The 101,511-nt window shown below is 63.1% G+C and carries 90 protein-coding genes, 1 tRNA gene and 1 pseudogene (1 of these 92 cut by a window edge); 51 read left to right on the plus strand and 41 right to left on the minus strand.

Going from position 1 to position 101,511, the window contains the following annotated elements; genetic code table 11:
- Positions 1-54: the 3' end of a protein-tyrosine phosphatase family protein gene (locus BJD99_RS12430; RefSeq protein WP_084347158.1), read on the plus strand. 366 nt of this gene lie to the left of the window's left edge; 54 of the gene's 420 nt are visible here — the last part of the coding sequence; its start codon lies off the left edge, out of view; it ends in the stop codon at positions 52-54.
- A gap of 9 nt (positions 55-63) precedes the next feature.
- On the opposite strand, the gene BJD99_RS12435 is transcribed toward BJD99_RS12430, so the two are convergent.
- Positions 64-699, minus strand: coding sequence for a TetR/AcrR family transcriptional regulator (locus BJD99_RS12435; protein ID WP_084347159.1), 636 nt, complete (start codon positions 697-699; stop codon positions 64-66).
- Between the two features lie 112 nt (positions 700-811).
- Here BJD99_RS12435 and BJD99_RS12440 point away from each other — a divergent pair, with 112 nt between their 5' ends.
- The gene (locus BJD99_RS12440; protein WP_084347160.1) at positions 812-2,269 is read left to right on the plus strand and encodes an MDR family MFS transporter; all 1,458 of its coding nucleotides are present in this window, start codon (positions 812-814) and stop codon (positions 2,267-2,269) included.
- 112 nt (positions 2,270-2,381) lie between these two features.
- Here the strand turns inward: BJD99_RS12440 and BJD99_RS12445 are convergent, their stop codons facing one another.
- Complete coding sequence (locus BJD99_RS12445; protein WP_084347161.1) at positions 2,382-2,855, minus strand: hypothetical protein; 474 nt, start codon at positions 2,853-2,855, stop codon at positions 2,382-2,384.
- 145 nt (positions 2,856-3,000) lie between these two features.
- Between BJD99_RS12445 and BJD99_RS12450 the strand changes: the two genes are divergently transcribed.
- From BJD99_RS12450 to BJD99_RS12465, 4 genes are all read left to right on the plus strand, one after another.
- Entirely contained in the window at positions 3,001-3,300 is a 300-nt protein-coding gene (locus tag BJD99_RS12450) for a hypothetical protein (RefSeq protein ID WP_084347162.1), read from the plus strand.
- Positions 3,301-3,374: 74 nt separating this feature from the next.
- The gene (locus BJD99_RS12455; RefSeq protein WP_084347163.1) at positions 3,375-3,890 is read left to right on the plus strand and encodes an META domain-containing protein; all 516 of its coding nucleotides are present in this window, start codon (positions 3,375-3,377) and stop codon (positions 3,888-3,890) included.
- A 104-nt stretch (positions 3,891-3,994) separates the two neighbouring features.
- Positions 3,995-4,195, plus strand: a complete 201-nt coding sequence (locus tag BJD99_RS12460; protein ID WP_084347164.1) for a hypothetical protein — start codon at positions 3,995-3,997, stop codon at positions 4,193-4,195.
- A 397-nt stretch (positions 4,196-4,592) separates the two neighbouring features.
- Positions 4,593-5,123 carry a YdcF family protein gene (locus BJD99_RS12465; RefSeq protein ID WP_179142321.1) on the plus strand — a complete coding sequence of 177 codons (531 nt, stop codon included), beginning with the start codon at positions 4,593-4,595 and terminating at the stop codon, positions 5,121-5,123.
- Positions 5,124-5,128: 5 nt separating this feature from the next.
- Here the strand turns inward: BJD99_RS12465 and BJD99_RS12470 are convergent, their stop codons facing one another.
- On the minus strand, positions 5,129-5,491 hold the full coding sequence (locus BJD99_RS12470; protein WP_084347166.1) for a CrcB family protein: 363 nt from the start codon (positions 5,489-5,491) through the stop codon (positions 5,129-5,131).
- Positions 5,488-5,865 (minus strand): CrcB family protein, encoded by a 378-nt coding sequence (locus BJD99_RS12475; RefSeq protein ID WP_084347167.1) that lies wholly within the window; start codon positions 5,863-5,865, stop codon positions 5,488-5,490. Before BJD99_RS12475 ends, BJD99_RS12470 begins: the two co-directional genes overlap by 4 nt.
- A 151-nt stretch (positions 5,866-6,016) precedes the next feature.
- Between BJD99_RS12475 and BJD99_RS12480 the strand changes: the two genes are divergently transcribed.
- The 3 genes from BJD99_RS12480 (at position 6,017) to BJD99_RS12490 (ending at position 7,909) form a co-directional block, all read left to right on the plus strand.
- A complete protein-coding gene (locus tag BJD99_RS12480) occupies positions 6,017-6,355 on the plus strand; it encodes an STAS domain-containing protein (RefSeq protein WP_256895644.1) in 339 nt (112 codons plus the stop codon).
- A gap of 24 nt (positions 6,356-6,379) precedes the next feature.
- Positions 6,380-6,859, plus strand: coding sequence for an ATP-binding protein (locus BJD99_RS12485; protein WP_256895645.1), 480 nt, complete (start codon positions 6,380-6,382; stop codon positions 6,857-6,859).
- 87 nt (positions 6,860-6,946) lie between these two features.
- The gene (locus tag BJD99_RS12490; protein WP_084347169.1) at positions 6,947-7,909 is read left to right on the plus strand and encodes a hypothetical protein; all 963 of its coding nucleotides are present in this window, start codon (positions 6,947-6,949) and stop codon (positions 7,907-7,909) included.
- Between the two features lie 18 nt (positions 7,910-7,927).
- On the opposite strand, the gene BJD99_RS12495 is transcribed toward BJD99_RS12490, so the two are convergent.
- From BJD99_RS12495 to BJD99_RS12505, 3 genes are all read right to left on the minus strand, one after another.
- The gene (locus BJD99_RS12495) at positions 7,928-8,353 is read right to left on the minus strand and encodes a hypothetical protein (protein WP_256895646.1); all 426 of its coding nucleotides are present in this window, start codon (positions 8,351-8,353) and stop codon (positions 7,928-7,930) included.
- A gap of 86 nt (positions 8,354-8,439) precedes the next feature.
- Positions 8,440-8,661: a hypothetical protein gene (locus tag BJD99_RS12500; protein ID WP_084347170.1), complete on the minus strand. Its 222-nt coding sequence runs from the start codon at positions 8,659-8,661 to the stop codon at positions 8,440-8,442.
- Between the two features lie 125 nt (positions 8,662-8,786).
- On the minus strand, positions 8,787-9,290 hold the full coding sequence (locus BJD99_RS12505) for a low molecular weight phosphatase family protein (protein WP_256895647.1): 504 nt from the start codon (positions 9,288-9,290) through the stop codon (positions 8,787-8,789).
- Positions 9,291-9,438: 148 nt separating this feature from the next.
- On the opposite strand from BJD99_RS12505, the gene BJD99_RS12510 reads away from it, so the two are divergent.
- A complete protein-coding gene (locus BJD99_RS12510; protein WP_256895648.1) occupies positions 9,439-10,773 on the plus strand; it encodes an Hsp70 family protein in 1,335 nt (444 codons plus the stop codon).
- Position 10,774: 1 nt separating this feature from the next.
- Here the strand turns inward: BJD99_RS12510 and BJD99_RS12515 are convergent, their stop codons facing one another.
- The gene (locus tag BJD99_RS12515; protein ID WP_256895649.1) at positions 10,775-11,698 is read right to left on the minus strand and encodes an endonuclease/exonuclease/phosphatase family protein; all 924 of its coding nucleotides are present in this window, start codon (positions 11,696-11,698) and stop codon (positions 10,775-10,777) included.
- A 468-nt stretch (positions 11,699-12,166) separates the two neighbouring features.
- Here BJD99_RS12515 and BJD99_RS12520 point away from each other — a divergent pair, with 468 nt between their 5' ends.
- Together BJD99_RS12520 and BJD99_RS12525 are read left to right on the plus strand one after the other, a co-directional pair.
- Positions 12,167-13,120 carry a DUF1839 family protein gene (locus BJD99_RS12520; protein WP_143542146.1) on the plus strand — a complete coding sequence of 318 codons (954 nt, stop codon included), beginning with the start codon at positions 12,167-12,169 and terminating at the stop codon, positions 13,118-13,120.
- A gap of 16 nt (positions 13,121-13,136) precedes the next feature.
- Positions 13,137-15,551 carry a glycoside hydrolase family 2 protein gene (locus tag BJD99_RS12525; protein WP_179142316.1) on the plus strand — a complete coding sequence of 805 codons (2,415 nt, stop codon included), beginning with the start codon at positions 13,137-13,139 and terminating at the stop codon, positions 15,549-15,551.
- Here BJD99_RS12525 and BJD99_RS12530 read toward each other — a convergent pair.
- From BJD99_RS12530 to BJD99_RS12585, 12 genes are all read right to left on the minus strand, one after another.
- A complete protein-coding gene (locus tag BJD99_RS12530) occupies positions 15,548-16,513 on the minus strand; it encodes a glycosyltransferase family 2 protein (protein WP_084347174.1) in 966 nt (321 codons plus the stop codon). The genes BJD99_RS12525 and BJD99_RS12530 overlap by 4 nt on opposite strands.
- Positions 16,510-17,364, minus strand: coding sequence for a glycosyltransferase family 2 protein (locus BJD99_RS12535; protein WP_143542138.1), 855 nt, complete (start codon positions 17,362-17,364; stop codon positions 16,510-16,512). The genes BJD99_RS12530 and BJD99_RS12535 overlap by 4 nt, the downstream gene beginning before the upstream one ends.
- Before the next feature lie 225 nt (positions 17,365-17,589).
- Entirely contained in the window at positions 17,590-19,764 is a 2,175-nt protein-coding gene (locus BJD99_RS12540; protein ID WP_084347176.1) for a hypothetical protein, read from the minus strand.
- Complete coding sequence (locus tag BJD99_RS12545; protein ID WP_256895650.1) at positions 19,745-21,040, minus strand: glycosyltransferase; 1,296 nt, start codon at positions 21,038-21,040, stop codon at positions 19,745-19,747. The genes BJD99_RS12540 and BJD99_RS12545 overlap by 20 nt, the downstream gene beginning before the upstream one ends.
- A gap of 44 nt (positions 21,041-21,084) precedes the next feature.
- Positions 21,085-22,011 carry a glycoside hydrolase family 16 protein gene (locus tag BJD99_RS12550; RefSeq protein ID WP_084347177.1) on the minus strand — a complete coding sequence of 309 codons (927 nt, stop codon included), beginning with the start codon at positions 22,009-22,011 and terminating at the stop codon, positions 21,085-21,087.
- Positions 22,008-22,724, minus strand: coding sequence for a hypothetical protein (locus BJD99_RS12555; protein WP_143542139.1), 717 nt, complete (start codon positions 22,722-22,724; stop codon positions 22,008-22,010). Before BJD99_RS12555 ends, BJD99_RS12550 begins: the two co-directional genes overlap by 4 nt.
- Positions 22,725-22,729: 5 nt before the next feature.
- Positions 22,730-24,001 carry a hypothetical protein gene (locus BJD99_RS12560; RefSeq protein ID WP_084347179.1) on the minus strand — a complete coding sequence of 424 codons (1,272 nt, stop codon included), beginning with the start codon at positions 23,999-24,001 and terminating at the stop codon, positions 22,730-22,732.
- Complete coding sequence (locus BJD99_RS12565) at positions 23,998-25,656, minus strand: lipopolysaccharide biosynthesis protein (RefSeq protein WP_084347247.1); 1,659 nt, start codon at positions 25,654-25,656, stop codon at positions 23,998-24,000. Before BJD99_RS12565 ends, BJD99_RS12560 begins: the two co-directional genes overlap by 4 nt.
- A complete protein-coding gene (locus BJD99_RS12570) occupies positions 25,653-27,449 on the minus strand; it encodes an alpha/beta fold hydrolase (protein WP_084347180.1) in 1,797 nt (598 codons plus the stop codon). Before BJD99_RS12570 ends, BJD99_RS12565 begins: the two co-directional genes overlap by 4 nt.
- A gap of 33 nt (positions 27,450-27,482) precedes the next feature.
- Entirely contained in the window at positions 27,483-28,424 is a 942-nt protein-coding gene (locus tag BJD99_RS12575) for an amino acid--[acyl-carrier-protein] ligase (RefSeq protein WP_084347181.1), read from the minus strand.
- Positions 28,425-29,582 (minus strand): acyl-CoA dehydrogenase family protein, encoded by a 1,158-nt coding sequence (locus BJD99_RS12580; protein ID WP_084347182.1) that lies wholly within the window; start codon positions 29,580-29,582, stop codon positions 28,425-28,427.
- A gap of 5 nt (positions 29,583-29,587) precedes the next feature.
- Complete coding sequence (locus tag BJD99_RS12585) at positions 29,588-29,845, minus strand: acyl carrier protein (protein ID WP_084347248.1); 258 nt, start codon at positions 29,843-29,845, stop codon at positions 29,588-29,590.
- Between the two features lie 328 nt (positions 29,846-30,173).
- Here BJD99_RS12585 and BJD99_RS12590 point away from each other — a divergent pair, with 328 nt between their 5' ends.
- Both BJD99_RS12590 and BJD99_RS12595 read left to right on the plus strand, forming a co-directional pair.
- Positions 30,174-31,634: a hypothetical protein gene (locus BJD99_RS12590; RefSeq protein WP_143542140.1), complete on the plus strand. Its 1,461-nt coding sequence runs from the start codon at positions 30,174-30,176 to the stop codon at positions 31,632-31,634.
- Between the two features lie 107 nt (positions 31,635-31,741).
- Entirely contained in the window at positions 31,742-33,397 is a 1,656-nt protein-coding gene (locus BJD99_RS12595; RefSeq protein WP_084347184.1) for an Hsp70 family protein, read from the plus strand.
- Between the two features lie 8 nt (positions 33,398-33,405).
- Here BJD99_RS12595 and BJD99_RS12600 read toward each other — a convergent pair whose 3' ends face one another.
- A complete protein-coding gene (locus BJD99_RS12600) occupies positions 33,406-33,942 on the minus strand; it encodes an Lrp/AsnC family transcriptional regulator (protein WP_084347185.1) in 537 nt (178 codons plus the stop codon).
- Between the two features lie 99 nt (positions 33,943-34,041).
- Between BJD99_RS12600 and ald the strand changes: the two genes are divergently transcribed.
- Complete coding sequence (ald, locus tag BJD99_RS12605) at positions 34,042-35,124, plus strand: alanine dehydrogenase (RefSeq protein WP_084347186.1); 1,083 nt, start codon at positions 34,042-34,044, stop codon at positions 35,122-35,124.
- 13 nt (positions 35,125-35,137) lie between these two features.
- Here ald and BJD99_RS12610 read toward each other — a convergent pair whose 3' ends face one another.
- Both BJD99_RS12610 and BJD99_RS12615 read right to left on the minus strand, forming a co-directional pair.
- Positions 35,138-36,421 (minus strand): YibE/F family protein, encoded by a 1,284-nt coding sequence (locus BJD99_RS12610; protein WP_084347187.1) that lies wholly within the window; start codon positions 36,419-36,421, stop codon positions 35,138-35,140.
- 305 nt (positions 36,422-36,726) lie between these two features.
- A complete protein-coding gene (locus BJD99_RS12615) occupies positions 36,727-37,980 on the minus strand; it encodes a pyridoxal phosphate-dependent aminotransferase (protein WP_084347188.1) in 1,254 nt (417 codons plus the stop codon).
- An 88-nt stretch (positions 37,981-38,068) separates the two neighbouring features.
- Here BJD99_RS12615 and BJD99_RS12620 point away from each other — a divergent pair, with 88 nt between their 5' ends.
- On the plus strand, positions 38,069-38,776 hold the full coding sequence (locus tag BJD99_RS12620) for an SOS response-associated peptidase (protein WP_084347189.1): 708 nt from the start codon (positions 38,069-38,071) through the stop codon (positions 38,774-38,776).
- Positions 38,777-38,841: 65 nt separating this feature from the next.
- Complete coding sequence (locus BJD99_RS12625; protein WP_084347190.1) at positions 38,842-40,752, plus strand: prolyl oligopeptidase family serine peptidase; 1,911 nt, start codon at positions 38,842-38,844, stop codon at positions 40,750-40,752.
- A 94-nt stretch (positions 40,753-40,846) separates the two neighbouring features.
- Here the strand turns inward: BJD99_RS12625 and BJD99_RS12630 are convergent, their stop codons facing one another.
- Both BJD99_RS12630 and BJD99_RS12635 read right to left on the minus strand, forming a co-directional pair.
- Positions 40,847-41,785: a hypothetical protein gene (locus BJD99_RS12630; protein WP_084347191.1), complete on the minus strand. Its 939-nt coding sequence runs from the start codon at positions 41,783-41,785 to the stop codon at positions 40,847-40,849.
- 144 nt (positions 41,786-41,929) lie between these two features.
- Positions 41,930-45,322, minus strand: coding sequence for a (Fe-S)-binding protein (locus tag BJD99_RS12635; protein ID WP_084347192.1), 3,393 nt, complete (start codon positions 45,320-45,322; stop codon positions 41,930-41,932).
- A 552-nt stretch (positions 45,323-45,874) separates the two neighbouring features.
- Here BJD99_RS12635 and BJD99_RS12640 point away from each other — a divergent pair.
- Entirely contained in the window at positions 45,875-46,552 is a 678-nt protein-coding gene (locus tag BJD99_RS12640; protein ID WP_084347193.1) for a hypothetical protein, read from the plus strand.
- Positions 46,553-46,938: 386 nt separating this feature from the next.
- Positions 46,939-48,009 (plus strand): GNAT family N-acetyltransferase, encoded by a 1,071-nt coding sequence (locus tag BJD99_RS12645; protein WP_179142317.1) that lies wholly within the window; start codon positions 46,939-46,941, stop codon positions 48,007-48,009.
- A 23-nt stretch (positions 48,010-48,032) separates the two neighbouring features.
- Here BJD99_RS12645 and BJD99_RS12650 read toward each other — a convergent pair whose 3' ends face one another.
- The 5 genes from BJD99_RS12650 to BJD99_RS12670 all read right to left on the minus strand — a co-directional run bounded on the left by BJD99_RS12650 (position 48,033) and on the right by BJD99_RS12670 (position 55,559).
- A complete protein-coding gene (locus BJD99_RS12650; protein WP_179142318.1) occupies positions 48,033-49,349 on the minus strand; it encodes a S1 family peptidase in 1,317 nt (438 codons plus the stop codon).
- Positions 49,350-49,425: 76 nt separating this feature from the next.
- A complete protein-coding gene (locus tag BJD99_RS12655) occupies positions 49,426-50,493 on the minus strand; it encodes a hypothetical protein (protein WP_084347195.1) in 1,068 nt (355 codons plus the stop codon).
- Entirely contained in the window at positions 50,490-51,611 is a 1,122-nt protein-coding gene (locus BJD99_RS12660) for a hypothetical protein (protein ID WP_084347196.1), read from the minus strand. Before BJD99_RS12660 ends, BJD99_RS12655 begins: the two co-directional genes overlap by 4 nt.
- A 97-nt stretch (positions 51,612-51,708) precedes the next feature.
- Positions 51,709-53,784: a helix-turn-helix transcriptional regulator gene (locus tag BJD99_RS12665; protein ID WP_084347197.1), complete on the minus strand. Its 2,076-nt coding sequence runs from the start codon at positions 53,782-53,784 to the stop codon at positions 51,709-51,711.
- 8 nt (positions 53,785-53,792) lie between these two features.
- On the minus strand, positions 53,793-55,559 hold the full coding sequence (locus BJD99_RS12670; RefSeq protein WP_256895652.1) for an Hsp70 family protein: 1,767 nt from the start codon (positions 55,557-55,559) through the stop codon (positions 53,793-53,795).
- Between the two features lie 256 nt (positions 55,560-55,815).
- Here BJD99_RS12670 and BJD99_RS12675 point away from each other — a divergent pair, with 256 nt between their 5' ends.
- The 3 genes from BJD99_RS12675 (at position 55,816) to BJD99_RS12685 (ending at position 61,184) form a co-directional block, all read left to right on the plus strand.
- Complete coding sequence (locus tag BJD99_RS12675; protein WP_084347199.1) at positions 55,816-57,813, plus strand: IniB N-terminal domain-containing protein; 1,998 nt, start codon at positions 55,816-55,818, stop codon at positions 57,811-57,813.
- A gap of 105 nt (positions 57,814-57,918) precedes the next feature.
- Positions 57,919-59,730: a dynamin family protein gene (locus tag BJD99_RS12680; protein ID WP_084347200.1), complete on the plus strand. Its 1,812-nt coding sequence runs from the start codon at positions 57,919-57,921 to the stop codon at positions 59,728-59,730.
- Entirely contained in the window at positions 59,727-61,184 is a 1,458-nt protein-coding gene (locus BJD99_RS12685; protein WP_084347201.1) for a dynamin family protein, read from the plus strand. The genes BJD99_RS12680 and BJD99_RS12685 overlap by 4 nt, the downstream gene beginning before the upstream one ends.
- A gap of 8 nt (positions 61,185-61,192) precedes the next feature.
- On the opposite strand, the gene treS is transcribed toward BJD99_RS12685, so the two are convergent.
- The gene (gene treS / locus BJD99_RS12690) at positions 61,193-63,373 is read right to left on the minus strand and encodes a maltose alpha-D-glucosyltransferase (protein ID WP_084347202.1); all 2,181 of its coding nucleotides are present in this window, start codon (positions 63,371-63,373) and stop codon (positions 61,193-61,195) included.
- Between the two features lie 278 nt (positions 63,374-63,651).
- Here treS and BJD99_RS12695 point away from each other — a divergent pair, with 278 nt between their 5' ends.
- From BJD99_RS12695 to BJD99_RS12720, 6 genes are all read left to right on the plus strand, one after another.
- On the plus strand, positions 63,652-64,149 hold the full coding sequence (locus BJD99_RS12695) for a Pro-kumamolisin, activation domain family protein (RefSeq protein ID WP_084347203.1): 498 nt from the start codon (positions 63,652-63,654) through the stop codon (positions 64,147-64,149).
- Between the two features lie 230 nt (positions 64,150-64,379).
- A complete protein-coding gene (gene dnaK, locus BJD99_RS12700; RefSeq protein WP_084347204.1) occupies positions 64,380-66,221 on the plus strand; it encodes a molecular chaperone DnaK in 1,842 nt (613 codons plus the stop codon).
- Positions 66,218-66,850: a nucleotide exchange factor GrpE gene (gene grpE, locus BJD99_RS12705; protein ID WP_084347205.1), complete on the plus strand. Its 633-nt coding sequence runs from the start codon at positions 66,218-66,220 to the stop codon at positions 66,848-66,850. Before dnaK ends, grpE begins: the two co-directional genes overlap by 4 nt.
- Positions 66,851-66,881: 31 nt before the next feature.
- Positions 66,882-68,072, plus strand: a complete 1,191-nt coding sequence (gene dnaJ / locus BJD99_RS12710) for a molecular chaperone DnaJ (RefSeq protein ID WP_084347206.1) — start codon at positions 66,882-66,884, stop codon at positions 68,070-68,072.
- Complete coding sequence (locus tag BJD99_RS12715; protein WP_179142319.1) at positions 68,072-68,452, plus strand: heat shock protein transcriptional repressor HspR; 381 nt, start codon at positions 68,072-68,074, stop codon at positions 68,450-68,452. Before dnaJ ends, BJD99_RS12715 begins: the two co-directional genes overlap by 1 nt.
- A 71-nt stretch (positions 68,453-68,523) precedes the next feature.
- A complete protein-coding gene (locus BJD99_RS12720) occupies positions 68,524-69,270 on the plus strand; it encodes an FAD-binding oxidoreductase (protein WP_084347208.1) in 747 nt (248 codons plus the stop codon).
- A 4-nt stretch (positions 69,271-69,274) separates the two neighbouring features.
- On the opposite strand, the gene BJD99_RS12725 is transcribed toward BJD99_RS12720, so the two are convergent.
- Positions 69,275-70,009 carry a crotonase/enoyl-CoA hydratase family protein gene (locus BJD99_RS12725; RefSeq protein ID WP_256895657.1) on the minus strand — a complete coding sequence of 245 codons (735 nt, stop codon included), beginning with the start codon at positions 70,007-70,009 and terminating at the stop codon, positions 69,275-69,277.
- Between the two features lie 158 nt (positions 70,010-70,167).
- Here BJD99_RS12725 and BJD99_RS12730 point away from each other — a divergent pair, with 158 nt between their 5' ends.
- From BJD99_RS12730 to BJD99_RS12740, 3 genes are all read left to right on the plus strand, one after another.
- On the plus strand, positions 70,168-71,802 hold the full coding sequence (locus BJD99_RS12730; protein WP_084347210.1) for an acyl-CoA synthetase: 1,635 nt from the start codon (positions 70,168-70,170) through the stop codon (positions 71,800-71,802).
- A 6-nt stretch (positions 71,803-71,808) separates the two neighbouring features.
- A complete protein-coding gene (locus tag BJD99_RS12735; RefSeq protein ID WP_084347211.1) occupies positions 71,809-72,924 on the plus strand; it encodes a nitronate monooxygenase family protein in 1,116 nt (371 codons plus the stop codon).
- A gap of 178 nt (positions 72,925-73,102) precedes the next feature.
- Entirely contained in the window at positions 73,103-73,342 is a 240-nt protein-coding gene (locus BJD99_RS12740) for a hypothetical protein (RefSeq protein WP_084347212.1), read from the plus strand.
- 96 nt (positions 73,343-73,438) lie between these two features.
- On the opposite strand, the gene BJD99_RS12745 is transcribed toward BJD99_RS12740, so the two are convergent.
- Complete coding sequence (locus tag BJD99_RS12745; protein ID WP_084347213.1) at positions 73,439-74,530, minus strand: acyl-CoA dehydrogenase family protein; 1,092 nt, start codon at positions 74,528-74,530, stop codon at positions 73,439-73,441.
- Positions 74,531-74,549: 19 nt separating this feature from the next.
- Positions 74,550-75,728: an acyl-CoA dehydrogenase family protein gene (locus tag BJD99_RS12750; protein ID WP_084347214.1), complete on the minus strand. Its 1,179-nt coding sequence runs from the start codon at positions 75,726-75,728 to the stop codon at positions 74,550-74,552.
- A 227-nt stretch (positions 75,729-75,955) separates the two neighbouring features.
- On the opposite strand from BJD99_RS12750, the gene BJD99_RS12755 reads away from it, so the two are divergent.
- From BJD99_RS12755 to BJD99_RS12800, 10 genes are all read left to right on the plus strand, one after another.
- Positions 75,956-76,144: a ferredoxin gene (locus BJD99_RS12755; RefSeq protein ID WP_084347215.1), complete on the plus strand. Its 189-nt coding sequence runs from the start codon at positions 75,956-75,958 to the stop codon at positions 76,142-76,144.
- Positions 76,145-76,186: 42 nt separating this feature from the next.
- A complete protein-coding gene (locus BJD99_RS12760; RefSeq protein ID WP_084347216.1) occupies positions 76,187-77,116 on the plus strand; it encodes a 3-oxoacyl-ACP reductase in 930 nt (309 codons plus the stop codon).
- Between the two features lie 370 nt (positions 77,117-77,486).
- Positions 77,487-78,251 carry an ABC transporter permease gene (locus BJD99_RS12765; protein WP_084347217.1) on the plus strand — a complete coding sequence of 255 codons (765 nt, stop codon included), beginning with the start codon at positions 77,487-77,489 and terminating at the stop codon, positions 78,249-78,251.
- A 43-nt stretch (positions 78,252-78,294) separates the two neighbouring features.
- Positions 78,295-79,116: an ABC transporter permease gene (locus tag BJD99_RS12770; protein WP_256895658.1), complete on the plus strand. Its 822-nt coding sequence runs from the start codon at positions 78,295-78,297 to the stop codon at positions 79,114-79,116.
- 6 nt (positions 79,117-79,122) lie between these two features.
- A complete protein-coding gene (locus BJD99_RS12775; protein WP_084347219.1) occupies positions 79,123-80,286 on the plus strand; it encodes an MCE family protein in 1,164 nt (387 codons plus the stop codon).
- On the plus strand, positions 80,283-81,314 hold the full coding sequence (locus BJD99_RS12780) for an MCE family protein (protein ID WP_084347250.1): 1,032 nt from the start codon (positions 80,283-80,285) through the stop codon (positions 81,312-81,314). Before BJD99_RS12775 ends, BJD99_RS12780 begins: the two co-directional genes overlap by 4 nt.
- The gene (locus tag BJD99_RS12785; protein WP_373270538.1) at positions 81,301-82,371 is read left to right on the plus strand and encodes an MCE family protein; all 1,071 of its coding nucleotides are present in this window, start codon (positions 81,301-81,303) and stop codon (positions 82,369-82,371) included. The genes BJD99_RS12780 and BJD99_RS12785 overlap by 14 nt, the downstream gene beginning before the upstream one ends.
- Position 82,372: 1 nt before the next feature.
- A complete protein-coding gene (locus tag BJD99_RS12790; protein WP_084347221.1) occupies positions 82,373-83,620 on the plus strand; it encodes an MCE family protein in 1,248 nt (415 codons plus the stop codon).
- The gene (locus BJD99_RS12795; RefSeq protein ID WP_084347222.1) at positions 83,617-84,804 is read left to right on the plus strand and encodes an MCE family protein; all 1,188 of its coding nucleotides are present in this window, start codon (positions 83,617-83,619) and stop codon (positions 84,802-84,804) included. Before BJD99_RS12790 ends, BJD99_RS12795 begins: the two co-directional genes overlap by 4 nt.
- Complete coding sequence (locus tag BJD99_RS12800) at positions 84,801-86,204, plus strand: MCE family protein (protein ID WP_084347223.1); 1,404 nt, start codon at positions 84,801-84,803, stop codon at positions 86,202-86,204. The genes BJD99_RS12795 and BJD99_RS12800 overlap by 4 nt, the downstream gene beginning before the upstream one ends.
- 64 nt (positions 86,205-86,268) lie before the next feature.
- Here BJD99_RS12800 and BJD99_RS12805 read toward each other — a convergent pair whose 3' ends face one another.
- Entirely contained in the window at positions 86,269-87,210 is a 942-nt protein-coding gene (locus tag BJD99_RS12805; protein ID WP_084347224.1) for an alpha/beta hydrolase, read from the minus strand.
- Positions 87,211-87,377: 167 nt separating this feature from the next.
- Here BJD99_RS12805 and BJD99_RS12810 point away from each other — a divergent pair, with 167 nt between their 5' ends.
- Both BJD99_RS12810 and BJD99_RS12815 read left to right on the plus strand, forming a co-directional pair.
- On the plus strand, positions 87,378-88,139 hold the full coding sequence (locus BJD99_RS12810) for a hypothetical protein (RefSeq protein ID WP_143542142.1): 762 nt from the start codon (positions 87,378-87,380) through the stop codon (positions 88,137-88,139).
- A complete protein-coding gene (locus BJD99_RS12815) occupies positions 88,139-88,621 on the plus strand; it encodes a h domain protein (RefSeq protein ID WP_084347225.1) in 483 nt (160 codons plus the stop codon). Before BJD99_RS12810 ends, BJD99_RS12815 begins: the two co-directional genes overlap by 1 nt.
- A gap of 47 nt (positions 88,622-88,668) precedes the next feature.
- Here the strand turns inward: BJD99_RS12815 and BJD99_RS12820 are convergent, their stop codons facing one another.
- Both BJD99_RS12820 and BJD99_RS20975 read right to left on the minus strand, forming a co-directional pair.
- Positions 88,669-90,123: a trehalose-6-phosphate synthase gene (locus tag BJD99_RS12820; RefSeq protein WP_084347226.1), complete on the minus strand. Its 1,455-nt coding sequence runs from the start codon at positions 90,121-90,123 to the stop codon at positions 88,669-88,671.
- Positions 90,124-90,174: 51 nt separating this feature from the next.
- Positions 90,175-90,348, minus strand: coding sequence for a hypothetical protein (locus BJD99_RS20975; protein ID WP_179142320.1), 174 nt, complete (start codon positions 90,346-90,348; stop codon positions 90,175-90,177).
- 280 nt (positions 90,349-90,628) lie between these two features.
- Between BJD99_RS20975 and BJD99_RS12825 the strand changes: the two genes are divergently transcribed.
- Positions 90,629-92,269, plus strand: a complete 1,641-nt coding sequence (locus tag BJD99_RS12825) for an ABC transporter ATP-binding protein (protein WP_084347252.1) — start codon at positions 90,629-90,631, stop codon at positions 92,267-92,269.
- Positions 92,266-94,014 carry an ABC transporter ATP-binding protein gene (locus tag BJD99_RS12830; RefSeq protein ID WP_084347227.1) on the plus strand — a complete coding sequence of 583 codons (1,749 nt, stop codon included), beginning with the start codon at positions 92,266-92,268 and terminating at the stop codon, positions 94,012-94,014. The genes BJD99_RS12825 and BJD99_RS12830 overlap by 4 nt, the downstream gene beginning before the upstream one ends.
- A 62-nt stretch (positions 94,015-94,076) precedes the next feature.
- Here BJD99_RS12830 and BJD99_RS12835 read toward each other — a convergent pair whose 3' ends face one another.
- Complete coding sequence (locus BJD99_RS12835; protein WP_084347253.1) at positions 94,077-94,727, minus strand: hypothetical protein; 651 nt, start codon at positions 94,725-94,727, stop codon at positions 94,077-94,079.
- Between the two features lie 17 nt (positions 94,728-94,744).
- Positions 94,745-95,299: a CsbD family protein gene (locus BJD99_RS12840; protein WP_084347228.1), complete on the minus strand. Its 555-nt coding sequence runs from the start codon at positions 95,297-95,299 to the stop codon at positions 94,745-94,747.
- Between the two features lie 173 nt (positions 95,300-95,472).
- Here BJD99_RS12840 and BJD99_RS12845 point away from each other — a divergent pair, with 173 nt between their 5' ends.
- Both BJD99_RS12845 and BJD99_RS12850 read left to right on the plus strand, forming a co-directional pair.
- Positions 95,473-96,282, plus strand: coding sequence for an alpha/beta fold hydrolase (locus BJD99_RS12845; protein ID WP_084347254.1), 810 nt, complete (start codon positions 95,473-95,475; stop codon positions 96,280-96,282).
- Between the two features lie 104 nt (positions 96,283-96,386).
- Positions 96,387-96,641 (plus strand): MbtH family protein, encoded by a 255-nt coding sequence (locus BJD99_RS12850; RefSeq protein WP_084347229.1) that lies wholly within the window; start codon positions 96,387-96,389, stop codon positions 96,639-96,641.
- Here BJD99_RS12850 and BJD99_RS12855 read toward each other — a convergent pair.
- A complete protein-coding gene (locus tag BJD99_RS12855) occupies positions 96,638-98,119 on the minus strand; it encodes a threonine/serine exporter ThrE family protein (RefSeq protein WP_084347230.1) in 1,482 nt (493 codons plus the stop codon). The two genes, BJD99_RS12850 and BJD99_RS12855, sit on opposite strands and share 4 nt — an antisense overlap.
- A 90-nt stretch (positions 98,120-98,209) precedes the next feature.
- Between BJD99_RS12855 and BJD99_RS12860 the strand changes: the two genes are divergently transcribed.
- The 4 genes and pseudogenes from BJD99_RS12860 to BJD99_RS12875 form a co-directional block, all read left to right on the plus strand.
- Positions 98,210-98,284 (plus strand) — tRNA-Thr (locus BJD99_RS12860).
- Positions 98,285-98,606: 322 nt separating this feature from the next.
- Positions 98,607-99,263 carry a type IV toxin-antitoxin system AbiEi family antitoxin gene (locus BJD99_RS12865; protein ID WP_373270539.1) on the plus strand — a complete coding sequence of 219 codons (657 nt, stop codon included), beginning with the start codon at positions 98,607-98,609 and terminating at the stop codon, positions 99,261-99,263.
- Positions 99,264-99,381: 118 nt separating this feature from the next.
- Positions 99,382-99,732, plus strand: coding sequence for a nucleotidyl transferase AbiEii/AbiGii toxin family protein (locus BJD99_RS12870; protein WP_256895655.1), 351 nt, complete (start codon positions 99,382-99,384; stop codon positions 99,730-99,732).
- A gap of 112 nt (positions 99,733-99,844) precedes the next feature.
- Positions 99,845-100,114: pseudogene (locus tag BJD99_RS12875) on the plus strand (transposase); the annotation flags it as partial.
- Positions 100,115-100,130: 16 nt separating this feature from the next.
- Here BJD99_RS12875 and BJD99_RS12880 read toward each other — a convergent pair.
- Positions 100,131-101,192 carry an IS110 family transposase gene (locus BJD99_RS12880; protein WP_084347231.1) on the minus strand — a complete coding sequence of 354 codons (1,062 nt, stop codon included), beginning with the start codon at positions 101,190-101,192 and terminating at the stop codon, positions 100,131-100,133.
- Positions 101,193-101,511 lie beyond the last annotated feature (319 nt).

Below are 101,511 nucleotides of genomic sequence, written 5' to 3' on the forward strand. Positions count from 1 at the left end.
CACCGGGCCGTCGAAACTCCTTGGCAGCGAAGGTTCGTCGCACGTTGGCGGTGACCCTGGGTTTCAGTCGCGAACCAGGCGCCGAAGATCGGACCGAACTGCCCGGTAAACAGTGACGAGATCGGCGGACCCGTCACCCCCGTCGACCACTTCCGCCCAGCGGTCCACCGCGATACGGAGGGTCAGCGCAGCCGTCTCGATGAGTAGGCGAGCGGTAGAAGTTACGTCCAGCTTTGTCGCCACCCTCTCGGCCAGACAGGCCAGCATCACCGCGTCTGCGGCGTAGGCAGCGGATCGCACCTGAGCGTCCGACAGGACGAGTCGTCGAACCCGCAGCAGTCGTTCAGCGCTGCCGTCGGACGCCGTAGCGAATCGAACTACAGAGCGTTCGTAGATGTTCTCGATCGCGTCGAGTGTGATGCGTTCCGATGCCGAAGACTCGAGCCATTCGGTGAACTCGGCCTCGAACTCGATATCAGCGATCAGTACCGATTCCTCTTTGGTTGCAAAAGACCGGAAGAAGGTACTCGGCGACACTCCGGCTCGACGGGCGATGTCGTCGACTGTCGTGGCGGCAGCTCCCTGAAGTTCGAACAGGTCAAGGGCAGCCTCCGATATCTCACGTCGGGTTTCCCTACGCCGTCGTTCGCGCAGGTCGGGGACTGCGCTGATGGCAGCGTCCGTCTTGTGTGCGCCCACTGGCCACCTCCTGTCGTTCCGGCGTCAACTTACCAGCGAGAATCGAATTGACAGTCACTGTCATGCTGCGTGAAACTATCGCAACTGTCGAGACCAACCGGAGAGTTACTTCATGCAGACACAAGACACCGTCCCCGAGGAAGAGCTGTCCTCGGCGAGCAAGATGTTGATCGCCGTCTTGGTAGTCGCTTCCTTCGTGATGATTCTCAACGAGACGATCATGAGCGTCGCGCTGCCCAGGCTCATGGTCGACCTAGCCATCACTGCCACTACCGCGCAGTGGTTGACCACTGGGTTCATGCTCACCATGGCGGTCGTCATCCCGACGACGGGGTACCTGTTTCAGCGTTTCACCCTGCGGCAGATGTTCATCACTGCGATGACCTTGTTCAGCGCCGGAACGTTGCTGGCAGCCTTAGCACCTGGATTCGAACTCCTGTTGGCGGGCAGAGTGATTCAGGCCGGCGGCACCGCCATCATGCTCCCGTTGCTGATCACCACCGTGCTCGGGCTCGTCCCAGTGCACCAGCGCGGCAAGATGATGGGTGTCATCTCGATCGTCATCGCCGTCGCGCCTGCCGTCGGCCCCACAATCTCCGGCATCGTGCTCGACTCGTTCGCCTGGCGCGCGATGTTCTGGTTGGTGCTGCCGATCGCACTCGTTGCGTTCGGGGTGGGAGCGGCACTGGTGAAGAATGTCGGCGCGACGGGCAAGCCCCCGTTCGATGGCCTATCGGTTGTACTGTCCGCGTTCGCATTCGGTGGAATCGTCTACGGCCTCGCCGGCATCGGCCATTCCTCCGAGGGGTCGCCCGTGCCGGTATGGCTACCACTCGTCATCGGCGCTGTTGCACTGGTTGTCTTCGTGCTCCGACAGATATCGCGACAGAAAGAGGGACGCGCCCTCCTCGATCTACGTCCATTCTCCACGCCCGCGTTCAGTATCGGGCTCGGGCTGCTGGCGGTCAGTCTCATGACCCTGTTCGGGGCACTGATCCTCCTGCCGATCTACTTGCAGAACGTGCGTGGACTCGACACTCTCACAACAGGTCTCATGCTGTTGCCGGGCGGCCTGATGATGGGAATCCTCGCTCCGTTCGTCGGTCGAGCATTCGACCGGATCGGCGCCCGACCACTCGTCGTGCCCGGCACCATCGTCGTCAGCGCTGCGTTGTGGCTCATGACCTCGCTCGACGCGGAGTCCCCGCTTGCGATGGCCATCGGCATCCATGTCCTGTTGTCGATCGGTCTCGCGTTGATCATGACGCCACTGATGACGTCGTCGCTGGGATCGCTGTCCAGGGATCTGTATTCGCACGGCAGCGCGATCCTCAATACCGTCCAGCAACTGGCCGGTGCAGCAGGCACCGCACTTTTCGTGACGGTCATGTCCAATACCGCTGCATCGAAACTTGCCGGCGGTGCAGAAGGAATCAGCGCGAGCGAGTCCGGCGTCCAGGCAGCCTTCGTCTGTGGAGGCGGAATATCGCTCGTCGCGGTTGCAGCGTCCTTCTTCGTCCGGCAGACGGAGCCGGAGCCATCCGAAGCCGAACTGGCCGCCGCCCACTGAAACCCGTTTCGAGCCCACGGTTCGACGGCTTCGGTTCGACGGCTTCGGTTCGACGGCGAGATGTGTACTTTCTCGCCGTCGAGGCGAGTGTCGGCTCGCTACCGATATCGGCCTAAGCAGGTGGCTGACTGAGCGAGAATCCGCACTTCTCGGTCGCGTACTTGTTGACCCGATCGCTGGCCGCCATCGCGTCCTGCGCGGTGTCGGCGTCCATCGATGTCGTCGACTTTTCGGTGAAAGCCTCGTACGTCGGCGCATCGGCAGCAGTGCTCGTGGCGACGACGCTGGCATCCTTGAGCTTGGCGAGATCGGGCGAGACATCGGGATCGTTGGCGTCGATCGCCGGGTCGTAATGCTCGCTCAGGCCGTCCGCGTACGTCTTCAACGATGCCTGCATCGCAGGCCAATCGCTCGGGTCTCCGGCCAGGGTGCTCATCGAGGAAGTTTCGAAGTCCGCAATGTCCTGCAGTTGTGCGCAGATATCTACCTCTGGGGCAGCATCTGCACTGTCGTCCGATCCGCAACCGGCCAGCCCCACGGAGACAGCGGCAGCAATGCACAGGACGGGTAAGGACGAAAGCTTCATGCGGGTATGTCTCCAAACGGATCGGGGCGTAGGTCCGCATAACCGTCACAGGAGAGGGTGCCTCTTGTCGAGTCGGACATCCACTTGTTGGGAAATGTCACCACGCCGGATTGAGTACGAGCCGATTCGAACGTATGGTCGAACAATGGCTGCGCGTAGATCGAGAGGAGGTGCAGATTCGCAACGACCGTTCGAGGTGCTCACCCCGTCGGTCAAGGTGTTGATCGACCTGGCGATCCTCTATCCGCAGCCACCGCACCATCATGGCAACTACACCGCGGAGGGGTTCGACGTCAGAAAAGTGGTGCCCGGCGACTTGACGGAATGGTCGATGACAGTCGACGGCGACTGGATCGGCAGAGTCACCTACGAGCTGATGTCCAAGGATCGTAGTGAGACAGTCACGCACTGGGTGCCGAGTCGGGTACTCAAACCGTTGCACTGAACCGGTCGGATGATCCCAGTACAGTGCTTGCGGGCGCGTACTCGGGCCCGTCGAATCTGCCAGGGAGTGCATCGATGACATTCGTTCGAGTCGGCGTAGTACGTAACAGCGTGACGATCGCGCTCGTCCTCGCCTGTCTATCGGCATGCGGTCAGGGCAGTGACTCGTCGGCGACAGTGTCGGAGAGTGCTTCGGTAAGTGCTTCGGAAAGTGCTGGAGCGCAACCGGATACCGACGCGGAGACATTCGAGCAGTTCGAGGCGGCCGAGGTGAGCGGACATGCGCTCGTGCCAGGCACCTCGATGAAGATCTCGATAGCGACCACCGGCGATTCCGTCGCATTCAACGCTGGATGCAACACATTCTTCGGAGCCCTGAACAACGAGGCCGGGGTCATCGACGGACCCGGATCCGAAGCGTCGAACGGTCCGATGGGATCGACGATGATGGCGTGCGACGATGCGCTGATGGAGCAGGACCGCTGGCTGCAGGAATTCCTCGACTCCACACCCGTATGGACACTCGGTGAAGACACCGTGACGTTGAGTTCGCCGGCCGGATCGATCACTGCCACTCGCGTCGAGGGCTGAGCTGCGGCATTTTTCCCCGGCAGCGCAGAGGGTTTGGGGCCCGATCGTTGGGGTATACGCTCCATTCGCGGTAGCCGAAGGTCGGCTACGGGAGGGGTTACATCATGCGGTTCGTCACTCTGATCGTCCTTATATGGCTCGTGGTCGGAGGTATCGCAGTATTCCAACGCGGATACGTCTCCAGTGCACCCGAGAACTGCGCAGGTGTCGGCACGATCGCTCTCACGGTCGTCGCAGGCCCGCTCAACTACGCAGGCGTCAACCCGAAGGTCACGGACTGCAATCTGCCGCAGCCGAGCCAGTAAGTCATTCGCGCGACCGGCTGCCGTTTCGGTGGCCGGTCGGCGCGTGAATGGTCCATTCATGCGGTCGGTTTGCCGTTTCGGCGGCCAACCCATCGCTTCAATGTGACATTCATACGATCTGATGTCTTCGGTGGTCCATTCAAGCGGGGAGGTCACGCGTTCTTTCGGCGGCCAACCCATCGCTTCAATGTGACATTCATACGATCTGATGTCTTCGGTGGTCCATTCAAGCGGAGCGCGGCCGCCCTACCGCGTGAATGGTCCATTCAAGCGGACGGATGGCCAGTTGACAGCGGCCACCCCGCAGGTGACGTTGGTCGCTGAAAATGCACCGGTCGGCCTCGCTGATTAGGCTCGAGGTGTGATTCGCCGGAGCCCTTTGGTCATTGTTGCCATCATGCTCCCGGTTCTACTTGTCTCGCTGATCGGATTCGGCGGCTACCTGACGTTCACGAGGGCCGCGATCGACCCGGTGACCTCTGCGGACGCGATCATCGTTCTGGGCGGTGAGCACGATGGCCGAGAGGCGTACGGCGTGTCGTTGGCCGAGCAAGGTGTTGCCGACACCGTGGTGCTGTCGGATCCTTACGGTGCCAAGGATCCGGTCATGAAGAAGTACTGCGACAAGAAGACGTCGAAGTACACCGTGCTGTGTGTCGATCCCGTCCCCAGCACGACTCGTGGGGAAGCCATCTTCACCCAGCAGCTTGCGCAGGAACGTGGTTGGAAGCACGTCATCGTCGTGAGCTGGCGTTACCATCTGCCGCGCGCTCGCTTCATTTTCGGTCAATGCTTCGACGGCGAGGTCACCATGCGTCCGGTCCCACGCACCTATGACTTTTCGCTCGTGCAATGGGAATACACCTACCTGTATCAGATTGCGGGCTTCGTCAAAGCCGGCGTGCAGGGTGGACGCGGCAACGTCTGAGTGAGTCAGAGTTTGCTGTAGAGCGTGACACCGGACTTCCACAGTAGGAACCCGAGCATCGCGCAGGCGATCGCACCGACGACATTGGCGGTGAGAAACAGTGCCGCCACTCGAAACCGTCGTCGACGCGCGTACCCGACCGTCAGCAGAGCGACCGAGGACATCGGCGCCAGCGAGGCGAGGAAGCCGAAACCGGCGAGGCCGAGGATCCACTGCGGGGGCGACGCGGCCACGAAGAACCCGAGCACTCCGCAGGAGACCATTGTCAGCAGGAGGACCCGTCGACTGTCGGTGACCGAGCCGGTGATCACGTAATGCGCGAGAGCTCCGCACGCGCCACCGATGGCGACGAGGAGCAGCACGGTCATCCGACGGACTCGTGGGGGCGAGTGATGAGCGCGCCGATGCCGAGCGCTGCGACGGCCACGATGGGTGTCACCACGATGTAGACGACCGAATTCCACGCATTGTCATGCGTGACTCCCTGCAGCGCATAGAAGCTGAACGTGGTGAAACCGCAGGACGTCCCGATGACAAGGGGCCGCAGGATCGGTGCTGCGCGGCCGGACAGATAACCCAACGTGGCGCCGAGTAGTAGGCACCCGACCACGTTGATCGAAAACGTGCTCAGCAGAAGCCATCGTGCGGACTCGCGCCGATCCCAGATTTCGTAGCGGACCATCGCCCCGAGTGCACCGCCGAAGGCGACCGCGGCGGTGGCGGGGAATCTGTCGTAGCTCATCGCATTTCACCCTAGTGTGAATCGGCAGCGACGCCAGGTGAGAGCGCATCCGGCGTCGAGAATCACACCAGATGAAGGGACTTGCGTTCCTCGGGTATGTTTGTCGACTGTGACGCTTGACGAGTCAGGGCTCGGCCCTCAACATTTCGACGTGGCTGTTCAGTGGCGTGGCACTGCGGCCATCGTGACGGTCTCCGGTGAGCTCGATTTGGTGACCGCACCGCAGCTGACGGAATCGGTCGAGTTGGTCTGCGGGAAGCAGCCGACGGCCCTCGTCATCGATCTTTCCAGCGTCGGATTCCTCGCTTCGGCGGGAATGTCGCTGCTGGCCTCCACACATCAGAAACTCGGTGACACGGCAGGGTTTGCCGTGGTCGCGGACGGCCCAGCCACGGGCCGGCCACTGACGCTGGTCGGGCTCGATCAGCTATTCGGAATCTTTGCGACGGTAGAGGAGGCGCTGGATGCGCTTCAGGTGGGTAAATCCTGACGCTTTGGGTATGACGGAGCAATGATGGCAATTGTGTTCGGTGGCAGGAGCGACCCGACGGTCCCTCCTGCCACCGAACCGAACTCCAGCCCGCGACTCGAGGACGTCATGCACCTGGACTTCGACGGGGAAGCGGCCGTGGCAGATCGAGCGTCTGCACTTCGGATCGCGCTGAACCAGTGGCTGACCGGTCTCGACGTGGACCCCAACCGTGTCTACGACGTGGTGTTGGCTACCTATGAGGCGCTGGCCAATTCCGTCGAGCACGCGTACGCCGGAGCATCCGGGCCAGGGACGTTGGATCTGCATGCGCAGTTCGTCCCGGCGACCGGCTCCATCGAAGTGGTCATCTGCGACCACGGTGAGTGGGCTGTCCATGCGCCCGACTCCACCCGTGGACGGGGTGTCCCCCTGATGCATGCGCTCGCCGACACGACAGCCGTGACATCCGATCACGATGGCACAACGGTCCGCCTCATCTGGGACGCACCTGTATCTGTCTGACCGCAGTCGCACCACCCGACTTCGGTCAATGCCATGACATGCACATTGTGAAGTAGCACAATCGCTCCATCGGGACATAGTCCGAGGGTGGAGGCGCAATTGAATGCTTCGCAGGTGCCGGGTGCCGTGGTTGCGGACCGGTATCGATTGCTGCAGCGTCGCCCGTCCATCGGCTGGGGCGCCCGTTGGCGTGCCAAGGACCTGACCTCCGGTCGTGACTTTTCCCTATCGCTGTTCCGCACCACGGTAATCCAGTCCCATGACCCGCGCCCCGACGCGATCAGAAGATTCATCGAGACCGCGCGTGCATACGGTCGAGGAAGACAAGGACAGTTCGACGTCCTGGAGGCGACGCCGTACGTCGCCGTGGTCGAGGAACTCGGGTCTCGCCGTCCCTTCGCTCCACCGATCGAGGCGCCGCCAGACCCCGATGCCGCAGGGCCACGTCGACAGCTGACGTGGGTGCTCGCTGCGGGCGCAGTGATCGGGGCCTTCGGCTTGCTGGGGTGGTTACTGTCCACCACGTTGCTGGCGAACAACCTCGGCGACGTATCCAACGTGGCCGCGGCACCGGAACTGCCGTCGGCGATGCCTACCAAGCCACCGCCGGCACCCGCACCGATTCTGCCGGCCGGCGCCGAGGTGTGGTCCGCGGTACGCAGCCCGGACAACCCAGAAGATGCGAGACTGGCCATCGATGCCAACCCGGCGACCGCATGGTCCACGGACAACTATCGGAGCCCCTTCGGCACGACCAACAATGGAATCGGCCTCCTGGTGAACTTCGCTTATCAGGTGGACTTCGACGAAGTCTGGGTTTCGACCCCGGTGGCCGGGACGACCGTGGAGATCCGGACGCCACCGGAACCGGACGGCACGCTGAGCTCGACGCGTGTCCTCGGGTCCGCTGTCACGGGCCGCGGCGTGACGACCATCCCGACCGAGGTGGTTCCGGGTTCACGTGCGGTGTTGGTGTGGGTGGCCGCGCTTGCTCCCGCCACATCCGGATTCGCGTCCGAGATATCGGAAATCGGATTCACGCCCGCCTGAGGGCGAAGGCAGAACTCCTCAGCGCTTCGGCGTGGTCACTTTCGAGGAGGTTGCGGGTTGCTGTCCGCTGGTGCTGCTGCGAGGTGCCTTCGTCGACGACGATTCGGTAGTACTCGCCCCGGGTGTCGCCTTGGCCGTCGTCGTACCTGAAGGTGTGGTTCCCGGAGGAGTCGTGGTGGGCTGGGGAGTGGTGGTGGGCGGGGTTGTCGTTGTGGGCTTGGGCGTCGTGGGGACCGCCACCTTCCACGTCGGCGACGGCGGGACGAGGATGCCGGTGGAGGGTGCGGCGCGCACAGCGGAGCTCAGGTCCGATCGCAGGGCCGGGGGGTGCACCGTGGTGGTCGTATCGGAGAACGCTCCGCCCAGCGCTCCGATGGTCAGTCCGACGGCTACTGCGACACCTGCGATTGCCACCGCCGATACCGCGATGACTTTGTCGCGCATGTAGATCAACCCTCACTCCGGTTCCCGCCGGCCAAGTTACCGCGGAAATGACCTGCGAACGCTACCGCAGAAAGAGGGAGTGGTGCTCAGCCGGCAGCGGCATCGCCGCGTGCTGCGGTACGGCGGCCTCCACCGAATCGGTGCTCCCATACGCCGCCTACGAGACGGTGACCTTGCCATCGACGCCCGCGGAGGGCCTTACGGTGCACGGTCGTCATGCGGACGGCCCACGTCATCGCTTTGCTGTCGGTCGGAAGCTCGGCTTCGGCGAGTACTTCGTCCTCGGTTCTGACCTGATACATCGGCATGTGTCACATCTTGCATCATGCGACGGCAAATTTCCTATCGGAAAGATACCGGACCGTACGTTTGACCGATACCGCGTATCCGGTGGTCAAGCTAACTGCTCGATGGGATTCAAACGGACCGCGAGTCATATCAACCGAAGTATTTCGGGCAGAGTATCGGCTATTTGCTGTCCGATTTCCTCGTACATCTCGTGCGCCCGCTTGTACGGATCCTCGATGTCCAAGGTCGATACCGAGTGTTTCGCACGGGCGTCGGCGATCTGGTCGAGCGAGGTGGCTTCGGAAGACCGCACCAGCTCTGCAGCCTCGAGCAACGTGAACGTCCGACGCAACCTACGAGGCGCGATGCCCAGCACGGCGTCGCGGTGGCGGCTGGTCATGGTGAGGATCAGGTCCGCTTCCTCCGCCATTCGAGGCGAGATGCGTCGCGCGACGAACCCTTCCTCGTCCCCGCCGAGTTGACGCAGCACGGTGGCCGCGGACTGGTCCATGGGGTGACCGGTCAGCCCATGGGTACCAGCGCTGGAAGCGGTCAACGCCAACCCCCTTTCGGCGGCGTACGCCATGGCCAGACGTTCGGCGGTGGGGGAGCGGCAGATGTTGCCTGTACAAACGAAGAGGATATGCACGGGGTCTACGTTACGGCGATCGCCATCGAGCAACGGCCGCGCTACAGTATTGCCGAGTGGGGGCACCGAGAGTGGATCTTTGTATCTCTTTCTTCGGCGAGTCCCAGTGGCGTGCGCTCGAGACGTGCGCCTCCAAGTGAGGCAGGTCATGACTGAGGTTCTCGGTGTTTCGGTGGGGTCGAGTGCCGTCCGCATGGCTCGTCCCGACTTGCGGATGTACTCGGCAGGCAGGCAGGGTCTCGATTTCTACAGTGACACGGTCGACGCCTACTGGCAGGACTGCGCGGAAGACGTAGCCGCCGAGTCGATCGGTGTGGTCCTCTCCCAGCGCAACGGATGCCCTGAAGTCGAGGCGACCGGCGTCGCCTACCGCGATCAGCAGCAGTTCGGTGAGATTCAGCAGGCGATGGCGAACCAGCGTCTCTACAACTACCGGCTGGTCCCCGAGGCCAGAGCGGCTCTGGCCTACCTGGAAGCGTCAGGCGAGCTGGCCAACTTCGGCACGATCGGGCTGTACGACCTGGGAAGCTCCGGTCTGACCATCAGCGTGATCGATCGCGCGAGCGGTGACGTGTTGCTGGCCGAAAGAACCACCGACATCAGCGGTGACGATTTCGATCGGCTCATCTGCGACAACCAACTCTCCAGGCGCGGGGCCGAGCCACCTCCCGCACTCGGTATCGCAGAGTTCACCAGCCGGTGCCGTATCGCGAAGGAACAACTGTCCGTCAACGGCGCAGTCTGCCTTCCCGGTGACAGCGGCGTCATCCTCATCTCCCGTGAGGCGTTCGAGGCACTCGTCACGGTCCCCATCGAGTATTCGGCACGGTTGCTTCGGGATGTGCTCACTCGATCGCCGCAGTACGTCGATGCCGTGTTCCTGATCGGCGGTGGCGCTCGGATTCCGTTGGTCGAAAACATCATCAGGTCGTGGACCGGACTGCCAGTGGTGACGCCTCGTGATCCCGAGTCCGTCGCAGCCAAGGGTGCAGCCCTGCTCGCGACGCCGGTGGAGAACCTGGCCACCGAGGCCGCATCGTCTTTGGCGCTCACCGGTGCCCCCGAATGGCTGAGCCCGGAGCCCGCCGACAGACCTGTGACGTCCACTCGAAAGGTTCGCGGCGCGGCGCTCGTTGCGGCCGGGCTGGCAGCCATTGCCGCCCTCGGTCTCACCCTCGGGTACGGCAATTCGGACAACTCGACAAGTGCGCCCACAGACAACGTCGAACCTACGACGACCGTGCCGTCGACGACACGTCCCGCGCCGTCCACCACCACGGTGCCCCGGCCGACGCCCCAGCCGGTGGTTCCGGCGCCGGAGCCGGTCGAGACCTACGAGGCACCGCAATACGAGGATCCGACGCCCGCTCCTGCACCACCGCCGGCACCCGAGCCCCCGCCCCTGATACCGGGTCTACCTGGCCTGAAGCTTCCACAGTTCCAGCTACCCCCGCCGCCGGTGTTCGAGCTGCCGAGGTTCTAGTTCACGCGCCCGGCAGCCGAAGTCGGGCGGACACCGCGAGGTGGTCGGAGTCGGGGATCTGGACGGGGTGCACCTCGAGTGCGTCGACCGTATCGCTCGTCACCACGTGGTCGAGCTGCGCCAGCGGACGGTCCGACGGGAAAGTGCGGAACAATCCCGAACCCGCGCGTTCGGCGGCGTCGACGAAGCCCGCGCTCGCCAGATCGCGGAACTGTCGATGGTCGCCCGTGGCGTTGAAGTCCCCGGCCACCAGCACTGTTCCCGGGTAGGACTCCATCGAGGCGCGCATGCGGTCGAGGTCCTTTGCCCACTGCACGGTGTCGCGTGGTGTTGCAGGCGACATGGCATGAAACGCCACCACGGTCACCGCGACGCCGTCGATGACGGTATTCGCCTGAACCGGTACGAAACCGAAGTCGGACAGTCGCGTGCCGTCGGTGAGCGGAGTCCTGCTCCACAAGCCGGTGCCGTCCGAGACGGGCAGCGCGGCGGTGAAGCTGTAGGGCAGCAGATCGTCGATCCCAGCGCGGGTGAGGTCGTCGACCTCGGCGGGGGTGAGTTCTTGTACGGCGAGAAGATCGGCATCGCTCGTACGGATCTCGTCGACGATCGCTGCGGCGTCGGCCTCACCGTGCGCGACGTTGACCGTCAGGACAGTGATGTCCTGCCCGGTGGCGGTCGCGGTGTCCGCGATGAACCGGGGGATCTGGATGCCGACGAGGAGGATCGCGAGCGTTACTGCCGTGACCAGGCCGACGCGCGAGCGTGTCACGGTAAAAAGGATCGCCGCCACGGCGGCGAACACTGCGAAGTAGGGGGCTCCGACGACGAGGGCCACCAGCATGATCTGCGTCACGCCCAGTTGGCGAACGGCCAGCATCGCGATGGTGAAAATCAGGATCGCCCATGCAACTACAAGTGCCATCCCACGTAAGACGCGTCGCACTGTGGCGCCTCCGGTTTTATGAGCCGCACGCGGCAATAGTTGACTGAATCATTGGCTAGACTCACGTTTATGGCCAGCTCAGACGCGGTATGCAAGTGTCGTCATCAGCGGACTGCGCATCAGCATTACCGCAAGGGAAGCGACTGCTCGCTCTGTGATTGCAGCCGTTTCCGACGGCCCGTTGTGTCACGTCTTATCAGTCAGGCCAACCGCCAGCTTCAGCGCCTCAAATAATTGTACAGTCTTCGATTGGACGCTAAACAGACCGATTGTTTAGTATTGAGCCCTCGATCCAGGCAAAATGGGCAATTCGGCTTCGAGCCCTGAGCTTGTCATCCGGCAGGAGGCATAGTGGCGTCAGACAGTTCGGTCATCTCCAGGTATGCCGACGCGGTCGCGTCGGACGGCACTACCGAGGCAGTACGTCGGTCTTCCACCGAACTACGCCTGCTGAGCCTGAACCCCTCGACGTACGAGACTCATTCCATCCACTCCCACGAACGGGTATGGACCGAAACCAACTGCTATGTCGATCTGTGGATCGAACTCCTCCATTCGCTGGGCGCCGACCCGATTCCTGCATTGGCATTCGTGTTGAGCGCCGGTTGCGACGGTCGGCAGTGGGACTTCGTCAAGATGCAGTCCGAGGATCTCCGCGCGCTCTACGGCATCGACGTGCACGAGATGAACGTGTGGCGTCCGATCCTCGACCACATCCGCGAGGGGCTCGAGGACAGTGTGCTCGTCACCGTGGAGGTCGACGGCTTCTGGTTGCCCGACACCTCGGGTACCAGTTACCGCAACAACCACACCAAGACCACCATCGTTCCGAACTCGCTCGACGAGACCGAGAAGGTGCTCGGCTACTTCCACAACCGCGGTTACTTCGAGCTTTCGGGCGCAGATTTCGACGGCGTGTTCAATCTCGCCCCCGCTCCGCATCCCGAGGTCCTGCTTCCGTACGTCGAGCAGATCAGGCTCGGCCGCAACACCATCGCGAGCGGTGCGGGGGACCGCGATCTCGACCTTGCGCGTGCGCACTTCGCGCGGAGGCCGTCGAACAACCCCGTCGACGCGCTTGCTCGACGCGTCATCGCCGATATCCCACTGGTTCAGCGGTCCGGTCCCGACGCATTCCATCTGTGGTCGTTCGGTCTGCTCCGTCAGTGCGGCGCGAGCGCCGAACTCGCCGCCGACCTCTGCGGGTACCTCGAGGCCCGCGGTGTGGCCGGTATCGGCGCGGCCGTGCCTCATTTTCTGCAGGTGGCTCAGGGCGCGAAAGCCGTTCAGTTCCGCATGGCCCGCGCCGCGCGCGGGCGTGCGGTGTCACTCGAAGATCCGCTCGCAGCGATGACCGCGAGCTGGAGTGCAGCGATGGATGTCATCTCGATCGCTCTGTGAGTGCAAGATAACTTAGGTGAGCAGCGATCTCGAGAACTTTCTGGACGGCGCCGAGTGGCAGCTGACTGCAACGGAACCGGGATCGTGTCTGCATCCTGGTGAGCTCGGTGCGGACGCCGAGCGGTGCGTTGCCCTCGTGCCGGGCACCGTCGCCTCGGTGGTGGACCGGCCGGATCTCGACGCGTTCGACTGGTGGTTCACCACCTCGGTGTCCGTGCCCAGCGATATCGCTACGACGCTGACGTTCGAGGGCATCGCAACGAGGGCAACGATCTGGGTCGACGGCGCGGAGGCTGCCCAGGTTCGATCCATGTTCGTACCGACGACCCTCGACATCCCGGCCGGTATCTCCGTCGTCGAGATAGCGGTGCGTGTCGAGTCGATGGACGTCGTCCTCGGCAGTAGAAGACCACGAGGACGCTGGCGATCCTCGCTGGTGGACAAGCAGGGCCTGCGGCACGAACGCACCACCCTGCTCGGCCGCGCCCCCGTGTACGGACCGGTTCCTGCCCCGATCGGCTTGTGGCGTCCGGTGACGCTACGGCCACGATCGCGTGCGCGACACTGTCGGCTCCACACCACGGTCGAGGGGACGGACGGGGTGCTGCGAGTCCGTGCAGATCTCGACGAGACGGTGTCGACTGTCACCGTCGACGTCGGCGATCGGCGGTTCTCCTACGCCGTCGACTCCTCGGATTTCGATGTGTCCGTGACCATCCCGGATGCCCGCCTCTGGTGGCCGCACACGCACGGTGAGCCGGTCCGATATCCCGTGTCCGTCACTCTCGACGAAGATCGTGTGCACAGTGCAATGGTCGGCTTTCGCCGAACCGAGTTGATTCGGCATGGGCGGTCGGTGGACCTGAGCGTCAACGGTGTTCGGGTTTTCGCTCGCGGAGGTTGTTGGACTCCTCTCGATCCGACACGCCTGTGGGTCGAGGAAGAAGTCATGCGCGCGGAACTGCTGCGTATGCGTGACGCGGGACTGAACACGATCCGCATCGTCGGCACGCTGGTGTACGAGCAACGTCAATTCTGGTCCCTCTGCGGCGAATTGGGCATCATGGTATGGCAGGATGTCATGCTCGCCACCACCGATCCGCCGCAGGACCCTGAGTTCGTCGAGGTCCTCGAACGCGAACTCGAAGCACTGTTCGCGAGTATCGGAGGTAACCCGGCGTTGGCCGTCGTCAGTGGTGGCAGTGAGACGCAGCAGCAGCCCACGATGCTGGGAATCACTGCTGCCGATCAACAGATCCCTCTGCTGGACAGTGTGATTCCCGAGATCCTCGAGAACTGTCTCGCCGGCACCGCCTATGTCACTTCCAGTCCGTCGTCGACGTCCGGTGAACTGCACACCCACGTCGGTGACGGGATTGCGCACTACTTCGGTATCGGAGGCTATCTGCGGCCGATCGCCGACGTGCGCACGGCGCGTGTACGTTTCGCTGCCGAATGCCTGGCGTTCTCGATCCCGCCGGAGCGGCGAGCGGTGGATCGAATGTTCGGCTCCGCCAATGTTTCCGGTCATCATCCCGAGTGGAAGTCCGCGGTGCCACGCGACCGCGGATCGTCCTGGGACTTCGAGGATGTCCGAGATCATTACGTTCGAGCCATCTTCGCGGTCGACCCCCACCTCGTCCGTCGAACCGATGCCGAACTCTATCTCGATTACGGCCGCGCCTCCGTGTGTGAAGCCGTTACTGCATCCTATTCGCATTGGCGCAGAACCGAATCCGAGTGCGGCGGCGCATTGGTACTGACTCTTCGCGACCTGGTCCCGGGAGCCGGTTGGGGGCTACGGGACTCCGCAGGAGACCCGAAGGCTCCGTGGTACAGCCTGGCGCGTATCAGCAGCCCGATCGCGGTGTTCCTCGTCGACGACGGTCTCGACGGTCTGAGCATCGAGATGGTCGACGACACACCGGAGCCGCTGCAGGGAATTCTTCGGGTGTCACTGCATGGCGCGACGGGCCGAATCGGCGAGCCCTATGAACAGCCGATCGAACTCGCGGGACACAGTTCGAAGATGCTTGCTCTCGACCGGGTCATCGGAACGTTCGCCGACGTCAACCACGCGTATCGATTCGGGACCCAGACGTACTCTTCGGTGGTGGCGGAGTTGGTCGACCTCGCAGGCGTTCGAGTCGCCGAGGCAACTCATCTCATCGGTGAGACACAAGTTCGACAGAACGATGTGGGTCTGTCCGCGTGCGTCGAACCAGTGGATTCGGGTCGGTGGTCGCTGACCGTGTCGACGAACTCGGCCGCTCAGTACGTATGCATCGACGTCGGCGGATTCGACACCAGTGACTCGTGGTTCCACCTCGCTGCAGGGGCGAGTAGAACGGTGACCCTGACCGGCGGTGGACCGAAACCGGCAGGGCATGTGCGTGCGCTCAATTCGGTGAAGCGAACGCAGATACGCTAACCGGAGGTACGGCTCAATCGTCCACGTGCATAACCGAATCCGGCTGCGCCGAGGCTGGCGACGACAGCGAGCGCGCCCCACAAGCGGGCCGGGTTTCCCTGTGCCGCCGCAGCGGTTTCGCGTCCGACTGCGCGTGGCAGAATTTTGGCCGTGTACGAACGCTCGGAAGACAGGGCGTCCCCTGGGCCGATGAGACGAGCGATGGCAGCTTTGGAGACCCCCTCGGCGTAGCTCCGCGAGAGAAGATACCGGGGCCGCGTCCGGTCGGCGCTGACGTTGTGGTCGACGGCGATCGACGGGTCGAAGAGGATCTGCGCTTCGGGGTGCGTCTGACGGAGCCTGATGCACAGTTCGGTCTCTTCGCAGCCCAGCGGAATACGCCCGATGCGGCCGATGCCGGAGATGAATCCGCCCAGCTCCACGATCGGTGCGCGACGGAAAGACATGTTGGCGCCCATCAAGTTACGAACCGTCGAGGTGGTCGTGGGCTGACCACGGTAGGTACAGCCCACGATCCAATCCAGTTCACCCGGTTCTCCCGCGACCGCGGTCGGTAGGAAAGCGGGACGAGAACTGGGCCAGACCGGGTGCGCGGACCCGCCTACCGCGTAGACGTTGGGGTCCGCGTAATGCGCCGAAATCGATGCAATCCATTCGGTCGAGCGTGGTGCGGCGTCGTCGTCGAGGAACACCACGATGTCACCTGACGCGAGGTCCAACGAGGTGTTGCGGGCCCCGGACAAGCCACGCGGATGCGAGTTCTCGACAACGTTCACGGCCGAACTACGCGGCAGAAACTCTGCCCGTGCACGCTCGAACAACCGCTCGTTGTGGTCGATGACGACCAGTAGTTCCGTCGCAGCCGTGGACTGGCCCAACACGGCATCGACTGCCGCACTGAGGTCGTCCCAGCGATCGAGCGTGTAGGCGCAGACGACGACCGACGAGGTGAGCTTGCTCACGCCGATTTCTTGTGCAGTGGAATCGAATTCAATTCGTCGAAGACCTCGAACGCTTCGAATTCCAGGTCCATGTCGGTACGCGCATCGTTGGTGCTGCGGCCCGGACGTGGGATGGACTCCTTGGCGAGCCGACGTGCACGCAGACGTTCGGTGAACAGCGTGCGGAGTACGCGGAAGCCATCGGAGAACGTGCGGAGGTTGGACTGGCCGTAGATCCGAGCCAGCTCGATGCTCGGCACTTCCTGAATACGAACGTCTGCCTCGGCGAAACGGCAATTGATGATGGTCTCGATCTCGAAGCCATCGCCCCAGAGCATCTCGCCCTCGGCGTGCTCCTGCTCGAGTGCCGGCAGGTCCAGCACCGGCACCAGATCGCGCCAGAATGCGTTGTAGCCGTAGCACAAATCGGAGAACTTGGTCCCGAAGAGCGTGTTCGCAACCAGGTGCAAGCCACCGTTACCGGCGCGACGCAGGGGAGTGATGTCGTGGCTTCCGCCGCCCGGGGTGAAGCGGCTGCCCTTCGCGAAATCGGCACCGGCGAGGAGCGCGTCGACGAATCGTGGGATCTCGTCCGCGTTGGCAGAGCCGTCGGCGTCGAACATCACGATGATGTCGCCGGTTGCGGCTTCGAACCCGCAGGCAAGAGCGTTGCCCTTGCCCTTGCGGGTCTGCTTGATGATGCGGATGTCTCCGCGAATCTCACGAGCGGCATCGATGGTCCCGTCGACGGAACCGCCGTCGACCAACACGAGTTCGTAATCATGCGAAAGCAGCGGCAGAACGTGCCTCAGATTGGCAGCCTCGTTGAGAGTGGGGATGACGATGCTGATGCGCGGGTTCATGGAGTTCATTGCCATTCCAAACAGGTATTAGTGCGGTGACCGACTTAGGCTTGGAACATCTGCGGCGCGACCCCCGGCGGATCCCACAGACTGGACAAGTACGCGTTCGGTTTTTCGAATGCGACATCCTGTTTTCGACCTGCATATACCTTAAAAGATGCTTTGTGATTGTCAAGCTGCGCGTAAACAATCCGTGGTGCTGTTTGTGAGACGTTGCTCATACCAATTGAATGTTTAATCCACTGGTCGCTCGAATACGAGGGTGTCAGCGTCCTGCGACCGTAACGACCAGGCAGGATTCGATCTCAACCAACGCTCGAACGTCTCCGCAGCACCCTCCTGCATGAATCCGTAATACTTCATCGACTCGAGCGACTGACGGGTCAAAATCACGTACGACGGCGTGCCGCGCTGCGACGCATCCCAGTCGAAGGCTTCGAGTTGCTCGGCCGTCGGGAACTCGAGCATGTATTCGGGGCCGTAATAGTTCAGGGGCGCGTCGAACAACTCGTTCGCCTCGGCCTGCGCTACGTACTTTGCCGTCGACCTGATCGGGTAGCCGGCGGGATAGAGCAGGGTGAACGTCGAACCCACGGGCGCTTGCGCGACCAGGTCCCGCGTTTGGTCGACCTGCGCACGATTCTCGATGATCAGCGGCCACAAACCGAAGTAACCCTGCAACCCGAAGGTCGCTGCGCCGACGGTCCCCAGAACTGCAGCTGCCATCGCGGCGCGGGTGCCCACTCTGCCCAGGGTGGAACGGGCGGCCGACGGCTCCATGTCGAGGGCGGCGAGCAGCATCGGGGCGATCAGCAACGCACAGCCGGGAATGGCGTACAGGTACACCCGGAAGATCGCTTCGCCGCCGTAGCTCTGCCCAGCGAGGAGAGCGATCGAGCCGAAGGCCATGACCATCGGCGCCCAGAACGTCTTTTTGGTTCGCCAGGCGTACACGATCGATGCCATCGCCAGCGCAAAGACACCCGCCGACAAGGCCCGACACACCAGGGAAGTCACCTGCTTGCCCAGGATTCCCGGCGCCTGAACGTTGCTCGCGGCGTTCTCCACCGGATCGAAACCGGACAGCAGCCCGTACGGGGCGACGATGGACAACCGGGGATAGAGATAACCCAGAAGAATGATCGCCAGCGGAAACATGAGCCACCACGGCTTGGCTCGCCGAGTGACGAGCAGAACTCCGGTGACTGCGAACAGCCAGTACGGGGTCAGTTGGTGCGTGGGTACCAGCGCCGCGAACGGGATGATGGCCAGGAACCCCGCAACCCGCAGTTGCATCGAAGCGAGCAGTAACACCATGAAACCCACGGCGAGAACGAAACCGAGTGCCTGCGGGGCGTAGTAGTCCTGGCCGACCCAGTTCACCAATTCCGCGATCATCGCCGCGGTGACCGCGACGCGTCGCCGGAGCTTCAGAACCCGGGCGAGCGAATAGACGAACACCGCAGTGAGGACGTGAATCATCGGTGCGAAGACGTGCGCGAGGGAGAGGATTCCGAAGTTGCTGACCTGACCGAACCACGCAGTGACCACGAAAAAACTGGGCCACTGTGAGTAGATGTCGATTCCATTGGGCGGCAACGCCCCGAACGCCAGAATGTATTCGGTGACTGCGACGTGCTTGTACGTCCACTCGTACACCGGCGCATCGGTCACGAGCGTGACCGTCACGCGCTGCACGAGAATGGCTACGCCGATAGCAGCAACAGCGATACGCAACTGATGACGACGAACCGCCGTCAGAAAAGCTACGACCACCAGGGCCATACAGATGACCAGGATGGGACCGGTGCCTGCGGACAGAAGCCCGAACTGTGAATAGCCGGCGCTCTCGAGCCCTGGCAGGGCGGGCAGCCACAGCACGACGGCCAGCGCCAGCAAGAGGCCGGCGACATTGTGACGGAGGAATTCTCGATCCCACACGATCTCGGCGGCACGCTGTACGCGTCCGCGTATCGACTGACGCGAGAAGGCCTGCCGAGCCCACTCTCGCCACCCCTGCACCTCAGGCCATTCACTGTGCCTGCGATACCAGAGTGCCGAGGATCCGAGCTGCGCCAACGCCACGATCGCGGTGATCCAACGCGGTGACCACTGATAACCCCACATGGCTGCCGTCGTGACGAGAACGAAGGACGCGAGACTCAGGATGGGAACGGCGGCAAGTCGAGCCCGCGGTGGAATGTAGATCCAGGTCAGAATCGCCGATCCGGGCCCGGTGAACACGGTCACCGCGAGAAGAGCAGCACGAATCGGGGCGGGCAGCGGTGCCATCGCCACCAACGCCGCGACGGCGGCAAGAACTGCTACGTCGGCGAATCGGATGCCAGGGCGCGGCGACGTCGACGCTCGATGGGCGACGTCGCGGATATCAGTCGAGGACAGGGACACGGCTCACCGCCGACAACGGTGTACGGACGCGGCCCTCACGTCGGCTCCGACGCAATGCACCCGGACCTTTGGCGATGGACAGCAGTTCCATCCGGCCGATTCCGTCCGGCAGATCCGCGGCGAGATCGTCCGGGGGAGAGGCGACTTTGCTCATCTTCACCGACAGCCGGACGGCGCTACCGAGCCTTCGCACCGCGACGCGTGCCGCGAGAGTCGCGGCCCGTCGATCCGTCGCTACCGTCGTCAACCATGCCCCCAGCCCGAGCCCGTACCCGCGAGCCTGGACCGCAAGCGCGTCCGAATCGGCGCGATGACGATGCCACACGATCGACGCAGGCTCGTAGACCAATTGGTCCCCTGCCATGAGCACGCGGAAGAACATGTCGAGGTCCTCACCACCATTGGTCGGGGACCCGACGCCCAACGCTTCGTCGAATCCACCGAGATCGAACATGCGGTCGCGGGAGACGGCGAAATTCGCGCCCGTGCCGTACATACCGACCTGGAACGGGAACAGTGGAACGTCCGCTGGAGGATGGGCGAGGTCGTAGATCCGAGGCGTCACCGAACTGGCCCAGCCGACGCGTCGATCGAAGTAGGCCTGCGCATGAGTTCGGATCTCCCCGCTCGGGACGATCCCCGATACGCACGTCACCCGATCGCCGCGTCGGAATCCGCGGGCAATGCTCCGAAGCCACAACGAGTCGACGGCCACGTCGTCGTCGGTGAACGCCACGATAGGGTGCCGGGCGGCACGCAGACCGGTATTTCGTGCACGGGACAACCCTGCGATGGGCTCGGACACGACACGAACCCGTGGATCTGCCAGCAATCGAACGTAATCGACGGTGGCGTTCGTCGGCGATGCATTGTCGACGACGACGACCTCGAAGTCCGGGTAGTCCACCGCCAGCACCGAGGCCAACGCCCCGCGCAGATGATCGATCCGATCGCGAGTGCAGATCACCACGGAGACAGCAGGCATGAGCGGGTGCGGAGCCGAGACGGCGGCGGGAGATTCCCCGGGATCTACGACGTCGAGTGTGCGCACGCGCTCGATGAGAGTGTCGACCGAGACACAGCCGTCCAGGATCGGAAGTTCGACGAAGCCCATCGGGTCCATGCCGTGCCGAACGAGAAGCCGTGCACGTGAATAGCCCTCCGCGTCCGACAGGGACAGGGACTCGGGCATCTCGTGCTCGATGTCGACGTCGCCGATCCAGAGTGCGCCGTCCCATTCCGGTGACTGCAATCTTTCGAGTGCGGGGTTCAACACGAGGGGAGATCCTTTCGATACGGCCAGGGTGGTGCCGAAGAGCTTCAGTCGGTTCGGTAACGAACCCAGTCGATGGACATCGTGGCCGGGAACTTCGTCTGTGCAGTGGTCGGTCCCGGCCAGTCTCCTGCGACCGCAACGTTGAACAGGAGATAGAACGGCTTGTCGAACACCCAGTATTCGTCACCGCCGGTCAGATCGGCGGGTGTGATCGTGGAGAGAACGGTCTCGTCCATGCCTGTGACGACCTTGTCCGGCGACCGTTCGACCCAGTAGGTGTGAAAGTCCTCGGACAGCGGTTCGATCGGAATTCCCGAGGTGCCCGACTTCTGACTGTTCAGGCTGTCGGCCTCCGGGGCATGGATACCGGAGTGATAGTTGTCGGCGGCATTGAGGGTCTCGATCACGTCGATTTCGCCCGAGATCGGCCACCCGACGGAATCGATGTCGGTGCCCAGAAGCCAGAACGCCGGATGGAGTCCTTGGCCCGCAGGCATTTTTATGCGAGCTTCGACGCGGCCATAGGTGAACTCGAATTTGTCCTTCGTCGTCACCCGCGCCGAGGTGTATCCGCCGGCAGCGTCCAGTGCGGAGATGTCGAGGTTGCCCGATCCGTCCTGAGCCGAGTTGTCCGTCGAGTCGGTGTAGTCCTGCTTCTCGTTGTTTCCCCACCCGGTTCGGCCGGTGTCGTAACTCCATTTGCTCGAGTCGAGAGCGCTACCACGAGCGGCGTCGAACTCGTCGTAGACGGTGAACTCGCTGCCGTTTCCGCTGGCGTCGGATTCTTCCTTGTCCCCGCTCGGTTGCACCCACAACTCTCGATACGCGACCGTGCCCGACACTGCCACCGTCGCCGCAACTACCGCAGCGCTCAGCAGCCGAGGCCAGAGCTTCTTCTTCGGCGGCGGAGTCGAACCCGATGATGGGAGCCGGGAAACCTCGACGGTTTTCGGGTCTACCTGCTGCGTCATCGATTTTCGAGGGGATTCGAGGTGGCAGCGGAGGCCACGATCTTCATGCGCCGAGCCGTCGCGCGATGCGCTACCGCCAATATCACTGTTCCGGCAAGGATGGAATAGACGACGATTCGCTCGACGGCGCCGATCCCTATTCCGACACTGTGACCGCCGATGTACAACAACGTCGCGGTGAGTCCGATCCCGCCGAGAGTCGTCACGATGATGCCGATCGTGCGGCGCAGTGAGCGGTGACCACCGGCGACGATCAGTCCAAGGCTTCCCACGACGAAGAAGACGGTCGCGCCGAACGAGTGCACGCCGTAGTTCAGGCCCTGGTTCACGACCCCGGCAACAATGCCGCCGAACCCGGCCGCGCACAGGAGAATACCGCCGCGAACGTCGACGACACCGATGACCATCCACGCCGTCGCGGCGACGACAAGACAAAGACCGAACAGTGCAATGGACACGTTCATCAATGGGTACAGCGAGCTGCACGGCCAATTGCCGGTCGGCCCGCAGAACGCGACACCGAGCTCACTGACGAAATTGGTGCGGTAGCTGTAGAGCCCGCGCCAGGACGCGGCAACGACGAACTCCACGAGAAGAATCTGCAGCACCGCCATGCCCGCCCAGTAGCCGATCCTGGCCCACAACGATGCGTCGGGGCCCGTCGTCGGCTTGCCCTGCAGCGCTGCGCGGGCTTGTCGAAGCTGAGTACTCATGGTGGTCACTCCTGGCCGCTGAACATAGCGATGGGATCGGACAATGCTACGTCCAAGGCGGACTGGACGGTCTCGACGTCGAAGACATTGCCGTGGAACGACGCCGACACCTGGAAAGTATCGCGGACGTGCATGGACGTGATCACCACCGAGTCGGGCAGCGCAGGTTCACTGAGCGGATAGAACTGGCTGTTCTCAGGATCCGCGGTCCATGCGATACCGTCCAACTGCCGTATCCGCCCGATGTCGGAGAACGTAAGCCGTGCGTCGGCGTTCACCGGCGCGCTGTCGACCGCGGTGGCAGGTAACGCCGCGCCGGTCCGCAGATACGACAGCGCACTCAATGTCCCTGCCGCGAGCGGACGTCCATTCTCGATCGCGTGGGCGACGGCGCCGTGGACCGCACGTGGGGATGCGGGATCGAGCCCGTGAAAGTCGATCCCGACCGCAAAATTCCCCAGCACCAGATCGCTCGTCGGGAGATAGCGTCTGCAATCGAACAGGAAGGTCAGTGACTGTGCGACGGAAATGCCCTGTGCAGCAATTGCATTCGCGACGGCACCGCATAGCATCGACGCCACCGACAGGTCGGGGGCGTTGCGATCACGCCAGCAGCGAAGTGCCGTCGGAGCGCCTGCCCGTGACGTCGCGGTTGCCATCGCGGGTGATCGAGTCCACGGGATGCGTCTCGGCACCGCAGTGTTCTCTGCTGTGGTCGCCGTCGAAGCAGAGCGTGAGGCACGTAGCCGTCCGGACAGAACAGCGCCGACCTTGCGCGGATTACGAACCGCCCAACTGCTGAACGCCCGTGGCAGAGGGCTTTTCACAACGGGTGCCGTCGCCCAGGCAGGGAGAGGGGGATCCTCGGAAGGATCGGCCAGATAGGCGTATAGCTCCACCGGCAACAACGCATCGCTCAATCCATGCGACAGATCCAGAAGGAGGTACTCTCCGGCAAGGCGGCCGCGCAACGGGACTTCCGCCGACGCCGTCGAGGAGAGTTCGACGAGGGCACCGGCGATACCCGCTGCCGTGATCGGCGGCGCGGATTCCACCTCGGCGCAGACTGCGTCGGGTTCGTACGCCCACTGCCGCGTCGACGGCGTGACACGCAGACCCAGTCGAGCGGCAGGGCCCGCCGAGGCCAGTTTGCGAAGGCGCGCTCGGACACGTTCGATGCCACCGAAATCTGCGGGCCCGAGTCCGCCGATGAGCCGAGAATCCGACCGCAACATATCCATTGCAGTTGCCTTGTACGTGATCGCGTTTCGGCTCACGGCGCACCCCTCTCCGGTGCCGGCCGACGGTAGGGGGCGTGGATACGGCCAGGGTCGAAGATACGAGGCCTGGAATCGATGTGGTGCGCACCGCTGGAGCTGTACTCGCGGGCGTAATCACCGTTCGCGAACTGCTGCGGCCGTTCGGCCAGGACTGTCGGGTACGGGCGTGGCCCGGGCGGGGCGGGAGGGAGCGGATCCTCCGGTGGAGGCGGGCCGTCACGATGCGCCAACAGCCTGATCCATCGAATCAGCGGCACGATCAACACGAGTGCGCCGAATCCTTCGGCCGCCAGGTATGCCCAGCCGACAGCGGCGATGCCGAGTGAGGACGACAGGCTCAGCGAACCGATGATGATGATCGACGTCGCGATCACCTGCACCACGACAGCCAGTCGCATTTTTCGTTGGACACGCGCAAGGCCGTCGTAGAGCGATCCCACGACCGAGAGCGGAATGGTGAACGCGGCAAGTTGGACGATGATCGTGCCGTTCTCGCGGTACTCCGCCCCCACGATCCCCAACCCGAACGGTGCAATGAACGCGAGAAAGAACGAACCCCCCAGCGCCACGACGGCGACCATCGTCATGAAACGTTTGGTCAATCGCGAGAACTGATCCGGATGTGCGGCGACCTCCGCGACGAACGGACCCACGAGGACACTGATCAGGATGTACAGGGCACTGACTATCGACCAGGTCAACGAGAAATACGCGTTGCTCTCGGTGCCCAACGTGGCCACTACGATCATCGGGATCAGCAGCGGAGCGAGTGAACCGAGTGCGGTGATGCCGTAGGCGGATCCGAAGTACGACCACAGCTCTCGACGCGGCGGAAGATTGGGCTCCAACTGATATCGCGGCTCGGTTCGCAGCGCCCGCAGGATGTGGCGAAGAACGACCACCGACGCGATGACCGCTGGGATGGCCCACGCCGCGATGATCGACGTGCTCCGGGCCGTCGCGAACAAAGCAAGAAGCAGACCGAATTTCACGACGGCATGAAAGACGTTCTTCGCTGCAGCCCAGCGTGCGACTCCGAGCCCGGACGACGTCTGATCTTGCAGCGCGAAGACCGCGAGTACCGCAACGAACAGTGGGAAAGTGACGATTTCGGCGGTGCTGGTGAACATCTTGTCGACCGGCGCGAAGAGCAGAAACACGCACCCGAGGACGAACGCGAACGCAGTGATCGTCAGGTAACCGCGCACGACGAAAGACCGTGCCAGTCGGCCGGAATCGGGCAGAAACCGCTCGTACATCGACCCGAGGCTCAGGTTGGACAATGTCGAGAGCATGACGGCCGAGGTGATCACCGCGGAGGCGCTGCCGACCTCGGCCACCGGGTACAACCGGCCGGCTGCAGCCCAGAACAGCAACCCGAGGCCGCCGGTGATGACGGTGGACAGCATCAAGGCCAGAGAGTTCAGTGCCAGGTTGCGGTCGGAACTTTTCCCGTCCGCGGCGTCGTCGGGTACCTGCGGGTCGCCTGGTGTCTCGGGTCGATAAGAGATCTGGGCCTGGCTGACCTGCTGAATCGGCATCGTGTGAGACATGAGGCCCATGTCCCAACGAACCGGCTCGAGTGGATACCACTCGAGCCGCTCGAGATTGTGGTGTCGCGGTGGTGCGATCTTCGGGGCGCGGTGTTTCACAGAGGCCGCCACCGCACGGGTACAGGGGGCGCAGGCAAGCCGATCTCCATGTCGAAGGCCTCGTTCACCGCGTCGACGAGCTCTCGGCGAACCGTCTCCCGCAGATCGCGGCTGTACAGCGAGTGATCGCCGACCTCGAAGGACTTGACCGTCGTCGAACCGGATCGGGTGTCGGACTGCTGACGCAGCCGTCGCATTCCCTCCGGGCCGCGGTTGTCCACGAACCATGCAGTGTCCGTCGGAGACAGAAGGACAGTGGTTCGCACGTTCTTCGACTCCAACCTGCGTAGAGAAATCTCCGGAACCTGGATGAGACCGCGTAACCCGAGCCACAACCACATGCGATACGGCATCGAGGGCTGCAGGCTGTTCTTCACGCGGACGCCGACATGGTGCAGGCGATCCAATGCGGACGCGACAAAGCCTTTGTCCTCGTGCACCATCGAGGAACGCTTGACGAACTCGAGCCGTTTGGTCGTCCAGTCGAGGCTGTTCAACAGGACCGCGGAATTCACGCCCAGTTCGGCTGCTGCAAAGCTGGAGTACCAAGAACCCGAGCACATCCCGGACACCACGACGTTGCGCGGTCCGGCTCCTGATTGCTGCACTGCCGTCAGTGCATCCTCGTTGCCTTCTTCGCTGTAGAGCTCGGTGATCTCGTCGTCCGACACCAGCCCGCTTTCGCCGGTGCCGCGGCGATCGAATCGGAGAACCGAAACACCCTGGGCAGCAAGGTAACGGGCCATCTCGACCCACAGACGAACAGGTCCGACTCGGTGTTCGTTCGCGGTCGGGTAGAGAACGAGGGTCGGTCCGCCCGCCGCGCACGACGGGGAGGTGGTCCTGATGGCGAACAGGGCGTTCGGCCCGAGAGATTGCGTCGTCTCGACCACGGTACTTTCGCCGCTACCGAACTCGGCATGATCACGCAGTGTCACCGACACCGGTGCTTCGCTGCCGTCGAAACGATCCGAGAGCCAACGAGCCAGATGGGTGATGTCCGCGGTGGGCAGCACCACCTCGAAATCCGAAGGTTCGAGAAACAGTTCGTGATCGGACAACGTGTGCTCTTCGGCGTTCTGCTTCTCCACCAGGGTCCGAATCGGCTTGGCATCAGCACGTTCCGGGCGGGTGGCGACAAGGACCGGGCACTCGATCGATTCGAGCTTGGAGATATCGAGAGCCGCGAGGTCCGAGGTCACATCCGGGTGCAGCACGGCACCGATCATCGACACCCGAGCATCCTCCTCGGAGTCCTGGGTGACACTGACCGAATACAGGGCACGCTGCTCGCGCAAATAGGACCGACCGCGAACGACCGGGTCCCAGAGGGCAACTGCGGTCAATGGACCGACCTGCGAGAACGCCGCAGCGCTCAGTAACGCACCGGCACGCAACCCGACGAGCGCCACCGCGTCGACCCCGCTCGAGCGCACGAACCCGGCGGCAGTGACGATGCTGCGGGTCCACTTCGCGACGATGTCTGCCGAGTCCTGATCGCCGGCGGAATCTCCGGTGCCGAAGTAGTCGAACCGAAGTACGAGCAGACCCGAATCGCACAGCTTCTGCGCAAGCAGAGTCAAGCCGCGGTAGGAGTCGACCTGCTCCTTGCCCAATGGCGGACACAGGATTACACCGCCCCGTGCGCGCCCGCCCGCGGGTACGTGCACGGTTCCGAACAAGCTTTCCGATTCGGGGCCGAACCACGTCGAGTACTTTCCGCCGGCAGTATGCGGATTCACGTCGACATGAGAGGTGTCCGTGTTCCGCTCTGCCGTACTTCGGGTGCTCACAGGACGATCCCCTCGTTGTTGGTTGTCGTTCGTTCAGCGGGAAATGGAAGCGGGCCACTTTCGACTGTCGAGGCCGTGGGTGCGCAACATCGCCAGTGCGATGCGCTCCATACCGAAGCCGACGCACGCGCTGTGTGCGGGTTCGCCGTCGACCGTGGAAATTCCGAACGTGTGACCGAAATGGTCACGGTGGCAATTGCACGAGACCACCGCGGTGCCGTCGTCGAGATCTCCGTAAAGTTTGACGACCAGTTCGGTCTTGAGGTTCTCGTTGCGCTGGTTCGCGGCCAGCATGCGGCCTGCGCGTCCGAAGAACGGGTCGTTGGCGATGACGGCTTCGGCTTCGAGGCCGAGATCGGCAAGCACCTCCATGCCTCGCACCACCCAGCGTTCGCGGTGTGCGACGGCCTCGTCCGGAGTGCCGACGCGAACGTACTCGTGCATCCGAAATGCTTGCATCCGTGCGGGATCCACCGCCGGCTCGTGCCGGAAGCAGTAGCCGTAGATATCGAGCAACCGGCCGTCTTCCGGAAGTACGCCCGTCATCATCGAGTACGAAGGGTGGCATGCGGCCGAAACGAGCATGGTGCCTGCGGACTCGAGGTGGTGATCCCAGTCCTTGCCTTCGGCGCGGTCCGCGAGCAACGAGGCATGGGCCTTGTTGTCACCGTCGAAGGTGTTGATGGCGCCGGTCAGGTTGGGAAACGAGGCGATGTAATCGGTGCGCTCGAATGCTTCCCGCGGGAAAACCGGCGGGAAGCGGAATCGCGGAGCCGAGAAGCCGTGCTCGGATCGTCCCGCGGCATCGACGACCTCGTCGATTCTGTCGATGATGTCCTCGAATTCACCCGAGCGGCCGTAGAGACCCTCCACCGAGCTGGGTACGAGGAGTTCGGCGGCAACGAGTTCCTCGCGGAATCGTGCTCGCGCAGAATCGAGTTCGGAAATCTCGGTGGGGTTCGCGTGTGCAGTCATTCAGTTACCTTTGTAGACGAGCGCAAGTTGGGAGTTGTGCCCGAGAATGCGCTCGTTGCTGACCATGATGGCGGAGCCGTGCGCGTCCCGCAGGTGACGACCGATGCTCATATCGGAGTCCTGTCGGTAGCCGGAAATGCCGCAGATCTGCAACGCTTTGCCGACGATGTCGATGACGAGTGAGGACGCAGTCACCTTGAGGTTGTTGATTCGCACCGCGAAACCGATAGCACCGAGATCTCCGGGGGAGTCCGCGATGGCCTCGTACTTTGCTGCCGCGCCGAATACCGCGTCGACGAGCTGCTCGTGCACGACATACAGCTCGGCGAGCCGAAGTGCGCTCGGCGGAGTGACTCCCGGCGTGCGACTGGCAGCCTTGCGAACGGACCTGCGCGCCTTGGCGACTGCCGCATCAGCGATGCCAAGCCACGCGGCACTCCAGAGCACATGCGCGGCAGGCAGCATCGTCTGCGCGGAGATATCGCCGTAGCTGTCACCCAGAATGCTCGACGTCGTGGCAGTTGCCTCGAGTTGGAATCCGGGGCTGCACGTTCCACGGAACCCGAGGGTGTCCCAGTCGCCGGTGCGTTCGAGCACGACGTCCGGCTTCTCGCAGACGACCAACACCTGATCGCTCGGGGGACTGTCCACCGAGCGGCGAGCCGTCGCGAGGACGAACTGTGCGTATTCGCCATAAGAGATCACCGGAGCAGTTTTCGACAAGGTGATCCGATCGCCGTCGTATTCGACCGCGCACCCGCTGGTTCGCACGTCGCCACCGATGTTGATTTCAGTGGTCGCCGAGGCCACCAGCGGACGTTCGACAACGAACCGACGCAGCAACGATTCCATGGCGTCGGACTTCCCGTGCCGGACGATGCTCAGTACCTGGGACTGATGCATCACGAAGATCATGGCCGAAGAGGCGCATTCTGCGCCCAGTGACCGTGCGATATGCGCGAGTTGAGTAAGGGAAAGACCGCCGCCACCGAAGTGCACGGGAATGCCTGCCTCGAGGAGACCGGCTTGGCGAATCGCCTCCATGGACTCGGTCGGGAATCGGGCATCGCGATCGACCTCATCGGCGAACGAACGCACTGTGGTCAGTACCTCGGACATGTTCGAGATGTCTAGGGCGTCCCGGTAAGCGGTGGTCATAGCCCTCAGTCCGTGAGCTGTGCGACGGCTGTGGCGATGGACTCGATGCTGGCGAACGTGGCCTTCTGCAGCATGGCATCGGGGAATTCGATATCGAACTCGTCCTCGAGAGCGATCATGACGTTGACGCTGGCATGCGAGGTGAGGCCGCTGTCGTAGAGATCGGCCGAGTCCTCGATGCCCGACGCTGGTAGTGGAAGCTTCCCGAATTTGTCCAGAACTTCACGAATCCTGGTCACATCTGCAGCATCGAGCGTCTCCATACGAACCTCCACTGAATCTCGCAACTTTCCGAGACCGGACGGCCTCGTACTGACTGTGGGTTTGCAACACGTCCATGTTTGCAACCCAGCTGTCTCCCCAGACCTTCCCAAACAATATAGTAGATTGTTTTGAAGCGTCGGCTCGAATTGTTCGGCTGCTCTTGGATTGGTTACCTACCAGCGGGTTTCCCTTGGATTCGGATTTCAATCGAGATGAGCATCACCGCTGTATGGGGACTTGCCCTGCCCGTATGCGCCCGAGGTAGGTGGGGTGAAGAAGTACAGTGAGGGCTTCGTCGGGCCCAATAAATGAAGGAACTCAGTGCCGGTGAGTGGAGTCTGCGGCATAGCCGTGGAGCCGAGTGCCGTCCGGATCTCTTACCTGAGAGACGGGCGCCGCATCGAGGATTCGATAGACGCCGAAGGAGCCCATTGGCTCCTCAACGGCAAGCTTGCCGACTGCGGACCGTTCGACGATGTGGTACTCACCGGACGCGATTCGGACGTAGTGGCCTCGCTCTTGGACTCGCTCGACAGTAGTGAAAACTCCACCATTCGAATGGTCGACGAGGGTTCGGCGGTGCTCGCCTACGCGCGCTCGATCGAGAGGCTCGCGACGGCGCGGGCATTACTGGTGCTCGACCTCGGAACGAACGGTACGACCGCGCTCACGTTGGACGTAGCAGCAGGCGATGTCACCCGAAGTCGACGCACTCCGACTCTGTCGGGTGACGCACTCGACGGGGTAGTCGAGAAGATCGTCATGGCCAAGAATATCCTTCCCCCCGCGGAAGGCGTGGAAGGTGAACGCGAATACCGCGTCTTCTTCCGCGACCTCAAAGAGATGCTCAGCACGGCCGCGGGTGTCCGCGCGCCGAACAACGGGCCGGTGTTGATCACTCGCAACGATTTCGACGACGCCGCAGCCCCGCTGATCCTTCAGGCACTCGCGTGGGCGGTCCCGTCGACTCCGGATGCGGTGTTGCTCATCGGTGGTGGCTCGCACATGCCGATCGTGCGGTCACTCGTCGAACGTAGATGGGTCGTCGACGTCGTAGTTCCGGATTCACCGATGTCGGTCATCGCGGAAGGAGCAGCGCTGGAGGCTGCACCGATCGCTCCCACGATGACTCTCGCGACGCTGCTGGCGGAGCATCACGCGAGCACGCCGCCCGCTGTAGTTCCCGAGCCGGCTGTGGTTTCCGAGGCGGAAGCCGCGACGCAGGAGCTGAGGACGTCGGACGCGGAAACGGCCCAGGCGGCGATGGAGACAGCGCCGATGCAGACGGTCCCGGTGGCGCTCGCCCCGGTACTGCCAGCGCCTGTGGACGCGCCCCCTGAGTGGACGGTCCCTGCGGGGACGGCCCAGAACTGGGCAGCCCCGAACTGGTCGGGGCCGATCGAGACCCCACCGGCATCGGTCCCCGCGTCGCGAAGTCCCCGTCGTATGCAGTGGTCGGTACGAGACGCCGCCTGGTTGGGGGCAGTAGCCACAGTGGTTCTGCTGGTCTGGGCAATCGTCGCGGTACGGGGCAATACCGCCCCGCCGCCCGGGATCGGAATCGATCCCGGCTCGATCCCTGCCGGAAATTCCTCGGTCACCGAGAGTGCGCCTGCGCTGCCGGAGCCGATCCCGATGCCCGAGCCGGAGCCCGTTCCAGAGCCGGTGGACACCTTCGACCCCGTCGAACCAGGCGCCGATCCGGATACCGGCAACGTCGAATACACCGAGGACGGTTTCTACTACGAGGACGGCTCTGTCGTCGAAGACGATTCGGATGTGAACTGACCTCGGAGCTGACGGGGCCGCGCCGCACTTCGGCCACACACCCGGTAGCGTGGCCCCTCGGGCGAGTATCGGAGTCCGACCGTCTACCGCGAAGCGAGGCAAGAGAGATGACTGTGTTGTTGGGGGTGTCCATGGGCGCCCACGCCGTGCGTATGGCTCAGCCACGCAACGGGACGGCCAATGCTCGCGTCTCGTCGACCCGTTTGCTCGAAGCCCCTCAGCAGTTGTTCTTCCACAATCAAGTCATCGACACGGTCGACGATCACGTCGAGTACCTGGCCGCCGAGTCGATCAGCGCGCTGGCCGCCGAGTCCGAGCCATCGATGACCACCGGCGTCGCGTACCGGGACGCACATCAGGCAGACACACTGCACCGCGCTCTGGAGAATCAGCACCTACAGAACTACCGCCTCGTGCCCGAGGTCGAGGCAGTCCTCGAATACCTCGTCGTCAGTGGTGAAGCGGCGGGATTCTCTACCGTCGCATTGTTCGACCTGGGAAGTTCGGGTCTGAACGTCAGCGTCGTGAACCTGGCGGCCCGTCGAGTCGTCGTCACGCAACGCTCCAGTGCGTTCAGCGGAGATCTCATCGACGAATTCCTTCGTGACAATCAGCTCGCACGCCTAGGCAAGCCGAGCGATGCTGCCGACATGGACCTGTTCGAGCGTCGGTGCCGTGTGGCCAAGGAACGGCTGTCGAGCAACGACGCGGTCTGCCTGCCCGACGAAAGCGGCATGATCCTGCTCTCGCGGGACAACTTCGAGGCATTGATCGCCGACCACATCGATCAGGCCATCGAGTTCGCGCGCAGTGTTCTCATCGATGCAAACGTTCCGATCGACGCCGTCGTTCTCATCGGTGGTGGGTCGCGCATCCCGCTCGTTCGTGAACGCGTCGGCCCATCTCTGCATTTGCCGGCGATCACTCCGAACGAGCCGGAAACTGTCTCGGCCCGTGGCGCAGCACTCTCGGCACGGCCGGCGGAGTACCCGCAGAATGTGCCGCCCCGGACGATGCCGGCGCGCCCCACTCCAGCAGCGCCGTTCCGGCCGGAACCTGTACCTGTACCCGCGGCCGGATTCGTTGCGCCTCGTCCTGTCGAAACGATTCCCGGCGCAGCGAACTCGCGGAAAAATTTACCTGCTGCAGACACGGGTGCGCGGCCGTTCTACCCGCCGAAAGCCCCGCCCGTGGCTCCTACCGTGGCCGCACCTGCCGTTGCTCCTGTGCCGGACGCGAGGGAAGTCGAGTCGTCTTCGCCCGCCCCGAAACACTTCGCGCTCGAAAAGGTCTACTGGCTGGACGCGGACTACGAAGAAGACGACGGTGAAGACGAAGACGTGCTCAGAAGGCGTCGAATTCGGGCGTGGTCCGTATTCGGAGTTGCTGCTGCAGCGGTGATCGCAGTATCGGGATTCGTCGTGACGCGTCCGAACACGGCCGCTGTCGTCGAGACCGCGGTGACGCAGCCGCCGGCCACGTCGAGCGTGGCAGGGACGCCTTCCCCTCCGGCAGCACCTCCGGTGATTCCCGCTCCGCCCCCGCCGCCGCCTGTGGGGACCATCCCCGAAGCCCCGGTCGTCGAACCCGAAACCGAGATTGTCGAACCGACGCGCCAGCAAGTGACCGAGGATCGAACGACCGAGCAATCTTCCGAGCCGGAGGTCGCACCGCCGCCGCCTCCTCCTCCACCGCCGCTGATCCCCGGCCTGCCGGACTTCACGCTGCCTACCTTGCCGCCGCTCTTCCCGCCCGCTCCCTGATCCAGGTCTCAGGCGACCGGATTCCGCGAGCGAATGTGCTCGAATATCAGAATCGTCTCGGTAGCGGCGACGGCTGGATGGGCACTGAGGTTGTCCACGACGAAGTTGCGTAGTGCAGCGGTGTCCACCGTAGATATGTGGATCAGAAAGTCGTCCGCGCCCGCGATGAAATAGATGTTCAGCGTTTCCTCGAGCGCCGCGATCTGCTCACCGAATTCGTTGATCCTTCGCCGGGCATCCGCCTGCAGGCGGACCGAGATCATGGCCTGGATGCCCTGCCCGAGGGCTTCGGGATCGATTTCGGCATGGAACCCGCGAATCACTCCGCGCTCGACGAGGGAACGCACCCGTCCCAGCGCGGTCGATGGTGCGATACCCGCTGCCGCAGCAAGTGCATTGTTGGGTGTGCGGGCGTTGTGCCGAAGAACGTCGATGAGGATGTGGTCGATGTCGTCGAGTGGCGTCTTTCGAGCATCTGCCGTGTACCGAACATCGTTCGGCTCACGCCCCACTTGCGCGCCACGAGCTGAATTATCAGATCCCATCTGGCCAATCTACAGAATTATGTTCACATCTGTTGGCCCCCTTTCTCTTTATAATTCACAATTGTGGCAATCCGTCGAATCATTATTCAGGAGGCCGCCATGAAGATCGGAATTCCTCGCGAGATCAAGAACAACGAGTACCGGGTGGCCATCACCCCAGCGGGCGTACACGAATTGGTCTCGCACGGACACGAAGTCATCGTCGAATCCGAAGCAGGCGTCGGTTCGTCGTTCTGCGACACCGACTTCAAAGCGGCAGGCGCGCAAATCTTCGCCGAGGCCGCGAAGGTGTGGGACGCGGCCGACCTATTGCTCAAAGTCAAGGAGCCGATCGCCGAGGAGTACGCACTGCTCCGGCGTGATCAGGTCTTGTTCACCTTTCTGCATTTGGCCGCGTCGAAGCCCTGCACCGACGCCTTGCTCGGATCGGGCACCACCGCAATCGCCTACGAGACCGTCACTGCTCCGAACGGATCACTCCCACTGCTGGCGCCGATGAGTGAGGTTGCCGGCCGGCTGGCACCGCAGGCAGGTGCCTATCATTTGATGGCCAGCGGTGGCGGCCGCGGCGTTCTCATGGGGGGAGTGCCCGGGGTGCGTCCGGCGAACGTCGTCGTCATCGGTGCAGGCGTGTCGGGAAGGAACGCCGTCGCCATCGCCCACGGCATGCACGCCGACGTCACGGTGCTGGACCTCGATGTGAAGGCGCTGCGTGCCATCGACGATCTGTATCACGGCAGCGTCAAGACGGTCGCGTCCAGCGCCTTCGAGCTCGAACAGGCCGTTCTTGCCGCCGACATGGTGATCGGGGCGGTACTGGTACCCGGCGCAAGGGCGCCGATGTTGGTCTCCGACAGTCTCGTTCAGCGTATGAAGCACGGTTCGGTGCTCGTCGACATCGCCATCGACCAGGGTGGCTGCTTCGAGAACTCGGTTCCCACTACGCACGCCGACCCGACGTACCGGGTGCACGAGTCGGTGTTCTACTGCGTCGCGAACATGCCGGGCGCTGTCCCACGGACGTCGACGTACGCGTTGACCAACGCGACACTGCCCTACGTCTGCGCGCTCGCCGACAAAGGTTGGGAAGAGGCATGCGAGGCGGACGCAGGCTTGCGTAACGGGCTCAGCACGCACCACGGTGATCTGTTGTCGGAGAGCGTCGCGGCAGCCTTCGCATGACTCTTCGGCTCTCCTAGCGAGAGTGCCTGCCTGCCTTCTTCACAGGCGTCTCCGAAGGCTCCGGCGGTCCTCCCGGCCGGGCGAGCATAGCCGCGATGGCAGTGGTCAGCGGAACGGACAGCGCCAGCGCGATACCGCCGACCGAAGAGCGGACGATCTCGATGGCCACGGCGTCACCGGTCAGAACATCCTGGATGGAGCGGCCGGTGACGCTGAACAGCAGCAGAAGTGGAAGCGCCCCACCGGCATACGCCAGCACCAGGGTGTAGACGGTGCTGGCGATATGGTCACGCCCCACGCGCATCGCGGAGGAGAAGATCTGCCGTCGCGTCGTCGTTGCGTCCGCCGAGGCGATCTCGAATGCAGTCGACGCCTGGGTGATCGTCACGTCGTTGAGGACGCCGAGCGACCCGATGATGAACCCCGCAAGGAGCAGTCCGGTGATGCTGACTTGTTGGATGTAGGCCTGAACGTCGGTGTTCTGTTCCTCCGACAGCCCCGTCAGATGGGTCATCCGAATCGCAACATAGGACAACACAGCCGCCAACGCCATCGACATGAGAGTTCCGAGGAGGGCAGAACTCGTCCGCAGATTGACGCCGTGCGCAAGGTAGAGAACGCCGTACAGAATGACAGCACCGGAGACCAAGGCGACGGGAATGGCAGGTGCGCCGTCGAGAATTGCAGGAAGCATGAATCCGACGAGCACGCCGAACGCCACGATCAATCCCAGCAGCGCACGAAAGCCACGCCACCTCGCAACGATGCAGATGACGACAGCGAATACACCGACGATGACTGCGAGTGGCAGTCCGCGGGCGTAGTCGTTGAACGAATACTGGGTGGTTCCGGTGGGATCGGTCTGCCGGACCAGCCGAATGCTCTCACCGGTGCGAAGGTCCGGTTGACCGGGGCCCGGTACGACTTCGATCAGGGTCCGCGTGCCTGCATTCGGTCCCGAGTCGATCGTGACGATGCTGCGTTGGCAGTCGTATCCTGCGCTCGCAGGTGGCGTCGGATTACCGGTGAAGACACGTCCGGAAGAGGCGCTGCCGCAGGGCCCGATGTCTTGCGACACAATCGTGCCCGCTTCGCTTTGGACCGCGCGACCGCCGGAGGTATTGAACGGGAGCGGTACGTCGACGTGCTGCTGGCTCGGCCACAGTGCAATTGCACCGCCGATCACACATAGTCCGATCGCGACGAGAAGCCCCACCACTATCCGTGCAGCGACGGGTCCGAGCGGTGCGGGTGTGTTGCTATGTCCGTGCCCATGACCATGACCGTGTGAATCCACGGTGACACAGTATCGGGGAGCGGCGAGCGGTCTGCAGCCTCATCGGATCGGGATGCTGCAATCTGGCTTCCGTTATGGAGCTCGGTGGCGGGGAGCAGGGGGGGCGTCCCCCGCCACCTTCCTGATCGCCCCGGGGGGGTGGGGTACGACCAGTGCTCGGGCACGCGAGGTGCCGTACGCCAATGTACAGATCTATAGCCGACTTGGCAGGAGCATGGAACTGTTTTATATGTCACTTTTCAATTAATTTCCCTACTTTACGGTCAGCTACGGAACTGGAACCCGCAAACCCCGAACCGGTGACCCTATTGCTTGTACGAAGCAAGAAAGTTGCCGAACCGTTCGATCGCCTCCGAAAGATCACGCGCCCACGGAAGCGTGACGATGCGCACATGGTCGTGTCCGGGCCAGTTGAAACCGGTGCCCTGCACCACCAGGATCTTCTCCTGCAACAACAGATCCTGGACAAGCTTCTCGTCGTCGTAAATCTCGTGTACTTCCGGGTCGAGGCGCGGAAATGCGTACAGAGCACCGCGCGGTTTCACACACGAGACGCCGTGGATCTCATTCAACTTCTGCCACGCGACGTCACGCTGCTCGAGCAGTCGGCCGCCGGGAAGAATGAGATCACCGATGCTCTGATGTCCGCCCAGCGCCACCTGAATCGCATGTTGTGCGGGCACATTGGGACACAGTCTGGTCGACGCCAACAGATCGATACCTTCGAGGAATCCGGCCGCATGGGCCTTGGGTCCGGTGATCGCGAGCCACCCTGCCCGGTACCCAGCCACCCGGTACGCCTTGGACAGCCCGTTGTACGTCAAGCACAGCAGATCGGGAGCAAGGCTTGCCAACGACGTGTGTTCGGCGTCGTCGTAGAGGATGCGGTCGTAGATTTCGTCGGCCAACAGTAGGAGCTGATGCTTACGAGCCAGCTCGACGATGCCCCGCAGGATCTCCTTCGAATACACCGCACCGGTCGGGTTGTTCGGGTTGATCACCAACAGCGCCACCGTCTTGGGCGTGATCTTCGATTCGATGTCCGCGAGGTCGGGGTTCCACTCGTTTTCCTCGTCGCAGATGTAGTGCACGGCCTTGCCGCCCGCGAGCGTCGTCATCGCCGTCCACAGTGGGTAATCGGGCGCCGGGATCAGGACCTCGTCACCGTCGTCGAGCAGTGCCTGCATCGTCATCGTGATGAGCTCGGACACGCCGTTACCCAGGTAGATGTCGTCGACGTCGAGTTCGGGGAAGCCAGGTTCGAGCTCGTAGCGCGTGACGATCGCACGCCGGGCGGACAGAATGCCCTTCGACTCCGAGTAGCCCTGCGCATACGGCAACGCGGCGATCATGTCACGGACGATGACATCGGGCGCCTCGAAACCGAACGGCGCAGGGTTGCCGATGTTGAGCTTGAGAATCCGATGGCCTTCGGCTTCCAGTCGCGCCGCGTGGGCGTGTACCGGGCCGCGGATCTCGTACAGCACGTTCTGCAGCTTGGTCGACTGCTGCAACGTGCGATGTTGACGCGTCTGATGGTTCGCCTGCGGTTGGTTCACCCCTCTATCGTGCCAGGTCGGTGCCCAGCACATCCAGGCATAGTGGACCAGGCCTTTCTTGTCGGTGCGGGATGCGACAATTTTCTTTATGTGCGGACGGTATGCCAGTACCCAGAGCGACAATGACCTGCGGGCAGTCTTCGACATTGCCGAGACCATCGGCGAAGAGCTGCCCCCGGCGTACAACGTCGCGCCCACGCAGACAGTGCGGACCATTCTCGAGCGCGCACCCAAAGACGAGCCCGAGGCCGACGCCGTCCGTCAGTTGCGTTCGGTTCGCTGGGGTCTGATCCCGTCGTGGTCCAAGGACATCAAGATCGGTAGCAGGCTCATCAACGCAAGATCCGAGACGATCACCGAGAAACCGGCGTTCAAGAAAGCAGCAGCCCGTAGGCGGTGCATCGTCCCTGCCGATGGCTACTACGAATGGGAGAAGCGCGACGGCAAAAAAGTGCCCTATTTTCTGCACTCCAGCGGGGTTCTGGAGATGGCCGGCTTGTACGAGCTGTGGCGTGACCCGTCGAAGTCCGAGGAGGACCCGGATCGATGGGTCTGGTCGGTCACGGTGTTGACGGCTCCCGCCGCGGACGCACTCGGTCACATTCACGATCGCTCTCCGGTGATCGTGCCGGAGTCCCTTCGGGCCGCTTGGCTGGACCCGGCGATGACCGATCTGGGTTCGGTCCAGGAGATGCTGGCCGCTATCCCCGAACCCAGCTTGGTGCCCTACGAGGTCAGCTCGATGGTCAACAGCGTCAAGAACGACAACCCCGATCTGCTTCAACCGGTCGGCTAGTTCCGTCGTCGCCGACGCGAAGGTGAGCACGGCGACGGGGGAGTGACTCACCTACCCTGGTCGGTGTGACCCCTGCAGCGCTGCCCTTCGGTTCCTGGCCATCCCCGATTTCCGCCGTCGATCTCTCCGCCAGCGGACACCCCGTCGAAGGGGGTCGGTTCGTCGGCGATGAGGTGTGGTGGTCGGAGATGCGGCCGACCGAGGGTGGGCGCACCACCATTTGCCGCATCGAGAACGGTGTCGTCACTTCACTACTGCCCGAGCCTTTCAACGCGCGCACCCGTGTTCACGAATACGGGGGTGGGGCGTGGACCGCGACCGATGACGGTCGGATCGTGTTCTCGGAGTTCTCCGATCAACGCGTCCATATCGGCAAGCCCGGTGAGACGCCGGTGCCGTTGACCCCGGCGCCTGCCGTGGCGGCAGCGGTTCGATACGGCGAACTGTCGATCGTCGGCAACGAAGTGCTGGCGGTTCGCGAAACCCATGACGGGGCGAAGGTTTCCCGCGACATCTGCGCGATCGCACTCGACGGTTCCGGCGTTCGATCGCTGGCCTCGGGATCGGACTTCCTGGCGTACCCGAGGCTCTCGCCGAATGGGAGCACACTGGCGTTCGTCGCCTGGAACCACCCGCAGATGCCCTGGGATGGAACCGAACTCCGAATCGTCGATCTGGCCACCGGAGTGTCTCGAACAATCCTCGGCGGTACCGAGGAATCCGTGCTGCAACCGGAGTGGATCGACGACGAGTCGCTGTACGTCATCAGCGACCGATCCGGATGGTGGAACCTGTACCGGACATCCGTCGACGCAGACGTAGTGGCTTTGCATGCAGCGGATGCGGACTTCGGCGCTCCGCTGTGGCAGCTCGGCGCGCAGTGGTACTCGGTGCTCGACGACGGAAAGCTGTTGACGGTCAGGACCTTCGGCACCGATACACTCGGCATCCTCGATCCGGTCACCGGATCGCTCGACGACATCGACCTCGGCGGGCTCACCTCCATTTCCCTCGGTGGCCGCCGCGGATCGTCCGTGCTGTTGCGCGCGGGCGGTGCACACAGTGCCAGCGGGCTGAGGCTGTTGGATCTCGACACCCGCTCGCTGGTGGAAATCCGCTCGGGACGAGAGACGATTCCCGACGCCGACTACCTCCCGCAGGGCGAGTCGATGACCTTCCAGGGCCCACAGCGCGAGGTCCATGCGATCGCCTATGCGCCGCGCAACCCCGACTACCGCGGGCTCGAAGGAGAACTGCCGCCTTACGTGGCTTTTGTGCACGGAGGTCCGACGGCCCACGTCGCGCCCGCGCTCAACCCGGTGTTCGCGTACTTCACCAGCCGCGGAATCGGAGTGATCGACGTCAACTACGGCGGATCGAGCGGATACGGGCGGGAGTACCGTAACCGTCTTCGCGGGCAGTGGGGAGTCGTCGACGTCGAGGACACGATTGCGGCAGTGCAAGGGCTTGCCGATGCCGGTCTCGCAGATCCAGCCAGGCTCGCGATCGAAGGCGGGTCGGCAGGCGGGTGGACCGTCCTGGCGGCGCTCACATCCTCGGATGTATTCGCCTGCGGTGCTTCGTACTACGGAGTTGCCGAACTGGAAATGTTCGTCGCCGAAACTCATGACTTCGAATCACGGTACATCGACAGCCTGATCGGACCGCTCCCCGACGCGATCGACCTGTACCGCAGCCGCGCACCGATCAACAACGTCGAAGGATTGTCCTGCCCAGTGCTGTTGCTGCAAGGGCTCTCCGACCCGATCGTCCCGCCGTCACAGGCCGAACGATTCCGGGATGCACTCGTACACAAGGGTATTCCGCACGCATACCTGGCGTACGAGGGTGAATCGCACGGCTTCCGCAAACTGGAGACGCAGGTTCACGCGCGAGAATCCGAACTATCCTTCTACGGTCAAGTGCTCGGCTTCACCCCGCCCGGGATCCCTCAGCTCGAATTGTGGAGGCCCTGAGCGTCGTTCGGGTTGAAGTGCGCACCCTTTTGGTAACCGGGACCGGTTGTTCGCGTCCGAGCGTGGGGGTGCGCTTTGGAAAAAGGGTGCGCGCTCAGCGGGCTATCGCGGTCGGCGGTGGCGACTTGGCCGCTCGTAGCGCTGCGGCTTCGATTCGTCGACGAATCTCGACCGGCGCGGACAGGTCCGCCCACGTCAGACGGACTACTTGAATTCCGGCGTCGCGTATCGCGTCCTCTCGAAGCTTTTCGCGCCACACCACCTCGTGTGCGGTCGAACCTTCGGGGACTAGTCGTCCGTATTTGATCTTGCCGTCGAACTCACACGCCGTCGTGATGGCTCGAAGGTAGAAGTCGACGCGTGCGATCGATTTACCCTGCACCACAATCGAAGTCTGCAGCTCGGGAAGGTAGCCGAGTTCGGTCAGCGTCACTCGAGTTCGAGATTCCCCGACGCTTTCCGCGCGACCGTTCATGAAGTTGGCCACCCGTAACCCGGCTGCGTTCCCGGAATGAGTCGGGCGGAGATCCAATGCGTTCACCACCTCGGCCGAGGTCAGATTGTGTAACCGGGCGGCTTCGTCGGCTGCGCACACCGCAGGCTCGAAGTTTTCGGAGCGCGCAATATCGGCGATGGTCCGTTCGAGACTCGTCACTCGAATACCGTCGACATCCACTATCTCGTGCGGGTGGTACGGCGAACAGTGGAGGACGCGAACCGAACTCGTGCGCGCTCCACTTCTTCGATTGCGTGTCACGTGCACTTTCCTCAAAGGAAGACCCCACGCCGACAGGCCATGGACGACGGCCGCCGAGACGTGACTGAGCACGGCGTCGGGGGTGCGAGCCGCGCCCAATACTGCCTCGGCGATCACGCGGTGCTTGTCGACGGCACCGAGCGCGTCGAACTCGTCTCGGCTCACGAACGCTCCTGGGCGCAAACGTTTCCACGACTCGGTTCGGCAATAACGCTGTAGTTCGGAGTCGGTGATTCCGCGGGTGAGGGCGTCCTGCCGGCGAACGATTCGGGTCACGTGCTCATAGTCGTCAGCGATCCAGCTCAGGGCAATAGCCTGTGTATGGACCTGTGGATAACGAGAGCGTGCAACCCTTTTCACAAGTAAACCCCCATTCTCTGAGGCGAGAAAGGGGGTGCACTTGCGAAAAATGGTGTTCGGTTACTTCTTTCGGCCCGGAGCCTTCGCGCCCGCTCGGAATCCGAGACCGCCCGGCTTGGCGGCTGGGGGAGCAGGTGCGTCACCGTTCGACGGCTGGGTACTCTCGTCTGCCGATGCTGTCGGCTCCTTGGCCTCGGCGTCGGTAGCCGCTGCAGGCTCAGCTGCAGTAGTCGACTCGGCGTCGGTAGCCGCTGCAGGCTCAGCTGCAGTAGTCGACTCGGCTTCGCTCGACACTGCGGGCTCGGACTCGTCAGCGGCGGGTGCCTCTGCTGCCGGTGCCTCAGCCTTTACTGCCGGAGCAGCCGGCTTGCCCGGTGCCTTGGCGCCTGGCTTCTTGTAGCCGGACTTGACTGCCAGACCCTTGGCCTTGACGGTCGGCTTCGATTCGACGGCCGCCGAAGCTTCGGTCGCTGCCGGTGCCTCGGCCGCTGGTGCCGAAGCCTCGACCGCCGGTGCCTCAGCCGCTGGTGCCTCAGCCTCTGCCGCCGGTGCCTCGACTGTCGGAGCAGCCTCAGCAGCTGGCTTGCCCGGTGCCTTGGCGCCTGGCTTTTTGTAGCCGGACTTGACTGCGAGACCTTTGGCTTTGACGGTCGGCTTCGATTCAGCAGCTGCCGGTTCCTCAGCCGCAACCTCTGCTGCCGGCGCCTCGGTGGCCTCGGTGGCCTCAGCCGGCTTGCCCGGTGCCTTGGCGCCCGGCTTCTTGAAGCCGGACTTCATGGCAAGACCCTTCGGCTTGACGGTCGGCTTGGTCTCCGTCGCTTCTGCCGAGGATGCTGCTGCCGACTCACTTGCCACCGGTGCTGCAGCTTCCGTTGCCGAAGCTTCGGCAGCCGGCGCAGCAGCCTTGGCGCCGGGCGCCTTGCCCTTCACCTGAAGACCCTTGCTACCTGGTGCTTTCGCGCCACCGGCCATACCGAGGCCCTTGGGCTTGGCTGCTGGCGGCGCGGCTTCTGCCTTGGGCGCGGCAGGTGTCGCTGCAGCTCCCGGTGCCTTCGCTCCCGGTGCTTTCGCGAGGCCCTTCATCTTCAGGCCACCGGCCTTGGGCGCCGGAGCTGCCGGTGCGGATGCCGACTCTGCGGGCTCTTCGACGGGCTGGACGCGCTCGGCTTCTTCGACCTCAGCCGCGTCCTCGGTGACGATGTCCGCCTGTGCAGGCTTCTCCCGTGGAATCACCTTGATGTTTTCGCCCAGAACCGAAGACTCGACGCGGGTGATCGACTCGAGCATCAGCTGCGCGACGTCGACGACCTCGACACCTTCGTGTTCGCCACCCTCTTGGCGTGCGGTGACGCCGTCGGTGAGCATGACGCGGCAGAACGGGCAACCGGTCGCGATCTTCTTCGGGTTCATGCTGAGCGCTTCGTCGACCCGCTCGATGTTGATGCGCTTGCCGATGTTCTCTTCCATCCACATGCGAGCGCCACCGGCACCACAGCACATGGACCGTTCGCCGTGTCGCGGCATTTCCTTCAGGTTGGAGCCCGAGGCTGCCATGAGTTCACGGGGTGCGTCGTACACCTTGTTGTGACGTCCGAGGAAGCACGGGTCGTGGTAGGTGATGTCCTGGCTGACCGATGCCACCGGGATCAGCTTCTTCTGCCGTACCAGACGGTTGAGTAGCTGAGTGTGGTGAACGACCTCGTAGTCGCCACCGACCTGCGGGTACTCGTTGCCGAGCGCGTTGAAGCAGTGCGCACAGGTGACGACGATCTTTCGCTGCTTCTGCTCGACGCCGTCGAACAGGTTGTTCAGCGTCTCGATGTTCTGCATCGCGAGCTGCTGGAACAGGAATTCGTTACCTGCGCGGCGTGCGGAGTCGCCGGTGCAGGTCTCGTCGGCGCCGAGGACCATGAACTTGACTCCCGCAGTGGCGAGAAGCTCTGCGACGGCCTTGGTGGTCTTCTTGGCGCGGTCCTCGTAGGCACCGGCGCAACCGACCCAGAACAGGTACTCGTAGTCCTGGAAGGAATCGGCATCCTGCCCGAAGACGGGGATGTCGAAGTCCATCTCGTTGATCCAGTTGAGGCGGTCCTTGGCGTTCTGGCCCCAGGGGTTGCCCTTGTTCTCCAGGTTCTTGAACAGGCCTGCGAGCTCGGACGGGAACTCCGATTCGATGAGCACCTGGTAGCGACGCATGTCGAGGATGTGGTCGACGTGCTCGATGTCCACGGGGCACTGTTCGACGCACGCGCCGCACTGGGTGCAGCTCCACAGTGTCTCGGGGTCGATGATGCCGCCGTCGATGGCCTCGGCGACGAGCTTACGATCGGCTTCGTCACGGGCTGCCTGCGGAATTGCATCGAGCTTGGCCTGGTCGGGTTTGCCGTCGGCGTCGACGAGTCCGATTTCGTCGCCTGCCATGTCCTTCTTGCCGCCGGCGAGAAGGTATGGGGCTTTCACCTGGCTGTGATCGCGCAGCGACATGATGAGCAGCTTGGGTGAGAGTGGCTTGCCGGTGTTCCAGGCGGGGCACTGCGACTGGCAGCGACCGCACTCGGTGCAGGTGGTGAAGTCGAGCCAGCCCTTCCAGCTGAAGTCCTCGATCTTGCCGGCGCCGAACGCGTCGACGTCGGGATCGGCCTCTTCCATCACGAGGACCTTGCCGCCGGACATCATCGGCTTGGCCGCGCCGAGTGCAGCGGTGCCGTCGTCTTCACGCTTGAAGTAGATGTTGGGGAACGCGGTGAAGCGGTGCCATGCGACGCCCCAGTCGATGTTCTGACCGACGTAGTAGAGCCAGATCATGCCGGACATCAGCTTGATGAAAGCGAAGACCGAGACCATGACGACGCTGGCCGGGAGGATCTTGGCCACGTTCATCGTGAAGAAGTCGGTCCACGGGTTCGCGTGGCCGTAGGTGGCGATCTTACCTGCCTTGACGAAAACCATGCCGAGACCCTCGACCAGAACAACTGCCTCGACGAAGTAGGCAGCGCGGAATCGGGAGCCGGCGAAGCGCGACTGACGCTCGGCCTTGCGGGGGTGATTGAGCTGGCGAATGGTGATGAGCACGAGGATGCCGACGACGGTGCCGATGCCGAGGATCTCGTCCATCAGGTGGTAGATGGCCCAGTTGCCGAAGATGGGCCAGTGGAACTCGGGGTTGAACGTCTGGCCGTATGCCTCGAACCAGAAGATGGCTCCGAGCATGAAACCGACCATGACGAGCCAGTGCGCCCAGCCGACGGTGCGGAACTTGACCATTTTGGTGTGTGCGGCGAACTCGACGATCATCTGCTTGAAGCGAGGGATGATCGGGCGCCAGCGGTCCGGAGCGGGTTGCCCGAGGCGCACGATGTTGAACATCTTCAATCCACCGCGGATGAAGGAGTACCAACACACGAGACTGAGCAGCGCACCGAACGTGCCCAACGAAATCGTCACGGCGTTCATGTAAGCGGCCTTTCGTTATTTAGGCAGCGGGGGAGCTGCCTCGGGTCCAGCCCGACAAGCGTACGACTTTTCAGGTTACTCGCCAGTAACAAGGTCTGTGTACTGACGGGTAACTTGGCAACGCGGAGATCGCTCTGCGCTGGTGGATCGCCGGATCGTTCAACTTTCCGGTGGGCTGGACCGGTCGGTAGCGTCCGTTCTGATGGTCACGTTATGCGTAGGGCGAACGCGGGTGTTCGAGAAGGCAGTCCTAAGTTCGCTCGCAGTGCGCTGACTGGGCGTTCGGATCGACGGTCGCCGACACCCGGTTCTACTCCACATTCGGTACGAAATCGTGTCCTTGACTATGTGTCGGAGGTTCAATTGTGACAATCGAGAACTGTTGCGACTCGAAAAGAACGCGAGACTATAACGATCGGTCGAGTTGTAGGTTATGCTGCTGCCGCACCGACTAACTCGCGGATTCGGTCTTGGGGTGTTTCTGCGTCTGCGGGGCAGCTTTGTTCGACAACAGCCGGGCTCGATTTGCATAGAAACGGAAACAATCTCCAGATGAAACTCAGCAAAATGGTCGTCACATCGGTGTTCGTTGCCGCGGCGATGGGGCTCGCCAGCGGAACAGCCTATGCAGATCCGACTCCGGCGGCGCCCGAGGCGCCCGCACAGGACATCGGCTACGAGTCGAACCTCGAAGATCGCACCATCGTCACCACGATCGATGCGGGTGTCTTCAAGGTCGCCGACGACGGCAAGACCGTCGATGTGCTCGATCAGGCTGAGAACGTCGTCGTCACGCTGCCGCTCAGCTTCAATCTCGGTGGCTTGAGCTTCCCGTACGAGCAGAACGTGGACAACGACGGCAAGACGCTCCGTCTCGTTCCTCAGCTCGATCTGAACAAGGCCTCGGCCAACTCACGCACGCTCGGCGCAACGCAGGTTGCTTCGACCGAGGAAAACCTCGTCGCACAGCAGACCTTCGTGACGCAGCTCGGAATTGCTAGCGCGATCGGTGGATTCACCGGTACGGCAATCGGTGCGATTGCTGGTGCAATCATCGGCGCTCCGACTCTTGCCGGAGTTATTGCAACAATTCCGATCGGTGCAGGCGTCGGTGGAGTTATCGGCACGATCGTTGCCGGTGGACCGACACTCGTCATCGCAGGCATCGACCTGATCAATACTCTGAACGCTGCTCCGGGAACCTCGAAGTACGCAGACAGCGTCAACTGAACACTCTCGACATAACATCAGCCCGCCACCTCCATGGAGGTGGCGGGCTGATGTGCGTTCGAGGTCAGCCGAATCGAATACCGGGGTCCGCCAGTTGGATTCCGTTGATCACGATCGTCACCAGGTAGCCGATAAGGTCGAGTCCGACTCCGATAAGTCCGAGCATGAGTGGATGCCTTCCGTTCGAGTGAAGCGGTACAGGTGTACCTGAAAGTCTCGCTCTGATCATACGATGAATGTTCGTTCAAGCACCACAATGCCGATCGAATTGACCACTGGCAGAGCAGGTGTCGGCCCGCCGTGCGTGTGGACGCCTTCAGTCCAACGTGTCGGTTGTTCGGATGAATGTTTTGGTTTTCTTTGCAAGCTCTTGGTACTTTGCTTTGGTGGATACAGGCGTCACCGCAGTTACGATGCATGTCCACTCCGAGCCCTCGTCCATCGAATCCGAGTGGTCTGCGCTCGCTGACCGTGTCGGGACGGTGTTCTCGTCGCGGCCGAGCTTCGTGGTCAATGTTGCGCGTGCGTTGAAACTCGACTTCGAATTGGTGGCGATTCGTCGAGATGGGCGGTTGGTTGCGTCGGCGGCTTTGTCTCTGGTGCGCCGAGGGCCGTTCACTCTTGCGAAGGTGATCGGCACCGGTTTGGGAGTGCCGATCGAATTTCTCAGCGAGGACCCCGAAGCCTCCGACGCGTTGCTCGACGCCATTGCGTCCCTCGGCTACATGGTGGATGCCGATTCCATGATCACGAACGATCCCACTGTGTGCAGGCTCGCGCAGCACCCGTCGTGGACAGTGGACATGATGGTGCGTGAACGGGTCCCGGTCATCGATCTGGCTGTCGGACAGAGAGCCTCGGATATTCGAAGTGCGAAATCGCTGAAGCGGCTGCGCCAATACCGCAGCGAGGTGCAGCGTCGGTCGTCGTTCCGGGTCGAGGAGATTACCGAGGTCTCACATCTGGACGCTCGGTGGAACGACATCCTGGAGGTAGCGGTCCGCGGGATCGCCGGCACCACGAAGATCAACTATCTGACTGCGCCGCATGGCGACTTCGCTCGTGACTTCCTACGGAGTGAGGCGCGAGCAGGCAGGCTCTGCATTGCGGGTCTGGTGATCGACGGGCAATGGGCTGCCCACGAGATCGGGCTGCGAACGGGCTCACGGATGGAAGGGTGGCTCACGCACTACGACCCGACAGTCGGACGGTGCCAGCCCGGCCATCAATTGATCGAGTGGTTCACCAACAATCACGATGAACTGGGCGTCGACGCACTCGATCAGGGAGTTGGCGTCAACGAGATCAAATCAGCTTGGGCCACATCGGATTACGAGCTCGTTCGAGTGTCGGCGGTACCGACTGCTTGGGTCATGTCCGGGGTGCTGGTCCGACTTCTTCGCCAGCTTCCCCCGGCCCTCTCGCGCATTCGACGATACGTCCAGCGCTTTCCCTGACTCGAGGTCGGAGCCGACTATCTTCAATCGAGCGAGGCGGTCCTGACAGTCGTGCCTGTTTCTGCTGCAACCTGATCGATAGGGATTCCCAAGCTTGCCGTGCCACCGAACTGTGCGAGTGCAAGGTTGGCCTCGGTGCAATCCGGTGCGCCGCCACTGTTGGAGCCGCTGGTGATTCCCAGAGCGAGCGTCCCGGTCACGACGGCGCCACCACTGTCACCCGCGAGAGTGCATGCGGTACTTGCGAAGCCGCGCACGGTCCGGCTGGTGCCGTCTTCCATGAACAGTTGGGTCTCGACGCGGTCTGCGGCAACTACCCCACAGGTGAACGAAGACGACTGACCGGACTTGCAAACGGGAGCTCCGACGACGGGGGAGGCAGTGCCGGTGATGGTCACCGTGCTGCCGTTGGCTCCGCGGACGGTCGGCTTGTCGAGACCGGAGGAGGTGCCGTTGTCGTTCAGCGAGATGACCGACCAGTCCAGTGCGCTGGGGGATCCGAGGCTGGACTCGGCGAAGGTGCCGATCTGGGTGCTCTCGTGCACGTTGGCCGGGTTGGGCAGGTAGACGGGTGCGCCGCCTGCGCCGGTGGCAGCATTCGGATTGCAATGCCCTGCACTGAGATTGACCGACTCGCCGGAGCCCGATGTGGCGTTGAATCCGAAGGAACAGACGCTGATATCGGTGGGCGCGGTGTCCTTGATGGGGCCCGAGGTGGTGACGTAGGTGTCTCCACCCATCGGTGTTGGATCGGTGGGCTTGGGTCCACCCGGCGACAAATTGACCTTCAGGTTCGCCAGCAGTGTCGGAAGGTTGAGCGCGCTGCCGATGGGACTGTTCGCGAGGTCGATGACGATCTGATTGTCCAAAACGTCGATCGAAGTGCCGTTGACCTGACTGGCGACCTCGCGGGGCAAGGTGGAGATCCAGTTGTTCAGGTCCGAGAGGGACCGCTCCAGCCCGTCTGCTGAGACGGGGGCCTGCGCGGAGTCGTAGCCGTCTTGTGCCACGGCATGGGCGGCGTCCTGAGATGTCACTGCGACGACTGCCTTGCCGTCGGGACCTATCCAGGCACCGGCGAAGTCGCCTGGTCGGTTGGCGCGGAAGTCCGTTGCGTAAGTGGACAACTCCTGCGCACGGGCTGCGCGATCGAGGTACTCCTGGGGAGAGATTTTCAGATCGCGTTCTACAGCCTCTGCGAGTTCACGCGGCAACTGATCTGCGGCAGACTGGTCGACTCCGCTGTCGGGCTCGGCCGAGGCCGGTGCAGAGAAGGTACCGAAGAGTAAAAACGCCGTCGAACAAACCACCGCTGCGCGCAGTGCCCCCGTGTTACGCATGAAATCCCTTCATCAGGTGCTGACCGTCAGCGCCCCACCTTAGGCCATAGATCACAGAAAATTATGAACGGTATGGTCAGCGGCCCGGAAGGGAAAGATCGGGAAACGTGAAGTCGGGAAAAGTCAGCCGTGGTGGCAGCGTTTTCGTCGGCGGGAGTGGTAGTGAGGGTTCCACCGGTTCGGGCTCGACGGTCTCCGGAGCGGGCGGGGGGAGCGGCTGCGCCGGAATCGACTCGACGATCGGCGGCGCAGGGTTCGGCGGCGCCGGGGTCGGCACCGATTCAGGGCTCGGCAATTCGCTGGGTGGGGCGCCGAAGGTCGGGATCGGCACAGCAGCGGCGGGGACAGGTGTCGGCGACGGTTCGGTTGTCGGTGTGGAGCCCGCATCGGTGATCGTCGGTGGAACGACGTCGGTTCCGTCGCTGAAGGCGCCCATGGCCGAGGCGATACCGATCGAGACGAGAACGAGCGCGGCGGCGGCCGCTGTCACGATGGCGATGGGGCGCTTGGAGTTCGGTGATTCCGTCGACTGTGGGCTTTCGGGCGACGGCGGAACCTGCACCGGGAGCGCCTCGGAGAATGCCAAGGCGGGCGCGGGAGTGACGACGGGCAGTGCGTCGGTATCGGCCGAATCTGCGGGAACCGGGTACATGGCTTCGACGATTCCCAAAGCGCCGCGGGTGACGGTGACCTGATCGAGGTCACCGGAGCTCGATCGAAAAAATTCCCGTGCAGCGGCCTCGTCCGAGATCAGCGTGACCTGCTCGAGGGCGATGCGGTCGAGGGCGTCCCGCACCGAGTCGATGGCGTGTGAACTCCACGTGTTCGGGTGGGTCAGGACTGCGTGCGGCACGGTGCCATGGTGCTCGGCGGTCACCGTGTTCACGAGGCAGAAGGCGGCGGTCGCGACGAGATCTTCGGCGCGGAACTCTTGACCGCTGTCCTCGGGCTCGTCGACACGGCCGAAGAATCCGACGAGGGGCGTCGAGTCCGCCGACGCATCGGCTCCGAGTCGCGCGGCACCGTCGCCGGAGTAGGTCAGTACGGTGTCGGTGACGAACACCGACGGGTGCTCGCTTCGGTTACGTCGATGGACTGCCACCGACACCCCGTCGGCGATCGTCATCGCCAGGTATCCGGTCATGGTGTCGGCTTCAGCATGGTGTTGTCCTGCTGGCTTTCCGGGGTGGTGCCGCCGGGCTCCGTCGGCTTCTCCTCATCGATCGGATCGGTCGGCTTCTCCGGACTCGGCACGGTCACCTCCGGCTTGTCGACGTCCGGCTCCACGGTCTTCGGTGTGGTCGTTTCCGGCTCGGTTTCGACCGAGGTCTGCGGGGCGGGCTCGGTCGTCGGAGGCGTGATGACGACGTCCGAGGTCCGAGGCGGTTCCGGGGGCGTAGTGGTGGGCGCAGGGGTCGGGGCAACGATCTGTTCGGTCGATGGTTCGAGGAACGGTACGACCGTGGAGAACGGAATCTGCGAACTCGGACGGACGATCGGAACGGTGGCCTCGGCGATCTGCGCGCTGTCGATTTCTGGAATCGACGGCCCGGAAGTGTCCTGAATCAACAGTGCCGTCAGGCCGGCGCCGAGCGTCAGCAGGGCTGCGAACGCGGCCGCCGCAAGGATGGGGGTGCGTGTCCATAGGGGGCGCACCGGTGTTCGCAGCGGTATTTCCTCGGTCACGGCCTCGATCGGGAACTCGGCGGCGAGCACTGCAGCGCCACGTGCGGCTGCGATACCGGAATCCGATCCGGCCCACCTGACGTCGAGTCCGCCCGCCCAGGCGGCGCGCGCCTCGGTCTCGGAGACGAGTGCGACGTGGTCGAGACCGACGCGGCTCATAGCCATCCGCACTGCCGAGACCTGCTCCGCCGTCCACCGAGCTGGGAATGTCGCCGCCGCTGCGAGCGTGTCCACCGGGGTACCGATGGACTGGGCGACGTCGGCGAGAAGGCACCGAAGTGCCATCGCGACGAGATCGCCGGGGGCATGATCGCTCGATGCTTCTTCACCGATCGCGTCGACGAATCCGGTGAACTCGACCGCATCGGGGTCGTCGGTTCGACCGAGCGAGGCCGAACCGTCGGCATGGACGTAGAGAACAGTGTCGTGCAGGGAGGCGACGTGCAGTGAAGGACTCGAACGCGCCGCTCGCGATACCGCTGCGATTGCGCGCTGATCGTCGATGTACATGCCGACGTCGGGTAATGCCTGTGCGGGCGGATGGGCCTGCGCCGGCTCGGCGGACCGATTGATCATCGCTACTGCTACCTCGTCGTCTACATATGCCTTGTGGGCGGAGTACTGAGATAGATGTCGTGTGCAGGACCGCAGAAGTTACACAACCCGCGCACCACTACACAGTAGTTCCGTAACCCATCCCACGCAGCATCGACAGCAGTTCCGAGCGTGAGCCTGCACCGAGGCGCCGCTTGATGCGCGCGACGTGGTGTTCGACGGTCTTGGCAGAGATGTAGAGCCGATTGCCTGCCTCGCGGTAGGTGATGCCGAGGACCAGCATTTCCGCGACGTCTGCCTCGCGTGCGCTGAGCGCACCTTTCGGTTCTGCGGTTTCCGCGGTCGGTGACGCGACGGGCTGGCGAAGTGATCGAGCCACCTGGAGCAATGTGGTCGCGGCTCGGGTGTCGGCGACGCGCAGTGCGGCTTCGCCGGCGAGGCGGGCGCCGTCCCACGGCAATCCGAACTGGGTGAGCGAGTGGGCCGCGGCTTCGGTGTCGGACACGTTCGGATGGCCTTGCAGTACGCCCAACCAGGCGCGACCGGCGGATGCGAGGGCGGCGCTGTACCGGTTCGATTCGGCTGCCGAGGCGAGTGCCCGCGCATGCGGAACCAGTTCGGTGGGGTTCTCGGCAGCGATAGCGGCCTGAACTCCGTACCAATGAAATGCCGACGCCCAGGCGCTCGGCTCCTCCAGCCCTGCGAGTACGGAATCGACCTGCGCAAGCAAATGCGTCATGCGGTCGGGTTGACCCACCCGCACGGACCCGAGCCAGAGTTCGCCGATCGGTAGCAGCGAGAACAAGTCGGCCGAGTATTCGGCGATGACGTCCTGCGCATCCTCCCACGCATTGATCAGTGCCCCTCGGTCCCCGGACCGGCGGGCCAACCCGACTCCGATCGCATGGAAGAAGAGTCGATTTCGACTGTGCGAAGACGGGATTCGCATCGTCTCGATGCGGGCGGCTGCTGCCGCCGTATCACCGGACAACATGCTCGCCCAGGTGTGGAGCAATGCAATTCTGGTGCCGCTCGGATGCTGCATAGGTGCGGTGGACCGCGACACCAGCGATTCGACGCGCGCGAGATCACCACAGTGGAGCGCGAACAGGATGGCGGTTGCCGACGCAGTCTCGGGGGCCGATCGCCTGACGTCGGCGCCGGACAGTGACACCGCGCGCATCAATGTGTTCGTCGCAGCAGTGGTCTCGGCCGTCGACTCCGCAGTGATGGACTGCCGTAGTCCACCGGCCAGCAGGGTCAGCGCAGCAGTCGCCGACGTGGGCGGTGCTGTGGTCGCAGCCGTACCGGTAGGCACGACGCCTGCCACCGAGGCGACGACGGCGGCCAGTGGGGCGTCCGTGCCGGCGCGGTCGGGGCCGAGCCACTCGTAGAGTTGACGTCCACGCTCGGTCATGCCCCGCTCGGCAGCGACGGTCGCCGATGTCCTTATCGCTGTTCGCAATTCGCCCGCAGTCACCGAGTCGCTGTGCTCGAGAATGTGATCACCGAAATGCTCGGCTGCATCGAGATCGCCGAGCACCGCTGCTACATCGGCCCTTCGCGCAGCCAAGGAAAGTGGTTCGGCGCCCGCGTCGACGGCACACGAATACAGCGTCGCTGCCGATTCGGGCTCTGCGCGATCAGCTTCGACGGTGAGGAAGTGCGCCAACTGCGGATGTCGAACTCCTGCACCGGCGATGGACACTGCCATGTCGGTGTCGAGAGTGTCTGTCTTGCAACGATATTCGACCAGTGCGGTAAGTATCTCGGAAAGTCGAGGCGCGCCGAGTGTAGCGAGTAATGCCTCGGTGACACCGGACAGTGAGGGAGGTTCCTGCGCCAATACGCCTGCTGCTACTGCACTCTCGCGCACTGCTGCCGGATCGGCTGCTCCTTCGGTTGGTTCGCTCAGCACCTCGGTGTCGGATTCGGCGCCGAAATGAGCCAGCGCGACCACACTCTGCTCGGCGCGGGTCAACGCAGCGAGGTACGCCACTCGATGAGCATGGACAGCGTCGACGACGACCTTGGTGACCGACATGTCCGCGTCGACGCGTCTGCTGGCCTCCAGTGCGACGTCGACGGCATTCTCACATCCACCGGTGGCGGTCAGGATGGTCCCGGCCAGCGCACGAGAGATCGGTCTCCCAGCATCGGTTGCCCGGGCGGCGATGTCGGACTTGGTCAGCACGAAAGATGCTACTTGTTGCCGAGCAACGGGGGCACGAGTCCGACGATGCCGCCGACGGCATCGCCCGTGCCCTGAACGACACCACCGACGCCCTGACCCACACCTTGAAGCACGTTTCCTGCAGCACCTCCGGCGTCGGACAGTCCTGGACCGGTGTACGTGGGCGGTGTGTAGGCGGGCGGGGTGTATCCCGGGAGCTGCGGATTCGGTGCGGGCACATTCGGCGCAGGCACATTCGGCGCAGGGACGCCCGGTGCTGGGGCAGGGGCGCTGGGTGCGCCGACTTCGGCGGCCGGAACGGCGGATCCAGGAGCGGAGACGATCGAGCCGTCAGCGGCGATAGCCGTTCCCGGCGCCGGGATCAGGGTGCCGTCGACGGCGACGGTCGGAGCAGGTAGACCGTTTGCGGGCGTGCCCATTTCGGCGACAGTGGCGGCCGTTGCCGCCGACGGACTGGCACCTGTGCTGTTCTCCGACACCGAATCGACCGGCGCATCCTTGGTGGTCAATGCAGTTCCTACCGACAATCCGCCACCGGCGATGACCACGAGCGCGGCAACGGAAGCGAAGACGATACCGACCTTCCTGCGGCCGGATGTTCCGGTCGATTCGGTAGCGGACGCGGCGGCGGACGATGCGAACGCCGGGCGCGGCGCGGGCCGGGTGAGCGCGACGGCAGCGGCGACAGGGGCGTCGAGGACGGCCGCGCGGGCAATCTCGTTGGCGAGCAATGCTGCGCCGATGGCGGGGATGCGGTCGGGATGCGGCCCGGTGACCACCGGAACACGCATGTGCGAGGAAACAAGTTCGGCGACAAGGGGAATGCTGGAGCTGCCCCCGATGAGGAGGACCTGAGTCACATCGGAGACATCGAGGCCGGAGGTGTGCAGTACGTCGCGAATCAGCTCGATGGAATCGAGGACCGGGCGGCGGATCAAGTCTTCCAGTTCGCCACGGACGAGACGGGTCTCGGTGTGCACAGAAGGAAGGTCGATGGTCAGCGTCGTCGCCGTCTCGGAAGAGAGTTCTTCCTTCGCCTCACTGCAGCGTGCGCGAAGTTCGACGAGGGCGCCGACAGTATCGGGATCGAACGGGTCGAATTCGAACGAGGCACTACTGGCCGCGGTGTCGAGGACGTGCTCGGTGATCAGGTGATCGAACTGTGCTCCGCCGAAGTCGGTGGAGTTGGCTCCGGCTCCGATGGTTCCGGATTCGGCGCCGGTGCGCATCAGGGTGATATCGAGGGAGGAGGCGCCGAGGTCGTAGATGACGACGAGGCCGTCGCTCGCTGCACCGCGTGAACCCTCGAGCCAGCGCATCGCCGCCGCCGAGTCGGGGACGAGCGTCGCGTCGGGAACGCCTGCACGTTCCAAAGCGCCGCGGAGCACGTCGGTCGTATAGGTCGACCACCGGTCGGGATAGGTGACGACGACGGTGGGATCACAGGCGGCGCCCGCGCACGCTTCGGCAACAAGGGCCCGCGTGGCAGTGGCGAAGAGGTCCTCGGCCTGATGCGATCGTCCGTCCTCGTCGATGACGGGAACGGGGTCTCCGACGCGGTCGGCGAATCCGCTGATCAGATAGCGGTTCTGGCGATCCTGGCGCCCGGCGAGGCTGGGAGCGGCACCGGGGCGAAGGTCCAGAGCGGACCGGCGAGTGACGGTGAGCATTGCCTCATCGGTGGCGAAGTCGCGGGGCGCGTGGGGATCCTCGGAAGTATCGAGGGCAGCCACCGAGGCAGCTGTTCCAATCCGTATGCCGAGCCCTGCGCTCATATTCATCTCCGGCTTCTTGTTCGATCCGCACGTCCTATTCGATCTTGTGTCGGAAGCATCGCAACTTTCGTTACGTCTCACAGCAGGTGAAACGGTTTTGGCGGGGAAATCCCCTAACAGCTCCGAATCCCCTAACGGCTCACCCCTGGGCCTGCTGGTCCGACTAGGGGGATCGGCCCCGTTCTGCCGGGGATCGGCGGCACATAGCTTTGTGATCAACCACGAAAGACCGAGCAAAAGAATGGAGCCACTTCACATGGCCACCAACGCAGTACTCGACTTCATCCTCAGCCTGCTTCGCGACGACAAGGCAGCTGCCGCATACTGCGCCAACCCGGATATCGCGCTGGCCACGGCAGGGTTGGGCGATGTGTGCCACGCCGACATCGTCGCGGTTGCCCCCCTGGTAGCCGAGTCAGGGCTGTTCGCAGGAGCAAGCTCGCAGCTCTCGGCCATCCTCGGTGCGGGCGCATCGGGAGGCATCGAAGGCGGCCTGGCCGGTGGTGGCGCAATCGGCGGCGGTATCGGCGGTGGACTATCGACCGGCCTTGGACTGACAGCCGGTGCCGTCGCAGGCGGAGGGCTTGCAGGTGGCGGACTCATCGGAGGCGACATCGGTGGTGGTGTAGGTGGCAGCGTGGGCGGAGAGGTCGATCTGGCCGGTGACATCGCGGTCCAGATCGGTGCCTCGCTCAGTGCAGCTCTCGCCGCAGGCGGACACATCGGAGCCGACCTCGGCGCAGCATTCGGCGCCGCACTCGAAGTTGCCATCGGCGCAGGTGGATCGATCGACCTCGGTGGCGCGGCAGATATCGGCGGCGCCCTGACCGGACTCATCGGTGGCGGAATCGAGCTCGGCGGCGAGATCACCGGAGCGTTCGACGCAGCGCTCGATGCCGCATTCGGTGCAGTCGGCAGCATCGATCTCGACGTCCTTGCCGGTGTGGACGGTGCCCTGAGCGCTGCACTCGGCACAGTGTTCGGCGTCGGCGGAACCATCGGAGCCGATCTCGGCGCTGCGCTCGGTGACGTCTTCGGCACCGTGATCGGTGAGGCCGCACTCGATCTCACCGGCGATCTCGGTGTGGCATTGAGCGCCGGCCTCGGACTCGGAAGCGACATCGCGGTCGGCCTGGGCTCGGCACTCGACGCGGCGTTCAGTGCAGGCGGGGGAATCGGCGTCGAACTAGGCGGAGCTCTGGAGGGTGTCCTCGCCGTCGACGGTGACCTCGGCGGCACCCTGGGCGCAGCGCTCGGTGCCGTACTGGACGCCGGCGCATTGGCAGACCTCGATCTCACCGCAATCGCGAACGCCGACATCGGTGTCCTCGTCGGCGGCGCCCTCGGTACTGCCCTCGATCTGGACATCAGCGTCGTCGGCAGCCTGACCGCTGCGCTGAACACTGCGATCGACGCTTCGGGCGAGGCAAGTGTTGCGACCACACTCGAAGGTGTTCTCGGCGGTGCATTCAGCGTGGGCGGCGAGGCGGGGGCAGGCCTCGGAGCGGCCTTCGACGCTGTTCTCGACACGAGCGGTGCACTGGATCTGAGCGCAGTCCTCGGTGGCGGTACCGAACTCGAAGCAACCCTCGACGGTGCTCTCGGATCAGCTCTCGGCGCCGCAGGGGGCGTCGCAGGATCCGGCGATCTCGACCTCAGTGGTCTTACCGGTGCAGGCGTCACCGGTGGAATCGACAGCAGCATCGCCGTCGGCGAAGCAGGCGCGGGGGTCTCCGGTGGATTGTCCGGGCTTGCCGGGCTGGGCGGCGGCCTTGCCGGTGGGCTCGGCAGCGCGGGCAGTGAGCTGGGTGGCTCGCTGACCGGTGCGCTCGACGGCGCAGCAGCGGGTGCAGTGGACATCGGCGGCGGCGTAGCCGGAACCATCGACGCCGGCGCATCCGCTGGTGCCGACGCGGCTGTCTCCACGGGCGCAGAGGTAGCAGGCGCACTCGGTGGTGGGCTCGGTTCGGTTGCGGATCTGTCCGCCGATCTATCTGGTGCCGCTGCCGGTGGAAGCGACATGGTCGGTGCAGTCCCCGGCGGCATCACGAGCGGCGCGTCCGGATCGTTCGATTCGACTTCGGCCTTCGATTCGAGCGCCTGGTCCGGTGTGGATTCGAGCATCTTCGGACAAGCACAGTCCGACGCGGGTCTGCACTCGGACGCCGGTCTGCACGGAGACTTCGACAGCTCGGCACAGTCGGTCGCCGACCTGTCGACCGGTGATCACCACACCGATCTGCTCGACCCGTAACCATGCGGTTGTAGGTGGCCCCGGGCGGTTCGGTTCGCCCGGGGCGGCTCTGTCGATAGAGTTCACCCGAACGCTCGAGAAGGAACGTGTATCGGAAAGAAGGCTATGGACGGGCAATCGAAGCAGCTGGCCGATTTGCTCGATCGCACTGCGGAAGTGGCGCAGCGCGTCGGCCGGTCCGATCTCGTGTCGAGGGTGGAACTCGCGAAGGAGCGAGTGCTCGATCCCAGAAGGCGCATCGTCGTCGTCGGGCCTTTGAAACAGGGAAAAAGCCAATTCGTCAACTCGTTGCTCAACCTCGACGTGTGTTCGGTCGGTGACGACGAAACGACCGCCATCCCCACCGTCGTGCAGAACTCCGAACGTCCGTATGCAGAACTGGTGCTTGCCGATCCGGGCAACGAGGCTGTTCGGGTCGAAGTACCGCTCGAAGAACTACAGACCATCACCCCCGCGGATCCTCGAGCGCAATCCCGCGAGGTCCTTCGACTCGAGGTCAACGTACCGAGTCCGCTACTGGCCGACGGGCTCGTGCTCATCGATACTCCCGGCGTGGGTGGCCATGGAAACCCGCATGCGGCAGGCACACTCGGGTTGATACCGTCCGCAGACGCGGTACTGGTCGTCTCCGATGCCAGTCGCGAGCTCACCGAGCCCGAAGTGTCTTTTCTCCGACAGGTTCTCGGCCTCTGCCCTTCGGTGGCCTTGTTGGTCACCAAGACCGATCTCTATCCGCACTGGCGGCAGATCGTCGACGCCAACCTCGCTCACCTGGCGCGTGAAGGCCTCGATGTGCCGATCATCGCACTGTCCTCCTTGCTGCGATCACACGCACTTCGGCTCAGTGACGAAGAGTTGAACAGCGAGTCGGGATTTCCCGAGCTCTACACCTTCCTCCGCGAGAACGTCCTCTCGCGCGCCGATGCGACGACGCGAGCTGCCGTCTCGCTCGACATCAGGTCGGTCACCGAGCATCTCGCGCTGGCAATGGGGAGCGAGCTTGCGGCACTACGTGATCCGCAGCGAGCCGAGGCAGCTGTTGCCGGACTGCAACGGGCGAAAGCGGCGGCCGAGGAGCTGCACAAGAAGACCTCGCAGTGGCAGCACACCCTCTCCGACGGCATCGCCGACCTCGCCGCGGATATCGACCACGACCTGCGTGATCGACTGCGTCGAGTGACACGCGAGGCGGAGGAGACAGTGGACGGCGGGGACCCGAGTTCGGACTGGCTCGAGCTCGGGGACTGGCTCGAAGAGCAGATCGCGGCATCGGTGGGTGACAACTTCGTGTGGGCACACGACCGTGCGCTGTGGTTGTCCGAGCTCGTCGCGGAGCACTTCGCGGCCGCCGGTGCGGTCGCGCTGCCCGATCTCGATCTCGGCGATCTCGACGACATTCTCGAACCCGTTGCCTCGCTTGCCGATCTGGAGACGGGGAAGACCGGGATCACTCAGAAAGTCCTCGTCGGAATGCGTGGATCGTATGGAGGGGTGCTGATGTTCGGGCTCATCACCACCTTCGTCGGGCTCAGTCTCCTCAATCCGATTTCCATCGGTGCCGGCGTGCTGCTGGGCACCAAGGCTTACAAGGAAGACAAAGAAAATCAGGTCCGGGCTCGTCGTTCGGAAGCCAAGATCGCGATTCGCCGCTTCACCGATGACGTCAGCTTTCAGGTCGGTAAGGAATCGAAGGATCGTTTGCGTCTGATTCAGCGGGTGCTACGCGATCACTTCACCTCCATCGCCGAGCAGACGCTGCGATCGCTCAACGATTCGCTGCGCGCAGCGCAGGAAGCAGCAACAGTCGAAACAACCGAAAGATCGACGAGAATAGGGCATTTGGACCGGGAGATGAAGGTCGTCGCGGAGCTCAACGAGCGTGCTTCCGCTCTAGTGCCGAACGGCCGGGCACAGTGACACCGCTCGCCGATGCCCGTGAGCTGATCTCCGCCGCACGCGCTGCCTATTCGATCGACACCTACGCCGCTGCCTCACTGACCCAGGTACTGGATCGGCTGGGTCAGCCGCTGCGCGTCGCGCTCGCCGGGTCGCTCAAGGCCGGTAAGTCGACACTGCTCAATTCTCTTGTCGGGCAGGACATAGCGCCGACCGACGCCACCGAGTGCACCAAGGTCGTCACCTGGTATCGCAACGGGGCCAGTCCGAACGTCACAGCCTGGTACGACGGAGACAAGTCCACACACGTGCCGGTGCAGCGCCCCGACGGACGCTTGGCGTTCGACCTCGGCGACCTGACCGCGTCCGATGTCGATCGTCTCGAAGTCGAGTGGCCTGCGCGCGCCCTGACACACAGCACCATCATCGATACGCCTGGCACCTCCTCTCTCTCCCGAGACGTCTCGGCTCGCACCCTGTCGATGCTGGCGCCGGAGAACTCCTCTTCCGGGGCCGACGCAGTCGTATATCTGATGCGAACACTCAACGCTACCGACGTGAGCTTTCTCAGCCAGATCGGTGCTCATGTCGGCGGTGAGTCGGGACCGCTCGGTGTGATCGGAGTTCTCTCACGTGCGGACGAAGTCGGGGCAGGCCGGATGGACGCGATGATGTCCGCGCACGAGGTCGCGGCCCGGTTCGCTGCGGAGTTGGAATCGACAGGACTGTGCCAGGCCGTCGTACCCGTTGCGGGGTTGCTCGCGCTGGCCGCTGGAACATTGCGGCAATCGGAGTTCGCGGCCTTCGAAACCCTGGCAGGTGTGCCCGACGAAGATCTGACGTTGGCGATGCTGTCGGCCGACAGGTTCTCCCGACCCGGGCTGCTGCCGGTCGATGCGGATCTGCGGGCGTCGATCGTCGATCGCTTCGGCATGTTCGGAATCAGGATGGCGATCACTCTGATCAAACTCGGCGTCCGTGATTCGCCGACATTGGCAGCGGAATTGGTCGAACGTAGCGGGTTGAGCGAACTACGATCGGTGATCGACGTGCAGTTCGGTCAACGCGCGGACCAGCTGAAACTACATTCGGCACTCGTTGCGCTGCAGCGCATTTTAGAATCTCGGCCGATCGCACAGTCCGCAGTCTTTCGAGCCGAAGCGGGCCGGATGCTGGCCGACGTGCATGGCTTTCAAGAACTACGGCTGCTCGGACGGCTACGATCCACCGTCCCGAAACTGCCCGACGGCGATCTCGCGGAACTGCAGCGGATCATCGGCGGATACGGCATCGACACCGCCGTCCGACTTGGCTTGGATCCGGACTCCGGACCGGCCGAGCGCCGCGACAGGGCGCTCGACGCGATCTCGAAGTGGCGCAGACTTTCCGAGCATCCACTGCTCGATCAGTTCACCTCGCGCGCCTGCGCTATTGCGGCGCGCAGCGCGGAAGGTGTTGTCGCCGTGACGCGTTGATCCGTGCTTCAGCGCAGAATGACCGGCACCCCCTGGTATGGGGCGAGGGTCATCGGGAAGCTGTTGAGCTCGTCGACTACGCCGAGTTCCGAGTCCTCGAACATGTCGAAGACGCCCGCGCCGGGAGTCAGGAACTTGGACTGGATGGTGGCCGCTACCTCGTCCGAGGAGAAGTTGATGACCGTTGCCTGAATGGTGCCCTGACCCAGTTCGTGCACCATCACCAACAGGCCCTTGTGCGAGACGGTCGGTACATCGAGTTGCTGCGCGGTGGCGATGCCGAACCTGTTGCGAATCTCGATGATTCGTCCGAGCTGGCTGGCGAACGAGTTCGGATCCTTCAGCTGTGCAGGCAATGCACCATAGAGGCTGCGGCCACGGGGTATGCCCGATTCCGAGCGGACCGCGTCGGGGAAACTGTCCATCAGATCGTGGGCGCCACGGTTGATCCAGCGGGTGTCGCCTTCGCGAATCAACTCGGCTACGTCCTCGGCGTCGATAGGGAGCACACCGAGCAGGTCCCAGCCCGACAACGCGAACACGCCCGGCTGCAGGGCGTTGAACATCGCGAGCATCAGATGAACGGTTCTGACGGTGTCGATATCGGACTCGTCCATCCGATCGAGATCGCGGATACCGAGTGAAGCGGTGATGACACTGGCTGTGGTGCAGGCGATTCCGTTGGTGGTGAAGGTTCGGTTGTACGGTGCCCAACGTCCGGTGAGTCGATCGGTGAGATCGGACCGAATCAGATCGCCGAGATCCGAACCCTTCACGACGTCGCCGCAGTAGTGGAACTCGTCCTCCGCGTGCAGTGTTGCGAAGTGGATGAGCTCGAAGGTCAGCTCATCGTGGTTCTGTAGGGCGTGCACCAGCGAGGCCGGGTCGACGCCGTGGTCACGGCACAGTGTCATGGTGAGCCGGAGGAATTCGGTATTCCCCATGACGAGCGCGTGATGGTAGGCGGGCCGGTTGATGAAGTCGTACGACAGGTCGGCGCCGTTCTCGCTCATGGCCTTGATGTCGTCGATCGTCAGATTCAACTCCTGGAAGGTGAATCCGCCCATCTTGCGCACCACACTGGCGATCAGATGATTCGCAGCCTCCGACAGGGGGTGCCCCTCCGACCAGCCGGGGCCTTCCGCGCGGCGCTCGACACCGAGGAAGCCATTGGCGTCCAAGCGCAGCGCACCGGCGCCGAGGTCGGCAATGGAGTGGCATGCGTCGCCGATCACCAGGCGCATCCCGGCGAACGACGGGTCGAGCCAGTTGATCGACGGCTGCCCGGCCTTGAAGTAGTGCAGGTACACCCAGCGACGCTCGATGCCGTCGATGCCGACGACGGGAGCTGTTGCGCTCCAGTTGGTTTCCTTCACTCCGAGCTCGTAGAAGATGACGCGTTGGAGCTGGCCGATGATGTAGCCGGCGCGCGCGAGATTGGCTTCGGCTTCGGCGTCGATGTTCTGCGAGTCGGCACCGGCACGGACACGCGGTAGTAGATGCCAGTCCTCCGGCTCGATCTCCACCATGTGGTAGATCCCCGGGTAGTCGGCGACCGCCATTTCGGCGAGGCGGAAATCCGCTCCCTTACCGGTGTGCCCCGGGACGATGTCGTCGATGACGATGCCGTCGTATGCGGCGGCGACGACGCACAGGCGACGAAACTCTTCCTCCGAGCCGAACGCGGGATCGATCTGCATCCCGATGCGATCGAAGTGACCGTCTACCGAAGGCGTCGGCTTCCAACCGTGGATACCGCCGGCGACCTTGACCGGTCCGGTGTGGACGGCGGTGATGCCGATATCGGAGAAGGCCTGCCAGAGCTCTTCGCTGCCCAGGGTGTGTAGAAAGCTGGTCTGCGGAGCGTTGATCACCGAGATCGGGTAGGCGGTGAACCAGACGGGCGCGCGCTCGACGGCCCCCCGTGGGTTGGGGTCGGCATAGGGGTTCTGCCACATACTGCCTTTGCCGGAGAGCTGTTCGGCGATGAGTTTGGCGTCCCGCAGCATCGACTGCTCGGTCAGCCATTCGACGTATTCGCCATTGGCGGCGGACGGATCGCTGTCCTGGGAGGAGTTGCCGATCCGGTTGGCCCGACGGACGGAGGGGCGAAGCGGTCGAGGTCTGGCCGGGTAGAACTTCTCGTCGTAGGTGATCTCGCTTGGTTCGTGCTGCACTTCGGGATCCATGTGCCTCCGTAGCCTCGCTTTTCCTCAAACCCTACGTAGGGAACGGAAGGTCCGCAGTCTGGTACATCCCCGGTCGGGGCGCAGGCGAAACCCGGTGCCCAGTGTTCGGCCCGAGAATTACATCGATGTTGTTCCAAGACAACGTGATCGACCGGTAAGCAAAGCGTCACTCAATCGAGACCGCCTGGTATGGAATGTCTGGTTCGCATAGGTAATAGTCAATCTGGCAACAACAACATCAACTGCAACACCAACCTCATCTGTAACAGGAGATCCTCATGCGTCACATCGCCCGCGCCACCGTCCTGGCCTCGACAGCCGCTCTTGCCGCCGCCATGGGTGCGGTCGTCCTGGCGCCCATCGCCTCCGCGGAGCCCGAAGCACCCGCAAGCCCCTTCGGTTCCTCGGTCGCCGAATCACCCGACCTCGTCGTCACGATCGGAACGGCATGCGTGGCGAAAGACGGCAAGAAGCCGGAGGGGGAGAGGGTTGGCGCGCTGGAGATCTCGGTCGAGAACGTCGGCAAGGGTGCCGCATCCGCGGTGTCCGTCAACTATGCGGTGCTGCCCGATGTCAACGGTGCCGCCACCGTCGAGAAGATCGATCCGGGTAAGACGGAAAAGGTGATCGTGCCGAGTGGGGCAACCGAGTGGGTCTCGCGCCCGGGCGGCGTGGCGGTGTTCTCACCGCAGCTCGACGCCAACTACACGAACAACGTCGCTGTCGGCCTGCTCACTGTCGATTGCGCACCGGAGCCCGCCGACACCGAGGAGTAGTAGCGGAAGGTTTCACCTCGATCCTGCGCCGTGACGGCACTGCCGTCACGGCGCATCCGTGTGAGTGGGACTGCCCCGGGAACAAATCCCGTGAATCCTCCGTTAACCCTTTCGACAGCCTTGAGTGGATGAGGCTCAACTCCAGCTTGACGAATCAAAAGATGTCTTGCAGACTTGAGTGCAGTTCACTCAGCTAGGCATTTTCCACAGCAACAACAGGAGGAAACATTATGGCTCGTGCGGTCGGTATCGACCTCGGGACCACCAACTCGGTTGTGTCCGTCCTAGAGGGCGGCGAGCCGGTTGTGGTCGCCAACGCCGAGGGATCACGCACCACACCGTCGGTCGTCGCCTTCGCCAAGAATGGTGAAGTGCTCGTCGGCCAGCCCGCGAAGAACCAGGCGGTCACCAACGTCGACCGCACGATTCGTTCCGTGAAGCGTCACATCGGCACGGACTGGAACGTGGAGATCGACGGTAAGAAGTACACGCCACAGGAGATCAGCGCGCGCACGCTGCAGAAGCTGAAGCGCGACGCCGAGGCCTACCTGGGCGAGGAAATCACCGACGCGGTCATCACCGTGCCCGCTTACTTCGAGGACGCGCAGCGTCAGGCAACCAAGGAAGCCGGCCAGATCGCCGGCCTCAACGTCCTGCGCATCGTCAACGAGCCCACCGCGGCTGCACTCGCATACGGCCTGGACAAGGGCGACAGCGAGCAGACCATTCTGGTGTTCGACCTCGGTGGCGGCACGTTCGACGTCTCCCTGCTCGATATCGGCGACGGTGTCGTCGAGGTCCGTGCAACCTCGGGCGACAACCACCTCGGTGGCGACGACTGGGACGAGCGGATCGTCACCTGGCTCGTCGACAAGTTCAAGGCTCAGAACGGCATCGATCTGACCAAGGACAAGATGGCCCTGCAGCGTCTGCGTGAAGCTGCAGAGAAGGCGAAGATCGAACTGTCCTCCGGGCAGAGCACGTCGATCAACCTTCCGTACATCACGGTCGACGCGGACAAGAACCCGTTGTTCCTCGACGAGCAGCTCAGCCGCTCGGAGTTCCAGAAGATCACCTCCGACCTGCTCGATCGCACTCGTGCGCCGTTCCAGGCAGTGGTCAAGGACTCCGGCATCGCCGTCAAGGACATCGACCACGTCGTACTCGTCGGTGGTTCGACGCGTATGCCTGCGGTCTCCGAGCTGGTCAAGGAACTCTCCGGTGGACGCGAGCCCAACAAGGGCGTCAACCCGGACGAGGTCGTGGCCGTCGGTGCTGCATTGCAGGCGGGCGTGCTCAAGGGTGAGGTCAAGGACGTTCTGCTCCTCGACGTCACACCGCTGTCCCTCGGCATCGAGACCAAGGGTGGCGTGATGACCAAGCTCATCGAGCGCAACACCACCATCCCGACCAAGAGGTCCGAGACCTTCACCACCGCTGACGACAATCAGCCTTCGGTGCAGATCCAGGTCTTCCAGGGTGAGCGCGAGATCGCTTCGCACAACAAGCTCCTCGGCTCCTTCGAGCTGACGGATCTGCCACCTGCTCCTCGCGGAGTGCCCCAGATCGAGGTCACGTTCGACATCGATGCCAACGGCATCGTGCACGTCACGGCCAAGGACAAGGGCACCGGCAAGGAAAATACGATCAAGATCCAGGACGGCTCCGGCTTGTCCAAGGAAGAGATCGACCGCATGGTCGCCGACGCGGAAGCTCACGCAGACGAGGACAAGGCTCGTCGCGAAGAGGCCGAGGTCCGCAACCAGGCCGAGTCCCTCGTCCACCAGACGGAGAAGTTCGTCAAGGACAACGAGGACAAGGTCGACGCCGAGCTCAAGGGCCGTGTCGAGTCGGCAATCGAAGAGGCCAAATCGGCTCTCGCCGGTAGCGACATCTCGGCGGTCAAGTCCGCCGTGGAGAAGCTGTCCACCGAGTCGCAGGCACTCGGCACCGCCATCTACGAGGCTCAGGCCAACGAGCAGGGCAGCGCAGAGGGCGGGGCTCAGGCTGCTGACGACGGTGTCGTCGACGCCGAGGTCGTGGACGAGCCCGTCGACACGGACAAGAAGTGACGTCCGGAAACACCGAGCAGGAACCGGTTACTTTCGTGGACAAGCGAAAGATCGATCCCGAAACCGGTGAAGTTCGGGAAGGTGACGCAGTTCCGGAGCCCCTCGTGGGCACCGGGGCTGCGCCCCAGCCCGACTCGGTGGACGAAGGGGATGTCGAGGCAGAGGTGGTGGAAGATGTGCGCGATACAAAGATCGCGGAACTGACTGCCGATCTGCAGCGGGTGTCGGCAGAGTATGCCAACTACCGTCGTCGGACCGACCGCGAGAAGCAGACGGGAGCGGAGAACGCGAAAGCGTCTGTCGTCTCTCAGCTACTCCCGGTCCTCGACGATCTCGAGCGAGCTCGACAGCACGGAGACCTCGAGACGGGTCCACTGAAGGCGCTCTCGGACAAGCTCGCCAGTGTGTTCGACAACATCGGACTAGCCGCGTTCGGCGCCATCGGTGACACGTTCGATCCGTCGGTTCACGAAGCCGTCTCCCATGAGGGTGACGGTAACGAACCAGTGATCGGAACGCTGATGCGTCCGGGTTACAAGCTCGGAGATCGTGTCCTACGGACTGCGATGGTCGGTGTGGTCGACGATGCATCACAAGATTCGGGAGCCGATGCTCCCGAGGGGCAGTGAACAAAAATAGCGCGAGAGGAGGAAACGCCCGGTGAGCCAGCGGGAGTGGATCGAGAAGGACTTCTACAAGGAACTGGGCGTTTCCTCCAACGCGTCCACAGACGAGATAAACAAGGCGTACCGGAAGCTGGCCAAGGACAACCATCCTGATGCCAATCCCGGAAACGCCGAGGCCGAGCGCCGCTTCAAGGCGGTCAGCGAGGCCAAGTCGGTTCTCATCGATCCGGCGAAACGTAAGGAGTACGACGAGGCACGTCGACTCTTCGCGTCCGGTGGATTCGGTCAGGGCGGAGGCGGCTTCAGCCCCAGTTCGGGCGGATTCGGTGGAGGCGGCGGCGGAGGCCAGACCTTCGACGTCGGCGACATCTTCGGTCAGGCCGGTGGTGGCGGCGACGGCGGAATCGGCGACATCTTCGGTGGACTGTTCAACCGCGGTGGGACGCAGCAGCGCCCCGCGGGCAACCGTCCACGACGGGGCAGCGACGTCGAGACCGAGACCACTCTCGGTTTCCGTGAAGCCACCCAAGGCGTCACCGTTCCGCTGCGACTCACCAGCCCGTCCTCGTGCACCACGTGTCACGGCAGCGGTGCGAAACCAGGAACCAGCCCGCGCGTGTGCCCCAGGTGCAACGGCGCAGGCGTGGTCAACCGCAACCAAGGCGCGTTCGGGTTCAGTGAGCCGTGCGACGACTGCCGCGGAACCGGTTCGATCATCGACGATCCGTGCCAGGACTGCCGCGGTACCGGAGTGCAGAATCGCACGCGCACCATCACCGTGCGTGTCCCGCCCGGAGTGTCCGACGGCCAGAAGATCAGATTGGCAGGCCAGGGTGAGGCCGGACTGCGCGGGGCGCCGTCGGGCGATCTGTACGTCACCGTCCGAGTTCGGCCCGACAAGGTTTTCGGCCGCAACGGCGACGATCTCACCGTGACGGTGCCGGTCAGTTACGGCGAACTGGTCCTCGGAGCCACGTTGTCGATCCCGACCCTCGACGGCCGAGTCGGCGTCAAAGTTCCACCGGGCACCGTCGACGGACGTGTGCTGCGTGTTCGTGGACGAGGAGTTCCCAAGAAGACGGGCACTGCAGGTGACCTGATGGTCACCGTCAAGGTCGCGGTGCCGCAGAAACTCGACGATCCTGCCATCGAGGCACTGCACGCTTATCTGGAAGCCGAGAAGGCCAGCGGATTCGACCCGCGGGCCGGGTGGGCAGGTGCGTAGTGACCGGTCACGCTGACCCCGATGCACAGGTGTTCGTCATCTCGGTCGCAGCCCAACTCGCAGGAATGCACGCGCAAACCCTGCGTACGTACGACCGCTTGGGGTTGGTGACGCCGCACCGCACTACCGGTGGGGGACGGCGTTACTCCCCGCGCGATGTGGCACTGCTGCGCGAAGTGCAGCGGCTCTCGCAGAACGAGGGCGTGAACCTGGCAGGCATCAAGCGGATCATCGAGCTGACCAATCAGGTCGAGGCTTTGCAGGCACGTGTCACCGAACTCGCCCACGAGTTGGCGAACGTGCACGCGAGCTACCGACGCGATCTCGTTCCCGTACAACGCAGTGCATTGGTCGTCTGGAAACCGCGACACCAACGCTGAGCATCCTTGTCGAAGACCGGAAGCCATCGGCTGATCGCGCACAGGCGGTGAGACCGCTTATCCTTGACGCCATGCAGACGTGGAACGCAAAAGTGGTCCAGTACAACCGACTACGCAACGACTTGGCTGTCGTCCGCCTCGTCGGGGACGCCGTTCCATTTCGAGCCGGACAGTCGATCGAGGTCGTGGTGCCGCAGAACGCAACACTGTCTCGACGGTATTCCTCGGCGCTTCCGCCGTCGGCGGACGGCAAACTCGAATTTCATGTTCGAGCAGTCCCGGCGGGCTGGGTCAGCGGGTCGATCGTCAACGAGACCCGCCCGGGTGACGTGTGGCAACTCCGCAATCCGGGCGGCAACTTTCACATCGACAACTCCGGTCGAGATGTCGTCATGATCGCCGGAGGAACCGGGCTGGCGCCGATGCGTTCGCTCATCCTGGACCTGACGCGTCGACCGTCGCCACCGCGAGTGACGTTGTACTTCGGTGGTCGATCGCCCAGCGATCTGTATGCCGCGGATCTGTTGTGGATCCTTGCGTCCGAACTGCCCTGGCTGAAAGTCGTGCCGGTGGTGGATCAATTGGCGGACCCATGGGCGCCGGACAGGTGGCACGAGGCCATCAATGCACACGTCGCGGATCCTGACGCGAAGTTCGGGGCGAAGCACTGCTGGGAAGGCAGTCTCGCCGACGTCATCGCCGTTCAGGAGCCCTTCGACCGTCATCAGGTGCTGGTGTGTGGTTCACCGGGCATGGAAGCTGCGACGCTGTCGGCGCTGGTCGACAATGGCACGCCGATGGAGGCGGTCCAGCGCTGAAGCGCTACCGTCCCTCGAACACCGGGGCCCGCTTCTCGGCGAATGCCCGGGGCCCTTCCTTGGCATCGTGGCTCTTGAATACCGCTACTCCGAGTTCGGCGTCGATCTTGAACGCCTCTTCCTCGTGGAGTCCCTCGGTGTCTCGGATGGTCTTGAGTATCGCCTGCACGGCGAGCGGGCCGTTCGCGGCGATGAGTTCGGCGAGTTCGAGGGCCTTCTCCAGCGCCTGGCCGTCGGGGACCACGTGGCCGATCAGCCCGATCTCCTTGGCTTCGGCAGCGCGAATATGCCTGCCGGTCAACAGAATGTCGGCCGCGATCGTGTACGGGATCTGCCGGACGAGCCGCACTGCGGATCCGCCGAGTGGAAAGAGCCCCCATTTTGCTTCGGAGACACCGAACTTGGCGCTTTCGCCTGCGACGCGAATATCGGTGCCCTGAAGAATCTCGGTACCGCCGGCAATAGCGGGGCCCTCGACCGCTGCGATGAGCGGCTTGGTCAGCCTGCGGCCTTTCAGCAGGGCCTCGATCTTCGACAGGTCCCACCCGCCGCCGCTGAAACTGTCACCTGGGTGAGTGCTGGTCATTGCTTTGAGGTCGGCGCCTGCGCAGAATGCGCCGCCGGCGCCGGTCAGGATGGCGACCCGAATATCGGGGTCGGCATCGACGCGATCCCAGGCGTCGCGCATGATGGCCATCATCTCGCCGCTCAGTGCATTGCGCGCTTCGGGTCGGTTCATCGTCACGATGAGGACTTGGCCGCGCTTCTCCACGAGTGCGTGCGGTGATTCCGTTCCGACTTCCGGCGCGCTCGACGTCACTGTGGCTACCTCGTTCTTGTGATCTCGGTCTCAGATTGGCTATTGCCAGAAACGATAACACGTTCTACTTTTAACGCGTGGCCCTAAATATCGCAGACCTTGTCGAGCATGCAATCGACCTTGTTCCCGACCGAATTGCCCTGGTGTCGGGAGACCGAGAGATCACCTACGCGCAGATGGAAGACAGAACCAACCGGCTAGCGCACTACCTGCAGAAACAAGGCGTCAAGCCGGGCGACAAGGTCGGCGTGTACAGCCGCAATGGCATCGAAGCGATCGAGTCGATGGTCGCTGTCTTCAAGATTCGCGCAGTCGTGGTCAACGTGAACTACCGCTACATCGAGAACGAGTTGCAGTACATCTTCGAGAATTCGGACATGGTCGCACTCGTCCACGAAGCTCGCTACTCCGACAAGGTCGCTGCTGTCCTACCGACGTGTCCCCTGCTGAAGACGATCGTCGTGATCGACGGCGACGAGGGTCAGGTCTCCTACGAAGACGCGTTGGAGAGTTCTTCCCCCGAACGTGACTTCGAGGAACGCACAAAAGACGACATCTACATGCTCTACACCGGTGGGACCACCGGCAGTCCCAAGGGCGTCATGTGGACGCACGAGGATATCTGGCGTGTGCTCGGCGGTGGTATCAACTTCATGACCGGCGAGTACGTCGAAGACGAGTGGGACATGGCCAAATTGGGTGCCGAGAATCCGCCGATGACGAGAATGCCGATTCCACCGATGATCCACGGCGGGGCACAGTGGGCCACGTTCCAGAGCCTCTTCGGTGGTGGAAAGACTGTGCTGCACCCTGATTTCGAGGGCCATGCCATGTGGCAACAGGTCGACAAGTACGGGGTCAACCTCATTTTCATCACCGGCGATGCGATGGCACGACCGATGCTCGACGCGCTCATCGAGGGCGGCCCGGATGGCAAGCCCTACGACTTGTCTTCGCTTTTCCTGATAGCCAGCAGCGCAGCATTGTTCTCACCCAGCATCAAGGAGCAGCTCCTCGAACTACTCCCCAACCGCATGATCACCGACTCGATCGGATCTTCCGAGACCGGCTTCGGCGGACTGTCCGTCGTCGCCAAGGGCGCTGAACACACTGGTGGACCGCGGGTGAAGATCGACGCGTCGACGATCGTGCTCGGTGAAGACGGCCGTCCCGTCGAGGCAGGCTCGGGAGTCAAGGGACTACTGGCGCGGAGCGGGCACATCCCGGTCGGGTACTACAAGGACGAGGTCAAGACGGCCGAGACGTTCAAGGAGATCAACGGCGTCCGCTACTCGATTCCCGGCGACTACGCCAGGGTCGAAGCCGACGGCAGCGTCACGATGCTCGGTCGCGGCTCGGTCTCGATCAATACCGGTGGTGAAAAAGTGTTCCCCGAAGAGGTCGAAGGTGCGCTCAAATCGCACCCCGACGTGTTCGACGCCATCGTCGTCGGCGTACCGGACGAGCGGCTCGGCCACAAGGTTGCTGCCGTCGTACAGGCCCGAGGCACACATCGTCCTACACTCGCAGACCTCGATACCGCAGCACGCAAAGAGATTGCAGGATACAAGATTCCGCGTGCGGTGTGGTTCGTCGACGAGATCAAGCGTTCGCCGGCCGGCAAGCCCGACTACCGGTGGGCAGTGAGTCAGACCGAACAGCGCCCGGCCGACGAGACCTCCGTGTCGCGTCTCGCCAGCGCAGAGAGCTAGGCAATCATGCACACCGATCTGTCGGAGAAGTTCGGAATAGAATTTCCGATCTTCGGCTTCACTCCGTCCGAACATGTCGCTGCGGCGATCAGCCGAGCCGGCGGACTCGGTGTGCTCGGCTGCGTGCGGTTCAACGACGCCGAAGAGCTCGACGCGGTGCTGACCTGGATGGATGAGAACACCGACGGTAAGCCGTACGGTGTCGACATCGTCATGCCGGCGAAGATCCCCACCGAAGGTGCTTCGGTGGACTTGAACGAATTGATTCCGGCCGAGCATCGAGCGTTCATCGATCGGACGCTCGACCAGCTCAGTGTGCCGCCGCTCGACGACGATGCGGCACGTAACGAAGGCGTGCTCGGCTGGCTGCATTCGGTGGCCCGCTCGCACGTCGACGTCGCGCTGAAACACCCGATCAAGTTGATCGCCAATGCGCTGGGCTCGCCGCCGAACGACGTGATCGTGCAGGCACACGAACACGGCGTACCGGTCGCAGCGCTGGCAGGTACGGCGGAACACGCGCGAAGACACATCGAGAACGGTGTCGATATCGTCATCGCTCAGGGGTATGAAGCTGGGGGTCATACCGGTGAGATCGCTTCGATGGTGCTGCTACCCGAGGTCGTCGAGGCGTTGGGCGACTCGGGCGCAGTACTCGCAGCAGGCGGAATCGGCAGTGGACGGCAGGTAGCGGCCGCGTTGGCGCTCGGAGCCCAAGGTGTCTGGATGGGATCGATGTGGCTGACAGCGGCCGAGTACCGCCTCGGTGCACGTGTGGAGGGCAAGCCGTCGGCGATGCAGGAAGCGTTGTTGACGGCGACGTCGAGCGACACGGTTCGAACTCGCATCTACTCGGGTAAACCCGCGCGCTTGCTCAAGACGAAGTGGACCGAGGCGTGGAACAGCGCCGAGGCCCCGGAGCCGCTACCGATGCCGTTGCAGAACATCTTGGTCAGTGAAGCGCACCAACGAATCAACAACGCCGACAACCCCGACGTGGTGGCCATGCCGGTGGGACAGATCGTGGGCAGGATGAACGAGATTCGGGCGGTCGCGGACATCATCGCCGATTTGGTGGGCGGGTTCGAGGAAGCAGTCAGCAGGCTCGACAAGATTCGCTAGATGATTCGGCGGGCTCGCACGATCACGGGCGAGTCCGCCGAGTTATCTTGCGGGGGAGTGTGTGTCGAGGCAGATAAGTACCGTTGCGGCCGGGTGGGGGCGCTCGAGGCAAGCAACAGGTTCCGAGCCCACTAGGGTTGAGTCACACACGAATGAACGAACCGAATGGAGACTCGTAGTGGCTTCCGCGATCGCAGCAGGCGACCTGGTCCAGGCGAACGGGCACGCCGGCCCGTGGAAAGTGCTCGAGATTCGACAGGGTCTCGCACTTTTGGAACATCACGGCGGCCATCGACTCTCGGTGCGAACCACCACACTGTCGGTGGTCCGTAAGGGTTCTCCCGGGGGAGAGTCGCAGCCCGCGGGCTCCACGGCGGCCGTGGTCGACGAGGAGCCGTCACCTACTCTTTTCGACTGACTGATCGTTGGAGAGGCTGCCCGAAAATCACTGCGGGGCAGGCATTCTCGGTGTCGCCCGACCTGGCGATTACCAGGTCGGGCGAATAAGCCCGAATCAGGCAGGCACGTCGGCGAGAGCGGAACCTAGACGTCGTAGCTGAGCGGTGGCATGTCCGTAGGCGAACTCCGCACGCTTGGCGACGAGGAAGTATCGGTGCACCGGGTGATCGCGATCGAGCCCGACTCCACCGTGAATGTGCACCAGCGTATGCGCGACGCGGTGGCCTGCGTCCGCTGCCCAGAACTTCGCGACCGCAACATCTTCGTCACCGTTGTTGCCAGCGGAGAGGCTCCACGCTGCCTTCCAGAGCGTCAACCGGGCACCCTTGACGTCGATGTACCCGTCGGCCAACCGCTGTGCGACGGCCTGGAAGCTGCCGATCGGCTTACCGAACTGAACCCGTTCACGGGCGTACTCGGCGGTGAGCCGAAGCGATTCCTCCAGGACCCCGACCTGGTATGCGCAGGTTCCGAGCGTGACGCGTGCCAGAACCCAGCGCGTGACGTCCGGATCTGCGAGCAACCGTGTCGAGTCGACCTGCACCGAGTTCAATTCGAGAACTCCGATGCTGCGGTTGTCGACGCCCTGCTGGGGTAGGACCGTGACGCCGGCGTCGTCCGCGCGAACGAGGAACGCGCCTGCGGCCGTCGTGACGAGGAAGCCGTCGGCAACGGGTGCACTGTCGACGCCGATCTTGGAGCCGGTCAAAGTCCAGCCGGTGTCGGTGCGGTCTGCTCGGGTCAACGGGTCGAGCGGCTCGCCGTGTTCTTCATCGATTGCCAACGTCAGGATCGAGCTGCCGGCAATGGCTGGGGCTGCCCACTCGGTCCGCTGCTCGTCCGAGCCGAACCGAGCGATCGCCGCGGCGACTGTCGTACTTGCCACGAACGGGACGGCGGCAAGGCCTCTGCCGAGTTCGATGGCGATCGACGAAGCTTCCAGTTCGCCGTAACCGTCGCCGCCGATGGACTCGGGCGCGGTAGCCGACAGAAGTCCGCCGGAGGTCAGCGCGTCCCAGAGGGCGCGGTCGATGGTGTCCGGGTTGGAATCCAGCTGTCGCTGAACGTCGTTCGTGCTGTATTTGGTAACGATGTCATGGGTGAGCCCGGCGAGATCGCGCTGAGCCTCGGTGGTGGTGAAGTCCATTTCATTCTCTCCCGAAAAGTCAGCGTGCAGATGCGGGCAGGCCGAGCGCGGTCATGCCGATGATGTCGCGTTGCACCTCGTTGGTGCCGCCGCCGAAGGTGAGGATCAACGAAGAGCGATGCAGCCGTTCGAGTCGACCCTGTAGTTGGGCGCCAGGCGAGCCGCGCCGGAACGTGGCGGATGGTCCGAGGATTTCCATCATCGTGCGGTATGCCTCGGTTGCCAGTTCGGTGCCGTACACCTTGTTCGCCGACGCGTCGGCCGGGCCGGGGGTGGAGCTCGCGGCGGTGATTTCCCAGTTGAGCAGTTCGAGGTAGGACGCCTTCGCGTGGACCCGAGCGAGTGCAATCTGCACCCATTCCTGATCGATGATCCGAGTGCCGTCCGGCTTCTTGGTGTTCTGCGCCCACGCACGGACCTCACGGAGAGAAGCGACGAGGGGACCGGCGGAGGTGAGAGCGACACGCTCGTGGTTGAGCTGGTTGGTGATCAGCGACCAGCCGCGGTTCTCTTCGCCCACGAGTGCGGTCTTGGGTACTCGCACATCCTGGTAGTAGGTCGCGCTGGTGTCGGGGCCTGCCATCGTGTGCACCGGAGTGGTGGAGAAGCCTTCGGCGTCGGTGGGAACGATCAGCATGCTGATTCCGCGGTGTTTGCGAGCCTCGGGATCGGTACGGCACGCGAGCCACACGTAGTCGGCGTACTTGATGAGCGAGGTCCACATCTTCTGGCCGTTGATGACGTAGTCGTCGCCGTCGTGCACTGCAGTGGTGCGCAGCGCTGCCAGGTCGGTGCCTGCTTCCGGCTCGGAGTAGCCGATCGAGAAGTGCAGATCGCCTGCCGAAATACGCGGAAGGAAGTACGCCTTCTGCTCGGGGGTGCCGAATGCCATGAGGGTCGGCGCGACGCTGTTGATGGTCAGGAACGGAACCGGAGCCCCCGCAGTGGCGGCTTCGTCGGTGAAGATGAGCTGGTCCATGGCCGAACGTGCCTGGCCACCGAACTCGGTAGGCCAGCCGAGCGCGAGCCAACCGTCGGTACCCATCTGCTTGACTACATCGCGATAAACGGTGCCCTCACCGTATTCACCGGACGTCGAGCTCAGTGCCTCGCGGCGCTCGGGAGTGATCAGGGTGGCGAAGTAGGCGCGTAATTCGGCGCGCAACTCGGCCTGTTCCTCCGTGTACATGATCCGCATATCAGTGGTCCTCTCGTGCCCGGAATCTGCAACAAGTTCACGGTGAGTCGACGTCGGAATCCTTCCGCCACCCTCAGATAAGTCGAATCATTGCACACGGGGTGGAACAGGTTCTAGTCTTGAGGGATAAGCGGCCCGTCGGCTGGGTGCGCGGCCCTCAACCGGGGACCGACCGCGATGTACCGGCGCCGACGCGGCTTCATCACTAATGAAGGTGGGTATCGACAGTGCTCGAGGTTGATTTCGATCGGTGTGAAGCGAACGGCGTGTGTGTAGGCGTAGCACCCCAGGTGTTCGACCTTGACGACGACGACCAACTGGTGGTGTCCGATGCCGCAGACCTGCCCGAGAACAAGGCGGACGTGGACGAGGCGATAGCGGGTTGCCCGCGAGCCGCACTGCGGTGGAAGGGATAGCTTGCTTGCCACAAACATAGAACACGTTCTACAGTCCGGAACGTGAACGACGAAGAGGTACGACTCGACGGCAGAGTAGCGCTCGTAACCGGTGCTGCGTCCGGACTCGGCCGCGCGGAGGCCATCGGCCTCGCGCAGGCGGGTGCTGACATAGTGCTCGGCGACATCGCGTCGGGACCCGCCGCGGACGAGACGATCGCGGCGATCGAGGCGACTGGCCGTCGGGTGGTCTTCGTGCCGGGCGACGTCAGTGAACGTTCCACTGCCGACGCCATGTTCGCGGCCGCACAGGACAAGTTCGGCCGCGTCGACATCGTCGTCAACAATGCTGGAATCGTCCGAGACCGCATGCTGTTCAACATGTCCGACGACGACTGGGACGCTGTCGTTCGAGTTCATCTGCGCGGGCACTTTCTGCTCACGCGCAATGCAGGCGCTTACTGGCGAGCCGAATCGAAGAAGTCCGGTGCCCCGGTGTACGGCAGAATCGTCAACACCTCTTCCGAAGCAGGTCTGCTCGGGCCGGAAGGGCAGGCCAACTACGGCGCAGCCAAGGCAGGAATCACTGCGTTGACGCTGTCGGCATCGCGGGCGTTGTCACGGTACGGGGTTCGCGCCAATGCGATCTGCCCACGGGCCCGTACGACGATGACCGAGGCTGTCTTCGGTGACGCCCCCACCGACGGGGTCGATCCGTTGGCGCCGGAGCACGTATCGACGTTGGTGACCTACCTGTCCTCACCCGCCTCGGACGCCGTCAACGGCCAGGTCTTCATCGTCTACGGGCCGATGGTGGCTCTCATGGCTGCCCCCGTCGTCGAGCAGCGGTTCGATGCAACTTCGGGTGCGTGGACGCCGCTGTCTCTCGGGGCCGAGCTGAGTACGTACTTCGACGGACGTGATCCTTCCAAGACCTTCTCCGCCGGCGCGGCTCTCGATCTGGACGCGCCGGAGGTCACGGCCGGTCCGTAGCTTTTCGATTTCGGTCACATAACCGACCATGTCGGGTGAAGATGATGCGGGCACGTAGGTTCCGATGTGGCGGGTGTAAAACTAGAACTTGATCTAGTTTTACACCCGTTTCTACACGGTGAACCCTCCGCTCGCAGTGGCTGAGTGGCCTCCTCGGATGTAGCGACATTCGAGTATGCGAAACCAAAACTCTTTTCCTGCAATGTAAGTGAACAGAAGGGCCGTACGCGATGTGTACGACACTCACGCGTGATTCGAACCGCCCAACATCGAGATCGGTCGATTCTTTGACTACTGAACGTGTTCTAGTTAACATGAACTGGACGGCCATGACCTGGATCACAGTGCCGCATGTATCGAGGGAGGTTTCATGAACGACGTTCTACTCGTGCCCCTTCGTGCAGTAGGCGCCTTCTTCGACATGTCGTGGTACACCTTGCGTTCGGTGTTCCGCCGGCCGTTCCAGCGTCAAGAGTTCATCGACCAGGCGTGGTTCGTCGCCCGTGTGTCGATGGTCCCGACCGTTCTGGTTGCCGTGCCTTTCACCGTGTTGGTCAGCTTCACCATCAACATCCTTCTCCGTGAGATCGGTGCAGCCGACCTCAGTGGGGCGGGCGCTGCCCTGGGCGCTGTCACGCAGGTCGGACCGATCGTCACAGTGCTCATCGTCGCAGGGGCGGGCGCGACGGCCATCTGCGCCGACCTTGCCGCACGCACCATCCGTGAGGAGATCGACGCGATGCGGGTGCTCGGCATCAACCCGATCCACCGTCTCGTCGTCCCACGGGTACTCGCCTCGACGGTCGTTGCGTTACTGCTCAACGGCTTGGTATGCACCATCGGCATTATCGGTGGCTTCGTGTTCTCCGTATTTCTCCAGGGGGTCAACCCGGGATCTTTCGTCAACGGCATCACGCTGTTGACTGGGTTCGGCGAACTCATCACCTCGCAGGTCAAGGCTGGTTTGTTCGGGATGATCGCCGGCCTTGTCGCATGTTTTCTCGGGCTGAATGTACGTGGTGGAGCCAAAAGCGTGGGCGATGCAGTGAATCAGACCGTAGTCTTCGCATTCATGGCATTGTTCGTCGTCAATGTCGTGGTCACCGCCGTCGGTATCAAATTGACAGCCGGATGAGGGGGATCTAGAAATGGCCCTCGCTGCAGCCGGCCGTTTTACGATGGTGCGCAAGCGGATCAGTCGCACTTCAGGGGCGGTGGACCGCCTAGGAGAACAGGCGATCTTTTATCTTCGTGCGCTCGCATCGATTCCGCGCGCCGCGGTCAATTACAAGAAAGAGACCCTGCGACTCGTCGCCGAGATCAGTATGGGATCCGGCGCGCTCGCCGTCATCGGTGGAACGGTGGTCATCGTCGGATTTCTGACGCTGTTCGGCGGTGGGACCGTTGCCTTGCAAGGATTTACCTCACTGGGGAACATCGGTGTAGAAGCTCTCACCGGCTTCTTTGCCGCCTTCATCAACGTGCGGATTATCGCGCCGGTCATCGCGGGCATCGGTCTTGCGGCCACCATCGGAGCAGGTTCTACGGCGCAGCTGGGTGCTATGAGGGTATCCGAAGAGATCGACGCACTGGAGTCGATGGCAATTCCTTCGATCCCATATCTGGTCAGTACGCGAGTGCTCGCCGGCATGGTTGCCATCGTTCCGCTCTACTCGCTGGCGGTCATCGCCTCGTTCATCGCGAGTCGTTTCGCCACGGTGGTGCTCTTCGGGCAGTCCGCAGGCGTCTACGACCACTACTTCGACACATTCTTGATACCGACGGACATTCTGTGGTCCTTCGCCCAGGCCATAATCATGGCGCTCGCGGTAATGCTGATCCACACGTACCACGGCTTCACTGCCAGCGGTGGTCCGGTCGGCGTCGGCGTGGCGGTCGGAAACGCAGTGCGCTCGTCGCTCATAGCGGTGGTCACCGTTACTTTGTTGATCTCGCTGGCCATCTACGGCAGCTCCGGCAACTTCAACCTGTCGGGATAACGGAACATGGACAATTCGATTACCAAGAAACTCGCCGCTGCCGGACTGGTGCTCGGCCTGGTCGCCATCGCCGCGTTCTCACTGATCACGTTCGCTGGTGGATTCACCAGCACAGTTCCGGTCACCGTCACCTCGGCACGCGCCGGACTGGTGTTGGATCCGCAGGCCAAGGTCAAACTACGCGGCGTTCAGGTTGGCCGCGTCGGGTCGATCTCGCAGGAGGACGGCATGGCCAGACTCGATCTGGATCTCGATCCGTCGACGCTCTCGCTGATTCCGTCCAATGTGGCGGTAGAGATCAAGTCCACCACGGTGTTCGGCGCCAAGTACGTCAATTTCGTGGTTCCTCCCGACCCATCGAGCCAGAGCATCGAGGCCGGTGCCGTCATCCCCGCGGACAGTGTCACCGTCGAGTTCAACACTTTGTTCCAGCACCTGTCGGAGGTCCTTCAAAAGCTCGAACCCGAGAAGCTCAACGCCACCCTCGGTGCCGTGTCCTCGGCTCTCCGCGGTCGCGGTGAACAACTCGGGTCCCTGCTCGAGGACACCGACTCCTACCTGAAGACGGTGAATCCGAGTCTTCCAGCGCTGCAACGAGATCTGGCCGCGGCAGCAGTGGTCACCAACGTCTACGCCGACGCGACGCCGGACCTCATGCGGGTACTCGACAACGCGAGCGACACGGGAAAGACCATCGTCGAGGAACAAGCGAACCTCGACCTGCTGCTGATGAACGTGACCGGTCTTGCCGATACGGCAACGCAGGTGCTGACCGAGAACCAGCAGCCACTCGAGACCGCGCTGTCGACGCTGACCGACACCACTACGCTTCTCGACGAATATTCACCCGAGATCACGTGCTTCCTGGTGGGGCTCAACAAGGGGCGGAAAGCATTCGGGCCGATGGCAGGGGCGGGAGACAGCGCATCGATCAAACTCAGTACGAGCTTCGTGTTGGGAGATCCGGCCTACACGGTCGAGAAGGACCTACCCAAGGTTGCGGCCAGTGGTGGTCCCAACTGCTACGGACTTCCCGACTTCGATCCGAAGCAAGCCCATGCGCCGTTCGTTGTCGCGGATACCGCTGACGCGCCGTACGTGCCCGAGACGCAGCCCTCCATCAACGTGCCTACGGTGTTCCAATTTCTGTTTGCGGGGGCGTGGCCATGAGAAGCAATACGATCAAGCTCTCGATTTTCGCGTTGGTGATGGTGCTGATCTTCGGCGCATTGGCATTGGTGTTCAGCCAGTACCGGTTCGGTAGCGCCGACTCCTACCGTGTCGAATTCAGCGATGCGTCAGGTCTCAAATCTGGCGACAAGGTTCGGATCGCGGGGGTTCCTGTCGGAGCAGTGAAGGGTGTGGACGTCGGTGACGAGGACCTCGCGGAGGTCGAGTTCGACGTCGATTCGAAGTATCGACTGCTGACGAGTACGGCAGCGACCGTCCGATACGAGAACCTCGTAGGTGATCGGTACCTCGAGCTACTCGAAGGACCCGGCGGGATCGAGGAACTCGACAGCGGTGGCACGATTCCAGTGAATCAGTCCTCACCCGCGCTCGATCTCGACCTATTGCTCGGTGGGTTCAAGCCACTGCTTCGAGGGTTGGATCCGCAGCAGATCAACGATTTGTCCGCCGCGTTGCTCGGGGTCTTGCAAGGACAGGGCGGAACTCTTGTCTCGCTTCTCGGTAACACGAGCTCGTTCACCAACACTCTCGCTGACCGCGACCAGTTGATCGGCGATGTCATCACCAACCTCAACGCGACTCTCGGCACAATCGATCGACAAGGAACCCAGTTCGAGACCACCATCGACTCCTTGCAGCAACTCGTCAGTGGACTTGCGCAGGATCGAGACCCGATTGGCGACGCTATCCCGCGTATTGCGGGGGCAACAGGAGACCTGGCCGGGCTTCTCGAGGCGACGCGTCCGGATCTGCAGTCGATGATCGCTGCCGCGAACCGGACCGCAACCCAGCTGGACCTCGGAAAAGACAACATCGATCAGGTGCTCACCCGGCTCCCGAGCGACTACAAGAAGCTGATCAGAACCGGATCGTACGGCAGCTTCTTCCAGTTCTACCTCTGCTCCAACACATTCAAGATCTCGGGCCCTGAGGGGTCACCGACACTGCTCGTCCCGACGGCGGTTCAGGATACGGGGAGGTGCGCAAACATCAATGATGTCAACTAAACCGGATAAATCGCCCAACTTCATCCACGTCGGGGTCATCGGTATCGTGTTGGCCGTCTGCATAGTGATTGCGACGCTGCAGTACGACCGCCTGCCGTTCCTGAACGGCGGCATCAACTACTCGGCAAACTTCACCGATGCAGGCGGGTTGATGGTCGGTGACGACGTCACAGTCTCCGGCGTCAACGTCGGCAAGGTCGAGCAAATCGCTCTCGCCGACCAGGAAGTCCGCGTCGAGTTCACGGTGCGCGAAAACATCGAGCTCGGCGAGGCGACTGCCGCGGCGATCAAGACCAACACGATCCTGGGCCGCAAGTCGCTGAAGGTGACACCCGATGGACCCGGTTCCATCGACGTCCACGACACCATTCCGTCCTCTCGCACCAACTCCCCGTATTCGCTGACCGACGCACTGGGTGACCTGAGCACCACCATCTCCGACCTCGACACCCAGCAGTTGGGTGACGCAATGAACGTGGTCTCGGATACGTTGTCCGACACTCCGCCGGAGTTGCGCACCGCCCTCGACGGCATCAGCAGGCTTTCCCAAAGCATCAACTCGCGCGACGAGAGCCTGCAACAGTTGCTCGAACGTGCCGAGAGCGTGACCGGAATCCTCGCCACCCGCAGCGATCAGATCAACCAGTTGATTCTCGACGGCAACGAGCTGTTCGGTGAACTCGATCGCAGGCGCACTGCGATCAGCCAGTTGATCACCAATATTTCCTCGGTGTCTCGCCAACTCACCGGTTTGGTCCAGGAGAATGCGGCGCAGATGGGTCCGACACTGGAGAAGCTCAACTCGGTGGTGGCGGTACTGCAGAAGAACAATGACAACATTGCCGGCGCGCTCGACGGCCTGGGGCCGTACATCAGCGCGCTCGGTGAAGCGGTTGCCAGCGGGCCGTTCTTCAACGCTTATATCCAGAACATCCTCCCGAGCTCGTGGTGGAAGACGATCGTGGACGGCGTCGTGGCTCCGGATCAATTGCCTGGCACTCTGCAGGACCTGATTCCGAAGAATTCGCCACCCATCCTGAAACCCCCGGGGCAATGACATGAAGAAGAAGCTGCTGTATCTCGGTGCCACCGTGCTGGCAATTGTGTTGGTCGTGGTCGGTTACAAGGTCGTCATCGGTCTGACCCAGAAGTCTGTGGTCGCTCAATTCTCCTCTACGACAGGGCTGTACGAAGGCGACGACGTCAGAGTGCTCGGCGTGACCGTGGGTAAGGTGAAGAAGATCGAACCTCAGGGTGACGATGCCCGGGTGAGTATGCAGGTTTCCTCGGACGTCTCGATCCCGGCGGATGCCAAGGCCGTGATCATCGCGCAGAGCCTGGTGTCCGCGCGGTTCGTGCAACTCACTCCGGTGTTCGCCGGCGGACCCGAATTAGCAGACGGGGAAACGATTCCCCTCGAACGCACGGCGGTACCTGTCGAATGGGACCAGATCAAAACCGAATTGACCAAACTATCGACATCGTTGGGACCGGAGGGAGTCGACGATCAAGGCCCAGTGGGTCGGTTGATCGACACCGCTGCCGACAACCTCGACGGAAACGGTGACTCGCTGCGCTCGACACTGCGGGAGCTGTCCGAGACCATGCGAATACTGTCCGACGGCCGAACAGACCTCTTTTCGACCGTCCGCAACCTGCAGGTGTTCGTCGGTGCACTGTCCAACAGCAACGATCAAATCGTGCAGTTCGGCGGCCGACTCGCGTCGGTATCGGAGATGCTTGCCCAAAGCTCCGACGAATTCGGTACTGCCATGACCGATCTCAATGTCGCGCTCGGTGAAGTTCAACGGTTCATCGCCGATAATCAGGCAGGATTGGTCGAGGGAGTCGGCCGATTGGCTGATGCGACTCGCGTCCTGACCGACAAGCGCCCGGAGATCGAGCGCATCCTGCATTCAGGACCGAATGCACTCGCCAACTTCAACAACATCTACCAACCGGCGCAGGGTTCGCTGACCGGTGCCATCTCGCTGAACAACTTCGGCAACCCGATCAACTTCATCTGCGGTGCGGTGGCGGGTGTGGAGAACGCTACGTCTGAGCGAAGCGCCGAACTGTGTAAGCAGTACCTCGGTCCAGTCCTTAGCTCGCTGGTCTTCAATTACCCTGCTTTTCTTGCCAATCCGACAACCGGAGCGGCTGCGAATCCGGATCAGATCGTCTACACCGAGCCTGGTCTCGAACAAGCGCAGACGCCTGCGTCCGCTCCGAAGTCCGAGCCTATGGCCGATATGCCGACCGTCCAGGTGCCAAGCCTCGGCGACCTGCTAGGAGGCGGACGATGAGAACTCGTGCACGCGCCGTTGTGAAGGTGGGCATCCTTGCCTGCGCCATGTCGATCACACTGGCAGGGTGTGAATGGGGTGGCTTGAATTCCCTGCCACTGCCCGGCACCGAAGGTCGGGGTGACGGGGCCTATCAGGTGAAAATCGAAATGCCCAACGTGACCACACTGTCGCAGAACTCACCGGTGACCGTCGACGACGTCACCATCGGAACTGTCGATACAATCACGGTTCAGAACTGGCACGCTCTGGTCACCGTGTCGCTGAACGAGGGCGTCGCGTTGCCCGAGAATGTCACTGCCAAGATCGGTCAGACCTCGCTGCTCGGATCGCAGCACCTCGCGCTGGTGCCGCCGCCCGATCCCGAGGGAAGGTTGCAGAACGGCGACGTGATTCCGCTGGATCGAGCCGGGGCATACCCGACGACCGAGCAGACCTTGTCCTCTCTGTCCGTGGTGCTCAATGGTGGTGGCCTGGCTCAAATTCAGGACATCACCACCGAACTGAACAATGCCATCGGTGGCCGTGAAGACTCGATCCGCGATCTGTTGCCGCGGCTGGACGAATTGGTCGGCAGTCTGGATGATCAGCGTGGTGACATCATTGCCGCACTGGACGGAATCGATCGGCTGGCCGTCAACGTCGAGAATCAGAGCGCCACGCTCACAAAGGCATTGAACGAACTGCCGCCGGCGCTCGACGTTCTGATCAAGCAACGTCCGAACATCACCGGAGCCTTCGTGTCGCTGGGTCAGCTCAGCAATGTCGTGTCGCAATTGGTCGAGACCAGTGGTGCAGATCTGCAGACCAATATCGAAAGCATCACGCCAGTTCTCAACGCGTTGGCCGATTCCGGTAGTGCGCTGACCGAAGTGTTGTCGGTTCTGTTGACCTACCCGTTCCCGCAGGAGGGCATCGACAACGTGATCCGCGGAGACTACGCAAACCTGGGGATGGTCATCGACTTGTCTCTCCCGAGGTTCGACTCCAATTTCCTCACCGGAACACCTCTCGCGGGCCGTATTGCTGGTCTCGAAGGCGCTCTCGGTCAACAGGCCGCGCCCACTGCGGTGACAGCGGGCGACCCACTGCGTGGACCGGTCGGCGCACCGACGCTACAAATCCCAGGACTGCCTGCAATTCCATTGCCCACCATTCCTGGACTCGGGGTGCCCGCACCATGATGCTCACCAAATTCGTCCGCGTTCAGCTGATCATCTTCTCGATCCTCACCGTCATCGGACTCGTGGTGATGGCCACTCAATATGTCGGAGTGCCGGCACTCGTCGGGATCGGTCGCTACGCGGTCACGGTGAAACTGCCGACGACCGGCGGCCTGTACCCCTACGCAAACGTGACGTATCGAGGTACCACTGTCGGTGAGGTGCGCTCTGTCGAGCTCACACCCGACGGCGTTGACGCCAACATGTCGATCGACAGCGACTTCTCGATTCCCGCAGATGTCGACGCACAGGTCAAAAGTGTTTCTGCCATCGGCGAGCAGTATGTCGATCTGATCCCGCGGAGTTCGGACGGACCCGCCCTGTCGAATGGCGATGTCATTCCGGAGGACCGCTCGTCGGTGCCGCAGGACGTCGGGCCGATGCTGGACCAGGCGGACACACTACTGAAAAGTATTTCCGATACTCGGCTGCGGACCGTCGTCGACGAGTCGTTCAAGGCGTTCAACGGGGCTGGACCGGACCTGCAGAAGCTCATCGATTCGACCCGGTTGTTCGTGCAGGAAGCGAATGCCAACTCCGGAGAAACCATCCAATTATTGGATCAGCTCGGCCCGTTGCTGGACGGGCAGGTCGTCAGCAGCGACGCTATTCGTTCCTGGACAAGTAATCTCGCTACCTTCACCGATCAGCTTCGTGCCAGCGATCCAGATCTGCGTGCCATTCTCGAGAAGGGGCCGAACGCGGCAGCGACAGCCAACAAGTTGTTCCAGGATCTACAGCCGACGCTGCCGATTCTGCTCGCCAACCTGGTCAGCATTGGTGAAGTCGGCGTCATCTACAACGCCGGCATCGAGCAGATCCTGGTGTTGTACCCGCCGATCACTGCAGCTTTGATGACCGCCGCGGGCGCCGGGCCCGCTGACGAGGGCGCCCTCGTGAACTTCCAACTCGAAGTCAACGACCCGCCCTCGTGCACAACAGGATTCCTTCCTGCCGATCAGCGACGCGATCCTAATGAAATGTCCGTTCCGGATACACCGGCTGACCTGTTCTGCAAGGTCGATCAGTCCGAGAGCACCGCGGTCCGCGGCTCGAGGAACCTGCCGTGTATGGAGGTGCCCGGTCGACGCGCACCCACGCCGGAAATCTGTCGCAGCGCGGAGGGGTATGTGCCGCTGGGCAACAACCCGCCTTGGGGCCCGGTCGAGCAGGGGGAGCCATCGTACACCGAAATCCCCAGTGGTGAAAGCAGTGTCACTCCGGCAGTGGCAGCACGTCCGTACGATCCGCAGACCGGTATGTATGTCGCACCCGGTGGCGTCGCCTACGCACAACCCGGACTCAATGGCGGCGTCAACGACCTGCAGGGCCTCATGTCGGTCCAGCAGGGCACCGGTTAACAGATTGCCCTTCGAGTCCACTCCACCGCAGATGCGGCGGAGTGGACTCCGTAGGGAATCGGCTTCAGAGGTTGCGGGCAGCGAAGGCCACAGCGAGATCCAGGATCGCCTTGCCTTCCGGCAGTCCACTGGCCATGACGGGGAACGCGTGCACCTGCCCCCTCCACACATGCGTTTCGACGGTTCGGCCGGCGACGCCGAGCTTCCGGGTCATCGATTCGACGTCGGGTCGCATGATTTCGTTCTCCGCCGTCGAGAGGAACACCGGTGGAAAGATCGACGGGTCGGCATCGACGGGCGAAGCAGCGCCGGGGATCGTGTCTGGTCCGGCAAGCCAGCGTTCTTCGAGTGCCAGAACCTGCTTCATCGGAAGGTACGCATCCTTCTTCATGAACTTCCGCGGATGACTCTTCAAATTCAGATTGAGCAAAGGGGAGAACCCCAACACCGCGGCGGGCGGTGTGAGACCTTCCAGTACAGCAAGTTCGGCGACCTTCATCGCGAGATATCCACCGGCAGAATCACCTGCGACGATGATCTTGGACGGATCGGCAACGGTGTCCAACGCAGCGCGGTAGGAGCGCATCGCGTCGGCGATGGACGTACCGATTCCGCCGTCGGGGATCTGTCGGTATTCGACGGAGTACACGGGAACACCTGCGCGAGCGGACATTGTGGCGCATGCGCTCCGGTGGGTGGCCAAACCGCAGAATACGAAACCTCCGCCGTGGAAGTACAGGATGGTTGCATCGGCAAGAGATCCCGTCGCGACCCGCGGATGCGTCGTCTTCTCGCACGGCACCCCGCCGAGGGCAACCTGCTCGATCGTGACGCGCTTGGGCTTGGGGAGTCGGTCGACGGCACGGTCGAGGTGGCCGATCGCTCGGATACCGTTGTCGGTGAGTGGCCAGAGACTGAACGCCGGTTTCAGCGTCATCCGCATGGCATAGGCCAGTACCCGCGCCTGCCGGCTGACGTCGTCGTGCCACGTGAGCGTGTGAGCCATAGGGAGTGGTCCTCTCGCAATCAACAAGACAAGTGAGAGTATCAGCCTGGTGAACCAGTTCTAGTTCTCGACCGTTCTGTTACCCGCAGCGTGCACAATGTGAATGAGATGTAGGTCGATACCCGTTCTAGTCGGCACGACCACTGGACGCAACGAGGAAGGTTTTTATGGCAGACGACGAGGGCACGGCGCCGAGGCGCCCACGCCGTCGGGCAGTACGACCGGCAGGGCCTATCGCGGGCGAGACGACGTCGAAGGACACAGTCGAAGTACCGGCAACCGCACAGGACTCACCCGTCGACACCCCGGACCTGAAGAATGAGGAGCCCATACCCTCCCTCGTCAAGGCTGACGCCGAGCAGAAGCCGACAGAGCCGACGAAAGAAGAGGCTCTGCTGGAGGAAGAAAAGCCCGAGCAGGACGTGGATGTCTCGCATCGGAAAACGAACCGGCTCGACCTAGTGCTGACGTCGTTGTTCGTGGTCGTGGTTCTCGCCCTCCTCGCTGGAGGCGTCTACCTGTTCCTGGCCAATCGAGCGACGAGCGCCGAAGACGCGCAAGCCGAGCGATTCGTACAGACCGCCCGACAGACCGTCTTGAATCTGACGACGATTCATCCCGATTCGGCGCAAGAGGATGTGGACCGGTTGCTGGCCGGTGCCAGTGGAGATTTCAAGGCCGAGTTCGAGGGCCGTGAAGGTCCGTTCGTCGACGTCGTCAAGCAGGCCCGTGTCGATTCGAATGGTGAGATCATCGAAGCTGGAATCGAAAACAGCAGCGACGATACGGCGGATGTCCTCGTGGCTGCACGGGCGATGGTGAAGAACTCCGATGCCGAAGAACCCCAGCCGCGCGACTTCCGGTTGCGCGTAACAGTCGCTGACGACGGTGACGTGATGACCGCGTCGAGAGTGGAGTTCGTGCCGTGATGAAATCTGGAATTCTTTTGCGCAGCTTGGCCGTTGTTATCGTGTTGGCGCTTGCCGCCGGTGTCGGGGTGCTGTTCTATCAGTATCGGCAGAACGAGCAGACCGAGCAGGCGCGTACCGATGCCGTCGCAGCTGCTTCGGCGCAGGCGATCTCGATGCTGGCCTACGACTTCGACAATGTCGATCAGCAATTAGCTTCTGCTGCAGACGGTTTGACCGGGGACTTCAAGGACGACTACACCAAGTTGGTGACCGAAGTGATCGCTCCCAGTGCCAAGGAAAAGTCGCTCACCGTTCAGGTGACCGTGCAGGGCACCGCTGTCGTTTCGGCCGATCCGGACGATGCAACGATACTGTTGTTCCTCAATCAGATCACCACCAGCACCGATGCACCCGACGCTGCCAGCAGCGGAAGTCGGGTTCGGATGACGATGGAAAAAGTCGACGGGCGTTGGCTCGCAAGCGAGTTGGCTCCGATCTGAGCACTGTCCACTGGAGGCTGGGCGCCTCCAGTGGACAATCGGTCGAATCAGCGCTGAGTTGTCGCTTGACCGTCCTGCGGCGGATTCGACAGCGCGTCGAGGAAGGACCTGGCCCATCGGTCGACGTCGTGTGCGAGCACCTGCCTACGCATGGCGCGCATACGTCGCCGGCCGTCCTCGGGCGCCTGCTCGAGCGCATCGATGATGGCGTCCTTGACGCTGTCGAGATCGTGCGGGTTGCACAGGTATGCCTGACGGAGTTCGGCAGCGGCACCGGTGAATTCGCTCAACACGAGCGAACCACCGAGGTCGCTACGGCACGCGACGTACTCCTTCGCGACGAGATTCATCCCGTCGCGTAGGGGAGTGACCAGCATGACGTCTGCTGCGACGAAGTAAGCGATGAGGTCGTCCCGTGGGATCGGTCGATGCAGATAATGCACGACGGGGTGGCCGACCTGGCCGTATTCACCGTTGATGCGGCCGACCTGCTGTTCGATCTCACCGCGCATCGCCTTGTAGCTTTCGACGCGTTCGCGACTCGGTGTGGCGAGCTGGACGATGATGTTCTCGGCCGGATCGACACGGTCCTCTTCGAGAAGCTCACGGAATGCGTTGAGCCGGACGTCGATTCCCTTGGTGTAGTCCAGACGGTCGACCCCGAGCATGATGCGCTTCGGGTTACCCAGATCCTTACGGATCTGCTTGGCACGATCACGGACTGCCTTGCGCCGTGACTTCTCGTCGAGATCCCCCGAATCGATGGAGATCGGGAACGCGCCGACGCGTACCGTCCGGAAGCCGACCTGGACGGATCCGAGCTTGGACCGCACCCCGACGGATCCGCGGGAGGTGACCTGACCGGCGAGTCTGCGGGCGAGGTACAGGAAGTTCTGTGCGCCGCCCGCGAGATGGAATCCGATGAGATCGGCCCCGAGTAGCCCTTCGACGATTTCGGTCCGCCACGGCATCTGCATGAACAACTCGACCGGCGGGAAGGGGATGTGCAGAAAGAACCCGATGGTCAGATCCGGGCGCAGCATCCGCAGCATCTTCGGGACCAGCTGGAGCTGGTAGTCCTGAATCCACACCGTCGCACCCTCGGCTGCCGCAGCAGACGTCGTCTCGGCGAACCGACGGTTGACCTCGACGTAGGCATTCCACCAGGAACGGTCGTAGATCGGTTTGACGATGACGTCGTGATAGAGCGGCCACAGGGTGCCGTTGGAGAAGCCCTCGTAGTAGTCGGCTACTTCTCGCTCGCTCAACGTGACGGGACACAGTTCGAGCTCGTCCTCGATGAACGGTTCGACCTCGACATCAGGGACGCCCGGCCAGCCCACCCAGGCGCCGTTGTTGGCTCGAAGGATCGGTTCGAGTGCCGTGACCAGCCCGCCGGGGCTTCGCTTCCATCGCGTACTTCCATCGGGAAGCGTCTCCAAGTCCACGGGCAACCTGTTGGCCACGACGACGAAATTGGAACCCTGCGAGGCGTCAGCCACTACTGTCCTATCGGTTCATCGTTCAGAAAGTGCGATTGCTGGTGCGTGCGATCACTCGGGTCGTGCCGCCGGTTCGATGCCCAGCATCGCAAACAGCATGCGGCACTCGTCTGCGTCGAGCGCGTAGGCAGCGACGACGCGCTGCGCCTGGCTGGCAGTCTCATCGGCCAATGGGACGATCTCGTCGTCGGCGATGTCTTTGTCCGTGGTCGTATTGGCGGCCATGATCGTCTCCGTAGTGGTTGCTGGCGTACTCGACAGGTGGTGCTCACGAAAGTTTCTTTCGCGTCGCCGCCAACTCTATGAGAACTGGTCGCCCTCTCGCCACTTCCTCTGAACGAGCGCAGTGCTCGTCGAAGTGACCTGGGCCCCATCGGGGCATGGATTAGGGTCGATCAATGCACTTTTCTTCCTCGGCGACGTGATGGGTGTGTCGACGACCACGAACCCCCCTTCGACCGGTACAGCGATTCTTCGCCGGAGTGTGCGACGTCAGCGCACCCGGATGATCATCTCCACCGTGTTCCTCTGCTTGCATCAATTCTGCGAAACGATGGTTCCGGTCGCGATCGGTCTGATCGTCGGCCGCGCCATCGCCACCGGTGACGGCACCGCGATGATCATCTCGCTGCTGGCGCTGGCTGGACTGTTCGTGGTTCTGTCGTATGCGTTTCGTTTCGGAGCCCGCATCATCGTGGTCGCGATCGAACGTGAGGCGCACATGATGCGTGTCGAGGTCGCAGGCCGGGTGCTCCATCCCCGAGGCGTGCGCACCGACCTCGTGTCCGGTGAACTGCTGTCCGTTTCCACCTCCGACGCCGAGAAGACCTCATGGATTCTCGATGTCATCGCGCGCACTGCCGGCGCGATCACTGCCACCCTCGTCAGCGCAATCGCGTTGCTGATCATCGACATTCCGTTGGGGTTGGCGGTCGTCATCGCCACCCCACTGATCATGTTCGGACTGCAGCGTGCCGCTCCACTTCTGACCAAGGCCGCGACGGCGCAACAAGCAGAGGTCGCGCGTGTGTCCGGCATGGCGACAGACCTGGTCGGCGGGGTGCGTCCACTACGCGGTATCGGTGCGGAGGAAGCAGCGTCGGCTCGATTCTTCGCCTCGAGCCGCACCGCATTGAGCGCGACGATGAAGATGGCCAAAGCCAACAGTATCTACCTCGGATTCTCGACGACGGTCAGTGCGCTGCTGGCTGTCGGAATTGCCGGTGCAGCAGGACTGTTCGCGCTACAGGGGCGGATCTCGGTAGGTGAGCTCATCACGGTGATCGGACTCTCGCAGTTCATCATCGAACCGCTGACCACGATGTCGCGTCTGCCGGGTGTCGCTGCAGTCGTGCGAGGTTCCGCCGATCGGCTGGCCTTGGTGCTCGGCGCGGATCACGTTCTGGCAGAGGGTGGTTCCGTTGCACCGCCGGCCACCGATATCGCGGCCGCGGGCATCGCATACCGGTCTCTCGACGGCTTCGATCTTTCGGCCGCCCCCGGGGAACTCGTAGGTGTGGTGGCACTGCGGCCCCAGGACGGCGAGGCATTGGCCGCGGTGCTGTCCGGACAGATCTGCGAGGACGACTACCTCGGCACAGTGACCATCGGTGGTCTCGGATTCGGTGAACTCGGACTGGCCGACGCTCGTCGAACAGTGCTGGTGGAACCGCACAACACCGATCTGTTCGCGGGCACCGTGCGAACGAACGTCTCCGCCGGGCGAGCCCGCGAGGACCACGAGCTCGACCGAATACTCGCCGCGTCCGCCGCTACCGACGTCGTCGCCATGCACGAGCGTGGCCTCGACCACACAGTCACCGATCGCGGGGCCAGCTTGTCGGGCGGTCAGCGTCAACGTGTCGCATTGGCCCGGGCATTGTCGGTCTCGGCCCCGGTGCTCGTCCTGCACGACCCGACAACCGCGGTGGACGCCGTCACCGAACACTCCATTGCCGCCGGGATCAAGGAACTGCGTCATAGCGGTGATCGTGCCCAGACCACCATCCTGATCACGACCAGTCCCGCCCTTCTCGCAGTGACGGATCGAGTCGTACTCGTCGACGACGGACGCGTCGTCGCCGAGGGAACGCATCACCACCTCGCAACCGCCGACGAACGCTACAAGGGGGCGGTCCTGCGATGACCACACCGGAACTTCTCCCTATCGCGACGGGTAAGCGGTCCTGGGCTTACTTGTCGGGCGAGATACGCGCCCAACGGGGACTCGCCCTCCTCACCCTCGCGATCAGTGCCGTCTCGGCGGCCATGTCGCTCATCCCCGTCTACGTCTTCGGCGTACTCGTCGACCGCGTCACCGAAGGTGCCCCGACGTCGACGATCGTGAGCGTGGTGGTCGTCATCACCACGGCCGCCGTCATCGGAGGCATCTTCACAGCACTGAGCACCTACATGATCAGCAAGCTGGGCGAGCGGACTCTCGCCTCGCTGCGCGAACGGGTACTCCGACGCGCACTGCATCTCCCGATCGGCACACTCGAACGAGTCGGCAAGGGAGACTTGCTTTCCCGTGTCGGCGACGATGTCGCAGTCATGGCGAAGTCCATCGGCGAGGTCATCCCCAACATCGTCTCCGCGATTCTCCTCGTATCACTGAGCGTGGTCACGATGCTGAGCCTGGACTGGCGTCTCGGACTCGCAGGCATGGTCGCCATCCCGATGTACGTCATGGCCCTGCGCTGGTACCTACCGAAATCGGCACCCCTCTACGCCGCCGAGCGCGTCGCCATGGGCGAGCGGTCCCAGGCACTCATCAGCAGCATGCAGGGCGCACGCACCGTTCGCGCCTACGGACTCGAAGACACACACCTGGCCGAAATCGACAAAGCGTCGGGCAAGGCTCGAGACATCGGCATCGACGTGTTCCGACTCTTCACACGCTTCGGTTCGCGCAGTAACCGCGCCGAATGCGTCGGACTGTCGGTGATTCTGGCCGCTGGATTCCTGCTGGTCCAGGACGAGTACGTGACCGTCGGCCAGGTGACCGCTGCTGCGCTGCTGTTTCACCGGCTGTTCAACCCGATCGGCATGCTCATGTTCTCCTTCGACGACGTGCAATCGGCGGGCGCCAGCCTCGCGCGCCTGGTCGGCGTCATCGACATACCCGACGAGCGGTCGCCTGGGACAGGTGCCGTCCCGGTCGACGGCACCCTGCAGATCACCGATCTCCGGCACTCGTACGACACCGGCCACGAAGTTCTGCACGGAATCGACCTGACCGTCGGCGCGGGGGAGACCGTCGCACTCGTCGGATCCACCGGTGCAGGCAAGTCGACGATCGCAGCAATCGCAGCGGGCTCGATCGACTCGACCTCCGGCACGGTACGGATCGGCGGCGCGACACTCGCCGAACTGGGCGCGAAAGGGCTGCGCAGACATATCGCGATCGTCAGCCAAGAAGTACACGTCTTTGCAGGTCCACTGATCGAGGATCTACTACTCGCAGCACCGGACGCGAGCCGAGCGGACGTCCACGCAGCACTCGACACCGTCGGCGCCACCCGATGGGTCGACACCCTCGACAACGGCATGGATACCGTTGTCGGAGAAGGTGGACACGAATTGACCTCCGCCCAATCACAACAGCTGGCACTTGCGCGACTCGTCCTCGCCGACCCCGCCGTCGCCGTGCTCGACGAAGCGACCGCCGAAGCCGGAAGCGCCGGTGCCCGAGACCTGGAGGCAGCAGCGGCAGCCGCAACCCGCGGACGCAGCACACTCGTTGTGGCACACAGGCTTACCCAAGCAGTCGCCGCCGATCGCGTCGTGGTCCTCGAACACGGAAGAATCCTCGAACAAGGGCCACACGCCGAACTCGTCGCTGCGGGTGGGCGTTACGCCGAACTCTGGTCGGCTTGGCAGGGGCGATAGATGGGCTCTGAACCACCGAAAGCGCCCCCGGAGGGACGCTTTCGATGTTGTGTTCGGCTTTTTCAGCTGTTCTTCTCTGCCAGGAACAGCTTTTCGATACGAGCGGCTTCGGCCTTCTTGTCCTCTGCCTCTTCTTTGCTTTCAGCGGCGTCCGCCAGTTCGGATTCTGCGGGCGCGGCTGCGGCCTTCTCGGACTTGGCGATCTGCTCGTGCTGTTTCTTCTCCGCGGCGCGGGCTTGCGCTGCCCGTGATTCGGCCACCTCGTCGGCGCGCTTCTTCTCGGCGGCAGCTTTCGCTTCGGCTTCCTGAGCGGCCTGCTGCTTGCGCTGTTCGGCCTGCTCACGTGCTTTCCGTGCAGCATCGTCTGCGGCTAGGGCAGCAGCCTTGCGTTCCTTCTCGGCCGCTTCGCGAGAGGCCCTCAGCTTCTGGTCGGCGACTGCCTGGGTCGCGTCGGCGTCGGCTTCGAGCTTGCGGGCCTTGGCCAACTCTTCGCTGAGGTGGACCTGAGCTTCGCCACGTTGTTCGACATCTTTGTCGCCGAGCACACTGCCGACGGCCTTGTCGAGCGATCCGACAGTGCGCTCGTACGCAATTCGAGCGGGTGCGTCGGTGCTCCACGTCTGCACGACGCTGGTTTCGAACAGGTGCAACGGGATTCGAACGATCTTGTACTGAAATCGGAGAATGGACAGCGGGATGCTGAGTACGTTCATGGAAGGACTACTCCTGTTCACGGGTTGATGTCTTCACGCAATGATTCGGCGTTGCGTCGAGCGCGGTCCGCTGCCGCTCGCGCAGCTTCGGCCTCGGCCACTTCTTCGCCATGCTCCTGCACGGCCTTCAGCTCGTCCTGCGTCGCGGCTGCAGCGTCGGACTGCCCCTCGGCAACCGCCTCGATCTGTTCGGCGCGGGCGTCGACCTCGGCGTCGGCAACCTCGTCTCGGACGGTCTGATGCTTTTCCTTCTCGGCCGCGACATGCTGTGCCTGCTGGACGTGGCGGGCGCTCTCGGCCGAGGCCTCGGCGCTCGCGCTGGCTGCATCGCGCTGCTGCTGGGCGGCATTTCGCACGGCAGCGAGGTCTTCGGCGGCTTCTTCGGATTGCGCCTGGGCCGCCAACTCGGTGGCGTTCGCCTCTGCTCGTTCGCGGGCCTGTGCATTTTGAAGCTGTCCCTCGGTGGTGAGGGAATCGTTGCCGGTCACTGCCCCGACAACCTCCTTGGCCTTGCCCTTCACCGCGTCGAACAGGCCTTTGCGGGCTTCTTCGGATGCGTTCTCATTGCTCACTGCAGTACCCCTCGCTTCTACTCCCCGGTGGAATTCGCCCGACAGCGATCTACATGCCGAACGCGCAACCATGGTGGACTACCCGACCGAGTGAAGCCGGAAACCCGCCGGTCGACTACTTCGCGGGCTCGGTCGTAAGCTCTTTTCCAGCCGCAGACGAGCAAAGGAGTTACATGCCGATCGCAACCGTGAACGGGATTTCGCTGAATTACCAGGTCAAAGGTGCTGGCGATTTGGTCGTTCTCATCATGGGCACCGGTAGCCCGGGCCGAGTGTGGGACCTGCATCAGGTCCCCGAACTCGTCGAAGCCGGCTACCGCGTCTGCTATTTCGACAATCGTGGGATAGCGCCATCGTCGGAGAGTGCGCAGGGCATGAAGATCGACGATCTCGTAGCCGACACCGCCGGACTCATCGAACTGATTCGTGAGGGCGACGAGAAGGCATATGTCGTCGGCACCTCGATGGGCTCACGCGTCGCGCAGGAACTGGCGCTGACGCGACCCGAACTGGTCCGTAAAGCTGTGTTCCTCGCCGGACATGCCCGTCTCGACGAGTTTCAGAAGACACTCGGCGAAGGTGAACGCGAACTCGCCGACGCCAAGACCGCCTTGCCACCGAAGTACGCCGCGGCGATCACGGCCGTGATGAACCTGTCGCCGACCACACTTGCAGACTCCCGGTCGGCGCGTGACTGGCTCGACCTTTTCGAGTTCTCGACAGCGCCGACATCCCCCGGCGTGCGGGCTCAGCTGGGCATGGACGAGAACTTCGACAGAGGTGCCGCGTACGGAAAAATCTCCGTGCCCTGCTTGTCGGTCGGATTCGAGCACGACCGGATGATCCCCCCGTACCTGAGCGAGGAGCTGGCGAAGGCGATCCCCGACGCCCAATACGTCGAGATTCCCGACGTCGGGCACTTCGGATATCTGGAGCGGCCAGAGGCGATCAACAGCGCCGTGCTGGAGTTTCTTCGAAGCTGACCTCCAGCGTCGGCACTCGAGTGCGATACTGTGCGTTGCTAGGGTCGGGGGCACTTCACATAGAAGACTGCCGATAACAATACGTTTGCGACGAGTGAGGCGAGATGAGTACCAATCCATTCGATGACGAAGACGGACGCTTCTTCGTGCTGGTCAACGACGAAGACCAGCACTCGTTGTGGCCCACATTCTCCGATGTACCGCAGGGCTGGAAGGTTGTCTTCGGTGAAGACACCCGTGCAGCATGCTTGGAGTACGTGGAGAAGAACTGGACGGACATGCGTCCCCGCAGCCTCCGTGAAGCAATGGAGGCCGACGCAGCTGCACGTCAGTCCGCAGAGGGAACCCCCGAGGCTTAGACCTTCTTCTTTTTCTTGAGCTCGACAGAACCGCGTCGCCGACGAACAACCGGGCGACGCGGTTCTTCTCTGCGTCGAAGAGTAGGACGTAGCAGTTCTTCGGTGCGAGCCAAGATGCGTGGACGACGCAACGTACGCGCACCCCACTCGCCGAGCGTGACCCCAGCAGCGAGGCCACAACCGATACCGAACGCTGCGAGCAGTGCACTGATGCCGAGCAGTAGTTGGTCGTTGAGCAGCGCGTAGAGGCCTCGGTACAGCGACAGGCCAGGCAACAGCGGCGTGATGCCGGCGACCGCGACGATCAGCGGCGGAATCAGCGCGCGACGAGCCATCAGACCACCGGCGAAACCGACGACGGTCGCCGCGAACGCCGACGCGATGATCGGCCCGGTGGACAGCGTCTGGATGAGCAGGTAGACCAGGGCACCGGCAAAGCCGCCGAGGAACGCAGCCGTCAACGCACGACGCTCCGCGTAGCAGGCCAGCGCGTAGAACAACGAGGCTGCAGCACCCGCCAGCACCTTCGTCGGCAATTCTTCGATACCAGGGGGCGGGTTGTTGGTGATCAGTGGCAGATCGCTTCCGACGATCGCGGCGATCTTCAACGACGTCGCAACACCGGCGATGATTCCGCCCGTCATCATCAGAACTTCGAAGAACCGCGCCGACGCAGTGATCGGGGCCCCGGTAATGGCGTCCTGCACCGAGCCCACCAACGACAATCCCGACAGCAACACCGTCACGCCCGCCGCGATGACCAACGACGGCGAAATCGTGATACCCAACTCGTCCTGAAAGTTGTACAGCGTGATGGCAGGGGTCGCCGCGACGAACCCGCCGACCACCTGCTGGAAAAAGAACGGCAGACCCACCCGGTTCAGAACGCGCCCGATCCGGTCGATGACCATCGTCGTCAAGAAGCTCACCACCGCCACCAGCGCATCGCCACCGACCAACACGCTGATCGCCGCCGCCATGCCGGACCACGCAAGCGTCGCGATCCACCGGTTGTACGGGTGCGGTGCCTTGGTGATGGCGTCCAACGTCTCGCGCGCAAACGCCGGCGTCACCATCTTGATGCGGACATCGCGAATCAAGTTGTCGACGGCAGCGAGACGCGTGAAATCCATCGACCGGTATTCCACGATCCGCATCGTCGACGCCGGCGGCCGCGTCGGGCCGCGGTGAGCGCTGATCGTGATCGAGTTGTAGGTGACATCGACATCGCAGCGAGCAAGGCCGTAGGTTGCCGCGATGTACTGCACCTGGGATGCCGTATCCATCGCGGAAGTCCCCGACGCAAGAAGTACCTCACCGACGCGTACCGCCAGATCCAGCACTTCTGCCACCACAGCATCGTCGGTGAGGTCGATCGGCCGCAGTGGTGAAGGTGCGGCTGTAGGGGTGTCGATGGTGGCGCGACGCTCGCCGGTGAGACGGCTGAGCGAGGCCGTCACGTCTTGCAGGAAAGTCATGACCGTCTTTACATAGCTGGGGTGATCCACGCACAAGGTACCTGCTGTTACTGAGCGAGGAGTGAGTGGATATGCTGGCTCAGCACCAACGCCTCCTTAGCTCAGCGGTAGAGCACTCGCCTTGTAAGCGAGCGGTCAACGGTTCAATCCCGTTAGGAGGCTCCACGAGACGGCTCCGACCAGCGAAAACGGTTGGGGCCGTCTTTTTTGGCCTATTTCGGCCGCTCGTTTCTTGTGTGAGCCGGGTTCGTCCACCTGGGTTTGTGTGTCGCTTGTGACCTGGGGATTTGCCGGTTCGGCGGCTCGATTCGGCGTTCGGTGTCACAGAATGTCACAACTCGTTGCGAACTCATCAGTAAGCATTCGTGTGGATTTCGGTGGATGCACTCGGACTGTGCGGGAGGTTGCCGGACCGAATTGCGTGTTGTAATCAGTGTCGGTTCTGTAGGCTTGGACCCTACGTATCCGACACTTGATGGAGGTGACTGTGACGACAAGCGATGTGCGACGCCGTCAGACCGGGTTACCTCCGGAGTTCGCGCGGCTTCCGATGCGGGTGGTGCGGGCAGCGACGGCCGCCGATGTCTACGCGCATCCGCGCGCCGAGCTCGCGCGGCTGACGGACTTGGGTCTGCTGCATCGAGTGGCGACAGGCTTCTACCTGGCGGTGCCCGACAACAAGGTCGGGGGCGGCTGGATGCCTGGTTTGGAGGCTGCGGCGGCAGGTATCGCGGTTGCTGCCTATGGCCGCGATGAGGTTGTGGTGATGGGTGTTAGCGCGGCTCGGTTGCACGGCGCGATTCCGCGGGCGTTGGCGACTGCTGTGGTGGCTGTGCCGACGCGGCACGATCCGATCCAGTTGGCCGACCGGCAGGCAGTAGTCCGGTTTGTTGTGCGTGACACGGCACGTCTGGATGCGGAGCGCATCGATACCGAGTTGGGTGCGGTGTTGGTGACTACTCCGGAGCAGACGGTGTTGGATCTGGAAAAGCGTCCGGGGTTGGGTGATGCCGAGGGTGAGGTGTGGCCGGCGGTGGAGCAGTTGTATCGGAAGTGCGATCGAGGCGTTTTGGCGGACATCGCTGGGGCTCAGACGATGAGAACGACTCTGTTGCGGCTGCAGGCTCGGTTGGGGGAGAAGTAGTGAATCCCGACGAGATAGATTCGGTGGCAACGCAATTTGGTGTCGCGCGTGCACAGGTCGAACGGGATCAAGGTCGGAGGTCGCTCGTGAACTGGATCGAGCGTTGCCGCGTTCCGTGATGCGAAGTCACGGAGGGTTGGCGTGGGATCCCTCGATCAGCGAGGTGCCGGAGCATATCGGTGCTGTTCTGCGGTCGCAGTCTGGTCTGTCGGTCAAGGTGCAGCTGTTATCGGCGGAGGGACGGCCGTCATGGCCTGTGGAGTTCAGGAGGCTTGAGCAGCGCTACGGCGACGCGCCCCAGGCTGAGTTGACGGTTCCCACTCGGCCTGCGTTCGTTGCAGGTAAAACGGCGACGTGGTGCGACCGGCGGCCACCTCGGGATCTATGGGACCTGTGGGCCCTCGATGGTATTGGCGCTTTCGCGCCGGAGGTTGCAGACCTTTACCGGAGGTTCGGGCCCACGAACTAGCTGCCGGGGCAATGGCAGTTCTCGAATGCTCCTGGCGTGTCCCCGGCGAACGGGGCCATCATGTTTTAGAGTCTTGTTGCCCATGAGCTGGGCGGATAGGACTATGGAGAACATGGCTGGACGGAAGCGGAACTCCGCGGAAGACATCGTGCGCAAGCTGCGACGAGCAGATGAGCTCACCGCTGCAGGGAAGACGCAGGAGGAGATCGCGGCGGAGCTCGAGGTGTCGGCGGCGACCTTGTACAACTGGCGTCGCCAGTACGGCGGCATGGACACCGACGCCGCGAAAGAGCTCAAGGAGCTGCGGGAGCAGAACGGCAAGCTCAAGCGACTGCTTGCCGACGCTGAGCTGGAGAAGGACGCTCTTCGGGAGGTGGCGCGGGACGCTCCTATAGATGTCAAGCAGTCAGCGCGGCGTAGTCTGCGCGCAGTGCGCTGAATACCTCACGTGCGAGGTAGCGTTTTTGGCATCGGAGAATTTCGGGCATCGATTTGCCTTCTGCTGTCCGGCGATTGGCGTAGGCGCGTGCCTCGTCGCTGTATTTGAGGCGGACGACGACGGCGGTGTGAAGGGCTTGGTTGGCGCGTCGGTCACCGCCGCGGTGCAGACGGTGCCGTGTGGTTTTGCCCGACGAGGCCGGGATCGGTGCGACCCCGCAGAGATGCGCAAAGGACGATTCCGACCGTAGTCGGTCGGGATTGTCACCGACGGTGACGAGCAGCGCCGCCGCGGTGTCGGGCCCGAGACCCAAGATCTCTGAGGTTCGTGGCGCTGTCTGCTTGACAAGTGCCGCGAGATACTTTTTCAGTTCGTTTGCTTCCCTGCGTAATTCGCGGCACCGGGTGGCCAGTGATCGTAGCGCGAGCATGGTGGCGTTAGCGGGGTCGGCTATCGCGCCCAGGTCCGGTTCGAAGGCCATACATGCGTCAAGTAGTGCTGTGGTGGTGCGTCCGCGCAAGTGGGTGCGTAGGGATTCTGGTGCGGTGACGATCATCGAGCGGACGGCGTTCATCGATGCGGTGGCGGCTTTGACGGCGCTCGATCGTGCGACGCGGAGTGCTCGGATCGCTTCGACCGGGCCGTCGCCGTGTTTGGGTTCGGAGAGCTGGTTGCGGGCGAGTGCAGCGCGGGCTGCGGCCTCGGCGTCGATCGGGTCGCTCTTGCCGACGTTGCGGCGAAGCTTGCGGTTCGGGCGCGGAACTTCCACGACCGCGATGCCGCGGGAACGGAGGTGTCGGGTTAGGCCGGCACCGTAGGAGGCGGTCCCTTCGACTCCGACGGTGACCAGAACGCCGTGTCCCAGGACCCAGTCGATCAGTTCACTGTATCCAGTTATGGTGGTGTCGAATTGGCGACTTCCGATGAGGATTCCGGTGTCGGTGATGATGGCGGCGTGATGAGTGTCGGCGTGGGTGTCAACTCCGCAGTAGATGGTGGCGGGTGTTCGTTTCCGTGTCACGTGGGTCGAGCCTTTCCTCGGGTGGTGTGCGCGAGGTTCGGACGGGCCAGTGACGGGCCGAGGTGGGGCGGCAGGCTCCTATGAGGTCACGGACTTCGCGTGCTCCACGGTGTTGTGGTGGCCTGCAGGCGAGGTGGTCGACGGGTCCCGCGGAAGGCACCGGATGGGCCAGGAAAATTCGGGGTCAGGCCGCCTCGTCAGCGGGTTGATCTCATTATTACTGGAAAATTTTGAGCCCAACTGCTCTGCACGCCAATCGTTTCGACGATGAACATGTCGAAACGATTGGCGTGCAGAGCAGTTGGGCTTGCCCGCTCCA

Origin of the sequence: Rhodococcus sp. 1163, assembly GCF_002091985.1 — a bacterium.
Taxonomy (GTDB): domain Bacteria; phylum Actinomycetota; class Actinomycetes; order Mycobacteriales; family Mycobacteriaceae; genus Rhodococcoides.

Excerpts from the sequence above, each read along its gene's own strand:
- BJD99_RS12440 (WP_084347160.1), top strand. The coding sequence starts at position 812 with ATGCAGACACAAGACACCGTCCCCGAGGAAGAGCTGTCCTCGGCGAGC.
- BJD99_RS12445 (WP_084347161.1), bottom strand. The coding sequence starts at position 2,855 with ATGAAGCTTTCGTCCTTACCCGTCCTGTGCATTGCTGCCGCTGTCTCC.
- BJD99_RS12450 (WP_084347162.1), top strand. The coding sequence starts at position 3,001 with ATGGCTGCGCGTAGATCGAGAGGAGGTGCAGATTCGCAACGACCGTTC.
- BJD99_RS12455 (WP_084347163.1), top strand. The coding sequence starts at position 3,375 with ATGACATTCGTTCGAGTCGGCGTAGTACGTAACAGCGTGACGATCGCG.
- BJD99_RS12460 (WP_084347164.1), top strand. The coding sequence starts at position 3,995 with ATGCGGTTCGTCACTCTGATCGTCCTTATATGGCTCGTGGTCGGAGGT.
- BJD99_RS12465 (WP_179142321.1), top strand. The coding sequence starts at position 4,593 with ATGCTCCCGGTTCTACTTGTCTCGCTGATCGGATTCGGCGGCTACCTG.
- BJD99_RS12470 (WP_084347166.1), bottom strand. The coding sequence starts at position 5,491 with ATGACCGTGCTGCTCCTCGTCGCCATCGGTGGCGCGTGCGGAGCTCTC.
- BJD99_RS12475 (WP_084347167.1), bottom strand. The coding sequence starts at position 5,865 with ATGAGCTACGACAGATTCCCCGCCACCGCCGCGGTCGCCTTCGGCGGT.
- BJD99_RS12485 (WP_256895645.1), top strand. The coding sequence starts at position 6,380 with ATGGCAATTGTGTTCGGTGGCAGGAGCGACCCGACGGTCCCTCCTGCC.
- BJD99_RS12495 (WP_256895646.1), bottom strand. The coding sequence starts at position 8,353 with ATGCGCGACAAAGTCATCGCGGTATCGGCGGTGGCAATCGCAGGTGTC.
- BJD99_RS12500 (WP_084347170.1), bottom strand. The coding sequence starts at position 8,661 with ATGCCGATGTATCAGGTCAGAACCGAGGACGAAGTACTCGCCGAAGCC.
- BJD99_RS12510 (WP_256895648.1), top strand. The coding sequence starts at position 9,439 with ATGACTGAGGTTCTCGGTGTTTCGGTGGGGTCGAGTGCCGTCCGCATG.
- BJD99_RS12515 (WP_256895649.1), bottom strand. The coding sequence starts at position 11,698 with ATGGCACTTGTAGTTGCATGGGCGATCCTGATTTTCACCATCGCGATG.
- BJD99_RS12535 (WP_143542138.1), bottom strand. The coding sequence starts at position 17,364 with ATGAACTCCATGAACCCGCGCATCAGCATCGTCATCCCCACTCTCAAC.
- BJD99_RS12550 (WP_084347177.1), bottom strand. The coding sequence starts at position 22,011 with ATGACGCAGCAGGTAGACCCGAAAACCGTCGAGGTTTCCCGGCTCCCA.
- BJD99_RS12555 (WP_143542139.1), bottom strand. The coding sequence starts at position 22,724 with ATGAGTACTCAGCTTCGACAAGCCCGCGCAGCGCTGCAGGGCAAGCCG.
- BJD99_RS12575 (WP_084347181.1), bottom strand. The coding sequence starts at position 28,424 with ATGACTGCACACGCGAACCCCACCGAGATTTCCGAACTCGATTCTGCG.
- BJD99_RS12580 (WP_084347182.1), bottom strand. The coding sequence starts at position 29,582 with ATGACCACCGCTTACCGGGACGCCCTAGACATCTCGAACATGTCCGAG.
- BJD99_RS12585 (WP_084347248.1), bottom strand. The coding sequence starts at position 29,845 with ATGGAGACGCTCGATGCTGCAGATGTGACCAGGATTCGTGAAGTTCTG.
- BJD99_RS12595 (WP_084347184.1), top strand. The coding sequence starts at position 31,742 with ATGACTGTGTTGTTGGGGGTGTCCATGGGCGCCCACGCCGTGCGTATG.
- BJD99_RS12600 (WP_084347185.1), bottom strand. The coding sequence starts at position 33,942 with ATGGGATCTGATAATTCAGCTCGTGGCGCGCAAGTGGGGCGTGAGCCG.
- ald (WP_084347186.1), top strand. The coding sequence starts at position 34,042 with ATGAAGATCGGAATTCCTCGCGAGATCAAGAACAACGAGTACCGGGTG.
- BJD99_RS12620 (WP_084347189.1), top strand. The coding sequence starts at position 38,069 with ATGTGCGGACGGTATGCCAGTACCCAGAGCGACAATGACCTGCGGGCA.
- BJD99_RS12635 (WP_084347192.1), bottom strand. The coding sequence starts at position 45,322 with ATGAACGCCGTGACGATTTCGTTGGGCACGTTCGGTGCGCTGCTCAGT.
- BJD99_RS12640 (WP_084347193.1), top strand. The coding sequence starts at position 45,875 with ATGAAACTCAGCAAAATGGTCGTCACATCGGTGTTCGTTGCCGCGGCG.
- BJD99_RS12650 (WP_179142318.1), bottom strand. The coding sequence starts at position 49,349 with ATGCGTAACACGGGGGCACTGCGCGCAGCGGTGGTTTGTTCGACGGCG.
- BJD99_RS12655 (WP_084347195.1), bottom strand. The coding sequence starts at position 50,493 with ATGACCGGATACCTGGCGATGACGATCGCCGACGGGGTGTCGGTGGCA.
- BJD99_RS12660 (WP_084347196.1), bottom strand. The coding sequence starts at position 51,611 with ATGATCAATCGGTCCGCCGAGCCGGCGCAGGCCCATCCGCCCGCACAG.
- BJD99_RS12670 (WP_256895652.1), bottom strand. The coding sequence starts at position 55,559 with ATGAGCGCAGGGCTCGGCATACGGATTGGAACAGCTGCCTCGGTGGCT.
- BJD99_RS12675 (WP_084347199.1), top strand. The coding sequence starts at position 55,816 with ATGGCCACCAACGCAGTACTCGACTTCATCCTCAGCCTGCTTCGCGAC.
- BJD99_RS12680 (WP_084347200.1), top strand. The coding sequence starts at position 57,919 with ATGGACGGGCAATCGAAGCAGCTGGCCGATTTGCTCGATCGCACTGCG.
- treS (WP_084347202.1), bottom strand. The coding sequence starts at position 63,373 with ATGGATCCCGAAGTGCAGCACGAACCAAGCGAGATCACCTACGACGAG.
- BJD99_RS12695 (WP_084347203.1), top strand. The coding sequence starts at position 63,652 with ATGCGTCACATCGCCCGCGCCACCGTCCTGGCCTCGACAGCCGCTCTT.
- dnaK (WP_084347204.1), top strand. The coding sequence starts at position 64,380 with ATGGCTCGTGCGGTCGGTATCGACCTCGGGACCACCAACTCGGTTGTG.
- BJD99_RS12720 (WP_084347208.1), top strand. The coding sequence starts at position 68,524 with ATGCAGACGTGGAACGCAAAAGTGGTCCAGTACAACCGACTACGCAAC.
- BJD99_RS12725 (WP_256895657.1), bottom strand. The coding sequence starts at position 70,009 with ATGAACCGACCCGAAGCGCGCAATGCACTGAGCGGCGAGATGATGGCC.
- BJD99_RS12735 (WP_084347211.1), top strand. The coding sequence starts at position 71,809 with ATGCACACCGATCTGTCGGAGAAGTTCGGAATAGAATTTCCGATCTTC.
- BJD99_RS12745 (WP_084347213.1), bottom strand. The coding sequence starts at position 74,530 with ATGGACTTCACCACCACCGAGGCTCAGCGCGATCTCGCCGGGCTCACC.
- BJD99_RS12750 (WP_084347214.1), bottom strand. The coding sequence starts at position 75,728 with ATGCGGATCATGTACACGGAGGAACAGGCCGAGTTGCGCGCCGAATTA.
- BJD99_RS12765 (WP_084347217.1), top strand. The coding sequence starts at position 77,487 with ATGAACGACGTTCTACTCGTGCCCCTTCGTGCAGTAGGCGCCTTCTTC.
- BJD99_RS12770 (WP_256895658.1), top strand. The coding sequence starts at position 78,295 with ATGGTGCGCAAGCGGATCAGTCGCACTTCAGGGGCGGTGGACCGCCTA.
- BJD99_RS12775 (WP_084347219.1), top strand. The coding sequence starts at position 79,123 with ATGGACAATTCGATTACCAAGAAACTCGCCGCTGCCGGACTGGTGCTC.
- BJD99_RS12780 (WP_084347250.1), top strand. The coding sequence starts at position 80,283 with ATGAGAAGCAATACGATCAAGCTCTCGATTTTCGCGTTGGTGATGGTG.
- BJD99_RS12785 (WP_373270538.1), top strand. The coding sequence starts at position 81,301 with ATGATGTCAACTAAACCGGATAAATCGCCCAACTTCATCCACGTCGGG.
- BJD99_RS12790 (WP_084347221.1), top strand. The coding sequence starts at position 82,373 with ATGAAGAAGAAGCTGCTGTATCTCGGTGCCACCGTGCTGGCAATTGTG.
- BJD99_RS12795 (WP_084347222.1), top strand. The coding sequence starts at position 83,617 with ATGAGAACTCGTGCACGCGCCGTTGTGAAGGTGGGCATCCTTGCCTGC.
- BJD99_RS12800 (WP_084347223.1), top strand. The coding sequence starts at position 84,801 with ATGATGCTCACCAAATTCGTCCGCGTTCAGCTGATCATCTTCTCGATC.
- BJD99_RS12805 (WP_084347224.1), bottom strand. The coding sequence starts at position 87,210 with ATGGCTCACACGCTCACGTGGCACGACGACGTCAGCCGGCAGGCGCGG.
- BJD99_RS12810 (WP_143542142.1), top strand. The coding sequence starts at position 87,378 with ATGGCAGACGACGAGGGCACGGCGCCGAGGCGCCCACGCCGTCGGGCA.
- BJD99_RS12815 (WP_084347225.1), top strand. The coding sequence starts at position 88,139 with ATGAAATCTGGAATTCTTTTGCGCAGCTTGGCCGTTGTTATCGTGTTG.
- BJD99_RS20975 (WP_179142320.1), bottom strand. The coding sequence starts at position 90,348 with ATGGCCGCCAATACGACCACGGACAAAGACATCGCCGACGACGAGATC.
- BJD99_RS12825 (WP_084347252.1), top strand. The coding sequence starts at position 90,629 with ATGATCATCTCCACCGTGTTCCTCTGCTTGCATCAATTCTGCGAAACG.
- BJD99_RS12830 (WP_084347227.1), top strand. The coding sequence starts at position 92,266 with ATGACCACACCGGAACTTCTCCCTATCGCGACGGGTAAGCGGTCCTGG.
- BJD99_RS12835 (WP_084347253.1), bottom strand. The coding sequence starts at position 94,727 with ATGAACGTACTCAGCATCCCGCTGTCCATTCTCCGATTTCAGTACAAG.
- BJD99_RS12845 (WP_084347254.1), top strand. The coding sequence starts at position 95,473 with ATGCCGATCGCAACCGTGAACGGGATTTCGCTGAATTACCAGGTCAAA.
- BJD99_RS12850 (WP_084347229.1), top strand. The coding sequence starts at position 96,387 with ATGAGTACCAATCCATTCGATGACGAAGACGGACGCTTCTTCGTGCTG.
- BJD99_RS12855 (WP_084347230.1), bottom strand. The coding sequence starts at position 98,119 with ATGACTTTCCTGCAAGACGTGACGGCCTCGCTCAGCCGTCTCACCGGC.
- BJD99_RS12870 (WP_256895655.1), top strand. The coding sequence starts at position 99,382 with ATGCGAAGTCACGGAGGGTTGGCGTGGGATCCCTCGATCAGCGAGGTG.